Raw genomic sequence first — 115343 nt, forward strand, 5'->3', positions numbered from 1 at the left:
TTTTGGGTAACACCGTACCCCTCTTCATATGTGAGTCCCAGATTGAACTGGGCCGCAGCAAACCCGGCTTCGGCCGCTTTCCGGTACCATTTGACCGCTTCTGCCAGATTTTTCTCGACACCCCGACCTTTTTTATACATGTAACCGATCCGGTTCATGGTAGCCGGATTGGTGACCGCATCCGGTTTCATGAAACAAGTCATGGCTTCCTTGTATTTTCCGGCGGCATACAAGCGGTTGCCTTCCTTCACATTATCAGCCAGCGACAGGGAAGAACCGATCAGGAGAAAAGAGAAGAAGAGGGCTTTCAGAAGGGATTTCATCATTCAAGCATAAAAACAGGACCAGCCTATTATGGCTAGTCCTGTTTTTCCCGGTCAAGGATAAGCTGTGTTTAGCAAAAAGGAGCCTTGCCTTTCTTCTTCAAATCTTTACGCCCCTTAACCACGTTATTCACCTCCATATCCTGCAACGCGCCCTCCAAATCGACCAACACCATACCGGGATACTGGCCGGATTCTTTGGCGTTTTCAATGGGGAAGGGTACTTTGAAAACGACAAGGTTTCCCGTTCTCTTACCCAAACATAGTTGATATTGCTTATGGTCGTTGTATTGCAGTGGGCCAGAATATACAGGGTATATTGGTCAGGTGATTCGCGTATTTTTTCAGGTATCTTATGAATGCCGTGCCTGATCAGGTTAGGCGTTTTCCCATCCGGGCTATCGTTCCTGTATGTAAGTCTGTTTTCCCGCCATTTGAGTGCTGCATCCTGAAGCTGGGTTACGTTTTTTGTATCGAACGGGATATAAATATAGTACTTTCCTGGCATGAATTTCTCCTGCTTGGATTGTATTGTGGATATTTCCCTTGATGGTGGAGCAATCGTGTCGTTTTGAAAATGCCACCAATAACGTATTTGACACTGGCGCAGAATTCACATGAGCGCCTTTCATTGCCATAATTTTACATAATACAAATTATGCGTAATTATGCTTCCTTTTATTATGCTTCCTTTTAGTCACCGTAATAAATCATCCGTTTTATAAGAAACCGGCCCGGGTATAAGGCCGGCATTTTGCCCGCGTTCAGGCTGCTCTCGAGCGTCCCTTCCGAACAGGCCGGTGACTCCCGTCCCGTCTTGTCCCGGCATCCCGCTGTCGCCGGAAAGAGGACGGGCAACATGAATACGCCTGTTATTCCAGCGTTCATGACCCGGCCTCCGGGATGACTGAACCTTCTGTCTTTTCCCCGATGACAAATTCCTTATTCGAGATATTCCCTGAAGAACGCCTCCAGCTTGTCAAACGGTATGATGTCGGTACGATCGTACAAATCCGTATGGTTTGCGCCGGGGATGATCATCAGCTCCTTGTTGTCCCCTTGCAGCTTTTTGAACGCGTCTTCGCTGAAATAGCGGGAATGGGCCTTTTCACCGTGAATGAGCAGTACCGCGCTGCGGATTTCATCACTGTAGGCGAGGATAGGCATGTTGAGGAAAGAAAGCGGCGAGGTCTTGTTCCATCCCTTGTTGGAATTAAGCGAACGCCGGTGATAGCCGCGCGGCGTCTTGTAATAAGCGTAATAGTCTTTCACGAACTGCGGGGCATCTTCGGGCAGCGGATCCACCACTCCTCCGGCCAGGGCGTAGGCGCCGTTTCTGGCATCAAGGGTACGCTGGGCGTTGAGTTGCCGGCGGAGTTCATAACGCTGGTCTGCATCCATCGCATCGAAATAGCCTCTGGCCGTTACCCGGCTCATGTCATACATGGTGGAGGCGACAGTTGCCTTGATGCGGGTATCCATGGCCGCGGCATTGATGGCCAGCCCTCCCCAGCCGCAGATGCCGATAATGCCGATACGCTCTGCATCCACCTCGTCGCGCAGGGAGAGAAAATCGACGGCGGCACTGAAGTCTTCCGTATTGATGTCGGGAGAAGCCACGTAGCGCGGTTCGCCGCCGCTCTCGCCAGTATAGGAAGGGTCGAAGGCGAGAGTCAGAAAGCCGCGTTCCGCCATGTTCTGCGCGTACAGGCCGGACGCCTGTTCTTTGACCGCGCCGAAGGGGCCGCTGACCGCGATGGCCGGCAATTTGCCGGCCGCGTTCTTCGGCACATAAAGGTCTGCCGCAAGCGTGAGGCCGTAACGGTTTTTGAACGTTACCTTGCTGTGATTCACCTTATCGCTCTTTGGAAAGGTTTTGTCCCATTCACTGGCCAGATTCAGTTTTTCCATATCATTTCCATCCGTTTGAGTGGTTTGCGCATTTGCCGTCATTGCGCCCAGGGCAATGAACAGCCCCATCAGCGCGCTTCTGGTTCGGTTTTTCATCATGTTGTCGCTGCCGTATTATTTGTTGTCAGTGGATTCTTCAAAAGCCGGTGTCATACCGCCATACCCGACTGCTTCCGGCAAGCCTGATGAATGGTCCATTTTTTCAGGCCCGCGTTTTTTCATTGTTTTTCCCTGTCAGTTGAAAAACGTTTGTTCCGGGTATCAGGATAAAAACATGCCGGATCGTTCTGAAGATCCATTTCTTTTTCATTCTTGCCTGATTCTCTCGGGATTAGCCCGCCTGAAACGAACCTGACCGCAAGAATAAACCGTTTTCCGGTTTCTTTCCGTGCCTGTTCAGGCGCGTTTTTCCCGGCGTCCATTTTTTCTCCTTAAACCGTGACGCCGGTTTTGCCGGATGGTTTCAGGCGTTTTTGTGCCGGCAAAATGTTGTGTTGCCTTAAGGCTTCCGCCCCTTCCCTGTAGTGATACGGTTTACATCCACCATTCGGCCGAAGGCGCCGTTTATGTCCGGTAGCCTGAACGGCAAGGCTTTCAGATATGGTACGACCCATTTATCCGATGCTTTCTTCCGGCAATCGGAAGCTTTGTGCCGGGACAGCCTTCTTTCTGCCGGCATCGGCCGGTTTTCGGGAGTTTCCAGAGACAAGTCGGAAACAGGTCAGGTGGAAATCAGACAGAACGTACAGTAGCATGGCTGGGCTGGCACAGAATGCGAAAAAAGCTGCGAAACCGTGAAAGAACCGGGTATTTGCCGTTTGTCCTGGCCGCAAGGCTTGTCCGGAATAATCAGAACGTGCATTCCCGACGTTTTTCATGCGGAGGCCAAGCGGAGTGCGGAATCAATCGACAGGCAAGGAAACACCTTTTGCACCGGTGCCAGGCTGCGGGACAATTTCGTTCTTTTCTGTGCAGGGAGAAAAATGAAAGGTAGCGCCGGGATAGAGACAAGGGTACCCCGACAACAGGAAGCGGTACCGGCTTCTGGCGGGATGAAGTCTTTTCCGCCAGTGACAGGAAAATGCCCGCTATTGAGAGGGATGGCGTGACGGCAGTCAGGTCTTTTGCCGTAACACGCTACCGGAAAGTTGCCGGGAAAATCCTGATCCCCGGATTTTCCCGTTCAGCCTTGCCGGAGGGCAAAAGAAACGGTTTCCTGAGAAGCAACCCGTAAAAAACAGGGTCGTTTTTTACGGGTGTTTCCGATTCTCAATCGAACTGGTAGCCTACTGTCAGCATGGCGCTGCGGGAGCGGGCGTCATCGGATTTCTGGTACCCTGCCCTGATGCCGAAACGGGTACGGTCTTTCATGATATCCAGTCCCAGCGAACTGCTCCAGCCCGTGCTGTCCATAATGGTTGTTGTCGTCGCATCGCTTGCTCCGACGCCCGGTACATGGATACGCGTGGAGGCATCCCTGTCGCCGGTGACCGGTATGAAGGAAACATCCAGTTTCGGTTTGACGGTCCACCCGTTTTCAGCGACGTAATTCCGGCTGAGCGTTACCCCAAACGGTATTTGCCAGATGTTTCTGGTATCGCTTTCAGTGTGAAAGACCGTTCCCTGATGGTTGCGCGTGTTGAAAGCATCGGTTTTCATGCGCAGATAACGGGCGCCGATATGGGGGGTTACATCGAGAACGGCAGTCCTGAACCGGTATTCTCCCCGGACGCTCACTGTCCAGACTTGCGTATCCACGTCGGCTTTCAGTGCACCGCCCAGCGCGGCCGGCAAGGACTGTTTCAGTTCGTTATCCCCCTTCATATAACCGATGTCGGCCATGAAATTGGCATTGTCGCGGTTCCAGTTGCCGTAAGCGCTGAGACCATAAGTGTTGTAATCGTTTTTGGTGGAGTTGAAGTCACCCCGCGATTGGCCGTCGCCTTTGCCGATATTGACCGCCCCGCCCGCCCGGAAACGGTCGTTATCCACTTGCCAGGTGTAATCGGAACCGACAATAAGGCCGCCGAAATCATTTTTGTAATCGGCGCTGAAGCTTCCGGCCCGGATACCGCTGCTGTCGTTGTCGCGGTAAAGCATGCTGGCCCACAAATCGGCGCCTTCCCGGTGCAAGGCGGGCGCTGTCGGCTGGTCGATTGTACTGGTGAGGGACAGATGATCCTGCAAGGCACGGTTGACTGTGTCGGAAGCTTGAATGGTGGAAGCCTGTACTCCCGCCGCGACAGCCAGTTGCGCCGCCCCGTTGAGGATGCGGACGGTATCGTTTTCCGCAAGATATCGTTTATCGACCGCTCTGGAAAGAAAGGCGATGCCGGCATTGGAACTGTCCGTATTGTTACGGCCTTCGTTCCATACCTGATCGAGGATATTGGGCAGCGCGATGCCGGGGAGCACGGTCGCCGCATCCAGCGCCCGTGCATGAACCCTGACGGTTCCTGTTCCGCTCTTGTCCAGTGACAGTTTGACAAGCCGGTCGGGTGTGGAGAGAGCATTGCCTTCCCAGCCTCTGACAGTAGCATTGTCGGAAAAGCCTTGCGTAATGACATGGTCGCCCACGGTAACGTTGCCGAGAAGCAGGGAGGCGTTTTCAGCTACCGTGAGTGTGCCGCCCTGCGAGGTCAGAGCGGCCTGACCGTTCAGGCCGGCGATATCCACCACAAGCAGCGCTCCCTCGCCGAAAGAGACGGTGCCAGGTATAACGGCAGGCGCTGAAGTCAATGAACCGTCCACCACGATAGCTCCCTGTCCGGGATCGAGATGTTGCGGCGAGTGAATGGACAAGGCGGCAGTCACGCCGTCCTGCCCCCAGTGCAGTCCGGAAGCCTTAAAGAGACTGACTGTCCGGTCGGCTGAGGTTTCGCCCAGCACAAGGAGGGAGTTGCGCCCTGCCGCGAGCTGTCCGTTTACGCCCTGATTGTCGAAAATCAGGGCGGCATGCGACGCCGCTTCCAGTTCGTCATTCCCCCGCCATGCCGGGTCGAGAAAAACCGATCCTCCGCCAAGTGACGCCGATGCGACAGAGAGTTTGCCTGCCGCATTTTCATTGCCTACAGCGATATGGGCACCGGTGGAAGCGGCAAGACGATCGGCTCTTAGGGTACCGGTGACCCGTACCGTGCCTCCCGTCGTTTCAAGGGAAGCCGTTTCGGCTGTTCCCGAAATGGCGGTTTCCCCGCCCCGCTGCGCCAGTTGTCCGATTTTCGCCGTTCCGGATACGTTGAACTGTCCGCCGCCGAGTTCCACGGATGAAGCCGCCAGCGTTCCGGCCACGCTGGTTTCTCCGGCCGTCTGTTTCAGAGTGGCCTGCAATGTGGCCGGTGCGGCGATGTTAAGGGTACCGCCATCGTTGGTAATGCCCGGTACGGTCTGGCTTGCTGTATGAGGAGATTCGCCGGTAATGCGGTGTTCACCGGCCCGCACGTTGAGAACACTGTTTTCACCCAGTTGCACGTTCCCTCTGAGTACGCCACCCGACGGCATGGCAACCGTGCCCAGATTAAGCGTGCCTGAGGACATTCGGCCATCGACCATGCCGCCTACGTGAACGTTAACCGGTGTTGCTTTGTCGCTCCCCGCTTCGATCAGGGAGGTGTCGGAACTGCCACCCACAAGGGTCAGATAATGGCCGCCCACGATTGCCACGCCGGAGCCTTCCGTTCCCAGATTCAGGTTGCGTCCGCCAATACTGCCCGGAAGAGCTTCGGCATCGCTGAACTCCGCGTTGTCCACATGGTCCGAACCGACGATGAGGTTCTTGCCTTTTTCAGGTTCCGTATCTGTAGCGGTGGTAATGGTTACGTTCCCCAGCACGACATTGTCGATATGGTTATCTTTCAAATCGCCAATGGAAACCGTGCCGGAAGGGCCGGGTACCGGGTCGGGGTCGGGCTGTGGGATGCCGGGGGACGAATCCGGATCGACGTATGCAGACAGTTCACCCGTAAAAGTGATTTCTTTAGTGCCCTGCTGTTCTCCATCGTATGTAGCGCCCAGTGTGGCGGCGGCAGAGCCGGCATATTGAAGGTTATACTTCGCATCGTTGAAAGTAATCAGTCCGGAAGTAAAAGAAAGATGTTCCGCTACGGATGGTTTGAGCCCCCCCGTTTTCGGGGCAGAACCACTATTCCCCAGTGCGTTGCGAAACAGTTGTTCCGTATTGGTTACCAGCGTACCGCCTGCAATCGTCAGCGTGCCTCCGGCGATGTGTGTTGCCGCCTCCTGTTCGGCAAAGGTAAAGGACGGCAATTCCAGTGAGCCGGTACGGACGGTCACCGCGTTTTTGATATTCCAGTCCGATGCAAGCCGGGTTGTACCTCCTTCAATCTCGAGAGTTCCCAAAAAACCATTCATGTCTGCGTTGAAGAGCAAGGTGCCGTCACCACTCTTTTTCACGACCGGTGTGGCATCTGCGAAAGAAAGCGAATCGTCGAAAGTGACGGTACCCGTTCCGGTCACATCGAGGCGGGAACCTGATGCCATATGTATGGCGTTCTTTCCCGTACTGTCTGTGTTACCCCGGAAAAGGATCTCATCACCTGTTCCCGGGTTCAAGGTCACGTTGTAGAGATTGTAAATAGCCCCGCCGTGTCCGGCTGCCCTGTTACCTGTAAAAGAAGCGCTGCCATCGAAACGGATGTGTCCTGTGCTGACGATCGTTCCCTGGCTGGCAGAAGCGTCATTGTACAGTGCGCCTCCATCTCCTCCGGCTGTATTGTTCGCAAAAACGGTTCCGTTTCCGAACGTCAGGACATTGGTATTGTAGATCGCTCCGCCATCTGTGCTTGCTGCGTTTTCCGAAAATTCAGCCTCGCTCCCGAAGGACAGTTTCCCTTCGTTCAGGGCAACTCCCCCGACGTTGGCAGTGTTTTTCGAAAACCTGGCTTTGGCAGCGAAAATTGTCGTGCCGGTGGTGCTGGCATTAAAGAGGGCTCCTCCTGCGCCTTTTGCGCTGTTTTCTTCGAAGGAAACCGCTCCGTTCAAAGTCAAGTCACTTTCATTGAAGATGGCACCACCGGAATTGGCATCTGTGTTCTTTTGAAAGGAAGTCGTTCCATTCAGCGATAAATCGCCTGCATTGTAGATTGCGCCTCCGGAAGCATTCGCCCTGTTTTCTTCGAAAGAAGCCGTTCCATTCACGGTCAAATAGCCATCGTTCGTAATCGCGCCGCCGTAGGTGGCCGTATTCTTCTGAAAGGAAACCGTGCCCAGCGTCGCTTTGGCAGCCAACTGCGGACTCCAGTTGGCTAGCGAAAGCGCACCGCCTGTATGGTTCGATGTGTTGCCTGAAAAGACCGCTCCGTCATCAATAACCAGTTCACCGGATTGCACTTCAATGGCTCCGCCGTTCCCTCCAAAATCGAAAATCGCTTTGTTGTTCGTGAAACGGGCATTTTTGCCGATGTGCACGTATTTCACCTTACGCCGGCCTGCCAAATAGTCGGGATCGTCAGCATAACCCTCGTAATCGTCGATAACGTCCAGTGCACCACCCCGCCGTGCTTCATTACCTTCGAAAACAACGTTGTCCCCGATAGTGGTAAAGGATTCGGTATACAGTCCACCACCTGCACCGCTTTTGTTGTTTCTGAAAGTGACATTATTCCCTATGTTGACGATGCCATGAACGGTGCGCACAGCTCCGCCCGCGGAGTCAGGAACGGATTCGTTGTTCTGGAAAATGACGCTATCGCCGATATTCAGCACAGCTTCACTCTTCCAGTCGCCCATATCGAAATAGACGGCCGGTGCGAATGGAACCTGTTGTCCGTATTTGTCATTCTTGTCAGATTTCAGGCCATCGAAAGTGATGTTTTCAATGGAAACGCTCCCTGAAAACATATCGGCGAACCAGAAGGCCGGATGCGTGCCGCCAAGCGTATGTCCACCGCCATCGATACGCAGTGTCCGGTTTACTGCAGTCGTTCCCTGAAGTCGGGATTCCAGGACAATGTCGTTTCCGAAAACGATTTCGCTTGTTCCGGAATCCATAATGGCCTGCCGTAACGCTCCAAAATCGCTGACTGTTTCGGCCCCGGCAGTACCGGCGCTTCCCGCCACAATCAGTCCGGCCTCGACAAGCGCCCTGAAGAGTCTGGTTACCCGGAATTTTTTCAGGAAGATGCGGCAGCTGTTCATCAGGTTCATGATATTTCCTCATGGCAAGTTCACGATTGCCTTCTCTGTTCAAGGCACGGTACGCACTGTTTGAGAAGCGGACATAAAAAAACTGTGCGCTGGCACAGGTTTTCCGGGTACATCGAATGGCTTGCACGATGCGCCTTTCCTCTCCTGAAAAAACCATTTTCCAGACGAGCCGGTAAAGCAGCGCTGGCGCTCCCCGACCGGATCATCACCGTACAATCCGGCAATATGTTACGCTCCCCAAAAAGTTTCTGCAAGGAAATATTTGATGAGGTCTTTTTCGGTTTTCCAGAGGGCACAAGCGTTGAAAACTGACATTTGTCTTTATTGAAACAGGAACATCTGAATCCACTGTTGAATACGGGTGCCCCCCGGGGATTCAAGTCTCTGCCGGCTTTGGGTCATTTTTTTAAAAAACCGGATCGGGATCGAAGACCTGGCGATTTTTTACCGATAATGACCATTATGCGGCTTACTCTACCCTGAAAGAAGCGCCCCGGCTTGAGCTGCGAACCCACCTGAGCCGCGACTTCATCCCTTCATTCCGGCTGTCGGCCGGTCTGTTCCATGCCCGGCAGGGCAAAACCGGAACAGACGGGATTCGCGCCAGCGACGGGGACGATATCCGGCAGGCCGGATTCGGCGGCCAATGAATGTTCACCCGGAAAAACGGGGTCCGTTTTCCCAGACGGACACGCTTTCCAACTCTTTAGGCAAACCGGATAAGCGGACGTTTATGGTCCCTTATCGTCATGTGTTCTGTTGAAGAACGGAATGTTTGAAAAACGCCCCGGTATTTCTTTTACCCTGCTTCAGGCCGTGTTTATCTTATCCGGCACCGTCTTTTTGTTTACGGGAAAAAGCGGTTGCCGCTCAGTTTGACGTTCTTTCCGTTTTTCCGGGATCGGCAATAAACGGAAAACCGTTTCAGACGACGGGTCATGAACTGCATGGAAGAAAACGACAAAACAGCGTCCCAATGAGGGTCAAAAAAGATCGTCCTGTTTTTCCGTGGCTGAAAAATTCTTGTCCAAACGCATTGCCGGTCTATTCCGGCAAAACCGTTTATTGCGATTTCTGTCTTTATTCTTCCGGACGCAAAACCGGCGCTCATTCAGTCCGGTTTTCCCGGCAAAAGCATCGCTGGCCTGTTCGTGTGATTTGCCCCCGGTTTCCCCTTCAGACAGAAAGGCTGTCTTTCCTGAGGCTTTGACACCTTGCGTTCCTGTCATTTTTCAAAAAACTGCCCCAGGTCATGCCAAATTTTTTTTTTGCCTTTTATAGTAATAATTATTGAACGATATTGTAAAAAAAACTGAAGTGTTGTGTGTTTTAAACCAATTTTTTTATAAGGAGTAATTAAATTGGAAACCTTGCTTGTTTTTTTGACTCTTTCCGTTTTTATCATTGGCGGCATCGTTATCGTTCAGTTGTATGTGCTGCGGAAAAAACGCAAGGAAATGGATGCCACAAGAGCCCGGCTGGAAGAAATGCTGGTGCGCGATTGCGGACACGCCATTTCAAGATATCGCATGCAGTTTTTCAGGCTTCCGAAAAACGAGGTCGGTTATCTCACCCGTGTAAGCCTTTCCCATGAGACGAATATGCCGGAATTCTATCTGGCGTTTGGAGACAGCGACGCGGAGGTACTGGGATATGCCAGATTCACGCGCAAGGAAAGCAAGGGCCACAAGCATTCGTATATGCTAACGGAAGTTCTTCCGGCCAGCGCGCCGGTTCCCTGCCCTGTCCTGTCGCTGCACAATGAACTCTACACGCTTGATGAAGCGGTCAGTACGCGTGAAACGATTGACGCGAAGCTGGACAGGCTGATCGGGATCCGGGTTGCGGAAGCGGGATAAAACCGGAAGCCGGTTTTCGTTTTCCAGTGCGGTACCGGATTCCGGCAAGGCGATCGGCGCACGGTTTGCGCCCCAGCCGAAAGACGCGGTCAGTCTGGCGTATAAAGACACTTTTTGAAGGGCCGATGGCGTGCGCCGGCATGAAACGTTCATGCTGTCGTATCGCCGGCTGTTTTTTCAGGCCGTAACCTATCTGGCAACGCTTCAGGAAACGTCGCCAGACAGTTCACAACATGCCGTTATGGCCCGGAAGGCTTTTTCAGGCGCGGAAGCAATCCGAGAGTGCGGAACCCGCAATCTTGTTGGCGCCGCTCATGTCGTAGGCGCGGCAACCGTTGGCGCTGACTTCATCAATCAGCATGAGTTTGCCGGTTTCGGCGTCTTTGCCCCATTCGATCTTGATGTCCCAGAGATCCAGTCCCTTTTGCCTGAACAGCGCATGAATGAGCGTCATGGCCCTGGCGTTCAGCGCGATCAGTTCGTCCAGCGTTTCCCGGGACATCATGCCCAGCGCCACGATGGAATCCGGCACGATCAGCGGGTCGCCGCCGGCGTCGTCCTTGATGGTGATTTCATAGACAGGGGAAGAAAACACCATGCCGTCTTTCGCGCCCGGTACGGTTTTGTAACGGCGGATGAAGCTGCCCGTGCCTCTCCAGCGGCAGACCCATTCCAGACCCGGCCGGAAGGTAACGGCCTTGCGGACGACCATAGAGAGCTTGTCGAGATCATAGGAAACCATATGGGTCGGAATGCCGTTTTCAGCCAGATAATTGAAAATGGTCGTCGTCATGGACAGGCAGGCGAATCCCTGACCGCTTGCCAGTGCGTCGGATACGTTGTTTCCGCCCGGATCGACTTCGCCCTGATCGTTCAAGGTAACCCGGTCGGTAAATTTCAGTTCCAGGGTGTGATCCCCGTGGCTATATACGTCTTTTGTCTTTCCGCGCTGCAAGAGTGCCATTTTTGTGTTTCCTTTTCAATGAATCGTTTTATGGTGCGGCATGAATTCTGCCAATGCCGCATTTTAAGCCCAATCCCCTGTCCGGAAAACGGTTTTTTGCCATCAGACGAATTTTAAGGCAGGGACAGCCGTTTTCCCGACCCGCTTTCAGGTGAACGCCACCGCCGGAAACGGCGGCAATCCGCTGTTTTCCACGCGAATGCCGCTACCGGGCACGATGAAATCAACGGTATTCTTTCTTTGGCATATCTTTTTTCGCGGAAACTGCCGGAGGTCATGATGGAAAAGACGGAAAGCGGGAGACTTGTCTTTTGAAGGATACGGCCTGTTCTGCTGGCCTGTTCCTTGCCCGGTTCATCCGATATACGCAAGAAAATGCGGCTGTGTCAGGCGACGATGCTATCATGCAGTTTGCAGCTTACTGGATGCGTGCGATCCGGAAAAAAGAAAATACCGCCCTGGCAGGTAACCCGCCTTGCCGTTGCCTGTCGGATTCCGCTTGTCCTTAAACGACTTTTGAAAGGAAAGAGAAATGAGTGACTTTCGTCCTGTCCCGCTTGAATACGCCACCCGGCTGACCAATCATGGCCCGACCATCATGGTGACCAGCCGCAGCAAGGACGGCAAGCAGCGCAATGTGATGACGGCCGCATGGTCAACACTGGTCGAATTCGACCCGCCGCGTCTGGTGGTCGTGATCAACAAGGGGGCCTATACCCGCTCCCTTCTTGAAGAAAGCGGCGTATTTGCCGTATGCGTTCCAAGCGTTTCGTTTATTGATCAGGTCTATGCGGCCGGCAGCGTTTCCGGCCGGGAAATGGATAAATTCCTGCGCTTTAATATCGAGACGGTGCAAAGTCCTGAACTGGATATTCCCGTGATCGAAAAAGGGTGCGTGGCCTGGCTCGAATGCCGGCTGCTGCCGGAACCGGGGCCGCAGGAAAGATACGATACCTGTTTCGGCGAGGTGGTTTCCGCCGCTGCCGACGCGCGGATATTCAGGGATGGCTTGTGGAATTTCACGAAAGAAAACAGGGCATTGCATACCATCCATCATCTGGGCGGCGGCAATTTCGTCGTGAGCGGCGAAATGATTCATGCGCGTGAAATCTAGATCAGGCCCTTCCTTTTGAAACAGCGACGGTAGAGGAGGCTGCCGCCGTGATGAATGCGCTTGCGTTTTTTCGTTGCCCTTTTGCCGGAAACCGGCTGCCTCGCCGCCTGAAACCCCTTTTCGGAAATGCCGGGATTCCGGCCGGCCTCATCGGGCGGTGTCGCCCGGGAAAACGACAGCCTGAAAGAATCTGGCGTTCCGGGCTATCCCGCTCCGCTTTCGCTGGCGAAACGGATGTTCTCCTCAGTGAAGGCCAATTCGTGCCCCGGATTCGACAGGAGCGCCTGTCGGCCGATGTGAATGATTTTTTCTACACGTTTGAAACGGATAAAGCCTTTGTTTTTAGCTGATTGACGGGATGTTTCCTTATCTGGAGTTACCTTGATCTGTGCGAGGCGAATAAAATCGGGAAACCTGTCTTTATCTGTGAAGTTCCCTCAGTTTATTGTCACAGCGACTGGACGGAGGAAGAGCAGACAAAAGCAGGCGCATTTACCACCTCTTCCGGATCCATGATTTTTCTGTATTACCAAAAAGGGCCTTCAAACCGCCTTGTGGTCAATACGGATATCTTTGACTTTACACCGTAAAAGACGCCCCTGCCTTTGAAAATTTGCATTTATTCGCGAAGGAATTTGCCCCGCCGGATAGGGAAGCCCTAAAGCATGTCCTCTTCGATCGTATCTTTAATGACTGGAAAGACGTGCTTTCCCCGAAAATCGCACGGTCGACACTGGTCGTGTCCGGCGAACACCGCAACCGGGTGGAAAGCCAGCGCCGGAGAGCTGAAACCGTACATGATGGCCGGGCATTGTTGACAGCGAAAATGAGCGCGGGGATCATTTCCTGCCCCTTGAAGAACTCCGGAAATTGGCAGAGCAACTGAAGACCTTCCCTGGCGGCGGCTCGTTTTCATGCAGTATGGCAGTCGCCCCAAAGGAGGTGGCAAAAGGAGAATGAATGCTCTGGATAAGGCATCAGGCAATAATTCACTATAATGGATACAAGACTTGATCCAAACTATTGAAAACCCGGTTCACCTGCATAGCCTGCTGTACGGGTGTGCAAAACGACGCGGGGATAAAGCTCACCTCATCCGTTCCGTACCGCCAATTCATGGTTTCCCTGTTCTGCTGTCATGGCGGATACTGGCCAAACCCGTTCCCAACTGACAAAGCGCGGGATGGGCCTGTTTTCTGTCAAACGGCAGCGTCGGACGAACTGTGCCTTTTTCTTGCCATCATTCCCATCAGGGCAGCGACACTGACCGAACCGTTTTCTTTTCGTTCTCTCTCCGTGTAACTGACTATTTCGAGTATTTCAAGATTGGTAAAGGTTTTCCGCAGCAGGTCTTCCGAATAAAAATGCTCACGAATTGAAAACCCGTTTTGCCTGTAGTCCAGTTGCTCCGGCGTGTAGCCTTCCAGCATTAAAACGCCAAGCTGTTTCATACTGTAACCATTCAGTATCAGGATGCCTCCGGGTTTCAGGGTCGTCACGCAGTTATCGAAAAGTCTGACGCGCATGCAAGGTGTTGTGAAATTGGCGCAGACGACAATCACCACATCATATTTTTCCGGCACCCAATCCCAGTCATCACAAGACGCTACTGTATAGGTAACGGACACCCCTTTATCGAGCGAGAGCTGCTTCGCTTTTTCAATCGCCTGTGGCGATATGTCGAAAGCATCCACTGTCAGCCCCATTCCGGCACACCAGACACTATTCCGTCCTTCACCATCGGCAACCAGTAATGCCCTTTGGTCTTTTTGCAGAAACCGGGATTTCGATACGAGATACTGACTGGGTTTTGCTCTACCATTCTCTCCAAACTGATGGCCCAATGAACGGATTCCCGCTTTTTTCGCTCCAGACATAACTCCTCCTATTGGTTGACAGGTCGTATGTTCCAAGTCATCGCTTCATTTACCGATCAATACGGTTCATACAAAAGAAAAAGCCACCTTCACAGGTGGCCTTAATTGCGCAAGACAATGGAATTCAGGACCAGGACATGCACTCAGACTGTCTTGCTTGTTTCCGGACATTTTCTCTTCCCCTTGTCTGGGCGACGATCAGACATACTCACATTTTTATGCTGTTTTCAACTGTGCGACCGTTACAAATGACTGGATAATGGAAATCCAGCCTGTTTTCAATTATGGATGCTGCTCTGTTAACCCAGCCAAACGATTGACAAAAACTATTTGTTTCTTGTCGGTAATTATATTTCCTTAATCTGCATTTTTCATGGTTTTTTATTTAATATCATGATTTTATTTGAAATTTACAGCATTCACGCCTGTTTGGCAGAGGTAGAAGTAGCGAACGGACAAGTCCGATATTCAGTTCAGAAATAATGTCCTTGAGAACGATCCCCTCCAGCAAGCTCGTAAACGTGTCGGGATGCTTCGACCACACTTTCCTTTGGACACGGCCTTTTCCAAAGACGGCCTCCTGTCACGGTAGCCCCTCCATACTGTCCTTTCCGGACAATCTTTGCATGGAAAAAAGCGGCACAGGGACAGACTGACCGGATAAGCGGCTTTTGCCGGCTTTCGCCAAACGGCAACCATCCCGGTTTTCATCAGGCCTTGTGGCATTTCTTCTACACCCTGTGCCACCCGGTTCGATTTTTTTAACAAACCGGACGGTTTCGGAAGACGAACGATTCCTGAACAGACATATCCCGAAATAAGGAATGCGTATCCCATCCTTTTCAAGAGGATCAGGCAAGAATCGTAAAGAATTGTATCTGTGACCGCTTCTTTCAGGGTCATATACTCTCTCCTGTACTCAAGCCACACACGGTATTAAAAAGGTCATTTTTTTCCTTCAGTTTTTATTCAGGGAATCATCCATGAACAATTTTATCTATCACAACCCGGTCGCCGTTTATTTCGGGGGAAACCAGCTCCAGCATCTGGGCAAGGAACTCGGACAGTATGGAAAACGCGTGCTTCTGACGTATGGCGGCGGTTCCATCAAAAAGACCGGGCTGTACGACCGGATAGTCGCCGAAATGCAAAAAGCCGGACTGGAATGGTTTGAACTGCCCGGCATAAAACCGAATCCCGACATCGAATCCGTGCGTGAAGGCGTGCGGCTTTGCAAGAACAAGAAAATCGAAGTCTTGCTGGCAGTCGGCGGGGGTTCAACAATCTGGGCATCGCCAGCACCCGCTTCGATGAAATGGCCCGCAAAGCGTGCGGAGGCGGCGTGATACCCGGTTTCAGGTCTTTCGGCCAGCAGGACATCCGTAAAATTTACGACATGTGCCTTTAGCCTTAACGGGCGACGCGCTTTTCGGGAGCGTCGCCTTTTCGGAAAACACACTTTTGCGGAAGGACACAGACCTTCCGAACTGCCAAAGGAACCTTATGCCTGTGAATCTCGACGATTTTCTTGTCCACATCAACAATGGACGGCCTGTTCATCCCGGAACGGAGCTTTACCAATTCATGGTCGAAACGAGCAACGAAGCCATGCGCATTACTGCCGAACTCAATGGTTCATATCATACGCCCGAACAAATCCGGGATTTGATGAGCCGGCTGACCGGAAAGGTCATAGATGAAACCTTCGCGATGTTCCCGCCCTTTTACACCGACTTCGGCAAAAACATCCGCTTCGGGAAAAACGTGTTCGTCAACTCGTGCTGCTGTTTTCAGGATCAGGGCGGCATTATTATTGGAGACGACGCCCTGATCGGCCATCATGTCGTACTGGCGACCCTGAATCACGACTTGTCGCCGGCCCGGAGAAGTACCGTCATTCCAGCGCCCATTCGTATCGGAAACAAGGTGTGGATCGGATCGAACGCCACAGTTCTTCAGGGAGTTGCCATAGGCGACAATGCCGTGATTGCCGCAGGCGCGGTCGTTCACAAAGACGTCCCCGCCAATACCGTTGTCGCCGGAGTCCCGGCGAAAATGGTAAGAAGGATAGAAGCGGACTGACGGAAAAAGCGACAGACCTGTCCCGGACAGCAAGGGATCTTAAAAATTTCATGCCGGTACTCAGTAAACACGGTGTATCGTCAGGCTTTACATTGCTCGCCAAAAACACAATACGCCCAATATTTCAAACCGGCCCGCCTTTTCCCGCCTCCGTTTCATGCCTTAAAACACCGATCCTTTAGCCTGGGAAAATCCGGTGTCCGGCAGCATGTGGTCAATCGGCCATGCCGTGCAAGGCATTTCCGCATGCCTCCGGCCGCCCTTTCCATTTCCGTGTTCCGGGCAAAGGAGGCCGTATCCGGCTTCCGACGGGCCCGGACATTTCCTCTTTTTCCGCTTAAAAGCCCCATGTCTGTTCCCGATTAAAACAGGTTTCTCCCTTTTCTGCCGATAATGGCACATCAATGACTTTGGAGGATTGCCCAAGTCCTGTCACGACTGGAAGAAATCCGGAAACAACGCATGGATATCGCTTTTTTGAAAGAACCACTCGTTCAACTGGTCGGCATTTTACAGTTTGTACTGGAATCCGCTTCGGTGATTTGCGTCTGCGCCGGCCTTGTCCAGACCGTCTATACCGGTATCAGGTCCCGTCAGGGTTTCGTTTTGAACCCAGCCGTCAAACTGACGTTCGGGCGCTGGCTTTCCATGGCGCTCGAATTCCAGCTTGCGGCCGACATTCTGAACACGACTGTCGATCCCGACATAGAAGGCCTGATCAAACTGTTCGGCATCGCTTTGATACGGACCTTCCTCAATTACTTTTTGACAAAGGAAATCGAACTGGACGCGAAGTCCTGAAAATCCGGCAAATGGCGAAATACCGTTTTGCCGGAACCGGTTTTGCCAGACAGGCAACGCTTCACGCAGCGAGCCACTTTCGAGAGACAACGCGTCACACAAATGCGAATCGTCACACCGATCTTTAACAAACGAAACAGAAGACCCGCAAATACGAATCGTGTTTTGCCTGCTCGTTCTCAGCCGGAAACGGAACAAAATTGACAGGACAAAAATCTTGCAAATCGAGTGGCTACAAATTAATCTTGATTCAGGGCGGCAAAAACGTAATATGCAGCCCCGGCGCTTAAAACACGCCCGTACCCGGTAAAAGCCCCGTAAAGCTTTACCGTTCGTGCCAACAAGCGGGTCATTTTACGACCTGCTGTTGGAGCGACGGTCAGTTTCTCTTTTATTTCTCCCTGTTTATATCGTCTTTATCAGGCAAATTCTTTGGCTTGCAAAGCCTGAGCGATATGCTGTAAATTAGCCTCCGGTGCTTAAAACACACCTCGTACTATGTTTGCTTTGCAAGCAGGATTTCGTTCGTCTTTTTTCGACGGGCGGGAGTGGGCTAATACAATACCCGAAAGGGAAATATGCCCAGCAGTTGGTACGACTGTGTTTTAGCTCCCGCCCGACCTTCCCGCCGTTATTATTTGCAAAGACGAACACATGTATAATATCTGGATTGCCGATCTGGGCAAAAGCCCTGAAATATTCATCAATGGAAAAACCGAGGTCATTCACCGCTATGCCGTATGGAAAAAATCCGAAACGAGAATTATAGAAACCAGCGACGATCTCGATTATTTGCTCAAAAAATACAAGCTTTCCATGGCTCATGTCCTGCGGTACAAGTCGTTTCTTTGAATTTTCGTTACTGTTTCGCTTTCCCGCCACAACCGCCATCTTTGATGCCAGATTGCCTTTCTTTTTGAAAAAAGGAAAGACAACCCCCTTCTTTCTATATCGGTCTCCCGACTGACAATATCGTTCCTTCCCGTCTTCAGGCCGTCAGGAAGTCGCTCCACATCCCGCAAAACGCCACCCATTTTTCAAGCGTCGGAGAAATGAATTTGTTCCGATGATGACACAGAGTGAGTTTGCGAAAAAAGCGCCGCTCCAAATGCAAGGGCACGAAATGACCTTTGTACAAGGGCTCGCCAAGCACGCGGCTGGAAATGAATGTCAGTCCCAGATTACGGGAAACGCATGAGAGAATGGCGTCAAAAGCGTTGAGCGAGAGAATCACTTGCGAATTGGCCAGATACAGGGCCAGCTGATTTTCAAAAAAAGCACGGCTGCCGGAACCCGGTTCACGCAAAATCCACCGCTCCCTGCCCAGCTTTTCAAACGAAACCGGCTTTTCTTTTGCCAGAGGATGATTTTTCCCGGCCAGGACGATCATTTCATCCTCCATCCAGGGCTTGCTGACAAGGCCGGGATCCGTCACCGGCCCTTCAAGCAAGGCCACATCAATTTCAAAGCGGTTCAGCATGCCGCATATTTCCTGCGTGTTGCCGATCACCGCCCGGGGCAGCCAGCCGTTTTCGCTTTCGAACGCACCAAGCATGCCGGGCAGCAAATAGCTGCCGATTGTTCTGGTGCATCCCAGCCGGAGGCGCTTGTCCACTCCGCCATCGCCGAACACGTGTCTTATGTCCTGCATGCGTGCCAGCAATTCATCGGCTAACGGCAACAGTTTGTGCCCCTCATGGTTCATCAGCAGCCGCGCATGCTGCCGGTCGAACAGGCGTATGCCCAGCTGGTTTTCCAGTTCCGCCAGCGCCTGCGATACCGCCCCCTTCGTCATGAACAGGGAGTCTGCCGCCGAAGTCATGCTGCCATGGCGGGCAATGGCAAGGAAAACGGACAACTGCTTCAGGGTAATATTCATCGTTTGATTTTTCTAAACATCGCGTTAAGAATAACTCGATTTTTTAAATGGTAACCCATGCCTATAATTCAAGTCATCCCATAAGATAAAAATGTCGAGGTGACGCTATGCTGAAATTCTTCCATAAAAAAATTCGCGGCCTGCCGACTCCTGTCGCCGGTCTGGCCCTGGGCATCGCCAGTATGGGATGGTGTCTGGAAAATGTCCTGCCGCTTCATGGCGCAGGCCAGAACGCAGGCGCCCTGATTGCAGCTGTCCTGCTCGGCGGAATGGCGGCACGCTTCTTTCTTCATCCCGATACGCTGCATCAGGATCTGAAACACCCCGTAGCCGGCAGCATCGTTCCGACATTCGCCATGACGGCGATGGTCGTATCGAAAGCGCTGGGCCATTTTCTGCCGGCGGCGGCCCAGTTGCTGTGGCTTGGAGCGGTTGCCACGCATCTGGCTATGCTGGCCGTTTTCGTTTATCACCGGGCAAAAGAGCTGAAAATGCATCACATGGTGCCGAGCTGGTTCGTTCCGCCGGTAGGGATTGTCGTGGCCGACGTCACCTGTCCGGGCAACGTCTATACGGAATTCGCGCTCGTTTTGCTGGCAATCGGCATGGCGAGTTACCTGCTGATGTTGCCGCTCATGGTTTACCGCCTTGTATTTCATAGTGAAATTCCCGATGTGGCCAAACCGACCATTGCCATCATGGCCGCGCCGGCCAGTCTGTCGCTTGCCGGATATCTGACAGTCGTCAAAGAGCCGTCGATATTGATCTGTGCGGTATTGCTCGGCGTTTCCCTGCTGATGACTCTTGTCATTTATATCGCCTTCTTCCGCCTGATGCGCTTGCCGTTTTCCCCGGGCTATGCCGCGTTCACCTTCCCGATGGCTATCGGCGCGACCGCACTGTACAAAATGGCGCAACTGGCAAGCCGGTATCCCGAAACCGCCGAATACGCCCGGCAACTCCACACGCTGGCAACAGGTGAAGCGGTAATAGCAACACTGGTAATCGCCTATGTTTCCCTGCGTTTTGCCCATCACTACCTGATGCCGCAGCGGTTGACTGTCCGGCAAAGCATCGCGAAATAAACCGGCGCATCAGCCGCATGGAAAAATGCCAGGCCGTTCCGTCTTTTGAAAAAAGAAGACCAGTCTGGCACTTTTCCTGTCATTTTTCTGCCGGAAGGCAAGCCTGCCGCAGGATACTCCTGAAAAGGCCGGCTTTGCTGAAAACATCGGGGAAAACCGCGTGACAAGCCCTGGCTTCCTGTTTTGCCTTCTCACGATGCCCTGGGAAACTTCGTAAAACAGATGCACGAAAGGCAGAAACCGGCTTTTTTCCCTGTCCTTTTACGTTCATGCTTTAAGAAGGCGCTACTTCAGAGCCGTGTTCCCGGATTTTCCCGGACATGAGCAGAAACGATCCCGGTTTCAGACAAGGAGGCAACACATCTTCCACAAACCGGGCCACCCATGAGCCGGATGGCAAACAGATCGCTGTCCTGAATTCAAGGCCGCAAACCGGCAATTCTTTAACACTGTCCGCCAGTTCAGCTTCAGTGATCCAGTCCGCCCCCTGATAGGCGCTTTTCTTTTGCCTGCCTTTCGTCAGCCATAGCAGACTGTGCCTGTTTAGCAAACCGATCGCGAAGCGTTCGCGGGCCACGCGCAGCGCTTCGGCAACGGCTTTTCTCCAGTTTGGGGTGAAACACAAGGCTGTGACGGAACAGACATGCGTAAAACTCCGGTCTTCAAAAGGCAGGGCCATCGCGTCCGCCAGCAGGTAACGGGAAAAGGCATCGCGGCTGCGGGCATAAGCCAGCCATTCGGCATTGACATCCACTCCGGTTACCTGCGCTCCGGTACCATTTGCCAGCCTGCGGGTAAACCGGCCCGTTCCGCAACCGATATCCAGTATGGAATCGCCTTTTTCCGGACCGAGCGAATCCGCAAGCAAGCGGTATTCCCGCTCCTCTACCCACCGGCCCCGGGGAGTGTCATACCAGCCATCGTAGATAGCCGGCGGCACGTATTTAAAACGTGATGATCCTGTCACTGTCGATCACCCACTCGGACAAGGCCTGCATGGTGGACTTTTCCGCGCCGTCGAAATAGGGATGATTCCTGTAAATTCCACAACGGGCCATGCAGGTGCCGCAAACCCTGACCGTAGCGCCGTCTGCAATCAGTTCTTTCAGCATTTGCGACAGATCCTGATCATAGCCTTGCGGCGGCTTGCAGACATCCCGCGCCATATCGACTGAATCGTTCATCAGGAATACGCGCACTTCATGCCCGTTTTTCCGCAAGGTTTTCGCCAGCCGCAGACCATTCCAGGTCACATCCGTCATATCGTAGGGTTCACGGTTGAAAATTATCAGTACTTTCATTTTTCTTTCCCTGTCGGCAAACTTTTTTTTCGAGAGGCAATCCGGCTGCGTGCCACTCCGCCACGCCATCGCTGATCTTGCTGACCCGGTATCCCCGCTTTTCCAGCAAGGCAACCGCGTCGTCGGACAAAAGACAGAACGGCCCCCGGCAATAAGCGACGATTTCCCGGTCTTTCGGCAATTCGGAAAGGCGATCCACGATTTCTTCCACCGGCATCGAGCGCGCGAAGGGCAAATGTCCCGCTTCGTATTCGTGCCGGGGCCTGACGTCGATCACGACAAGTTCGCCGTTTTTCGCCATTTCCATAAACTCGTCCCGCCGGTACGCCGTCAGTTTTTCCGGATTGCCGACGATTCGCTCCAGCGCCTTCTTCAGTTCCAGCAAATGCCCTTGCGCCACCCTGCGCAAACTGACGATCAGCCCGGCAACGTCTTCTCCGGCCAGCCGGTAGAAAACATATTTGCCATCCCGTCTGGCCTGCACGAGACAGGCATTCCTCAGCGTCTGCAGATGGGCGCTGGCAAGCCGGACATCAATTCCGCTTTCCTGCGCCAACGTCTCGACAGTCTTTTCACCCTGCGCCAGCAATTCAAGCAATTGCAGCCTTCTGGAACTGGAAAAGGCCTTGCCGATCCGCGCAAGCTGTTCGTAAAGGCTGTCTTTAAGCTGACGCATTACCGGTTTTTCCGCTGTCATAGGGTTCTGCTCATTCCGTTTCTTTCAATTTTTATATTCTAACGTTCGTTGGAATGTACGTCCATTATGTCGCGAAAGCTTCAGGAATTCGCTTCGGGAAAGAACGGGACTGGAGGAAAATCGCGGACGATAAAGCGCCATCAAGACGCCGCCAGCCCTGAATCCCTCATTCCTGTCCGTTCCTGTCTGCTTCAGGAAACCGGCCATGTACCCGGTTCAGGCATATAAACCCCGCAGGAAAGCGCACAGTGTCCGCTCCGCTTGCTATACTTCGCTTATCGGTATTGCGCGAGAAAAAAATGACGGACAAGCTCAAAGAAAAAATAGAAAAATTTCTGACGATGTGCCTGAAATCGAAATCGGAAAAAGAGAGCGGCAATCCTATCAAAGTCGACGAACTGACTGAAGAACAACACAAGGAAATTGCCGTGGACGCCGTCGCCATAACAAACAGTCTGATGGAGCTCCAGAGACTGCTGCCCCTGTCAAGGCAGCTTGCCGAGTTGGGGCATCTTTTTGAAGCGCAGGGCAAGATCAGTGTGAAAGCAGGGGAAGCCTACGATGAAGCGGCCCTGTCCTTTCTGACCGAACTGTATGGAGCGGGTATTCCCTTACCGACAAGGCTTCATTAAAGCCGCTGACCGGCTTCTCCGGAACAAGGGCGCAAAAAACGGAAAAACGCTTCGTCTCAGACCATTTCTTCCGGAATCGCCACATGCCCGCCCGGTTCCGCCCGTATGGCGGCATCGGCAGGGCCGCCGCACTTCGTCCCGCCGGATTGATTCGCCAGCTTCGCGGCAAAACGGAATGGAACGCTTGCCTGACAAGACCCCGTACCGGCTTGACAGGACGGGATTCATGGCGTTTTCCCGCCGGTCAGGCCGGGCCTTGCAAAAGCCAGCGATTCAAAACCTGTTCCGCCAGGCTCCCGTTTTCCCCTGCCTTTTACCCGGTTATAGAAGAAAAACGCGGCTTCATTCGCTCCAATAGCCGAAGTCAGGACCAAACCCGGTGTTCCATACCGTCTGGCGGCAGCCGGCAAATAGCCGTGATCGACACTAAAACGCCCCTTTCGAACCCGCTTTTTTCCGGATCGTACCCGGTGTGCAGATAAGGGCGTCGGTTCGCCGCTTGCCATCCATGACATCAAGCCGCAGATTGCACAGAAAATCGTGAAAAAGCGCCCGAATGCAGTGGCTATACCATACCCCTATCCCCGTATCCATCAGACGCTGGACTATCCCACTATCCAAGGCGGAGACTTCCCGGTGTTGCAGGGAGATGACCGCGTACTGCCTGCATGGCTTGCTCCTGGATACAGCGGAACGGTTGCCGGAGCGGCCAATGTCTTCCCGGAGCCGCTCATCGCCAGTGACCACGCTTTCCCGTCCCGCGTTTCCGGCTGCACGCCCGAATATGCCAAAGTAACCGCCGGTTTCGACGCGATGAAAAACGTTAATGTCGCCTATTCCAGGGCGGGACCCGCCATCCGCGGTTTCCATGCCGGCACGATGAAAGCGCCCCTGCAAGAGCTTGACGAGGCGGAAATACAGCGTCTCCGCGAAAAACCGGTTGCCCTTTCACAAAAAAACCACAGGCCCCTGAAAATCGTCGATTGAAACGGCAGCCGGCGCTGTTGCAACGCCACGACAGCTTGTCCCGCCCGGACACCCGGTTGCCTGTCGCGTTTTCCCGGAGAAAGTGGCAAACAAAACGGGACAGCAGCCTCCGTAACCGGACAAGACGGCTGATGCCTAACTTGTTGAAAAGCCGAAAATTTGCCTGTAACGCCTGTCAATGGCTCCCGTTCCTGACGGACTGGCTTGCCTGCGAACCGGAGCCGCCTTTTTTACCGGCCGGTAAAATGGTCTCCCCCAATCGCTGTCCGGCGCCAAAGGTCTTGACGTATTCCCAATTAATTTATATTTTAATATAATATCTTTTTATATATTATTAACCCGACCATTCCCATCAGACAGGAGACCCGATGAATCCCATGCATATACTCGTTATCGGCGGTGTCGCGGCAGGCGCGTCTTTCGCCGCCCGCGCCCGGCGACTCGATGAAACGGCAAAAATTACGCTCGTCGAACGTGGCAACGACGTTTCGTTTGCCAACTGCGGCCTTCCCTATCACATCGGCGGCGAAATCCCGGTACGTGACGTCCTGGCCGTACAGACGCCGGCTTCGCTGAAAGACTTGCTGAACGTCGATGCCCGCACCCGTTGTGAAGCGCTCAAAATCGACCGCGACAATAAACGGGTTCTTGTGAGAAACCTGCAAACCTTGCATGACGAATGGCTTTCCTACGACAAACTGATGCTGGCTCCCGGCGCCAGTCCCCGCATGCCTTCCCTTCCGGGCAGCGACGACTCCCGCATCCACACATTGCGCAATCTGGCCGACATGGACCGGATTATCGCCGCGACCGGATCGGGCATGAATGCGGTCGTCGCCGGCGCCGGTTTCATCGGTCTGGAAATGGCCGAACAGTTGCAGCGCAAGGGTCTGAACGTGAAAATTGTCCAGAAAGGCCCGTACGTCCTTCCCCAGCTCGACGCAAAAATGGCCGTGCCGCTGGAAAAGACACTGGCCCTGCACGGTATCGGCGTGTACAAAAACGATGAAATCGTGCGTTTTGAAAGCGGAAAAACGGGGCTGGCATGCCATCTGGCGTCCGGCAGGAAACTGGAGGCCGATATCGTCGTCATGTCGATCGGCATCGAACCGGAAACCGGACTGGCCCGCGATGCCGGGCTCTCGCTCGGAAAACGCGGCCATATCCTCGTCAATGAATTCATGCAAACGTCGGATCCCGACATTTACGCCGCTGGCGATGCCGTCGAAACAGCCGACCGGGTTTTCGGCGAACCTGTATCCGTTGCGCTCGGCGGGCCAGCCAACCGGCAGGGGCGCGTTGCGGCCGATCATCTTTTGCTGGGGGAAAAAGCGCGTCCCTATCCCGGCTCGCTCGGAACGGCCATTGTCCGGGTGTTCGACCTTGCTGCAGGCGTGACAGGCTGGACGGAAAAACGCCTGAAAGCGGCCGGACGCCCGTATGGCATCACCACGGTAAACGATTTCCATCACGCTTCCTATTTTCCGGGCGCCCAATTGCTCACGCTGGCCATCCTCTGGGATCCCGACAGCGGCGCACTGCTGGGTGCGGAAGCCGTGGGCACCGAAGGGGTCGATAAGCGGCTCGATGTGCTGGCGACTGCCATCAGCGCCAAAATGACCGTCGAGGATATTTGCCATCTCGAACTGGCCTATGCGCCGCCTTTCGGTTCGGCCAAGGATATTGTGAACATCGCCGGTTTTGCCGCCTGCAACGAACGGGACAGTCTGGTCAGAACGGTATCCGCGCTTCCCGACGACTCCGGTGTCCAGATTATCGACGTCCGCGGCAAGGCGATGGCCGATGCCGATCCGGTGCCGGGCGCGCGTAATATTCCCCTGCCGGCACTTCGGAACAATCTCGACAAAATCGACCGGAACCGGCCTGTCGTGACGGTTTGCGCGCTTGGCAAAAACAGCTATTTCGCCTCGCGCGTGCTGAAACAGAACGGATTCGACGTGTCCAGCCTTGGCGGCGGCCTGAAAACGCAGATCGGAAAAACCGGGCAATGATACGCCGGGCCGGGCCGGCAAAGTCCGTCCCGGCTGCCGGATCAACGGCTTTTTCCGGACGAAAAAAGGAAACCGCCGACAGTCCTGTCGCCGAAGCGGCAAATTCCTTTTGCCGGACAGGGCAATCCCGGCAGACTCAGGCTCCGGCAACGGCCGGTTTGAGATGGTGCGGACAGAACACGAAAAACGTTTTGGAGACAAGGATGTGCCGGACAGCCAACCGGACAGGCCGTGAGATTCCGCCTTTAACGTACCGTCTGCGCGCAAAATCCGCGAACTCCGGCAAATCGCGGCGGATGGGTCGTCCTGAACCCTTCCGGGACGAGACCGGGAAAACGGGACTTCAGACAAAAGTAGCCGGGGGAACGGGTTTCGGGCAGCACCGGCGCATTCTCATCTTCAGAGGCGATCCTGTCGAAATCGGTCGTTCGCCTAAAACAGCAGCCGGGTTTCGTGGAACAGGCCGCTACGCCTGTCCACTCATGAATCGCGGTTTTCATATTTTCCCGATTAACACTTTCCCGGCTTTTTCTCCGGATAAACCCTATTGACCGGATGCCCGGTCATCGGCAATGTGCGGCAGCAAAACATCGCTTCACAGTCCGCGGCGCCATTCCCGCCTGCCGGCCCTGTCTTTTTTGTCCCTCCCCTTTATCGGGTGAGGCCTCTGTCAATCGGAACGACTTATCCAAAATACTACGCCAGACGACAGGAAAGGAGGTGGATTTTTCCGGCAACATCCGCGATTTTACCGGAAACGGGTCCGTCATATCGTCATAAAAAGCTTTAATAAATCAAAAAAAACTTATTGATTATTAAAAATATTTTATTTTAATGCAATTGCAAGGTGCGCGCATGAAAATGCCTTGCACGGTATAGCCACTTCGCCGGATGGGAATCCAGCCTGCCAGTTGCTGTCGGACAGGACAACGGTGGGAATGCGCCAGACATTTTCATGCCGGTCACTTGGCAAAAACCGGCAGACAATACCTGAACGGGGGTGGAAAAAACCGGAAAAACGGCAACTTTCCGGGAAAGGGAAAAATCGTGAATTTTTTACCGCCGGAAAAGCCGGCACAGCGCCCTGTACCGGACATGACCATCCTGCCAGACGGACAAGGCCGCGCCTTCCCCTCTTTCGTATGAGCCCGTATCGTGACGGTTAAATCCGTACCTCGCGCACCTTGTGGATATTGCGTGAAGGCGGTTCCCCGAACAAGCGTTTGTATTCCCGGTTGAACTGCGTCGGGCTTTCGTAGCCGACAGCCAGACAAGCATTTGCGGCATATTCGTTTTCGACCAGCATCAGCCGTTGCGCTTCGTAAAGACGCAGGCGCTTTTGGTACTGCAAGGGCGAAAGGGTCGTGATTTGCTTGAAATGGCGATGAAAGGTCGATGTTGCCATATTGGCTTTCCTAGCTAATTCATCGACTTGCAAAGGTTCCTTATAGTTATTTCTTAACCATGAAATCACCTGTGCGATCCGGTTTCCCTGTGAACCCGCCGTATTGATGGCGCGCAGAAACCTGCCTCGTGGCCCGACCAGAAGACGGTAATGGATTTCCCGGACAATCATCGGCGCCAGCACCGGAATCTGTTCCGGATTGTCGAGCAGTTCGGTCAAACGCAAAAACGCGTCGAGCAAGTCCGCTTCGATCGGCGTGACAGAAAGCCCCCTGACCGGTTCGTCGCTGTTTTGAGACAAATGCGGCAATTCCGAGATCAGTTGGCCCACCATATATTTGTCGATTTTCAGTCCCAGACCCAAAAACGGTTTTTCGGGCCCGGCATCCAGTATGTAATTCTTGCTTGGCAAATCCACACTGTTCAGGAGACTGTCGTTTTCGCGGTAATGATATTCCTGGCTTCCGACAACGGAACGTTTTTTTCCCTGAATGACGACGCCGACGGCAGGCTCGTAAAAACAGCTGTCGCACACATCGCAATCATCGCGACGGAACAGGGAAAACCCTTCTATGGGAGTTTGGTAATCACCCGGTTCAGGAACCCATTTCAACAGTTTTTCCCTGATGGTGTGATTCTTGTCCATCAGGCTGGTCTGGCTGTTTGCAGGCATGACGCTCTCCTAAAGAAATCCTTGCCAAAAAATACGGGACTTTTTCTCTTCTGATTCTGCCATCAAATGAGAGAATCGGGCAAGAACTAAAGAGTTTCATGCCTTCATTTCCCTCAAGGGAAAAACTAAGCTTTCAACTGTCCGGAAAGCTTCTGAGGTTAGTGGAATATAACCCGGGAAACCGGCAAGGCCTGTGACGGCTGGCGCGTTCCGATGTGCTTTACTGTTTTGTTAGCGGTATGGTTCCGCTTGCAGACCCGTAAAAAAACGCCGGCACAAAGCAAAACCGCGAACAGGTGCAACAGACACTTGAAAGGAGACACATCATGCAAAAACGTCAGCTGGGAAACAGTGGCCTAAAAGTCTCGGCCCTCGGTCTGGGTTGCATGGGCATGAGTTTCGGTTACGGCCCGGCAAAAGACAAAAAGGAAATGATTGCCCTTATACAGGGAGCTGTTGAACGGGGCGTCACCTTTTTCGATACGGCCGAAGTCTATGGCCCGTTTACTAATGAAGAACTGGTCGGCGAAGCGCTCGCGCCTTTCCGGGGAAAAGTGGTCATTGCCACCAAATTCGGTTTTGCGCCAGACCCCGCGGAAAACGGCCAGTGGCGAAAACTGGACAGCCGCCCGGCGCATATCCGCGAAGTGGCAGACGCGTCGCTCAAACGCCTCAAGGTCGATGCCATTGATCTGTTCTATCAGCACCGCGTCGATCCCGACGTCCCTATCGAAGACGTTGCCGGAACTGTGGGCGATTTGATTGCCGAAGGCAAGGTCAGGCATTTCGGCCTGTCCGAAGCGGCGGCACGGACAATCCGGCGCGCCCACGCCGTCTGTCCGGTCTCGGCCGTCCAGAGCGAGTATTCCCTCTGGTGGAGAAAACCCGAGGAAGAGGTTCTGCCGGTGCTGGAAGAACTCGGTATCGGTTTCATGCCGTACAGTCCGCTCGGCAAGGGTTATCTGACGGGAAGTTTCACCGAAAAAACGACCTTCGACAGTTCCGATTTCCGGAGCGTCCTCCCGCGCTTCACCCCGGAAGCGATGAAAGCGAACGCCGCCATCGTCGAACTGGTCAAAAACATGGCGGCACAAAAGAAAACGACTCCCGCCCGGATTGCGCTGGCATGGCTGCTGGCGCAGAAACCCTGGATCGTTCCGATTCCGGGGACAACCAGGTTGTCGCGTCTGGAAGAAAATCTCGGTGCGGTCGATATCGAATTGACCGCCGCTGATCTTCGCGAAATCGACGATGCCGCCTCAGGAATCAGGCTGGAAGGCGCACGGTATCCGGAAAAACTGGAAAAACTGACTGGACGCTGACCAAAATCCGGGCAAAACCTTTTTTTCCGTTTAAAGTTGAAAAGAAGCGAAAAAGGCTCCATATGAAAATGAAAATGGCTTCCATGCTGGCAAGTGCCGCCATTGCCCTGCTTTGCATGGTTCATTTTGCAAAGGCGCAACCCATGAATACCGCACAGGAACAGACACTGGATGCACGACAGGAAAAAATCGTCGCGATTGCGGCGTTTACCGCCAACGGCGATTTGCCGGGGCTGAAAACCGCCCTGAACGAGGGGCTGGACGCCGGCCTGACCGTCAATGAAATCAAGGAAATCCTGATCCAGATGTATGCCTATACCGGATTTCCGAGAAGCCTGAACGGTATCCATGCCTTCATGGACGTGATGGCTGAACGCGAAGGAAAAGGCATCAGCGACCCGGCCGGTGAAGTGCCTGCCGCCCTGCCAGCCGGTACAGACCGGGACGAATATGGCGAAAGGGTCAGGATGACGCTCTCCGGCGTTACGGCACGGCCGCCGGAAAGCGGTTATCAGCTTTTCACGCCCGGCATCGACACGTTTTTGAAAGAACATCTCTTTGCCGATATCTTCGGGCGCGGCGTGCTGGATTACGCCAGCCGCGAAATCGCGACGGTTTCGGCACTGGCCGCCCTGTCCGGCACCGAAGGCCAGTTGCTGTTTCATATGGGCGCCGCCATGAATGTAGGCGTGACGGAATCGCAGATGAAAAACCTGCTTTCCGTTCTGAACGGAAAAATCGGCCCGAAGGAAGCCGAAACCGCCGGAAAGGTTTATGCCAGAGTGCTGGAAAACCGCGCGAAAAAACGGTGATTCCAGCCCATTCAAATTCAGCTTTCGACCGTGAAAAACGGATTCATTCAGGAGGAAAATCGTGAAAAACATACAGGACAAAGTCGTTATCGTGACCGGCGCCAGCAGCGGCATCGGTGAAGCCATTGCCCGGAAACTGGCAGCCGAAGGCGCTATCGTCGCGCTGGTCGCCCGGCGCAAGGATCGCCTTGCCAAAATCGTCGGGGAAATCGAGGCAGCCGGCAAAAGAGCGTCTTACTACGAAGTGGACGTCACTGTCGAAAGCCAGGTCAGAAACATGGTCGAAGACGTGGTGAAGAAAAACGGACGTCTGGATGTCCTGGTCGGCAATGCCGGCGTCATGCTGATGGCGCCGTTACGCGAGGCGAATGTCGATGAATGGGACGACATGATCGACGTGAACATCAAAGGCATTCTTTACGGCGTCGCGGCGGCATGGCCCGTTTTCGAAAGACAGGGATCGGGACACTTCATCAATCTCTCTTCTGTTGCCGGCCTGAAAGTCGCCGCTCCCAACGGCGTGGTTTACTCGGCCACCAAATATGCGGTACGCGCCCTTTCCGAAGGCATCCGCGTCGAATCGGCCGGCAAATTCAGGGTAACGACGATTTCGCCGGGTTACGTCGAATCGGAACTGATGTACGGCAGTACCCACGAAGCGACCCGCGAAGCCATCATTTCGGCCTACAGGAAATATGAGATTCCAGCCGACACCATCGCCGAAGCCGTCGCCTACGCCATTTCCCAGCCGGAGAACACCGCGATTAATGAAATCGTGGTCCGGCCGACAGCGCAGGAATTCTGACAGGACTTCAGGCTGCGAAAAGGAGAACCATGAAACGGATTCTGACAATGGCAATAGTACCTGTACTGCTCGCTGCGGCCGGCAACTGCGTGGCAGCCGGCGTTCCGGACAAAACCGTGCCCGCCAATAGACAGACGGTTATGCAAAGCGGCTCCCAAACGTCTTTCAAAGGTCCGGCCGAATACTTCACGGGAAACGTCAAGGTCGATATGCTGTTTGCCCCGACAAAAACGCTGCCCGCTTCCGGCGCCCGTGTCGCGTTCGAGCCGGGTACGAGAACGGCATGGCACACCCATCCGGCCGGGCAGACACTGGTTGTCACCTCAGGCGTCGGCCTGACGCAGGAATGGGGCGGCCCCATTGTCGAAATCCGGCCCGGCGACGTCGTCAAATGCCCGGCCGGCGTCAGGCACTGGCATGGCGCCAGACCGGACAGTGCCATGACGCATCTGGCCATAACAGGTGACGCCGGCGGCAAAAACGTCGAGTGGCTGGAAAAAGTGACGGACGAACAGTATCGGGGCAACTGAATTTTGGTCGTATTCAGGGACATTTCCGGAAACGGAAAAAAGGCGGCTGAAAGAACTGGCGCTCCCGTCCGTTTTTTTCAGAACCGGCTGAATCCGTCCGGTTTCCCTGCCCCCCGTTTCCGGCAGAACGTCCCTGTTCATGACCATACTCATTTCGCACAACCGGCAACCGGAGGGAAAATCCCGGGTGTTTTATAATAGAAAATTTCTTTTGTTTTGAAAGCCATCTTCCTGCCATGTTTCATGTTTTCGCCGCATTGATCGGCCTGTATGTCATTGGACGGTTCGTTCCCTCACTTCCGGTCACTGCCGGCTGGAAATGGGCCGCTGCTTTCATCATTTTGCTGGTTTCGCAATATCACCTTCTGAACCGTTTCCTTTTCGGTGGCATGGCCTCACCCGAAGTGCCCTTTTCTATCCTCGTTTTCGGGGGCTGGCTGTTCGGTGCGTTCCTATTGCTGGCGGGATTGCTCCTGCTGAAAGATCTGGCTTCCCTGCTTCTCCTGGTTTTCCGGCACACCGGCCTGCTCTCAAGCGGCTTTCATTTGGGCTATCGCACCACTCTCGGCCTTGGCGTCGCGGCGCTTCTGCTTTCGGCCATCGGCGTCTGGCAAGCCGTCCGGATACCGGACGTGCACCGGATCGACGTCACGGTCAACCGCCTGCCTGCCGGACTGGACGGTTTGCGGCTGGTTCAGCTGACCGACCTGCATGCGAGCCGCCTGTTCCAGGCGCCCTGGATACGTGCCGTCGCGGACAAAACCAATGCGCTGGATCCCGACCTGATTGTCATTACCGGCGATCTGGTGGACGGGACGACCGCAAACCGCGCCCCTGACGTCGCCCCCTTAAGCGACCTGAAAGCCCGGCTCGGCGTATTTGCGGTAACCGGAAATCACGAATACTATTCCAACTACCGGAACTGGATGAAAGCGTTTGAAAGCCTCGGTCTCCGTATTCTCAAAAACGAACACGTCGTCCTGAACGACAAAGGGCAGTCACTGGTTCTGGCCGGCGTGACCGACCGGGTTGCCGCCAATTTCGGCTTGCCCGCGCCAAACATCGGACAAGCCCTGTCGGGAGCGCCGGAAGACGCGCCTGTTATTTTGCTGGCCCATCAACCCAAAGGTTCTGCCGCCTACGCCGAATCCGGTGTCGATCTTCAGCTTTCCGGCCATACCCACGGCGGACAGATCCTCGGCATCCACTGGATTACCCAAATGGCCAACGATGGTTACGTATCCGGACTTTACGGAATCGGCAATATGCAGCTCTATGTCAGCAACGGCACAGGACTCTGGAGCGGTTTTCCCGTCCGCCTCGGCAAACCGTCTGAAATAACCGAAATCGTGCTGCATGCGCCATCAAAATGATTTTTCCTTTCCCGGAAAAACCGTATGCCACGCCCTTTTCCGGCCGCCGGCATAATCTTTCTTTCGAAAGGCTCAGGGTTTTTCCGCCGTTTTCCCGGTACTGTCGCGGTTCATGAAAACGCCCGGATCGGGCTGGCCATCGCACCGGTGGATTCTTTCGCGGCGGGACGGCGGCCACTGCGACTCCGGATTGCGCTGCCAGTATTTTTCCTGAGGCGTCAGGCGGCACGGTTCGGCCTGTGTTCCCTTTTCCACTTTCCGCGACTCTTCCGGCATACCGGCTGCCATCACGGAAACGGACAGAAAAGCCGCCGGCGTTAGAGCAAAAAGGATTGTCCCGACAAGATGTCGCATGAAACAGCGTTTGTCCGGCATGGCTTTTCCTTTCCTTTATCAAAACAAAAAACGCCCTTCAGGGCTGTTCTCCTCGTACCCGGAACCCTGTTCCGGAAAATGGGCACTGGCGTAAAACCTTTCCTTCCTCATGTGCCGCCGGATAAATTCCGGGCTGTCTTCAGTATCTTTTTCCCTTCGTTACCCCAGGTTCTGCCAAGGCCGGTACACGGACAGCGGCCGGGAGCGGCCTTCCGATACGGGATCACAAGCCGGCTCCGCATCAATAGCTCAGCCATCGAACCGTCGGAGCCGGAAATCTTTTCATCAGATGAAACGGCAAAATCTGTCCCTTCCCCCGGGGAAGACCCGGCTTTCAAAACCTGTTTTGCCGGTTCCGGCCTTTTGCCCATCCCGTTACGGACAGAAGATTTCACTTCACCATCGAAAGCGAAGTTCATGTCTTCCCGCGAAAACGCAGGAACAGGAACAATGGCGAGGACAGGAACCTGAAGAACCGTTTTTTCCGCTTTCATCGTCCCGTCTTCCCCAACAACCTGTTTCACAAAAGGAAAATCTGCCGCTTTCGCCCTCCGGTCGCCACCGCCGGAGAAACCGGCAGTCGCTTCAGCCAGCGTTTCCTGCGCTTTCCAGGCCGCCCTGAGAGAGCCGCCGATCATCAAACCCATTGGCAAATTCCCAAAGTGCCCGTCTGTTTTTTTCTTTTCGGCCGTCATGCCGTTTTTCCCTGCCGTTCCGGAAAATCATGCAACACATCCGGCATTTTTGCAACACGGCCCATTTTCTTCATTTCCCGAAAAAGGATAACTGTCATGGGCTTATCGCTCGGATTTCCGTCAGGAAAAACAGGTTTTTTATTGACAAAATACTTCGCATGCGAATAATATGCATCAGAACTATCAGCACACTCATATCGGATAAGCGAATGTACGGAAACGACCGTTCACTAATGGAACTGATGATCACCATGACGCAGGTATCGCGTGCCTACAAGGGAGTTTGTGACAAACTGGCTTCCCGCTTCGGACTGACCCAGGCCATCGCCTGGCCGATCGTCGCCATCAGCCGTCTGGGCGATGGCGTACGTCCCGGAGTGATTGCCGACGCCGTCGGCATCGAACCCTCTTCCGTCGTCAGGCTGATCGACCAGCTGGTGGCCTCCGGCCTGATCGAGCGCCGCGAAGACGCCAACGACCGGCGCGCCAGACTGCTCTTTCTGACGGCTGAAGGGCGGCGCAAGGTCGCCGAAATCGAAGCGGCTCTCGTTCCATTGCGCCGCCAGCTGTTGCAGGGGCTGTCGGAACAGGAACTGGATGTCTGCATGCACGTTTTCAAAACGCTTGGCGAATCCATCGAAAGACACAGAGCCACGGCCAGACAGCATGATCAAGTTGCCTGAACGGGAAGACTTCCTCTTTTCCCTGAAAAGTTTCATCGGCGCCATGCTGGCGCTGTATCTGGCGTTTCGCCTTGGCCTGCCGCGCCCGTTCTGGGCGCCCCTGACCGCGTATGTCGTCTCGCAACCGATCGCCGGCGCCGTCCGTTCCAAGGCGCTCTATCGCGTGACAGGAACCATTATCGGGGCGCTGGCGACCATTATCCTGATCCCGCTCTTCATCAACTATGCCGTTGTGCTGTGTCTGGCGCTCGGCGTCTGGTTCGGTCTCTGTCTCTTCATCTCGCTTCAGGACAGGACGCCACGCGCCTATGCTTTCATGCTGGCAGGCTATACCGTCGGGCTGATTACCATGCCCACTCTGGTTGACGTGACGGATTTAAGCATCGCTTCCATTTATGACGTCGCCCTCGCACGGGTGGAAGAGATCACGCTGGGCATCCTGTGTTCCACCCTGGTTCACAGTCTCATCCTGCCGAAAAGCGCCGGTCATGTCGTGCTGGAACGGCTGGATCAGGCGCTGCGCGATGCCCGGCAATGGGTCGGCAATGTCCTGACCGAATCCTCTTCCGGCAGCGGCAATCCGGTCAATCTCAACAAACTGGCCCAGATCATCACGGAACTCCGGATGATGTCCACCCATCTGCCCTATGACACGTCCCACCTGCGCTGGACAGCCAACATCGTCCGTGCGCTCCAGGACAGGCTTGCTTCGCTGGTGCCCGTTCTGTCGGCCATCGAAGACAGGCTGAACGTCCTGCGCAACAGCAATACCGGCCAGTTGTCGCCTGCATGGCAGAAACTGCTGGACGACATTGCCGAATGGACAGCGCGGGGCGTGGAAAACGATCCGGCCAGCGCCATCCGGCTGAGGAAACGGATAGACGACGCCATCCCGGCCATCGACGCCGAATCGCACTGGGAAGACATGCTCCTTGCCAACCTTGCCAGCGAGCTCTACCGCCTTGTCGATGTCTGTGAAGACTGCTTCGATTTGCGGCGCCAGATCAACATCGGACTGAAAGGGGAAATGCCGCCGACTGAAATGCGGAAAACGAAAGTCTCCACTATCACGCTGCATGTCGATCGCCGCCTCGCCCTGTCTTCCGCCTTCGCGGCAGGCATGGCCATGTTCCTTTCTTCCCTTTTCTGGGTCATTTCGGGCTGGCCGACCGGTTTTGCCGCCCCGATGATGGCGGGCATGTACTGCATGTTTTTCGCGACGATGGACAACCCGACCCCCATCCTGAAAATCCAGTTTTTCTATACCCTGCTTTCGACCCCGGTTGCAGGGCTTTACCTGCTCTTGTTTTTGCCCTCGGCACACAGCTTTGAAATGATGATGCTTCTGTTCGCCCCGTTTTTGCTCTGGTTCGGCACCTATCTGGCGAAACCGGCAACCATGATCAAGGTCATTCCTTTCATGTTCACGACACTGGCGACGCTGACCATGTTCGACATGGGATCCGCCAATATGACGTCCTTCATCAATTCGCAAGTCAGTCAGGCAATCGGTGTGGGATTCGCGGTTCTTTTCACCGCCCTTTTCCGATCCGCCAATCTTGAGACCATCACAAGACGCCTTGTCCATTCCATGTGGAACGATATTTCAACACTCGGCAAGGCCCTGAGGGCGCCGTCCGTCATGGCCGTCACCGTCAGGATGGTCGATGGCATCAGCCTCCTCGCCCCGCGTCTTGCCACGGTTCAAAAAACGGGTGCCGCCTCGCTGCCAGGTTTCCTGTCGGCGCTGGATATCCTGTCTGATCTGCGCGTCGGGCTGAACATGACCCGGCTCCTGCGTATCGACCCCAAACTCGAACGGCAGAATTTCACGATCCGTCCCCTGCTTGAACGCCTGTCCGATTATTACGGCCACCGGAAAAACCTGCCGGTCGACAATGCGGCGGAACTGCTCGGACAGATCGATCAGGCGCTTTACCGGGCGGCGAATATCCATTCCCATGCGCAGCAGAGCAATGCCATCGCCGCGCTGGCAGGCATCCGTCGCGATCTGTTTCCGGACGCGCTGCCTTATTCACCCCTGACGGAGGGCAGCAAAGACCGTTTTTACGGAAAGGCGGCATAAACCTCTGTGCCGGTAAAATAACCGGCAGACGCCGCCGGGCGCACCACAAAAAGTATTGACACAAGTAGTTGAGATGATAACATTTACCTCCTCAATATTTGACATGCAAACTATTTACATGTAATGGAAAATCAGGATGAACTGTTCATGCGCCTCACCAACGCCCTGACCCGGGTCGCCCGCGCATACAAAACCTCCGCCGACAAAGTGGCGTCGCAATACGGGCTGTCGCAGGCCACGGCATGGCCGGCCGTCATGATCAACCAGATGGGAGACGGCGTCCGCCCCGGCGAAGTCGCCGAAGCGCTCGGTCTTGACCCGTCATCCGTGGTACGCGTCATCGACCAGCTGATCGCCGCCGAATTGCTCACGCGTAAAGAGGACGCCAGCGACCGGCGCGCCCGTCTTCTCACGCTGACCGAGGACGGACGCGAACGCGTCCGGCAAATCGGAAAGGCCATGCGTCCTTTCAGACGAAAACTTTTCGAAGATATCGACCGTGCCGACCTCGAAGTTTGTCTTAACGTACTGGACAAGCTCGGAACGGCGATCAAACTCGGCTAGACACCATGCTGAAGGCCTATCTGCAAAAACCGACCCCGGGCGAACTGCTGTTCGCTTTCAAATGCCTGCTGGCCGCGACGCTTGCCCTGTACATCGCGCTCCGGATCGGATTGCCCCGCCCGTTCTGGGCACCGATGGCGACATGTATCGTTTCCCAGTCCATGGCCGGGAGCGTCTATGTTCGCGCCATGTCGCGTCTGATCGGAACGCTGGTGGGCGCGACCGTGTCCGTTTTCCTGCTGGCCATGTTCGTCAACTATACGGTTCTCTTATGCCTGCTTATCGCGCTGTGGGTCGGCGCATGCATGTATTTCTCGATGCTGAAACGGACAACGAACGCCTATGCCTACACGGTAGCGGGCTTTACCGTGCCGGTCATCATTTTCAGCATTTTAGGCGATATCAATTTCATCAACATCCAGTTCATCACCGATACGGCCATTGCCCGTGCCGAGGAAACCGGCATCGGCTTTTTTTGCGCCATCATGGTGCACAGCCTCGTTTTTCCGCAAAACATCGGCCCGGTCGTCGTCAGGCGGATGGATCAGGTCTGGAAAGACATCCGCCAGTGGACCGGCTATGTGCTGACGGCAACGGTTCCTGCCGGCGATGCGCCGAGACTGACCGCCGCCCAGATCATCACCGACTTGCGCCTGCTTTCGGCCAACCTTCCCCACGACGCTTCCAACGAACGGTGGGCTGCCGCCAACATCAGGCTGCTTCAGGATCGTCTGACTATGATGATTCCCCTGATTTCCTCGATAGAAGACAGTGTGGCCGCGCTGAAAAAAGCGGACAAGCTTTCCGGGTACTGGGAGTACCTGCTCGACAACATCGCCGTCTGGATACAGCAGGACGACAATTCGCCGCAAAGCGCCCGGTGGCTGCGCGAACGCATCAAAAACGGGACGCCCAAAATCACGCCCGGATCGTCATGGGACGAAGCCCTGATCGTCCATCTGGCGACTGATCTGGAAAAACTGATTACCTTCTGCGAAAGCCGTGCCGACCAGCGGCGCGCGATCGACGACTGTATCCGCGCCGCCGCGGTGCCGCCGAAAAGCCGTCCGGTTCCGCTCGCCGTACTGCACAAGGATCGCCGGCTCGCTTTCTTTGTATCGGCATCGGCGGTCTTCACCATTACGATAGTGTCCCTGATGTGGGTGGCCAGCGGCTGGAGCGCCGGTTTCTGCGCGCCGATGATGACCAGCATTTTCTACCTCTCGTTCATCCGGAACGACAACTCCGTTGCCGCCCTGAAAAAAGTGCTGCTTTTCACGATTTATTCGCTGCTGCCGGCCGGCATTTATCTTCTGGTCGTGATGTACAGCACCCATTCTTTCGAAACGCTCATGCTGCTTCTTGCGCCATGCATCGTGATTGTGGGCATTTTCATGGCCCGGCCCGCAACCGGTTTCGGCGCGACCATTTTCATGATGGGCGTCTGGTCCACCACCACCATGTATGATCTGGATATGGCGAACGCCACTTCGTTCATGAACGGGCAGGTCTTCGCCCAGTGTTTCGGCATTGTCATGGCGCTGCTTTCCGCCATGATCTTCCGGTCGTTCGACGCCGAATGGACGACCCGGCGTCTTCTGAACAGCATCGGCGACGAAATCGCGCAACTGGCCCGATCCGTCAAGTCGCCTCCGGTCATTCATACGACCGTCCGCATGATTGACCGCATCAGCGTTATCGCTCCCCGCCTGTCCGGTCTGGGCAATGAAAAAGAAAACCTTGTTTCGCGTCTGTTCAGCGAATTGCGTACCGGCCTGAACATGGTTTACCTGATGCATATGCGTTCCCGCCTCGAACGCAACGGCGTGGATATCCGTCCTCTGCTGGACGCCCTGTCCGCCTATTTCAGCCGGCGTTCCCATGAACCGGAAGAACGGGACGCCATGCTCGAACAGATCGACGCGACCCTGCAAAAAGTCTGCAACATGCCCTCGCCCATCCGGCAGAACGCGGCCGTTGCCGCCCTGACCGGCATCCGGCGGGACCTGTTTCCGGACGCGAATCCCTATTCCCCCCACATTCTGGTACCCAAGGAGATGGTATGACTGGTGAGTTCAGTTTCTTCGGCATGTATTTCCCCTGGCTGATGCTGACGTCGCTTCTGGCGCTTGTCGCCACCCGTCTGATCAGCATTTTTCTGGCACGCATGGGATTTTACCGGCACGTCTGGCATCCTCCGCTGTTCGATGTCGCCCTGTTCCTCGTGGTACTGGGAATTTTCGTCACTTTATTCAATCTTGGCAGGTCTTGATCATGTTTTCCAAAATTTCCCTCTCCGTCATCAGGCGTTACCTCATCACCCTGTTGGTCGTTCTGGCCGCCCTGTTCATCGGCTGGCGTCTCTGGATACACTATGAAAACGACCCCTGGACCCGGGACGGCCGGATCAAGGCCGACGTCGTGCAGGTCGCGCCCGACGTGACCGGACAGGTGGTCAAAATCAACGTCATCGACAACCAGAAAGTCAATGTCGGAGACGTTCTTTTCGAAATCGATCCGGCCCGCTTCGAACTGGCCCTGCGTCAGGCCAGGGCCGCCGAGGAAGCCGCCAAAGTGACGCTCGCGCAAGCCATTCGCGAAGCCAACCGCAATCGGGAACTGAAAGATCTGGTCGCCACCGAAGTGACCGAACAGGGGCAATCCCGCGTCGAGGAAGCGCGCGCCGCCCTTTTGCAGGCCATCGTCAACAGGGACAAGGCACAGCTCGATCTCGACCGCACCAAAGTCGTCGCTGCCGTTGATGGCATTGTCACCAATCTCGATCTGCGCACCGGTTCCTATGTGACGGCCAGCCATCCGGTCATGGCGCTGGTCGATCGCCATTCCTATTACGCCGAGGGCTATTTCGAGGAAACCAAGTTGCCGAATATCCTGGAAGGAAACCGCGCCACCATCAAGCTGATGAGTAATGACGACGTTCTGGAAGGGCATGTTCACAGCATCTCGCGGGGTATCGAAGACCGTGAACGGACAAAAGGCGGCAGATTGCTGCAAAACATCAATCCGGCCTTCAACTGGGTCCGTCTCGTCCAGCGTATTCCGGTTCGCATCGAATTCGACAATCTGCCGGAAAACGTGCGTCTGGTGGCAGGGCAAACCGTGACCGTCGAGGTTTTTCCCGGAGAAAAAGTCACTGTCGCCAAAAACGACCAACCGGCGAAGTAAGGATCGGCCATGCATAACCGAAAACTGATTTCATATCTCCTTCCGCTTTTCGTCTGCACGGGTCTCGTCGGCTGCACGACAGTCGGGCCCGACTATACCATTCCGGAAAACGCCACCATCAACAAGCCGGAAGCGGCAGAACCGTTTTCAGCGGCCGAGAAAAACGTGTATCGTCAGGAACCGCTTCCCGATCGCTGGTGGAAACTGTACGACGATCCCGTCCTCACTTCGCTGATTGAAAAGGCACTGCTTGCCAATACCGATCTTCGCGTTGCCGCCGCCAATCTGGCGCGTGCCCGTGCTGTACTGGAAGAAGTCGAGATGGGCACCGTTCCGACTGTCGATCTCAACGCCCAACCGGCATTCGGCCGAAAATCGGCCGCAGCCGACGGCTTGCCTGACCGGTATCCCGACCGCTGGTCGCATGACAGCGGCATCAACATTTCCTACCAGATCGACCTTTTCGGCAAAATCGCCCGCGGGATCGAAGCCGCGACAGCCGATACCGAAGCGGCTCAGGCCGCTTACGATCTGGCCCGCGTCACCATTGCCGCAGACACGGCAAAAGCCTATGCCGATGCCTGTTCTTCCGCCTACCGTGTCGGCATTGCCGAACATTCGGCCGATCTTCAGGCGAAGTTTCTCGATACGACGCGCCAGTTGACCCGTGCCGGGCGTGGAACGGCAATGGATGTGGCCAGAGCCAGCGCGCAGCATGAAGCCCTGCGCGCCGCCATTCCGCCCTTACAGGCCCAGCAAAAACTCGCGCTTTACCGGCTGGCTGTCCTGACGGGAGAATTACCCAATACGCTGGTCGGTACAGTCGGACAATGCCGGCAACCGCCCCGGCTGTCGCAACCGATTCCGGTAGGGGACGGCGCCGCCCTGCTCCGCCGCCGCCCCGATATCCGCGAAGCGGAACGCAGACTGGCCGCATCCAGCGCGCAAATCGGTGTCGCCACGGCCGATCTCTATCCGAGCATCAGCCTCGGGCTATCCGGCGGCATGACCAGCCGGTTCTCGTCATTCGGGGACACCAACACCTTCCGCTGGGGCATCGGCCCGCTGATCTCATGGACGCTTCCCAATACCGGCACGGCGCGCAGCCGGATCAAACAGGCCAAAGCCGAAAATCAGGCCGCGTTTGCCCGCTTCGACGCCACTGTTCTGAACGCCTTGCGGGAAACGGAAAGCGCCCTGACTTCCTACGCCCGCGAACTGGACAGAAATGCCGCCCTGAAAGCCGCACGCGACCAGAGCGCGCTCGCCAACGATCAGGCGCACCGGCTCTACCGTCACGGCCGTATCGATTTTCTGGCGACGCTTGACGCCGAACGGACGCTGGCCGTTGACGAAAGCGCCTATGCCGCCTCGACCGCCAAACTCGTCGATGACCAGATCTCCGTTTTCCTGGCATTGGGAGGCGGCTGGGAGCAGAACGGGAACCCCGCGGAAACGGAAAAAAGCCCTCACGACTGACCCTTTTCGCGCACCGGAACAGGCCGTTTAAAAGGACAGGTCCTCTTTCCTTCCAGAACCTGTCCTGCCGTTGGAACCGTTACAGCGGTTTCAACGGTTTCCGGTTTTCCGGCTGTAGACAGCGCCCCGGCAAAAATACCGGAATACCGGCACGGCTTGTCGCCAGCACCTGTCTTCATCGCGTTTCCGGATACCGCGCTGAGAACCACCGTTTCCCTTCCATGCGGGGAAACTTTATCAAGTTCTCTCTATCTGATTTTGTAAATAACCTCTTAAATGATGAGGTTACAGGGAATGACGCGATTGAAGCCATTACAAACAGGTTTATGGAAACGAACCATCGTTCAACATTTGCCGTTACCCGCTACCTGAAAGCGGGATAATCGCAAAAAGAGATGAAGTCCTTTTTTATCGGCTGTAAAAGAGGCTTTACATCATTTACCCTAAACCTCATCTTTATCCGGAGAATCACTCACGAACCTGTGTCTTCCTAAAAGAAATCGAGCGAAAGTAAAGTCTGTCATTCCCTCTATTTTGACGATTTAATCGAGGAGTCTTCAGACAGAATAAAACCTGAACACAAAACAAGGCATAAAGATGAGGAACAGCATGATTCTGAGGAATGACCCATTTGTCATGTATAGGGTTTTATTCCCGGCAGAGGTGACATTGATAAAGAAGGCCTCTGTTTTTTCAGAAAAAACATGGCATAACGTTTGTTCCGAGCCACATCCTTGGTCCAATCCTGTTCAATTAGCAACACTTTGAGAGAATCATGGCCTGATGATGGGATGGCCATTGAATGACCGGAACTTGCGGCGCTTGTTGGAAATTGCTGCCTGAAAGCAAGCAAAAAATAGCAGGCATGACGCTTTTATCCAGGAATCAAATAGTAACCATCCTGTTGACAATGCCAGTAACGGAAAGATTGATGAGGTATCGGCAAGCAAGATATTACGAACACATCATGTTATTCAAGAGAAGAGGTTGGAAAGTTCAGGAACACAAGTAATCCGGTCTGAAGATTACGATAAAATTCCTGTCTTGCCGGAGATGACAGAAAAGTAACGGTTTAGACTTCTTACACAAAATCATCCCGTGTAATCGAACAAACCGTGTTTTTCCCCTGCCCCTCCAGTTTTGGAAGGTACGGGATACGCAAGAGCTGGCAGACCGGTGCCGGTACAGAGAATGAGTCCGATATGTTTTCTTGTGTATCCCGATCATGAGGACGGCAATCATCCGGCCTGCCTGAATTCAGACAGGTTTGGAAAAAAAGCATAAAGTGCAGGCACTCTTTAAACAGAACACCTGCACTGTTTAAGACAGAACCTGACGATTCAGTTTACGGCCCTTCACTTCTTCAACCAGTTTGGACAGGGATTTCTCCTTTTTCCGTTTCTCTTGTACAGAAGCAGCATAGTGCCATGCTTCCCGACGAAGTTTAAGATAGCTTTCATATACTCCACTGTCTATCTCTCCATTCTCGACGGCTTCGATTACGGCACATCCCTTTTCATTGACATGTCGGCAATCTTTAAACCGGCATTTTCCCTCATAGTCTGAGATATCCAGAATGTCGGACAGCGTATCAGTATCGTTATTGGTAACACCAAACAGTTTTACACCCGGCGTGTCGATGACCACCCCTGATTCCGGCAACAATACCATTTCCCGGCGGGTTGAAGTATGTTTGCCTTTCCCCGTTGAGTCACTGATGCTACCTGTTCGCAACACCTCTTGCCCGCAAAGAGCATTAATCAGGGTGCTCTTGCCTGCACCTGACATACCTGTAAAGACAACCGTTTCACCAACACGAATAAACTCCCGTAGCTTGTCAATGCTTTCAGGAGATTCGATACTGGTATAGCACACGGGGATCTTATGAGACAGATGGATGATGGCCTTTTCGATTTCGCCTGTATTAAATCCCAGATCTGTCTTCGTCAATACCAAGAGCGGTTGAATATCCTCTCCGGAGAGTTGCAGCATAAAGCGTTCAATCCGGCGTACATTGAAGCGACTATCCAGACTTTGGACAATAAATGCCTTGTCGATATAAGAAGCAATGGCTTGCTGCTGTGAAACAGCACCATTCTTCAGTCGATAAAGTGTTTTGACACGTGGCAACACATCAAGGATGATTCCCTTGTCCCTGTCTATGGATTGGAAAATAACCCAATCTCCGGTACAGGGATATTCCGAAGCGTCTCTTCCATACATCATGTTACCTGTCAGTTCGCACGTGTAATATCCCGTTTCGGAGATGACTTCGTAGCAGGTCTTATGGGTAAGCATCACCCGTCCGTGCGTGAAGTCCTTGTAAGCAGATTCTTGTTTTCGGCGGAACAGTTCCTCGTTCCAACCATACAATTGCAAATCATTCATGGCATTTGAGATTTAAATCCGGAGGAGTGTCTTGGAAGGCAATCCTCCGGACAGCTTACCTAGATTTTCTTTCCGATATAGAAAACATAACCGTAGAAGGCTTTGTACTGGTGGTATAGCGCCATTTCATGACGCTGACCGGCAATAAGCTCTTTGACAGTCTGGTTACCCTCATGTCTTTTTAAAAACGCTTCCTGTATCTGGCAACAGGGTGCGAAATAATGTTCCGTCCAGCAATTTTCGGGCAGGACAAAGGTGGCAACCGGCACATAACCCGCCTTTTGCATCTGGGCTACTTTGTTCGGAATGGTATCTATTTCAGGATAATGCCGCATCCAGAAGTCGTATATCTCTGCCGGGCGCTCGGCGGTGAACCACGATGCCTCCGATACGGCGATATATCCATTTTTCTTCAGATACCGCTTCCATTCATTCAACCCCCGTTCAAAGCCGATGTTATATATCGCGCCTTCCGACCAGATCAGGTCCAAGGATTCCTTTTCAAACGGAAGTGTCTCCACCATCGAGCCCACCATGCCTTTTACCCGCCTTTCCAGACCAAGCCTCTCGGCATGACGGTTAAAGATAGTAATAAAATCGGGGAAGAGGTCGAGACCCGTTACCTGACCCGGCACATTTTGCGCCAGCGTCATGGTTTGTCCACCCGTTCCACAACCAAGGTCGGCGATGCGGGATTGTGAAGTCAGATTGTCGATGAAGCCTAATGCCTTGAGCGTTGCTTCGGGGCTTCCGGGCCCCTGGCGTTCTACATTTGAAAAATATTCGCAGATTAAACTGAAATCGAATTCGTGAATTGTTTTATTTTCGTTACTCATTATTTTAATTTAATACTATGACCCTACGGGCATGACAATGCCTGTCGCCATGACGCGCAGATCAAACTTGAATTAGAGAAATAGAAAGACACTCTCGAAAGAATTTTCGAAAGCAAACGAATGCACAATCTGTACAAGAATGCCAGATTGTTTACTTAACAAGATCCGATTTGAATGTTTTTGTCATCGCCAGAAGGATACTCAATAATTTGTTTCAAAGCAAATGCGCTGCTGTAAAAACGTATTACCTTTGCACAAGCCTTAGGTAAAGCAATGGAAAAACCTGGCAAATTAAAGCAGCTCGCTCGTTTTCTGTCCGTTCCCTGTTCCGGTTTTTCGTCTTTCAATCTGCGGCTATTTGGAATTAGGGTTCAGGGTAGCCCGGTAGTGGACAAAGAGGACGCGCCCTTCAGATAAGTCAAACCGCTGTCACGCCAAACCGGTATATTCATCAGGAATAACCGGATACGACTACCCCGCAAAAAACATGAAACGAGCGATCTGCCTGTTCCTTGCCTTCTTATCCCTGTCCCTTCTTGCTGGCTGCCATGAAAAACCGTCCGCAGACATTCGGACACCCAACGGAATCTATACCGGTACGCTTCCCTGCCAGAACTGTACAGGCCTCGAAACCGCCGCCACATTCAATTCTGATGGGAGAGTCGTCAAATCCATGCTGTATGAAGGCACTGACAAGCCTTTTTCTACCGAAACCGGCCAGTGGAAAATGGACGACCAAGGCAAGGTGACCGCTGTTTTTCCTTCCGGCACACACTATTTCCGGGCCGGACCCGAAACGGTGGAAATCCTTGACGGAAACGGCAAGCCCTATCCTGCCGGCAGCGGTCAATATACGCTTCAAAAACTGCGCCCCCGGGATTCTGTCTTCTTTGCCGGGAACTGGTTTCTGGACGGCTATAACGGAGAAGGATACCGCCAGATTATGAAAATCCGTGGCGAAACGGTAAACGACGTTATTGTCGATATCGACTTTTCAGGCGCAAGAAAAGGATGCCGTTTCCGCAGCAAGGGACACATTTCAAACGGGCAAATCGAAATCCCGCTGAATAATGCCGAAGCCGGTATGGGTGGCACCCTGATCATCCGGCCTTCCCGCGAAAACGATACGTTGTCCCTTTTCACGCTGAACCCGGACGACCGCAACGAACTGATGTATTTTTGCGGAGGCGGCGGCTCGCTGGCCGGAGACTACAAAAAAGCGCACAGAAACGTGAAAGACAAAGGCTCATCCCGGTGACCGTTCCGTTTTCCGCTCCGGATTGGCAATACGGTAAACATAGTGCGGTATCGCCTTCCCCATCGTCAGGCGATAAACCGTTTCCACGACCCGCATCCCGTTTTTTCTGGCAACAGCACGGGACGCCATATTGTCTGCCCGGATAATCGAATACACCTTTTCCAGTCCCAGTATATCGAACGCCACCTTGCGGCAGGCCAAGACGGCTTCGGTGGCATAACCGTTTCCCCAATAGGCCTTTTCAAACAGGTATCCGATCTCGTGAATCTCGTCATCGCCATGCCTGCTGACAAAAATACCGGCATGCCCGATCATTTCGCCGCTTTCTTTCAGAACCACCGCCCACATGCCGAATCCCTCGTCACGATAATTCCGGAACTGGCCCTCAAGCCAGAACCGGATTTCCCGATCGGTAAATGTCCGTTCATACACCTTCGTCACCACTTCATCCTGCAAGGCCCGGCACAAGCCGGGAAAATCGTCGGCGGTCAATTCCCGAAGCAAGAGTCTGCCGGTTTCAGCAACGGTTTTTGGCGAGTTTTTTTCTGTCATGCATTTCAGTCTCATACTGCCCTCAAAGCGGGAACAATTATGCTATCACAGGAAAACAGGCGCATTACCTGAAACAAGCCTTGTCCCTTTCCGGTTCCTTTCCGTTATTTCGGTAAAAAACGCCTGAACGGTTTCACCCCCTCCGGTTTCCGGCACCGTTGTTCCGTTTCTGTTCCTGATATCCAGACCGCGTCGTCGCAACCGGACATGCCAGAACGTCCCGCCCGTTTTTTCAGGACAGGGAAATTTTTTCTTTTTAAAGGCAAACCGCCCTTTCCGGCAGGCAACCCGATCATTTGGGCGATCCTTCGATAACCGGCTATAACCGGTATCCGGGAAGAAAGCGTCCCGCTTGTCGCGCGCCTTCCCCATCGTTTTCTGCCTGCCCGGCGCAAAACGGTTCTTCCGTACACGCCACCCCGGAAATGGCCTCCTCAAAAAGACCGCCTGTTGTCCTGCCCCGTGACAGCCCCAAGACTCTGGGCCACCTCTCATAAAAATCCCATTTCAAATGGCAAGGCCTTCAAGTTCCCGTTGCAGGCAAAAGCAAAACACGTCCTGCCGGAAAAAGAAACGAACCACACAAGAAAATACCGGCCGGGTATTGAAAAACCCCGTCCGTCCCCCATTTTCAGTTATTGAATCCGAATCAAGGGACAATATCCGTTTTCAACGGAAAATACCTCCCGTCTCCCGAAACCGTTTGAAAGTGAAAAACCATGCGCCACATTTTTGTCGTTAACGCTTCGAAACATTTCGGCCATTCGCAAGGCCGTCTGAACGATTATCTGGCCGGACTTGCTGTTGAAACGCTGAAAAGTCTGGGCCACGAGGTCAAAACGACCCGTATCGACGACGGGTACGACATCGCGGCAGAAGTCGAAAAATTCGTATGGGCCGATGCCGTGATTTACCAGATGCCGGCATGGTGGATGGAAGCGCCCTGGATCATGAAGAAATATGTCGATGAGGTTTTTACTGCAGGACATGGAAAAATATACGAAAGCGACGGCCGCACCCGCTCCGATTCCGGCAAAAAATACGGTTCCGGCGGGCTTTTGCAAGGCAAGAAATACCTGTTTTCCATCACCTGGAATGCCCCGCTCGAAGCGTTCGCCGATCCGGATCAGTTCTTTGAAGGCAAAGGAATCGACGCTGTCCTCTTTCCTTTCCACAAAGCCAACCAGTTCATCGGCATGTCGCCCCTGCCGACTTTCATGTGCAACGACGTGATCAAGGATCCGCATATCGCAAACGATGCCGCCCGATACCGGGAACACTTGCAAGAAGCCTTCGGCAAACGCTGACCGACAGCGTGCCTGTGCGTCTCTGGACACTTCATCCGCGCTATCTGGACGCCCGCGGCCTTGTAGCCTGCTGGCGCGAGGCTTTGCTGGCCCGTCAGGTACTGGCCGGAAACACAAAGGGTTACCGGCGCCATCCGCAATTGCAGCGTTTCTCCCGGACGGACGATCCTGTACTGGCCATCGACACTTATCTCGCCGGGCTTCTTGACGAAGCCCGGCGCCGTTCCTACCGGTTCGACGCTTCCCGGATCGGAACGCCCGGCTTGTCTGTCGCCAGCCTTCCCGTCACGACAGGCCAGCTCGAATTCGAAAAAAAGCATCTGCTGGGAAAACTGGAAAAACGTTCTCCCGGTTTCATTCCTCTCCTTGAAAAAACCGTTCCTCTCCAGCCGCATCCCCTGTTTACCGTAGAAGAAGGGGAAATCGAACGCTGGGAAAAACTTCCCGGAACACCCTGACAGCACACCTTCAGCCGTATCCATTACGGCATTCCCCGCTGAAAACGCCCCTTCCTGGACAATTGTCAGAAGAAATTCCTGTCCGGGAACTCACGCACGCGTTTTCACTCCAACAGACATTTGAACCCGGGCGGCAACCAAATGACCATGCAAAAATCGTCTTCAACAATGGGGAATATCCTTACCGTGATCTGGCCCATCGTCTTGAGCCTTGCCGTAGGTGCGCTTGCCGCTTACATGCAGGAAGATTCCATCCGGAACTGGTATCCCTATCTCAACAAGCCGCCGCTGACTCCACCGAACGCGGTCTTTCCGGTTGTCTGGACTATCCTCTACATTATGACGGGCCTTTCCATGGGGCTGATCCTGCTGAAATCTGACGACCGCAAGCGGTTTCTGCGCACCCTGTTTCTTTTCCAGCTTTTCCTGAATTTTTTCTGGTGCTATCTTTTTTTCTACCGCCAGAATCCGTTAAACGGTCTCGTCTGTATTGTCGTCCTCGACTGGATAGCCATCTGGTATGCGGTCAAGGCATGGCCGGTAAAGAAAATCAGCTCCATCCTGTTCTGGCCGTATATCGCATGGCTTTGTTTCGCAACCTATCTGAATTTGTACATTTATATGTATAACTGAATCTTTCCAGGTTGCCGCGCACAGCAATTCCGGCCATCAAGCCGCCTGTCAGAAACCGTTACGGAAAACGTCCGGATCGTTTCCATCTGTCGTCCTTCTTTTATCGGAAACCGCAGGAAATCCATGAAAGCCGCCAAAGAGACCGGTACAACCGACACGCTTCCGCCAGCCTGCCAGACCGTTTCACTGGGCAAAAACAGCTTCCGCGTCATTCTTCTCACCACCGTGTCGGGATTCGTCGAAGTGACCGCCTTCATGGATTGCGACCGGCTCTACGCTTCCATCATGACCGGCAATACCGTCCAGCTCGGAATGAATCTTGCCGCTGCGAACTGGACGAGATTTGGCCTTTTTGCCTATGCCATCGTCCTCTTTTTCATCAACTGCATCCTCGCCAGCCTGATCCGACGGCATCTGGCCAGACCCCGGATGGAACTGGTCATGATGGCGGCCGTACTCATTTTGGCCAGTATCGCCAGATTGCATCCCGCCTGGAATCTGGCTCTGGAACTCCCGCTGCTCTCGCTTGCGCTGGCAATGCAGGGTGAAACTATCGCCCGGTTCGGCGCCGTCTCGCTCCAGACGCTGGTCGTGACCAACAACATCATCAAATTCTGCGACGCGTTCACCGGACGTTTCATTTCCCGCCGTTTTCTGGAAAAAACGGGGAGCGCCGTACCGACGCTGGATGAAGTATTGCTACCCGGTCTGGCATGGCTGGCTTATGTTACATCAGCAGGCCTTGCCGCCCTCGTCCACGGCATGAACCGCTTTTTCCTGCTTTTGCCTGCCTGTCTCGTCATGTTGGTGGCAGCGAGTCTTCAAAATGAGGAAAAACGACATAAAAACAGGAAGATACCTTCTTTCCATCACGATAAAACCGCCGGAAATATCGAAAGCGACCAGACAAACGACTGATCCGGCGTCAAGACGGATCAGGCAGATTTGGCTTAACATAACTGTTATCGTACCCGCATACCGACCGCATCTTTCATTCAACGGAGAAATCCCATGTCCACCATTGAATCCTCGCCAATCGACACCGTTATCGCAAGCCGCCAATCCATTCGCGCCTATAAAAAAGACCCCGTTCCTGCCGGACTGATCGAACACGTTCTCGACATGGCATCCCGCGCGCCGTCAGCAACCAACATGCAACCCTGGAAAGTCTATGTCCTGACGGGCAACGCGCTCAAAAGACTGACGGATGCGGTCTGCACCGCGTTCGACAACGAACCCGAAAAGCACCAGCCGGAATATTCCTATTATCCCGACCCGCCTTTCGAACCTTATCTTTCGCGCCGCCGGAAAGTCGGCCAGGACATGTACAGCCTGATAGGCATTGCCAGAGAAGATCACGTCAAAAGACATCAGCAGCAACGGCGCAACTTCGAATTTTTCGGCGCGCCGGCCGGCTTTATCTTTACCATCGACCGCAAGCTGCCCTGCGTCAACTTCATCGATTATGGCGCGTTCTTCGAAAACCTCATGCTGTCCGCCAAAAGTCATGGCCTCGATACCTGCCTGCAGGCATTCTGGAGCGATTATCATCTGATTATCCGCGAGCAACTGTCCCTTCCCGCCGAAGAAATGGTACTGGCAGGCATGGCTATCGGATACGCCGCTACTGACGCGCCGATCAACCGGCTGGCTACAGACCGTGAACCTGTCTCCGCCTTTGCCACCTTTCTGGACAAATGATGAAAAAGCGTACCGGCTTCAGACCAGGCTTACGCCCCGTATGCCGCCACAAAAACCCGGACGGCATCCCGGACAGTTTTCCCGATGCGTTCTGCCGATAAGGGCATATCCACATCGAAGAGGCAGCGTTCGTACCATTCGGCATTGAGCAGACTGCGCAAATGGGTAGCGGCGGCAAACGGATCCGCCAACGGCTTCAGTTGGCCGTTCGCCACCGCCGCCTCCAGAAAAACGGCAATCAGTCCGATCGTCTTCTTCGGGCCGTTCTCATAATAAAAACGGCCTGTTTCCGAGCGTACCGATTCCGCAAACAGCACCCGCCGGATGGAGAGGATTTCCGGAGAGTAAACAAAAGCGATGTATTTTTCACCGAAGCGGCGCAATGCCGCTTCAATATCGCCGGCCGGCTGTTTCAACACGCTGTACGCTTCATCGGCGAGTTTCCGGCTGACTTCCGTAATCGCCGAAGGCGGCTGTTCCAGCATCGAAGTCAGTTTCCGGCTCTTGCTGTCCGCTATACGGCGCACGACTTCCAGAAAAATGGCTTCTTTCGAGGGAAAATAACTGTACAGGGTCATTTTCGACCCGCCAAGACGGGCCGCAATCGCATTCATCGTCGCATTGTGAAAACCCGTTTCCCGGAACACGGCGGACGCCGCGTCCAGAATGGCTTGCCGTTTCGCTTCCGTCTTCTTTTTCATCCCGGCTCTTTTCCAGACTGCAATAAGTTTATAAAATATACCGCAGAGTACAGTTTAGGAACACTCCCTGAATGGAAAACCGTTCTGGCAAAAGCCTGTCACGACCGTTTTCCTTTCCTTGCGTATTCCTGAAGAAAACAAGCACAAAGGACAAGACGAATGGATGCGGAGAATACGGCAGCCGGGAAAACGACTGTAAAAAAAACGGATTCGCCCAGAGTGAAACGCCTCAAAATTCTGGGGTGCGTCGTCATATTGTGCGGCATCGCATACGGCCTTTACTGGTATTTTTACGCCTCGCATTTCGTCTCGACCGACAATGCCTATACAGCCACTGAAGTCGCCCAGGTGACGCCATCCGTGGAAGGCATTGTCCAGCAAGTCAAGGTCGTCGATACGCAGACGGTCAAACAGGGAGACGTTCTCGTCACGATCGACGATACCGATACCCGGCTGGCCCTGCAACAGGCCGAAGCCGATGCGGCGCACGCCAGAGCGGAACTGGCGGCCGCTGAATCGGACTACCAGCGGGCCGCCGTCGATCTGAAGCGCCGGAACGCCCTGATTTCACTGGGCGCCGTTTCCGGCGATGAACTCACGAAAACCCAGAACGCCTACACTTCCAGTCAGGCCGCCATTCAGGCCGCGAAAGCCGCCATCGCGCAGGCTGAGGCACGGATTGCACAGGCGAAAGTCGATCTGTCCCGGACGGTTATCCGCGCTCCTGTCGATGGCACCGTGGCAAAACGCACTGTCCAGATCGGGCAGAAAGTATCGGAAGGCGCGCCACTACTCGTCGTCGTGCCCGTTTCGGAAATGCATGTCGATGCCAATTTCAAGGAAGGACAGCTTGAAAAAGTCCGGACCGGACAAAAAGCCGAACTGTATTCCGACCTGTACGGAAAATCGGTTATTTATCACGGCACTGTCGAAGGCTTTTCGGGGGGAACCGGTTCCGCTTTTGCCCTCATTCCCGCGCAAAACGCCACCGGCAACTGGATCAAGGTCGTGCAGCGGCTGCCTGTCCGGATAAAACTTGACCCGGAAGAACTGAAAGCGTACCCCCTTCAGGTCGGACTTTCCATGACCGTCACCATCGACACGCGCGACAACACACCGGAATGATCATATGGCAACCGGGACTTCCACCCCTTCCATATCGGCCCTGAACACCGAGTTCAACCAGCCGCTTAAAGGCAATATGCTGTGGTTCGCCGCCATTCTGCTTTCCGGAGCCAATTTCATCGCCGTGCTCGACATGACGATTGCCAATGTGTCGGTTTCCAGCATTGCCGGCAATCTGGGCGTTACCACCAGTCAGGGCACCTGGGTCATCACGTCTTACGCGGTTGCCGAAGCCATCACAGTACCCCTGACCGGCTGGCTGGCAGCCCGTTTCGGAGCCGTGCGCGTCTTTTGCTGCGCGATGGCCTGTTTCGGGGTCTGTTCGGCCATGTGCGGTTTTGCCAATTCGCTGGGATTTCTGGTTGCGGCCCGTGTCTTGCAGGGATTGTCCGGCGGCCCGATGCTGCCTTTGACGCAAACCCTGCTGCTGCGGATTTTTCCGCGCGAAAAAGCCATGGCCGCCAACGGATTGTGGGCCATGACGACCCTGACCGCGCCGGTTATCGGCCCGATTCTCGGCGGCTGGATTTGCGACAACTACAGCTGGTCGTGGATTTTTTTCATCAACGTGCCGATCGCCATTATTTGCAGCTGGCTGACATGGCAACTGCTGAAAGGGTTCGAGCGCGAACTCGTCCGCTCGCCGATTGATGTGATCGGTCTGGTTCTCTTGGTCGTCTGGGTCGGCGCCTTCCAGATCATGATCGACGAAGGCAAGGACCTCGACTGGTTCTCTTCCAATTATATTGTTGCCCTGGCTATTATCGCCGCAATCGGTTTTGCCACATTCCTGATATGGGAACTCGGGGAAAAACACCCGATCGTCAACCTGTCCGTTTTCCGGCACCGGGGATATTCCATCTGCGTTTTCACCATCAGTCTGGCTTTTGGCGGCTATTTTGCCGCCAATGTGATCACGCCCTTGTGGTTGCAGAATTTCATGGGCTATACCCCCACCTGGTCGGGTGAGACGACGGCATGGAGTGGCGTCACCGCCTTTTTCGTGGCTCCGCTGGCCGCCATATGGGCGCGGAAAACCGACCCCCGGCGGCTGATCTTCGGCGGCCTCATGTGGCTTGGCCTGATCACGTTCGGACGCTGTTTCCTCAACACGGACGCCTCGTACTGGTGGATCGCCCTGCCCATCATGCTGATGGGACTGGGAAGCCCGTTCTTTTTCGTGCCGCTGATCGGACTGGCGCTGATGAATGTGGAAGAAAGCGAAACCGCATCCGCCGCCGGACTGATGACCTTTTTGCGAACCCTGTCGGGCGCTTTCGCCACGTCCCTGGTCAACACCACATGGGAAGACAAGATCAACTACAATCACGCCGAACTGGCCGGACTGGTCGACCGGACGGGCGAATACTTCCGGCAGCTCACCGAATCCGGCATCCAGACCGAAACGGCCCGTGCCTTAATCAACAATGCCGTCACCAACCAGAGCGCCATGCTGGCGACCAATCAGGTGATGATGATCGTCAGCGTCTGTCTCATCCTGTCCGCTTTCTCCATCTGGCTGGCGCCGAAACCGGGGAAAAAAGCGGCCGGCAGCCCGAAACCGGAAGCGTCGCCTCGGGCCCGTGAACCGGGTTGAATCGTCCGCCGGCGTGCGGCAAGGCAAGCCGGCTGTTCAGTAACGGTTCGGAATGGTCACTCTGAGGGATTTCAGCACGCCCGGTGAACCCACCGGTTCTCCTGCCTTGTCTGCAATTTTTTGCGACTCTTTCCGGATTTTCTTGCTCATCTGAAAAGGAAAATTCCTTTTCCAGCCTCTCCCCATCCCGTCTGTTTTCTCCCTGACTTCGAAATAAGGTATGCCGACAAGGCAGATGCCGATCCATACCGTCCGACTCTTCCTGAAAGGGTCACTTCATAAACCTGCCTGACCACAACAGAAGCCTGTCTTTAACCCGCACATCGTTGAAATAACGATAAATTCCGCGCCGGTTTTCAGCAACCACTTTTTCCACCCGCGTGTAATGCATGTGATTGGCACGCGCTGCCAGGGGAGTAATATTACCCTCCCAGTCCCCCGAACCGCCGAAATCGGCATTGATCCAATGTCCGGCAACCCATTGTCTTCTTCCGGAAAGCGTTACACTTTTCAAAAACCTGCCGATAATACTTCGCCTGGCATCACTCCCCAGCCCCATGGAAAAGTTCTCGGCAAAACGGACAAATATCTTTGCCTGCTTGTAAAGGGTTCCACCGGAATAAACAATGTTTCTGCATGGGGCAACCCTTTTCCAATCCATTGGAGGCGTTCCGGTTAGGTATGGGGCTCGCATGGCACTTCTTTCCAGAAGATAAAACTACCCGGTCTTTCGTATCGGAGGATGAAAATTGCGCGTGTCGGCAGCAAGCGGTATCCCGGAATTTAAACAGACTGTTTCCGGAAGGCAACGCCACCTACCCATAACGCATTCATGACGGTTATGGAAAGTATTGTTGAAAAAATATTCCAAGGCTCAGTTTGCAAGCCGTTGAAAAGACTGATAATTTTCAGTTTTTATCAGCAGGAAGAAGACCATGAAAAAAATGTTTTCAGCGCCGGAAACCATCCCGTTCGTGTCGTTTTCACAGGCTGTCCGGGAAGCCGTCGAGTGCGCCGAGAAAGGCCAGCTTGTGGAACACAAGCGGGTCTGGAGACTGTTTCGCGATCTCAAAATCAGAACGCTAAGGTTAATGGAATGCCCAAAAAGAAAAAACTGATGTGGACCAGACTGGCCCTGAACGACCGCAACGAGCTGTTTTACGCGCATGCCGACCGGGACGAAGCGATATTCACTGACGAAGCCATCGACGAAGTAGCCGAAAAGCTTGTTACCCCAACCGAAACAGGTTTTCCGGGACGGGTTAAAGGCACAATGGAAGCCGGTATTTCCGATCAGCTTGTTCTTGTTTACGATTCAACGGACAGCCAGATCCGGATATTGCGCATACTGTCCACGGCATCGCTCCCATAAAAGCGGGAACCTTCCAGACACAGTGTGTGTCTGCCTCGACGTCGCGCCCCTGTTTCCGCCATGAAACCCCCGACGGAAAAACGAGGTGTCGTTAAGCCATAAAACAGGCAAGACACCTTCTGCCGATATCGCGCCCGGTTCCGGAAAACACCACACTTCCGCTTTTGCCTCCCTGCTCCGGGGATTTCTGAAATGGGGGTAAAGGCGTCATATCCCGTGCCTGCCTGAAAACAGGGTATGGAAAACCGCTTTTTGAAAAGGCGCTGAAACATTGTCGCGTCACCATTTCGACAGCGGGATGTGATGAAAGGAAAACCGGACCCGGTCGCTGAAAGCTCCTCCATCCTTTCAGGCACCCACAGGAAAACAGCCTGCGCCTGACCCATATTCCTTCAATGACCGGTCGGGAAAAGCGCTTGACAGCCCCGGTTACCTTAATAAATGAAATGGCGTCCTGCTGCAATCAAATGCCGACCACGCCGAAACAGCGTTTCCCGGGCAATCCGATTCCAGACGATCCCGGAAAATACCGCGCCGGGTTCCGAACTTGTCATTTGCCACAAAATTAATGTAGCATAATTTTCCGCCGCAGCGCATTCCTTTATTGAGTGCATGACCGGCGGCTTCCCGGATTATACCCGTTCGTTCAGGTTATCCATTTGGTAAACAACACATCACTTTCACATTAAAAATGGATTTCAGCCAGGAAAGCAACGTCACTATCGTACTGACGAGTTGCGGACGTTTCGATTTGTTGAAAAAGACACTGGACAGTCTCGACACATTCAATACTTACCCTGTCCGGGAAGTCATCATTACCGAAGATTCGGGAAGCGAAAAAGTTCACGATGCCATTCCCGAACACTGGAAACCGTACTGCAAGGTATTCGTCAATTTGACCAATCTGGGGCAACTGGCCTCTATCGATCTCGCCTATCAACATGTAAAGACCGACTATATCTTCCACTGCGAAGACGACTGGGAATTTTACCGTCACCGCTTCATAGAAGATTCCCTCAAAATCCTGGAATCGGATCCGGACGTTCTGCAGGCATGGTTGAGAAGCTATCACCACGATATACGAACCCATTCCCTCATGAAAGACGGAAAGGAATGCCGCCATACGCTCGGAACGTATCAGCTTGCAGGCGATGTCGGATTTTTCAGGTTACGGCACAATCACAAGAACTGGCAGGGATTCAGCTTCAACCCCGGCTTGAGGCGCCTTTCGGACTACGACTTTGTCAAACCGTTTTCACAATACCGCCTTTCCGCCGAAGGCGAATCGAAAACCTCCATAAAATACGCCGCGATGGGCAAGTACGTCGTCATTCTGGAAAACAGCGCCGTCATGCACATCGGCTGGGCCGATCATGTCGTTGACGATGCGGAAAAACGCAGAAAAAAACAAAAGCGGATAAAACGGATCGTTCTGGGCCTTGCGGGATTTTCCACCGGCATACTGATCGGTTTTTTCCTGGGATGGCTGGCGTTCTGAAAACCGGGGAACCCGTTTCTGTTCCGGGTTTCCGCGTTTTTCCTTTGAAACCTGTTTTGTTTATTCCCTCATGGCGGAATAAATGGCATTGCGGATATCCACCGCGACGACTTCATCCAGCGCAGTCGTCGTCATGGTCACAACCGACAGCTTTTTCGCCGGATCGGCAAACCATCTGGAACCGTACACTCCTCCCCAAGCCAGCGTCCCCACAGTTTGCGGGGTATTTTCCGCGGCGACGGGATCGACGATAACCCCCCACCCCAGACCGAATCCGATACCGGGCCGTGCCTCGATACCATGCAATACATTGGCCGACATCGTGCTCATCAGTGCCTTGTCCGCAAAAGGAGCGATTCCGGTACGGATGGCTTCGACCAGCCGCATCAGATCGGAAGCGGTTCCGATAAGACCGACTCCGCCTGATGGATATTCGTCCGGAAGAAAAACGCGTTCGGGTGAAAAATGGAAATACCGGTCGTCCGGAGAACTCAGGTACTGATCGTCGGCCATCCGTGCCAGTTTTCCATTGTTCAGGTAATAGGGAGCCGCCACCCTTTCCCGATCGCTTTCATTCACATAAAACGCCGTATCGGTCATTCCAAGCGGTTTCAAAACCAGATCGGACAGGGCTTGCGGAAAATCCTTGCCGTAAACTTTCGCAATAACCGCTCCAAGCACATCCGGCCCCAGCGAATACAGCCAGTTCGTGCCCGGTTCGAAACAGAGCGGGGCTGTCGCCAGCCGTTCCAGATTTTCTTCCAGCGTCATGCCGGTCATGTCGAGGCCGTCCGACACGCCGGCCCTTGCATAAGGGCCATCCTCTTTCTGGGCCCAGCGATAGTCCAGACCCGACATATGGCATAAAAGCTGCCGGATCGTGATGGCCGGTTTTGAACCGTCTGCCAGTTCCGGCGTGAAATAAGGGAGCCATTTCGAAACGGGATCGTCAAAATCCAGTTTTCCCTGCTGGATCAGTGCGGCAACGGCCAGACTGGTAAACGCCTTGCTGATCGAAGCCAGACGAAACAGCGTGTTCTCCCGCATCGGCCTGTTCGCCTCGATATCAGCCAGGCCGGCCGCTTTTTTATAAACCGGTTTTCCGTCATGCAAAACCAGAACGACGACTCCGCCAGTCATTTTTCGGGCGAGATTCCTGTCGATGGCCTCATCAACAGCAGTTTCCAATTTTTCAGGCTGGCAAACAAAAGCATTTTCCATCTTCTTCTCCCAATTCGTTCCGAACATGTCCCAAACGATTATAAACTGACGCAAGTAAAACCTTCTACAGGAAATCGCACACATTGCAACCCTGTATTCCTGTCTTTACGGCACCGACAAGAATTGTCCGTCCGTTTTGTCACGAAAAAACCCGGCTATTGTAAAATTGGCTTTCATTCAGCAAAAAAATAACGTTATACTGGCAAATCGTCCGGTTTGATATCCCAGGAAGGTTAAATGTCATGATTCACAGATTCAAGGAAAACACCGTGTATGGCGGCGAAACGCTTTTCGGCGGCTGCGGCTGTCTGGAAAGAAACAAGATTGTAATTCTGAAGAGAACCAAGGGCTGGCTTGTCTACAAACAGCAGTTCCACAACAAAATCCTCAAAACCAGAAGACAGTACGCATCGGGTTGGGGCGACTGTCTGGTCACCTCTTTCGACGAGTTCCACGCCTATTGCATGGAACCGGCTGTCGAACCGTTCTGAAATCGGGAAACACCTGAAAACCGCCGCTTGCAACGGCGGTTTTTTCACGCTCAGGGTGTATAAACAACCGGTTTTTTCGGCAGGCAATTCCGGATGTTTTCACTTGCCAGTCGGGAAGCCGTTTTCGGCGACAGCTTTTTCAAAAGACGATTGTACTTGGTCATTTCATCCGGATACGTCGCCCAGTGCCCGACCTTGTCCGAACCGATCATGAAGCGGTCAGGGTACTTTTCGATCAGGGCGGCCCACTTCGCCAGAGACGCTTCCGACACGGCGATGTGTTCGTCATAGACCAGCCAGGACAAATCGAAAGACAAATTCGGACAGGCTGCCAATAAACGATCCGCCTCTTCCGTCAGGGCCGGGACATCAATCCGTCTGGAAATGCCAACGTGAGCCCAGATAAACCTTGTTCGGGGATTGGCCTTCAGGGCGCGTTCCATTTCACCCGCATAAATCGGTTCGCGTTTGCTGGCCGAGGATATATTGTGATGGATCAGCACAGGCAACTGATATTTCGCCGCCAGCCGGTACACCTTCATCAGAGCCGGATGATCCGCCCGGGGCGGTTCGCCATAAGTGAAGGCAGTCAGGTCGTCATGCCGGGACATCAGTTCGCCGATACCCTGCCAGAATCCCGGGTAGAGACGAATCAGCGTTTCGATGTACTCCGCCGCATTCAGGTCAAGCGGATTGATGCCGCTGATAAACGGGTGAAAACGCTGCCGTACGGCTTCCGGCTGTTTTTCAAGATGTTCGGCAAGAATGAAATCCGTCGCTGAAAAATAATAGGCCCGCGCATCGGTATCCAGATAATAGTCGGGGCGCACCGGATCGGCCGCACTCCACATTTTGACGATCGGCATCCCGAAAACGACAGCCTCTTTTACCCCTGCCGCATCCATTTTCCTGACCAGTTCGTCAATACCGTCCGTACGTTGCGTGAAGTCGAGATAATGCAAATGGCTGTCCCAGGCAGGATACAGCATGCCTGCTCCCGCCTGTATCTGAACACCCAGCGACAAGACAAGAATGCCGGCACATCTCCAGAACCACTTGAACATTTTGTCCCCTCCTTATAAACATCCGTTGAAGCGCCCGTGTTTCACCCCGTTTTTTTCAGGGCCAACCCACTGGAACAGACACTATAACCGGATTCATCAATAAGAAACCCCGAAACGATATATTTTTCCGAAATAGGTGCCAGCCTGTTCCGGAAACTTCCCGGCGCTTCACAGAACCGACCGGTTGAAACGATATCGCCCACCCTGCACTTTTCGCTGGCGATACCCGTCAGACGGCTGGAAGCAGGATAGCCTGTCGGGGATCGGGAACAGGGCCATAACGCCTGCCCCAAACGCTAACGAACCCTTCGGCCTGGCTCCAAACGGAAAAACACCGCTTGCGAAGGGAACGACCGTCAACCGCCTTTTCATCGAACGGATCGGCAACGCCTGCCTCCCATGCCGAATCGGAGTCGGGAGCAAGAGCGAAAATGGTGCCGTCTCCGGCATTGGCGATTCCGCCATCCATGCCGGACGCTTTCATTCTGGCAACGCCCCTGCCAACGGCATACGCCTTGATGAACGAACCGGTAACGACTTCCTCTCCTTTACCGATTCTGAGCTTATTTTCGTTTATTTCGATGCCATTTTAATCGACAAAACCCTTAACGTCAGCTATTTCCTGTTTTGAAGAAACCCTTTCAACCGTATCCGTGCAAAATCCCCGGAGCCGAAGCAGCGGCGTGACGGTTATGTCGCAAGCGCCGTGGAAAAAGGCGGAAACGAACACGCTTTTTTCAGAATCATCGCCATTGCGTCGTCAACTTCGACGAAATGGCCCGTATTTTTATTGATCCGGTCGATATAAGAGTTTTCGCTGCAAGAATGGTAGAGGCGATCGTCCCTTTCCATACCGGCAAAAAGGGCGTCGAGAACGGCATCGCCACAGGACGCCGGAATCTTAATGCGGACAGGGGCATGAAAAAAATCGGGTCCGGACTTTGTACAACAGCTCGTTCCTCGCAAAAGAACACCTGGAACCGGAAGTCCACTCCCGTTCTTTTCAAGCACTGTTTTTTCCCTGCCGTTCCGTTTCTTGTCTTCTTTCGGCAATTTCCGGTTTTTTCCCGGGCCTGATTCCTGTCCATCTTGTCAGGGTGAGCGGCTCATCCCTGCGCAAGCGGACTCATCCCGAAAACCGCGAGCGAAAACGCCATGAAAGACACTCTGACTTTTCTGGCAATACCCGTCATATTCCGGTATCGCATTCAACCTGTCATATCCAGTATTTCGGATAATGCCGGTTCTTGTTGGAGGAAAAATTGTTCACGATCACCGCTACCAGCAACATAATCAGCACGCCGATCAGAACCGGGGAAAATGCATACATCAGTCCCAGTTCGTGTACAGAAGCCCCGCCGATCACGGCAATCAGCGCCGTCGCGCCTCCCGGAGGATGGGTTGTATTCGTTATCATCATCGCGGCGATCGCCGTCGATACCGCCAGCGCGGACGCCAGAGCAGGATGATCGGGAAAAAGAGTATACGCAATCACCCCCACCAGTGCGGAAATGACGTGACCGCCGACCAGATTTCTTGGCTGCGACAGTTCCCCCATCGGCACGCCATAGATCAGAACGGCAGACGCCCCGAAAGACCCGATCAGAAAGAGATTCGCATCTCCCTGAATCCCCATGTAACGGTTCAGCCACCAGACTGCGTAAATTCCGGCAAAGCCACCTGTCCATGCCCAGAAAATTTCCGACAGCGGTTTCCTTGCCAGCGTTCTGGGACCGCCTTTCATCTTTTCAAAATACGCTTTCAGCTTCACTTTACAAAACCTTCCCTTCACTTTCCATCCATTCCGGACAATTCAAACGTGTAAAATCGTCATACCGGCCGCTGGCATCCGCCGGGCCCGTTTCCCTTTTTCGCCGATCGACCTCCGACAAATACGCGATGAAACTTTCAACCCATACCCGATACGCCATCCGCATCATTTTCGAGCTTCATCTGGCAAACTCCCCCGTGTCGATCGCCGCCCTGTCCGAACAGACCAACATCAGCCAGAAAGTCGTTGAAAACGTGCATGCCATTCTCAAACAAAACCGGATAACGGAAGCGATCATCGGCGCCCGGGGCGGCATCCGGCTTTGCAAGCCGCTTTCCGAAATCAGCCTGGGCGACATGATCGACCTGTTCGACGAAGGCGTCCGGTTCGTTGTCTGTTTCGGTAACAAATCCAACGATTGCCCCCGCCAGCGCGTCTGCGAAACCCGCTCTGTCTGGAAAACCATCTCCGGCAAAATCCGGCAGGAACTTGGCAAGGTTTCGCTGGAATCCATCCTGGACCAGTACCGCCGGGAAGCGGAAAACGAAAAAACCGTCGTCATCCGGTGTCCAAGTCGCAAGGGCGACCTGCGCTTTTAGCTCCTTTTCGGGACCGATATATTATCCTTTCCCCGCCGTCATTGCAGGATAGTCGTTATATCCTTTTTCCCCGCCCCCGTAAAAAGTGCTGCGGTCCGGCTCGTTCAGGGCAGCGTTATCCCGGATACGTTCAACCAGATCGGGATTGGCGATATATATAATCCCTGCCGAACGCCACAGCGTCGCACCAGCCTTTTTCAAGCGCCACTTCCGCCGATTCGGGCTCATCAAGCATCCAGTCGGCATGATTTCCGCTGCAATGGGTCCTGAACTGAAATTCGTCTATCTGGACAAGAGTGACATCACTGGAATGACCGGTACTCATTTTCGCCTCCGTTCATTTATCGCCAAAAAACCGCTGACTCAACCTTACCAAGGTTCAGGAAACGAAAAAACCCCTTTGCAAAGGGGTCTTTCCGCGGGCGTCGTATCCGTGTAGCGAAAAATTTTCCTTTGAAAATCAGAAAAATAAAGAAGCGTTCTGGCGGCAACGCCTTACCTTCCGGGACATTCCCCAAACCTGTCCGGCTTTTTTACCGTTCCGGGAACTTTTCCCCGGTTTTTGTGGAAAAGCCTGTGAAAAAACGGACAAATCCATTACGAATCACGAACCTGGCTTCCCTGCCTTTCAAACAGGCAAAATGAAAGAAAGCGGCCATACAGGTATTCCCCGTTTTCCGGAAAAAGTTTCCTGTTTTTGCTTTTCTCTGCAAAAACGCAGTCTGGCAGTACCCTGCCACAGGCCGTTCCTCTCGGGAACAGGACATGATTACCGCTTACCTGTCTGCCCCGGATTTCATTGTTTCGCCCCGTTGGGCCATACCGCTATTCCATTCCGATATGGCCGCCTGTTTTTCCCTTTATCGGCCACATGAAGCCCTGACGGGTCATTCAGCTAATCCCGCAATCCACTGAAAATATTTCCACTCTCCCGGCATCGAAAGGGAATGGCATTCACTTCCAGCCTTTTTGCCGGCTTTTTCCACAAAAAACCTGTTCTCCCAAAGGGATTCTCCATCAGGCTATCCGTTTCTCCCGGAACCGGAAGCGTGCGGAAAATAATATGTTTCATCAAAAAGCGTCAATTCTGTCGTCTGCTTGCTGGCCCTGCCAGACGCGCTTCCCAGGATTCGATTTTTCCGGATTCCAGACGGTTCAACAGGGTTTTCCGCCATCTCTCGGACAACCCTTCCGTTTCCGACAGGCGCAGCCAATCCTCCCTTTTTTTCGAAGGAGCCCGGTTCTCATCCCCGAACATAAGAGACATGACTTCATGAACGCTTGCCCGGCTGACCCGTTCGGCAAACCGGAACGGCAGCGCGGCCCCGACCGTTCCCGGCTGGAGAACCCGGTAAAGCCAGCCGCACCGGGCATGCTGCTGCATGAGCAGCGCAAGACCGTCGCATCCGGTGCGCCGGCTCAATTTGTAACAGGGAGAGCGCGGCTGGCTGATCTGGATTATCGCATCGCCCCACCTGAAAATATCCCCGATACAGACATTTTTCTCGTGCCAGCGACTGTCCGACAGATTTTCTCCAAACAGCGCCGGCCGGAAAAGGTCGCGCTTTTCCGGATAACGGTTTGCCCACCAGACGTAATGAATGGAAGGATAGTGCAGCAAGGCCCGTTCGGTACCGCCATGAATTTTCGGCGAAGCCTGCTCATCTCCTTCCAGACCCGTTGCACCCAGCCACAATTCCCCGAACACTTCCGACTTGAATATGGCACTGGGAAAACCCATTTCGGTTTCCTGCGTTCTGCCGGTAAAAACCCTCATCATTCCCACCCGGAATCCCCAAATAACGCCTTTTATTTTTTGTCCGCAACCGGACACTGCCAATGACCGGTGAAGCGAAACCCCTGAAAAAATCTTTTATCCTCTCACCATGAAAGCGAAACGCAAGACGAACAACAGGCAAAGCACAACCGTCAGAAAACGAATCCGCTTCATCCTGCCCATCAAAAGCTGGATCAGCACATACGTTATCAGCCCGAAAGCGATGCCGTTGGCAATCGAATAGGTAAACGGCATGAAAATGGCCGTGATACAAGCCGGAATGGCTGCCGTGACATCGGAAAAATCCACCTCCCTGATCGCCCCCATCATCAGCACCCCGACAAAAATCAGGGCCGGCGCCGTAGCGGCTGTCGGAATCACGGTAATGAACGGAGCGGTAACCAGCGCCGCCAGAAACAGCAATGAGGTCACCAGAGCCGTCAGGCCCGTCCTGCCCCCTTCGGCGATTCCTGTACTCGATTCCACAAAAACCGTCGCCGTGGACGACCCGACACAGGCCCCGACGGTCGTGGCGACGGCATCGCACATCATGGCTTCTTTCATGCGCAGCGGTTCGCCGTTTTCATCCAGCATGTTCGCCTGTCTTGCCGTTCCGAGAAGAGTGCCGACCGTATCGAACATATCCACCAGAGAAAAGGAAATGACGATCATGGCCAGAGTCAGGATAACTTCAACCGGACTGGATACATTTTTGAAAAGTCCGGAAAAATCCATCTGGAAAAAGGAAACTTCCCAGAAATCCCGCATCTGCTGCCCCGGATTGAACGAAAAATCGTGAAAAGTCGTCAAACCGAAAGGAATGCCGACCAGTGTGGAAACCAGAATGCCGATAAAAATCGACCCCCTGATCCGGCGCGCAAACAAGGCAGCGGTAACCACCAGTCCGATCAGGGCAACGAGAGCCGAAGCGATCATCCGGTGATAATCTTCGACCGGATATTTCAAACCGCCTGCCATCACCATACCCGCTGCATCTCCCGTATGGTTCCACAGCGAAAAATCGATCATGCCGACGAAGGTGGCGCCGTTTGACACCACAATCGACGCGTTTTCAAGGCCGATCAATGCCAGAAACAGCCCGATGCCCGCCGTGATCGCCGTTTTGACCGGCGCGGGTATCGCCCTGATACACGCCTCCCTGAAACCGATTGCCGTAATGACAATGAACAGAACGCCGGAAATAAAAACCATGGCCAGCGCTTCCTGATAGGAATATCCCATTCCCAGTACGACGGTATACGCGAAAAAAGCGTTCAGGCCCATGCCGGGAGCCTGCGCAAACGGCAATCTGGCATAAACCGCCATCAGAAACGACCCGAAAAAAGCGATCAGACAGGTCGCGAAAAACACGCCGTTGGCAATCTGCGCGGCATATTCCGTCTGTTCCCTGATCACAAAAGGCGCCGAGAGAATCTGGGGATTGACGACCAGAATATACGCCATGGCAAAGAAAGTCGTGAATCCGGCAAACACCTCCGTACGCACATTCGTGCCGTTTTCATCCAGCTGAAAGTAACGGTTCAAAAAACCCTGTTTCCCGCCATTCGGAAAATTCGCCGCCAACATGCCCTCCTGAAATGCTAAAGTCACCCATCCGGAAAAAACACTGACCGGATTATCCCAGAATTTTCTTTCCTGAAACATACTTCCGGCGGATACAGCGGTCATCCCCCAGATAAACCAGCCGGGAAAGCCGGTCTTCCGGAGCCAGTTCCCCTGTTGCAGGCAATGACCTGTCGTCAAGCACAAGCGCGTCGAATTCATAGCCCGCCTCAAAACTGCCGACCTTGCCGAAAAACGCGCCGCCTCCCTTCGTCGCCAGATAAAACGCTTCCGTCAGGGAAAGCGGCCTTTGGCTATCGTCCTGCAGACGGAAACGCAACTTGGAAACCTGAATGGCGTCACTGATTCCCCTGAACCCCGAAAGGGAAAACCCGCCGGCGATATCGCTTCCCAGTCCCATGCGAAGCCCGCTTTCCAGATACGCTTTGGCCGGCGCGATCCCCGACGACAGATTGACGTTCGACTGGGGACAATGCGCGATGAAAACGCCCCGCTTCCCGATCAGTTCCACTTCATCGGCCGATGAATAAACGCAATGCGCCATGACAGTCGGCCCGTTACTGCCGAACAGGCCGAACCGGTCGTAAACGTCTCCGTAAAAGCGGCAATCCGGAAAAAGCGACTTCACCCAGGCGACTTCAGCCGGACTTTCGGACAGATGCGATTGCAGGGGAAGCGCATGTTTCTGCTGCAAATCGCCCAGCGCCGCCATCAGTTTTGCACTGCACGCGGGCGCAAACCGGGGCGTCAGAATGGGAAAAACGTTCCGGAATTCTGCCCGGCTTTGCATAATCCATCTTTCCGTTCCGGAAAGCGAGACCGCCGTGCTTTCGCAATAATAGTCCGGACTGTTCACATCCATGTTGACCTTGCCAACAGCCGCCACCAGCCCTGTTTCTTCCAGCATTCTCATCAGAAGGAGCGTCGCGTCAGTATGAATCGTCGCGAAAATACAGGCCCGTGTCGTCGCGGATTTCTTCAGATCGTCTGCAAACAGGCGATACGCTTTTTCGGCATACGCCAGATCGGCATAACGCGCTTCTTCGGGAAAAGTGTATTCCCGCAGCCAGTCCAGCAATTCCCGATCCATGCCGAGTCCGCGAAAGGCGTATTGTGGAGCGTGCAAATGGAGATCGGCCAGTCCGGGAACGATCAGGCCGTTTCCGCAATCGACAACATCAATACCGGCATATTTTTCCGGAAGAGCGGGAAACGTTCCGGCAACCCGGCCGTTTTCGCAAACAAGAAAATGCCGGGGGAGGCATACCATCCGGGACGGGGAAGGCGTGTAAAGCAGATTCCCCTTTACGGCAAACGTTTTCATTCCAGCCATCCCTTTCGATTCAGTCGGTTTCGGCGAACCATTATAAACGGCCCGTGCCAGACCGGCTGCCCGGAAAGAAAAAGACCTTATTCCATTTTGAGTCTCATCGCATTGATCGCCACGATAACCGTACTGGCCGACATGAAAATGGCGCCGACAGCCGGACTCAGGACAATGCCGACCGGCGCGAGAATTCCGGCCGCCAGAGGAATAGCCACAATATTGTAGCCTGCGCCCCACCAGAGATTCTGGACTATTTTTTCCGACGTGTTTTTCGCGAGATTGAGAAAATGAACGATATCGTAAGGATTGCTTTTGACCAGAATCACATCCGCCGAATCAATCGCCACATCCGTGCCGGCCCCGATAGCGACCCCGATATTGGCTTTTGCCAGCGCCGGCGCGTCGTTCACCCCGTCGCCCACCATCATGACCGGCCTGTTTTCCCGCCGGTATGATTCGATCACTTTTTCCTTGTCCTGCGGGAGCAGACCCGCATGGAATTCGGTAATGCCGACCTGTTCGGCCACTGCTTTCGCAAAGCCTTCATTGTCGCCGGTCAGCATGACCGGTTCAATCCCTCTGCTTCTCAGCGCTTCCACCGTTTTTCTCGCTTCCGGCTTGATTTCATCCCCTTCCGCCACCAGCCCGACCACCTTTTCGTCCGCAAGCAGATAGCTGATGGAATTGCCCTGTCTCGACAATTCGCTGAATTCGTTTTCGCTGTATGGAAGTCTTTTGCTGTCCAGATAGGCGGCCGTTACGATTTCGACTTTCCTGCCGTCCACGACCCCTGACAGTCCGGTTCCTCCCATGGTTTTCACGTTCGAGGCAAGCGGTACAGTCAGGTTTCTGCTCCGTGCGCTCTCGAGAATACCCGCCGCCAGAGGATGGCTGGATTCCCGTTCCAGCGCCGCCATCGTCTCCAGCACCCTGTCGTCGCTCCAGTCGCTATCCAGCGACTTGACGGTTCTTACGGCAAAATTGCCTTCTGTCAGTGTTCCCGTCTTGTCCATGGCGGCGACCCGGATTGCTTTCGCTTCCTCAACAGCATGGCGATTCCGGATCAGAAGACCGTGACTGGCCGCCAGCGACGTCGAACGGGCTACCACCAGCGGTATCGCCAGTCCCAGCGCATGCGGACAGGCAATAATCAATACCGTCACCAGCCGCTCCAGCGCCATATCGATATCCCGCGTTATCAGGAACCAGACGACAAAAGCGGCAATGCCTGCACCCAGGGCGATATAAAAAAGGGCCCGCGCCACCTTGTCCGACAGATTTTCCGCTTCCGATTTCTCTTTCCGGGCGTCCCCCACCAGTTTCATCACCTGCGCCAGATAACCCGACTCGCCTGTCCCGGTCACCCTGACGGAAATCGTGCCGTTGCCGTTGATGGAACCGCCGATCACCTTGTCGCCGTTGCTGACAACGACCGCTTTCGCCTCCCCGGTCACCATCGATTCATTCACGGTCGAATCGCCTGACGCCACTGTGCCGTCCGCCGGGATTTTTTCACCGGCCCTGACCGTCACCACATCGCCAATTTTGAGGGTACTGACCGCTACATCGACGGTATTTCCGTTTTCATTGACCAGATGGGCCGTTGAGGGCAACAGCTCCGCCATTTTTTTCAACGCATCTCCCGCATCGCCGACAGCCCGCATTTCGATCCAGTGACCGAGAAGCATAATGACAATCAGGGTCGCCAGTTCCCAGAAAAAATTCATCCGGACACTATAAGTACGGTCCAGCCGATTCCAGACAAAAGCGAAGAGGCTGTAAAAATACGAGACGGAAATCCCCATCGAAATCAGCGTCATCATGGCCGGTTTCCGGTTTTTCAATTCACGAAGGGCGCCATCGAAGAAAGGCTTTCCGCCATAAAAAAACAGGAAGGTCGCCAGCGCCAGCACCACCCAGTCCGAGCCGGCAAACGAAAACTGGAACGGCAAATGCATTCCCATCATTGGAGACAGTAACAGGATGGGGATGGAAACGATCAGACATACCCAGAATTTCACCTTCAGATTGCCCATATGTCCCATCTGATCCGCATGAGCCATCCCGTCCTGCATCCCCGGCCCGCTCATGTCATGGCTGTGCATTTCCATACCCTGCATTGGCTCTTTATCGCTGGCGGAAGCGACGTTACTGTCCTTTCCCCTCCCTTGCGGGTTTTTATCTGTGTGCTTTTCCATGTCCATGCTCGTTCTCCGAAACCGTTTTTCTGTTTATGCGTTTTATCAGGCCACTGGGTGGCCTGATAAAACCCGAACCGCTTTTTTATGCAATTAGGAAACTGAACCCGTTTGGCCGATTCCGCCCACGACTCCATCAAGAAAAAGGCTGAAAAAGCGGCTGGACAAACCGCTCCGGAAAAATGTTCCGTATTGTCCAAAAGCGGCAAGCAAAAATCGGAAAAGCGTTGTATCCTTCTGTATGTATCCCGGTTGAATTCCACCCGTAACGGAGCACTGCATGAAACTGTTCGACATCATCGGCCCGGTCATGATCGGCCCTTCCAGCTCCCACACGGCGGGAGCCGTCAAAATAGGACTGGTCGCCCGCAAACTGCTGGGTGAAAAACCGGAAAAAGCCGACATCAAACTGCACGGCTCTTTCGCCATGACCGGCGCCGGCCACGGAACCGACAGGGCTATCGTTGCCGGACTGCTGGGCATCCGCCCTGACGATGAACGCATCCCCGACAGTTTCACGATCGCCCGGAAAGAAGGACTCTCGTTCGACATCGACACGACCCACATCCCCAACGCCCATCCGAATTCCACCCTGCTTTCACTGGAAGGCGAGCATGGGAAAAAGCTGGAAATCATCGCTTCGTCTCTGGGTGGCGGGCGTATTCTGGTATCCCGGATCGACGGGATCACGACCAATTTCTCAGGCGATGAAAACACGCTGATCGTTCACACGCACTACGACCGGCCCGGCCACGTCGCGCTGGTAACGGCCGCTCTGGCCAAACACGGAATCAATATTGCCACCATGCAGCTCTACCGCCGTTCCAAAGGCGGACAGGCCGTCATGGTCATTGAATGCGACGATCCCATACTGCCCGGACTGGTCGAAAAACTTTCGCAAATGGAAGGCATCCTCAAGGTGACCTACCTCAATCAAGAAAAAAAATAAGGGGCGCTTATGCCATTTCAATCCGTCAAACAGTTACTCGAACGCGCCGCCTCCGAAAACCGGCCTCTTTGGGAAACCATTTTAGAAGACGATAGCCATTCGCAAAATGTGACACGGGAAGAATCCCTGACAAGAATGCGGTATTTCTGGGAAGCCATGAAAGCCTCGGTCGAAAGTTACAATCCCAAAGACCGGTCGAACAGCGGGCTCGTGGGCGGCGACGGCGAAAAAGTCCGGCTGGCAAGCGAGGAAGGCCTCCTCTTTGGAGGCGCGTTTTTCAACGAAGTCGTTACGGAAGCCCTGAAAGTCAGCGAATGCAACGCCTGCATGAAACGTATCGTTGCCATGCCGACAGCCGGTTCCTGTGGCGTCATTCCCGCCGTACTGGTGCCGCTGGTCAATGAACGCGGCATTTCCGACGAATCCATCATTCAGGCGCTTTATGTCGCAGCCGGGTTCGGCCAGATCATCGCGACACGCTCTTCCATTTCCGGCGCCGAAGGCGGTTGTCAGGCCGAAGTGGGCACCGCGTCCGCCATGGCGGCGACCGCTCTCACCCATCTGGGTGGGGGAACCGGCCTGATGTGTTCCTATGCCTGCGCCATGGCGCTTTCCAATCTGATGGGCCTTGTTTGCGATCCCATTGCCGGACTGGTGGAAATTCCCTGCGTCCAGCGAAACGTCATCGGCGCCGTCAATGCGCTGGCCTGCGCCAACATGGCCCTTGCCGGGGTCGAACACAAAATCCCGGCGGACGAAGTCATCGACGCCATGCGGGCTGTGGGCGATTCCATGTCTTCCGACCTGAAGGAAACGGCACGCGGCGGTCTGGCAAGCACGCCGGCCGCCCGCGTCATCGTCCGGGAACTGATCCGGAAAAACCAGTTCCATTCGGAACACTGACGGGGCTTCCTGAATTCGGAAAACAACCGGCCTTCTTCAATATAACTGGCGTATCCAGTGCGGTTTGCCCCTGACCCCGCCTGTCCCGGAAGAAGAAGCCTGGCTTTTTCTTTATGCAAGGCTGTTCCCGCCTGTCGGCCTGTCCCCCGCCGGACATCAGGCGTACCGTATCACTTACACGGTCACACAGGCCGGATAACACGAACCAGAACTATCGCTCATACCGGTCCCGGAGCGTTAACCTGCTGGCCTCGCTTCCGGAAGCGGTCTGCCGCCTCCGGGGCGTTCCCGCTCTTCCAAAGACAGCGTGCTGTAACGTCTTCCTCTCCGGACAGCGTTCCCTGTTCTGCCGATCAACGCCACTCTGAATGCAACGTCAGCATATCCCCGCCGTACCGTTTAAAACGCAGGACTGTAACAGACCGGCATTTTCAGCTGGCTGGATCGCTTGCAGCAAACTCCGGTCTTGCGTCATATTTTTCCGCTCCCGATTCTTCTCCGCGCACCCGTGCTGTCCGGACTGCCTTGCCAATCTATCCGACTGCTTGCCGCAACCGGCACGTTATTCTCCCCGATCTGCCTGTTTCTGCCGGGTCGTGAACTACTGATAACGTTTCACTCGCCACCGTTCCGCTCAAAATCCATCTCGACAGGACCTGTCTGCTGCAAAGCGCCCGGTTATGCCGTTTCTTCAAAAGAGAAAAGCCTGATGCTTCACACCGGCCGAACTTCGAGAGCGGTCTTTTCTTCCATTTCCAGGCTCTAAAAACAGGCTCCCGACCTGTCGTCACCCCGACCGTGAAAAAGCCTGTAAACGTAAAAAATCCGCTTTCCCGCTACCTGTCCGATACAGAAAAACCGCAGGGACCGGAATCCCTGCGGTTGCCAATCGGGTGCCCTTGATCGGTCAATAAACCGTCTCACGCATCAGTCTGGCGCTTTTCACCATGTTTTCCAGTGCGGCAAAGGCTTCCTTCCACTGGCGGGTTTTCAGGCCGCAATCCGGATTGACCCACAGGCGGTCGGCCGGAATAACGGCAGAAGCCTGTTTCAGCAATCCGACGATTTCCTTTACCGATGGAACGCGCGGCGAATGAATATCGTAAACCCCCGGCCCGACTTCATTGGGATAGCGGAAATCCGAGAATCCCTGCAAAAGCGTCATATCGCCCCGGCTGGCTTCCAGCGTGATCACATCGGCATCCAGCGCGGCAATGTCCGGCATGATATCGTTGAATTCCGCATAACACATATGCGTATGAACTTGCGTCTCGTCCTCCACACCGCAGGAAGCGATCCGGAAAGCGCGACAGGCCCAGTCCAGATATTCCCGCCAGTTCCGGCGGCGCAGCGGCAAACCCTCCCGCAAACCCGGTTCGTCGATCTGGACAATGCCGACCCCCGCTCTTTCCAGATCGGCCACTTCATCGCGGATGGCCAGAGCGATCTGGTCGGCGACGACCGAACGTTTTTCATCATCCCGCACAAACGACCATTGCAAAATCGTGACCGGACCGGTCAGCATCGCCTTGACCGGTTTGTCTGTCAGGCTCTGTGCGTACCGGATCCACTCGACCGTCATCGGCTTCGGCCGGGAAACGTCACCGTAAATCACCGGCGGTTTCACGCATCGCGAACCGTAAGACTGGACCCAGCCGTTAGCCGTCATAGCCATGCCGTCAAGAAATTCCGCGAAATACTCGACCATATCGTTGCGTTCCGGTTCGCCATGCACGAACACATCCAGACCCAGTTTTTCCTGCTGCGCGATACAGAAAGCGATTTCTTTCTGCATGGCCTCCCGGTATCCGGCCTCATCCAGAATTCCCCGTTTGAATGAGGCACGAACGGAACGGATTTCCGGCGTCTGCGGAAACGAACCGATCGTCGTGGTCGGAAAAGCCGGCAATCTGAAACGTTTGCGCTGCAAGGCCTGCCGGATACTGAACACCGATTTTCGACGGTCGGCGTCTTCCGCCAGCTTGCCGACCCGTTTTGCAAGCTGTGCATTGTGCACCCAGTCGCCTTTGCGGAAAGCGACGGTTTTCCGTGAACTGTCCAGCGCTTTTCCAATAGCGGCGTCCCCCTTTTCAAGCGCTTCTTTCAGGGCATGGACTTCATCCAGTTTTTCGACAGCAAAAGCCAGACACTGTTTCAGCCGGAAATCCATTGCCGTTTCCGCTTCCAGCGAAAACGGCACATGCAGCAGCGAACAGCTTGGCGCAATCCAGAGATTCCCGCGCCTGGCCAGTTCCGGCGCTTTCAACAATGCCAATGCCTTGTCCAGATCGGCCTTCCAGATATTACGGCCATCGATCACACCGACAGAAAGCACTTTTTCTGAAGGCCATCGGGCAGCGATCTCTTGCAGATCGGCTGCGCCGCGCACGGCATCGACATGCAAACCGTCAACCGGCAAACGGCAAATCATGCCGATATGTCCCGACAACGACGAAAAATACGTGGTCAGCAACAGCCTGACGGGTTCTTTTGCCAGTTCGGCATACGTTTTTTCGTATACGGCCAGCCATTTTTCACCGATATCCAGTCCGAGCACCGGTTCATCGATCTGTACCCATCGAACGCCTTCCCGATGAAGGCGTTCCAGAATCTCCCGGTAAACGGGCAACAATTTCGGCAAGAGGGAAAGACGGTCGAAACCATCGGTTTTTTCACGGCCCAGATAGAGAAAACTGACCGGGCCCAGCAAAACCGCCTTGACCGGATAACCCAGTGCCTGCGCTTCCTTCACTTCATCGAAGAGCCGCTCGCTATGCAGGGAAAAAACCGTATCCGGCAAAAATTCCGGGACCAGATAATGGTAATTGGTATCGAACCACTTCGTCATCGACAGCGCCTGTCCGCCTTCTTCTCTCAGCGAACCACGCGCCATCGCAAAATAACGATCGAGTTCGGACATATCTTCCGTAAAGCCGAAACGGGCCGGCTCGCATCCCAGAAGCTGGATGTGATTCAGGACATGATCGTAACAGGCGAAATCACCGACCGTCACCCAATCCAGCCCGGCCTTTTTCTGAAGCGCCCAGTGAGATGCCCTCAACTGTTTTCCCATCCTGACCAGACTTTCAGCATCCGGTTCCGCACAAGCAGCTCCGGAACCGCTTTTCCAGTATGTTTCAAGAGCCGTTTTCCATTCGCGCTGTGCCCCCATGCGCGGAAATCCCAGAATATGACTGCAAACCATCAATTTTCTTCCTTTCAAAACACGTTTCACGTTTGAAAAATCATAATCAGCCGTGTAACATAATTCAAATGAAAGTTTTTTCAATACATCATAAGTTTTTCTAATGATCGAACTGAAACATCTGCGGACACTGGCCGCCCTGCGCAAAACGGGAAACCTGACGAGAGCGGCAGACATGCTTCACCTGACGCAATCCGCCCTCTCGCAGCAAATCCGCCTGCTGGAAGCCGACTATGGCCGGTTATTCGAGCGGAAAACGGTTCCTCTGGCTTTCACTGCTGTGGGATTGCGCCTTCTGGAACTGGCCGACATGATTTTCCCGGCCATTGAAGAAACCGAACGCGACCTCTCCCGCCTGAAAGACGGAACTGCCGGTTCTCTGCGGATTGTCGTCGAATGCCATACCTGTTTCGACTGGCTGATGCCAACCATGGATGTCTTCCGTTCACTCTGGCCGGAAGTCGAACTCGACATCCTGTCGGGTTTCCATGCCGATCCGGTCGCCCTCCTTCACCAGCAGCGCGCCGATCTGGCCATTCTCGGCACGCCGGAACCGGAATCCGGCATCGTGTTTCGTCCACTTTTTCATTTCGACATAGTGGCGCTTCTGGCCAACACCCATCCTTTAACCCGGGAAGCTTTTTTGCGCCCGGAACATTTCGCCGATCAGACCCTGATTACCTATCCTGTGGCCGACGACATGCTCGACATCATGCAACAGGTTCTGATTCCGGCAAAAATATCGCCTGAGCGGCGCACATCCGAACTGACCATTGCCATCTTGCAACTGGTCGCCAGCGGACGCGGTATCGCTGTCCTGCCCCTTTGGGCCGTTCAAAGTTACCTGGACAGAAAATACGTTTCTTCCAGACCGGTCACGCAAACGGGACTGAAAGGCAAACTGCACGCCGCCCTCTGCACCGAAATGGCCTCGAAGGCTTACATCAACGATTTCATCAGATTGATCCGTGAAAAAAGTCTTTGCGAACTTCCGGGCGTCCGGCTCCTGAACTGAATCTTTTTCCCCTGGTCAATTCATCGCCCTGTTTTTCCGGAAACCGGCAACACGAAAATGGCAGACAGAAAGCAGCCACCCGCAGTATCATTCGCTCTTTTCCATATAATCAGAACCATGCACTTATATAACATAAACATATATTTATAATTATTGACCTCTCCCACAGTGACTGATAATGTTACTTTCCGTAAACAACAATACTTTATATAAGGAAACATCAGTCACCAGTTCATGAAGATATACAGCAGTTCGCATTTCGTTCTCTCCGAAAAACCGATTTCCTGCATATGGGGATCGCCCTAAACGTCTTTTTGAATTTCAAAAGGACATTCCAAGTCACTCTTTCCTCTGAATACGGATACAATGTCTAAAGAGAAAACAAAGGGAAAATCTGCTCTGGACGCCCTCCCATCCATTACGATGGTAAAACCTGTGGAACCTGAAGTCGTTTCAGTCCGGAAAATAGCGAAAACCGCTAGAAATACCAAAAACAAACGAAAAACCGCCAGAGAAACCATCGAGCTTTCCAAAGATCAGCAGGAACTGGTCGATATCCGCAAAAAACTCGGTCTGCGTCATCAGGACTATGCCATCATGCTCGGAATCGGTCTTCCCCGCCTGTCGTCTTACACCTACGGCCGGACGGCCTCCGTTCCAGCCGACGTCATGAAAACCGCCCGTCAGTTGCTGGCGGAAAACGGCGAAACGTCGCGCCAGTTAAAAGAAAAATTCGAACGACCCATGTCCGAAATCATCGGGGAATGGGAAATGCGGCTTGGAACATCGACCGATGCGGAAATCGCCGACCTGATCGGAGTCGTTACCATGACCATCAACCGCTGGCGAAAAAACGAAACCAAACCGGACCTTTCAGCGCTGAACCGCTACGACCGTATCGTCACCCTGATTGCCAACACCATCAAACAGCACTCCTGACAATAAAAACGGCGTTTCATCACAAATGACTCCGCCCAATTGATTCGTTCGGAGTCGTTTTCACATTCAGCTGGTAAAAATGGTAAAGTTGTGAGGCCTGCGGGCACACGTGCCGTTTCACTCCCGAAACGGCTTTCTGAAACTTTTCACCGAACTGATGCCATGAAAAGCAATTTTCCTTCCAATCTGAACGATTTCGACTTTTCAATGATGCCGCCTTCCATACTGGGGCACCTGTCGTTCCGGTTTCGCGTTCCTGACCAGCCCCCGCTTCCCCCGGGAACCCATTCCCTGAACGTCTTGCTGGGGTTGCCCGATGAACGCGACACGCTGCTGATCGTTCCCGAAGGACTGGATACCGGCAAACCCGTGAAACTGCTTGTCATGTTTCATGGCGCAGGCGGAAGCGCTGAACGCGTGCTGCCCTTTTTCAGGGAGCATGCCGAGAAAAACAAATTTTTGCTGATGATCCCGCAATCGACCTATGCAACCTGGGATCTGACCATTGGCGGAAACGGTCCCGATCTGGAAAAACTGGACAATGCCCTAAGCAAGGTAAACGCTCATTTCGACCTCGACAGGAACCATTTCGGTTTTTGCGGTTTTTCCGACGGAGCCAGTTATTCCCTTTCCATCGGCCTGTCAAACGGTGAAACCGTTTCCCATGTCATCGCGCTTTCCGGCGGTTTCATGAACCTGTATGTCCCGCGAGGCCGCCCGCTGGTTTTCATCGCCCACAGTCCGGAAGACGAACAGCTTCCCATGGATACAAGCGGCCTGCACCACTATAACGAGCTGAAAAAGGCCGGCTACAATGTCGAATTTCTCGAATTCCACGGACGCCACGTCATTCATCCGCACGTTGTCGAAAAAGCCATGCAGTTCTACCTGCAGCGCAGTCCGGATAAGCCCCGGTAATTTTTCCCTTTTTGCGCCTGCGTCCTCTTTCTGAATGGACACAGGCGCAAACCTCCGCATCTTCCCGTACCGTTCGCTCTGTCCATTGCGCCAGCTTGGCAGTTTTGGCAGTTCGTGGCAGTATATCCGCACTGCCACCCACACAGATCGACATGTCATTTACCGAACTCAGCTCCTTTCTTCAGGCGCAACCGGAACCGCATATCCTCTTCGATACAGAATACCGCATCATCGCGGTCAACCAGGCCTTCCGCAAATACTGCAATCCGCAAGTTTCGGCCATCGGGCGTACCTGTTACGAAGTCTCGCACAATTACGACATGCCCTGCGACTGTTCCGGAGAAACCTGCCCGCTGGCGAAAAGCCGCCGTTCAGGAAAACCGGAACGGGTACTGCACATGCACCACACCCCGAACGGGGAAGAATACGTCAGCATCGAATTGACGCCCATAAAGAATCCGGCCGGAGAAATCACCTGTTTCGTGGAAAAAATCGAGCCTGTCAAAATGGCGAAAGGCCTGACCGAAAGAAACAGCCTGAAAGGACAATCGGCCTCTTTCAGACACCTGATGAATCTGGTTGAAAAAGCCGCCTCCTCCGACATAAACGTTCTCCTTTGCGGAGAATCCGGCACCGGCAAGGAACTCGTCGCCCAGGCCATACACCGGGGAAGCAAACGGGCCGCCAGACCGTTCATCGTCGTCGATTGTTCCGGTATTTCGGAAAACCACTTCGAAAGCGAATTGTTCGGACAGGAAAAAGGATCGCTTTCAAGAACGGCCTCCGGGAAAAAGGGACTGGTCGATGCAGCCGATGGCGGCACTCTTTTTCTGGATGAAGTCAGCGATCTGCCCGTATCGATCCAACCGAAACTGTTGCGTCTTCTCGAAACAGGCGCCTACCGCCGACCCGGTTCCACCGATCCCCGCCGGGCTGATATCCGCATCATTTCAGCCAGCAGTCACGACTTGCACAAAAGAACCCAAACCGGCCTTTTCCGGACCGATCTCTATTACCGGCTGAACACGTTTCCGGTTCACGTTCCGGCCTTGCGAGACAGGCTTGAAGACATTCCGCTCCTTGTCTCGACGCTCGTCGAGAAAATCGCGCCGGACAGAAACCTGTCTGTTTCGGACGAAGCCATGTATCTCCTGCAAACTTACCCTTATCCCGGCAATGTCCGCGAACTGCGCAATTTTCTTGAACGCGCCTGCCTTTTATGCGAAGGCCATGAAATCCGGTCAGAACATCTGTCGATCCCGGCAAACGACGATCCGGAAACAACACTGCCCCTCTCTTTTGAGGCGCGTCTGAAACAATTGCTGCCGACATTCCGCGGAAACCGGAAAACACTGGCAAAAATGCTCGGCGTCAGCGAACGGACTCTCTACCGCCGGCTTTCCGGACTACAGGAAAGACAGGAGCCAAAAAGCGACCGGACTCATTAATCGTGTCAAACGCTCTTGATTTAAATGGCTTATCGAGTAAAATATAAGGGCTATACATAAAGCTTGCTTCATTTTGAGATGTTATGCGAAGTGTTAGCAATCCCAAGTTAGTACCTTCAGCCCCTCGGTGGGCGAAGTTTTTCTTTCTGGGCAGCTCCTTTCGGGGAAATGGCCACAGAGAATAAAAACCAAAAGTTGTACCAACGACAAGGAAATGAGAAATCATGACAAAAGCATTAGAAGGAATTAAGGTACTGGACTTTACCCACGTCCAAGCGGGTCCGGCCTGTACCCAGATGCTGGGCTTTTTGGGCGCAGACGTCACCAAGATCGAACTGCCAGGCAAGGGCGACGTTACCCGTGCATGGCTGAGAGACGCACCTGGTGTTGACTCCCTGTACTTCACGATGTTCAACGGCAACAAGCGTTCCATTACCCTGAACACCAAGACCGCTGAAGGCAAGGAAATTCTGGAAAGAATGATCAAGGCATCCGACGTTATGGTCGAAAACTTCTCGCCGGGGGCACTGGATCGCATGGGCTTCTCCTGGGCTCGTATTCAGGAACTGAACCCGAAAATCATTCTGGCTTCCGTTAAGGGCTATGCAGAAGGCCATGCCAACGAACATCTGAGAGTTTACGAAAACGTTGCACAGTGCTCCGGCGGTGCAGCTGCCACCACCGGTTTCTGGGATGGTCCTCCGACCGTTTCCGGCGCCGCTCTGGGTGACTCCAACTCCGGTATGCACCTGTGTATCGGTATTCTGGCTGCGTTGCAGCAACGTCACAAAACCGGCAGAGGCCAGAAAGTGGCCGTTGCAATGCAGGACGCCGTTTTGAACCTGGTTCGTATCAAACTGCGTGACCAGCAGCGTCTGGAAAGAACCGGTATCCTGGCTGAATACCCGCAAGCCCAGCCTGGCTTCACCGATCAGTCTTTCGACACCATTACTTCCGTACCACGCGGCGGTAATGCAGGCGGCGGCGGCCAACCGGGCTGGATGCTGAAATGTAAAGGCTGGGAAACCGATCAGGACTCCTACGTTTACTTCACGCTGGCTGAACAGATGTGGCCACAGATTTGCGACATGATCGACAAACCTGAATGGAAAGACGATCCCAACTACAACACATTCGATGCACGTGTTGACAAGCTGATGGACATCTTTGCCTTCATCGAAACCAAGTTCCAGGACAAGGACAAATTCGAAGTGACCGAATGGGCTGCCCAATACGGCATTCCTTGCGGTCCTGTCATGTCCATGAAAGAACTGGCTCACGATCCGTCCCTGCGTAAAGTCAAGACTATCGTTGAAGTTAAAGACGAAATTCGCGGCAACTACCTGACCATCGGTACCCCGATGAAACTTTCCGACTCCGAACCGGAAATCACCCGTGCTCCGTTGCTCGGTGAACATACCGAAGAAGTTCTGAAAGAACTGGGTTACTCCGATGCAGATATCGCCAAATTCCGTGATACCAAAACCATCTGATTTACTGGTTAGTTTCACCGATTTGCGAGTCTGACCTAAACGGCGTCCTTTTGGGCGCCGTTTTTTCCGCTGCCGGAAGCTGTCTTTCCCTGCTGCACAGCATCAGTTTCTCCGTTTCCTGTCAGCCGATTCCCATATAAAACCGCCGGCTTCTCATCCCGCACCCGGCATTCCTGTCCCTCTTCTTATCCTTCACTGGCCGTTTTTTGCCTTTACTCCTTGCTTTTTTGTCCTTTCAATCCAGGGACAAGGAATCGCTTCAAAGAACCCACATACTGCCAAAAAACTGCCAAATTCTGCCATTTTTTTTAAAAATGGCATGAATTGATGTGTCCTTCTGGTACAGCTTACCGTTTATTTTTTAAATAAACTATTGTTTTAAAAAGATTTTTAAATAAAAAAATTAATCGTTGAAGATAAGGACAATTAATGGATAATATGATGTGTCATCATCTTATTATTTTCTTGACGGAACACTACTATGTCCCATGCAACAACAGATCATCAGTGTGAGTGCGGTCAAAACGCTTCCAGCATTACCCTCCTCGTTGACAACAAGGCAGGAGAAGGCCTCGAATGCGTTCATGGTTTTGCCGCCTGGATCAAAATCCGCGACCGCCGTATCCTTTTCGATACCGGCCAGAAAGATGTCATTTTAAAAAATGCCGAACGTCTCGGCATTGATCTGGCCGATGCGGAAGTACTCGTCATGAGTCACGGCCACGACGACCATACCGACAATCTGGCCGATTTTTACGCCATTAATCCCCATGCTCCCATGTACTGCGGCGAGAATATCGAAGCGGACCGTTTTTGCTGCCGTCCAGGAGAACAGGCGCTGAACTGGTCTCCGCCTCCCAGTGCGAAAAAAGTCTTCGAAACGCTTCCCCCGGAACAGAAACATACGTTGACCGCGCCGCATTATTTCCTTCCGGGCGTTGCGGCAACCGGCCCGGTTCCCCGCCTGACGACGTTCGAAGATGTGGGCGATGCGCTCTTCCTCGATTTTGAAGGCCGCAAACCTGATCCCGTTTCCGACGACATGTCGATGTGGTTCGAAACCGACAAGGGCCTGGTCATTCTGCTGGGTTGCTGTCATTCCGGTGTCGTCAATACCGTGAATTACATCCGCAAGATCAGCGGAATCGAAAAAGTTTCCGGTATCGTCGGCGGCATGCACCTGATCCGCGCTTCCGAAGAACGCATGAGTAAAACACTCGAGGCGATGAAAAGCTGGAACATGGACTTTCTCATTCCCTGTCACTGCACGGGAGACAAGGCCATGCAACAGATGAAAGATTATCTGGGCGACATCGTCACTTTCGGCTGCACCGGCACCGTTATCGAACTGGGCAAGCTGCCGGAAAAACAGGAAGGCGATTTCTCCATGTGCAGGGAACACGCCTGTGGATGCGGATGCGCCTGACGAAAACAGTTAATTGAGCGCTTATGGAAAATTCTGTGAAAAGGGCAAGCTGAACGTTTTACACTCTCTTACTTTCCGGAACGATTTCAGACAATGACCCCTGTATAAAAAAGCTGAATCCTTGTCGCAGCCGATTTATATCGGATACAGAATCCCTTCCATGCAAAAAAGCCAGCGTAACGCTGGCTTTTTTGCTGGACAACCGTGTCCCGCATACCTCATCACTCGTCCACCAGATACAGATCCTTGTCCTTATCCTGCAAAAAGACCTGCGCATACCCTTCTTTCTTGCCCTGCTCAAATTGCTGTTCACCCCATTTCCGGCAAGCGTCGCAGGCATAACGCGGAATAGCCACTGCCTTGATATGGCTGTGCCTTCCGGTATCCGCCTGCGAATCGATCACAACGGTACCCCCGCAATCCGGACAGGTTCTGACTGTCTCGGTCTGCGTTTCGCGAATGTAATCGGTATCGTAGAAAATGCTGCGGTTGCGACGGTGGAAAGGCTGGTTCGGATAAGCCTTGCGTTTCAGGGCTTCCCGGTTTTTCCAGTTTTCCAGCGAGTAATCTTTCAGCTGTTTCAGATAATTGGTGATATGCGGAGACTGGACCTGATTGCGCGGATCGTAATCCGGTTCCTTGATGTGGCTGTAATCCAGACCCGCCATCGCCAGAATGATGCCTGTATTGATGTAAGGCAGCGCGCTTTCAATGGAATAGCCACCTTCCAGAACGGCCAGATCGGGTTTCAGCCGGTCATTCAGAATCGCATAGCCCTGAGCCGTGAACTTCATGTTCGTGATCGGATCGGAATAGTGATTGTCCTGTCCGGCCGAATTGATGATCAGTTCGGGCTTGAAATCGTCCAGAATCGGCATGACGATATTGTCGAGCGTGTAAAGGAAACCTTCCTCGCACGTTTCCGGCGGCATCGGCAAATTGACGATCGTGCCATACGCATTCGGTCCACCCGCTTCATCGGGAAAACCGGAACCCGGATAAAGGGTACGGCCGTCCTGATGCATGGAAATGAACAAAGTGTTCGGGTCATGCCAGAAAATATCCTGCGAACCGTCGCCGTGATGGCAATCGGTATCGACCACGGCAATACGCTTGACGCCGTATTTGTGGCGGATGTACTCGATCATGATCGCTTCCATGTTCAGCGTACAGAAACCGCGACTGCCATGCACGACACGCATCGAATGGTGTCCGCAAGGACGAACCAGCGCAAACGCGTTGTCCACCTCACCCGTCATCACCTTGTCGGCAGCGGTCAGGGTGCCGCCAACGGAAATCAGATGGGAAGTATGAACGATCTCGTCGATGTTCGGAACGCAGAAATGCACCCGGTTGATATCGGCAGGAGTCGCCAGATCGGGCTTGTATTCCCTGATATTGTCGAAGTCCAGCAGACCTTCCTCGACAACCTGATCCTGCGTGTAAAGAAGACGTTCTTCACGTTCCGGATGGGTCGGCGTGATCGCGTAATCAAACGCCGGGAAAAAAACCAGTCCTGTTTTCTTTTTCACGAAAGCCTCTTTCAATTCGATTCATCTTTGATCAGACCCGGTTTGACCTGAAGTCTGACACGCATGTTTTTGCCCATCGTGGAATAGCCTCTGACCACATTGAATACCTGGCTGTCGGCCACTTCGACCACGATATCCTCATCTCTGGCGCCAGCTTCTCTGGCCTTCCTGATCAGTTTTTCGGTACCCAGCGCAATAACATCATCCAGTGTAAACCGTTTGGAAATTTCCTGCTGGACGCCTTCTTCGGCAATACTCAAAACCTGCGCTTCAGTATCGGCGACGATATTGAGCTCGACCGTCGTTCTGGCGGTAGCGGCGCCGCTGGCATTGATCACGTCAGAATCATTTGGCACCTGAACCGGACAATCCATCATTTCCCCAAGCCGTTTGGCCATATAAGGCGCCGGGCCGCCGACCACCAGAATTTCTTTCGGTTCGATCTGCCGGCCTTCCAGAAGTTCATGAATCGTGTAAACCGGCTTGCTGTTGATTTCGGCCAGCATGGTTCTGATCTTGTCGGCAATTAACGTGCAGGCCAGATCGACAACCTGATTCGCCACCTCTTCCGGTGTCTTCTTCAGTTCGGCCGCCAGCTGTTTCATGGCCTCCATCGCCTTGTCCCTGTCACCGATATCGGCAATGCCCAGAACGATCAGGGCATCTGTGGGTGTGGGAACCGGGCCACCGAAAGCCATGGCGGCTCCCAGACGTTCCGGCCCCAGATGGAGCACGCCATCCTCGACACGCACGTGGCTGTCGCCGCCCACTCCGATGGAATGCGTCAACAGACCGCGAACCGATGTCTTGTGATCTTCAATGGTAATGCCTTGCGGTTCCAGCAGCGGAACACCGTCGGCAAACAGGGCGATATCCGTCGTCGTTCCCCCGATATCGACCGAAATGGAATCTTTCTCAGGCGAAACATACGGCAAAACACCCATGATCGTCGCCGCCGGACCGGACAGGATGGTCTGAACCGGCGTTTCGCGCGAGGCTTCCACTTCAATAGTGCCGCCATCCGCTTTCAGGATGTACAGGGGCACCTTGACGCCCAGCTTGTCCATATACGTTTTCAGCTGGTCGGCGAGCTTGCGCTGAAGTCCCCAGACCGCCTCATTCAGATAGGTCGTCGCGATGCGGCGGGGAAAATTCAGGGACCCGGAAAGCTGATGGCTCTGGGAAGCATGTTCGGCGATATCGTCCAGCCAAGCATCCACTTCCTGTTCATGAACCGGATTTCGGGTCGAGAATTTGCCGACAATCGCAAAACGGTTGATCTTGTCCTTTTTGAACTTTTCCTTGAGTTCCGCCAGTTCCGAACGATCCGGCGCTTCAGCCTCGATACCGCGATGGCTCATATAACCGGCAATGTAGTTTGCCTTGTCGTAGAGCGGCAAATCCTTCGGCGACACGCCCGGGCCATTCATGACGACCAGGCCGACCGGATCGAGCTGGTTCTGGACGACAGCGTTCGTGGTCAGCGTCGTGGACAACACAATACGCTGGAGATTTTTGATGTCTTCCGGTTTGGCGACCGCTTCGGTTGCCATCAGAACGGATTTGAGAATGTTTTCCTTATCCGTCAGTACTTTCGATTTGCGGATAATCTTTCGGTTATTCATCAGAACCGAATCGGTATGCGTACCTCCCACGTCGATTCCAAGGATCATGAGCTTCTCCCTGTAACCGGTTTTATGGAGGATTTCAAAGATGAGAAGAGTGCCATATCGTTTTTGAATTGAAAAAATCGGGTTGCTACATCGAGAAAAAATCCTGTAAAAAACGCACGCCGACAGGCATCTGTCCAGTGCGCCCAAGGGCATTACTTCCCCATTGTATCATCTGCCATCCCGAACACGCTTGATCTCATCAGGATTTCAGGAAAGAGGACAATGAATTTCGGGCCCGTACCGTTAGCAGACAGCTTATCCTGTCTGAACAACAGCTTAACTCAAGCAAAAAACGATAAAAAAACGGCATTTTCTTCAGGAAAATGCCGTTCGGACGGATACGTTAGCAAGCGCTTATTTGACGCGCTCGAAAACCGCTGCAAAAAAACCGTCGGTCTGATGCCGGTGCGGCAACAGTTTCAAAAAATCGCCCGTTTCCAGATCGACCTTTCCTTCTTTCAGGACTTTTTGCATCGGCACCAGTACGAAACGCTCGTCCTTTGCCAGAAAACCTGACACGATTTTCTCATTTTCGTCTTCCAGCAGACTGCAGGTCGCATAAACCAGCCTGCCGCCCGGTTTGACCAGCCGGGCCGCCGATTCCAGAATCGCCTGCTGTTTTTCGGCCATTTCGACAATGGTTTCCGGAGTCTGGCGCCATTTCAGATCAGGATTGCGCCGCAAGGTCCCCAGACCGCTACACGGGGAATCCACCAGCACCCGGTCACTCTTGCCAGCCAGCCGCTTGATTCGTACATCCCGTTCATGGGCGATCTGGATGGGATGCACATTCGACAATCCACTGCGGGCAAGCCGCGGTTTCATTTTGGCCAGACGTTTGTCGGAAACATCGAAAGCATACAAACGTCCCGTATTGCGCATCGCCGTTCCCAGCGCCAGCGTTTTGCCCCCTGCCCCGGCACAAAAATCGACAACCATTTCACCGCGCTTCGCGCCGACGATCTGGGCCAGCAACTGGCTGCCCTCGTCCTGAACCTCGACTCCGCCCTCTTTGAACAAAGGCATGTTTTGCAAGGCGATCTTTTTCCGGAGGCGAATGCCTGACGAAGCGTAAGGCGTCGCCTCGCAGTCAACCGGCACTTCCTTCAGGACTTTCAACGCTTCCTCGCGTTTGGTTTTAAGGGTATTGACCCGCAAATCGAGCGGGGCAGGCGTATTCAGGACTTTAGCCAGCCGGAACGTTTCGTCTTCCCCGTACTGTCTTACCAGCCTGTCGTAAAGCCAGTCCGGCAAATTGGCCTGCATCTTTTTCGGCAACCGGCTACGGTCGATTTTCATGACATGGTCAAGCCATACCTTTTCTTCTTCAGTAATGCCACCCAATGCATCGATCCCGTAAATATCGGCCAGCCCCAGCAACACCAGACGGCGCATTTGCGATCCCGTTCCGGATTCGGAAAGATGGTTATAAACCAGCCGGTTGCGCAAAATCGTATAAACTGTTTCCGCAATCGCCCCTCTTTCGCGCATACCCAGCTTGGCATGTTCCCGGAAATAACGTGAAATAACGCCATCGGCAGGCGCGGCAAACTGGAGAACTTCCCTCAATACCTGTTCAGTATGCGTCATCACGAATGGCGACAGTCTCACAATCCTCCTCCAGTCAGTACAAAATCCAATGACCCGGCGACTTCATCCGCCAACCTGACCCTGCCTTCCGGAGTGAGCTTTACTTTTTCCTCGACAATCCAGCGAACCACACGGGGATACAAGCGGTGTTCCTGTTCCAGCACACGGTCGGCAAGCGAATCCTCGCTGTCTTCCGGCAAAACCGGAACGACAGCCTGCGCGATAACCGGACCGCCATCCAGCTCCGGCGTCACGAAATGAACCGTTGCGCCATGCACACGGACACCGGCATCAAGCGCCTGCCGATGGGTATGCAATCCTCTGAAAACAGGCAACAGGGAAGGATGGATATTAATCAGGCGTCCTGTGTAATGCTCGACAAAACCGGTCGTCAGAATCCGCATGAACCCGGCCAGTATCACCAGATCGGGACGGTATTTATCGATAACCGCCTGCAATGCGGCATCGTAGGATTTCCGATCCGAATAATCCTTATGGGACACCACCCGGGTCGGAATGCCCTCTTTTTCCGCAAAAGCCAGCCCGGCGGCATCGGCGCGATTGCTGATCACGGCACACAATCTGGCAGACCACTTTTCAAGATTGAACGCACGGACAATAGCTTCCATGTTGCTGCCCCGTCCGGAAATAAGGATAACAATATTTTTCATGCGCAAATTGTACCCGTCCTGCCATCTTTATTCCATGTCGGCAAAAGAATTATTCTGTATTCCTGAATGGTGAAGCATTTCCCCCACGTTCATCCTTTTCCGGACGATATGGCTGCTTTCATCCGCCACCCGGCAAACCCGCCCGACAGGGAAACGGCCTGAATCCATACAGAGCTGTCCGTCAAAAAAGGGGAAGCGGATACGTCACCTTTTCACAAACAGACGACCGGTCATCCGGGAAACATCCTCTCTTTCCTGTCAACGAAAAAACGGAGTTATCCTGCAACCGGAGCAGCGACGAAATCCGTCAACAGTTTTTTCAATCGATCGACCCAGAAAAAACCGGCACCAGTCAGTGACATGCCATTCCCTGCGCCACTATCGACAAGCAGTCCGGCCTCTTTCCATTGTGCAAGAAGTCTCCTGCCCGAATCGCGATGCGACACTGGCCATTTGTCCATAGCCGGCAACTGCAACCTTTCCATGGCGACATCCAGTTCATGGGCAAATCCGCCACGATCGGCGGCAAGCGGGGAAGGTGTGATTCTGGACAGCGGTTTTTCGCCACGGCTGACCATTTCCGCATAAGTTCCGATATCTCTTGCCGTACCAAGCCCGATCGTTCCCAACCGACCTCCAGCGGCTGAACCGAAAGGAATCATATCGGTCTGCCGTCCGGCAAGACGGTTATACAAAGATCTTTCACGGGCATTGCGACGCCAGTGTTTCGGCGAAAAGTGCTCGAATCCGTAATCGTACAGACGTTCATACGCTGCACCGAACATCCTGGCTTTTTCATTGAATTCCGGCATCGCCGGCATTTTTCCGCGGCTGATCGCCTTGTCGAGCGGACTATCCGGAAAACACCTGAGCTCATACAGATCAAGGCCGGCAATACCCGTTTCCTCGCTGATATACCGGATATCGTCCAGAAGCATCGGAATATCCTGCCCCGGCAACCCGTACATTAAATCGATAACGACTGAAGCACCGCTTTCGCACAGGCCATTCAGCGCTTCACCGACTTCTTCCCGGGAAGATATCCGCCCGAGTTTTTTCCGCAATACCGTATTGGCTGACTGAACCCCCAGAGAAAAACGGTTTGCTCCTGCCTCGACCCACGCCTTGCCTTTGCCCGCGGTAAACCCGGTCGTTCGGCCCTCCACCGTCACTTCCGCGTCGGGAGATATCCTGAAACAGTCATGCAAGGCACGGATGACCGCCGCCATATCATCCTGATCCAGATCACTCGGCGTCCCGCCACCGAAATAAATGGCATTCACCGGCCGTTTGTCGACCACTTCTCTCAGAACATAAGCCGTATCGACGATTTCTTTCAGAAGCAGCGAAGAATATTCCTTGCTGAAATTCTTCTTGGTCTGATTGATATAAAAGGGGCAAAAAGTACAATGATGATGACAGAACGGCACATGAACATACAGGGCAAGCGGACGCTCGGGCCTTGCCATAAATGCTTGCGGGCCGAATTCGGCAAAAGATCCGCCATCCCACTCGGGAGACTGTGGCCGCATGCGGGCAAGTGAAGGCATCGTTTTCTTTTCTTTTACAAAAGCCATCGTCAGAGGATCAGACGAGACCTGAGCATAAAAATCGGAAATTTCAGGCATGAGCAATCTCCTTTACTTCTTTATCGCATTGAACCGTCACCGCACGATGCAGCCAAACCGGATCGTCCAGTACCTGCAAGACAGCGGCCGCCACATCGCCCCGGGAAACATAGCCTTTCCGGCTCCTGTCAGGCCTGTCGAGCAGGCAGAAATTGCCTGATGCAGGATCGTCATTCAAACCGCCCGGCCGGACAATCGTCCATGGCAATCCGCTCTTTTTCAGATAATTTTCCGCTTCGGTCTTGGCTTGCAGAGCCTCCCCGAGAAACTTTTTGACATTATCGTTTAACGCTTCATACTGTTCACCGCATCCCATCGATGTCACCAGCAAAAACCGTTCTACCGGTTCACCCCCTTCAAGTGCGCGAACGACATTGATATTGCCCTCATCACAGACACGACGGCCCCATGCATTCTTGCCTCCCATCAGACTGACCACCCTGCGGGGCCTGGTTTCATTCAGTGTCTGCCAGCAATCATGCACCTCGAAGGCATCTCCCCGAACAACCGTCACCCCCAGCATTTCGAGATTGGACACATCACTCTCTTTTCTTGCCATAGCGGCAACCGCCTCTCCTTTCCCAACCGCCAGACGCGCAATAGCAAGACCGGTATTGCGGGTTGCCCCGAAAAGCAGCAAATCAACCCCCTTCATGCGACCGCTCCGGTTCTGGCATCGGAAAACCAGGAACGCATGGCAGCAATCTGTTCCGGAACAAGCTCTCCTTTTTCATCACGTCCGGCAAAAATCTTGAACATGGCATTTCCCGATTCATTGATGAATTGCAGACTGACTGTCTGCCTTCTCATAAAAGGTCTTTCCACCAGATAAATCGATTTGCAATGGCTGGCCCGCAAATGGCCGTGCAACGGACTGTTGTAGGCGAAATTGTAAAAACCGTGGCTGAGCTTTCCATGGGGCAACTCACCGGAAAATTCCATGATCACATCAGGCGTGTTCATAACCAGAGTCACTTTACCCAACGCAGGAAGCGACCGCATGACATCCACGAAATGATTGCCGTCCATCTTTTGCCACATGGATTCAGGAAGCAGCTCGATCACTTCAGCCATTCCCAGATTGGCGCTGGCGGCAATCCCTTCCAGCACGGCACCGGGATTTTTCTGGAGCATTTCACGAATGGCGGTCTTGTTCATGGGTTGTGTTGTATTTGTCATGGTGTATTTCTTTTCTTTCGGAAAACCTTGTGGGGTTAGTTGAAAACTGGGTGAGGCACAAAACTCGCCCCCATAAAATAAAATGATAATCATTCTTATTTATGTTGACAACTTTAAATGAGAATGATTACCATTTTCATGGTTTTCTGAAAATATGCTGAAAAACAATCCAAAAATTTTATCAACCGAACAAATTCTTCAAATTTATCGAATCATGGCCGCACACGCCCCCAACCATTTCCCGCTCCGGCATATCGACCGTTTACCGCAACCGCTTGTTCGGGGATTGGCAACCGCCGTTCTGTTCATGCACGGTATCCTTATCGTCGCCGCACTGAGAAGCATTCCTTTAGTCGAGCTGGACGGAAACGCTGGCGGTGGCAACGGCAGTAGCAGAGGAAACAAGGCACTTTTCGTTTCGGTTTTGCAAGGCAGTCCTTCGCTGTCAGGAACTTTGGCTGAACGGCAAGTGGTCCGTTCAGCCGAAAAACCTGCGTCGGTGAAAAAGAAAAAACAACCGGAACTCATTGCGACAACAGCCGCTACACAAAAAACATCACCAGAAATCAAAACCACCAGGATGTCTCCTGTCGAACACATCCCTGCTGCCGCTGAATCAAAAACGATCCCGGATCCTCATTTTTTTCTGCCCGGCCAATGGCATTCCAGTCAGGAATCAAACACTGTCGGCAGCGCCGCCACAGGTAATGGTACGAAAAATGGTAAGGGAAGCGGTTATGGTGAAGGAAAAGGGACAGGTAGGGGACAAAGTGAAGGGGAAGGAACCGGTAGCGGCATCGGATCCAGTGGTACCGGAAACGGAATTCCCCGTTCGGTATCCCTTTCCCGGCTCAAGTACAAACGGGCTGTCAAACCCGACTATCCGGCCCGTTCCATCCAGAAACATGAATCGGGCCAGGTCAATGTCCGTGTCATTGTCGACACGACAGGCCGTGTCCATGATGCCCGGGTTGTCCTTTCCTCCGGATTCAGCCGTCTTGATGAGGCGGCTCTGAAAGCGGCACGGCGCAGTACGTTTGATCCCTATACGGAACATGGTTGCCCGCTTTTCGCCATGGCTATCATCCCTTACCGATTCAACCTGAACGGGAAATAACCCCCTATTGCACCAGCAGAAAGCAGCAAAAAAATGGAACCTACCGCCAGTAACATCGGATTCAGTCATTTCATCGCCCAAAGCGATTTTCTCGGAAAAACGATTCTTGCCATACTGATCGGCATGTCCGTCGTATCCTGGACACTCATTATCGTCAAAGGAATCGCCGGATGGCGCCGCAAACGCCACAGCAAGGAATTTCTCCAGTTTTTCTGGAACGCCACATCCCTTGATACCGTCCGGCATGAAATCCAGACACACGGCATCAAATGTCCCTTCTCGCATTTGACCGCCCATGCGCAACATGCCAAAGAACACCATGTCCACTACGGTGCCGCCAAATTGTCCGAAGCGGGTACCATGCAGGAATTCGTCACCCGGACAATGCGCATGGTCATGGATGAAGACGCGGCCCGTCTCGAAAACGGCTTGACCGTCCTGGCGACTATCGGATCGACCGCGCCTTTTATCGGTTTGTTCGGAACGGTCTGGGGCATCTACAACGCCCTGATCAATATCAGTGCAAGCGGAGCCGGTACGCTCGACATGGTCGCCGGCCCTGTCGGAGAAGCGCTCATCATGACCGGTATCGGACTGGCTGTCGCCATCCCGGCCGTTATCGGATACAACTGGCTGGTACGCAGCAACAATGTCATGATGTCCAAACTCGATACGTTCGCCAACGAACTGCTTACCTTCCTGACAACCGGCAAACCCTATTCCATCAATACCGAACCTCATGAAAAAGCAGCCATGACACCGGTTGTCCACCACATCAAACGGGGCTGACCATGGCATTCGGAGGATTTAAAAACAAACAGGGCCGGACACCGATGGCTGAAATGAACATGGTACCGTTGATCGATGTCATGCTCGTGCTGCTGGTCATCTTCATCGTCACGGCGCCGCTTCTGTCGCATTCCGTCCGTATCGAACTGCCACAAGCCAGTTCGAAAAGCGTCGAAACCGCACCGGCAAAAATCGATCTGGCCATCCAGTCGGGCGGTGAACTCCTGTACAACGGGAACGCTGTCGACCGTAACACGGCACAGGCACTTTTCACGGAAGCAGCCAGAAAAAACCCCATGCCGGAAGTTCATATCTATGCAGACAGACATGCCGACTATCAATACGTCGCACAAACCCTGGCGGATGCCAGTCGCGCTGGCCTGACAACTATCGGTTTTATCACCAGACCACAAGAAAAACAAACCATTTCCCCTTAACAAAGAGCAGAACCCAATGAAGAAATTTTACAAACTTGGCATAGGCCTCGCCTCTGCCACACTCTGCCTTGCGCCCCTGGCACATGCGCAACAGGGTGAAAAGCCGTCTGAAACCACCCCTGCCGTTGCAACTGAACGGAAAAACTGGGGAAAATCGCCTTATGAAATGGGAGCCATTACGGTAACGGCGACCCGACAGGAAGAAAAAGCGCTGGATACACCGGCTGTGGTCAGTGTCATCACCCGGGAAGAGATAGAAGATCATAACGTCAACAACATTTATGAACTGGTCCGGTACCAGCCGGGTGTCTCCGTCAACCGCCAGGCGTCGGGAACCACGCCTTTCGGCGGTCTCGGTGGATTTACCATCCGTGGCGTAGGCGGAAACCGGATCCAGATCGTTGTCGACGGTGCCCGCGTGATCGAAGCCAACGATGCCGGCAACCGGGACTTTGTCGACATGTCGACCCTGAAAGCCGTCGAAATCCAGAGAGGACCGGCCTCGGTTCTGTGGGGTGCCGATGCACTGGGCGGCATGGTGTCTTACCAGACACTCGATCCGGACGATCTGCTTAAAGGCAATCAGGTCGGCGGGACGGCCAGTTACGGATTCGACGGCAGCAATTATGCCCACAGCCAGAATGCCATGGTCGCCGCACAGATCAACCCGGCTGCCCAGGTCATGTTCGGCTATACGCACCGTACCTATCACGAAACCCGGCTGAGAAATGCCCGTTCCGACGGGGGACAATGGGGATGCAGTCGCAATGGCCTCGGTTGCGACCGTTTCAATCCGACAGATGCCGAAGTCAACAACGCCCTGACCAAACTGGTTTTACGGCCGAATGCCGACCATCAGTTCAAACTGACCGGCGAATTCTTCGAATCGGACACCAGCATCAAGCAGTTATACGACAGAGGGATTCTTCCCAGCGCCATGGGAACGTCCAGTACCGATAACGGAGACCGTTTCAGAAACCAGAGACAAACACGGTTTCGCATTGCACTGGAACACGACTGGGACGTCAATACGGCAGCACTTGACAATGTGATCTGGCGTCTTTCCTATTCTCCCCAGAAACGTTCCCTTTCCGATCGCCGCTGGTACCGGAACTGGAAGACAAACTGGAATTTCTATGCTTCAGGGAAGACGGACTACAGCCAGAACTTTTATCAGGCCGATATCCAGTTCACTTCCAGTTTCGATCTCGGTGCCACGAAACACAAACTGACTTACGGTTTCCAGGGCGACAAAACCGATACCGATTACTACAACAAGAGCGTGACCGACAACCTGACATTGGGGACAACCCAAACGACTATCGGCGGCGGCAGCAATTTCGCCGATGCCGAAACGATTCGCGCCGACCTGTACCTTCAGGACGAAATCAAGTTGTTCAACGACCGTTTAAAACTCATTCCGGGCATCCGCCGCGCGCATTATTCCCTCGATCCGACACCCAACCAGTATTACGACATCATCAGGGACAGCGAACCCCGCAAGATCAGTGAAACAAAATGGCTGCCCCAGTTGGGCACGCTCTTCAAACTGAACGACCAGTACTCCGTTTATGCCCGTTACGCGGAAGGCTTCAAGATGCCGACAGCCGAGCAGCTTTACACCTCCTACGACATGGGCATCATGCAGCTCGTCCCCAATCCCGATCTGAAACCGGAAGAAGTCAAATCGTTCGATATTGGATTCAGGGGGCAATTTCATAAAGGCTGGTTCTCGATCGGTGCATTCTACAGTGATTACACCAATTTCATTCTCAGCCGTCAGCAGATAGCCAACGAACTTAAATATACTTACAAAAACGTCGACAAGGTCAAACTGTACGGTATCGAGGCTTCTGCCGAATGGCAGGTCGCCAGAAACTGGACTTTGAACGGTAGCGCCGTTTACCAGTATGGCAAACAGACCAGCGACAACGGCCATGAATATGTCCCTTTCGATGGGGCTTCCCCCCTGTCGGCGGTACTGGGCGTAACCTATGAGATGCCGAAATACGGTGTCACCACCCAGCTGTTCGGAACCTTCACTCACGGAATTGACCGGGTCAGTGACAACGATTACTACAAACCGGGTGGATATGCCCTGTTCGATGGCTATGTCAACTGGCAAATCGACAAGACTTTCCGTCTGACCGCATCGGTACTGAACATCCTGAACCGCCGTTACTTCGACAGCTCCGCCGCCACCCTGGAAGACTATCCGTCCAATCCGGCCACCATCTATACCAATCCGCTGGAACTCCATACCGGTCCTGGCCGCACATTCGCCGTCAGTCTTTCGGCAAGCTTCTGATGGAGGCAACATGACTGAAACCATCAAACCGCCATCCGTTGCACACCCGCGCGCGACCTGGATCGATCCCGTATCCGGAAAAATCCTGCCCTTCAAACCACTGATGCAGGAAATGGCGACCAAGTCCGTCGTCATGCTGGGAGAAACACACGATATCGCCGAAATCCATCGCTGGCAATTGCATGTGGCGGCAACGCTTTATGCGTTGCGTCCGAACATGATGATGGGTTTTGAAATGTTTCCGCGCCGCCTTCAACCCGTTCTCGACGAATGGGTAGATGGCCGGCTCGATACGGAAACATTTCTCAAGAAATCCGAATGGCTCGATGTGTGGGGATTCCCGTCCGAAATTTACCTGCCACTCTTCCACTTCTGTCGCCAGCAGAAAATCAGGATGCTGGCCCTGAATTGTTACCGTGAACTGGTTTCCCGTGTCGGAAAACGGGGATGGAATGCCATTCCCGAAGCCGAACGGGATGGCCTGACCCCTGCCGCCCCAGCCACCCGGGCATACTATGCCCATCTGGCCAGTTACGGCAATCATCGGAAACCGGACAGTACACCGGCTTCCGACCGCGAACGTTTCATGCGCGCCATGCAAACCTGGGACAGGGCATTTGCCTGCAATATGGTTCATGCTCTCCATGAAATACCATCGATCGCGCCCAAACCGATCGTCATCGGCATTATCGGTCGCGGCCATCTTGAATACGGTCACGGGACACCTTATCAACTGGCCGATCTCGGCATCACCGACACAGCCGTATTGCTGACTTCGGACAAACCGGAATGGCAGCCGGAACCCGACCGGAAAATGGCTGATGCCATTTTCCGGATCGACATGCCGGAACCCCGCGCAACAAGGATCGCCATGCCTGAAAACCGTGAAAGCAAAAAAGCACAAAATGAATAACACATTAAAACGCATTGCTGCCCTGGCCTCCCTCTGCATCAGGGGGCCGGGAGGCAAAACCGGTATCCTTTACTGCTTCATTGTACTGGCCCTGAATCTGGTTGAAATCCAGCTTGCTCTCAAGATGATCACCTGGAACAGGGACTTCTACAGCGCACTGGAAAAATACGACGCACGGGCCGCCTTATGGCAAATCGGGATTTTCGGTCTTATCACACTGGCCAGCGCCTCGCAATTTCTGATTGCCTCCTATATCCGGCAACTCGTCCAGATCCGCTGGAGAACCACACTGACCGGGGCTTCACTGGATCGCTGGTTCTCCAACAAAGCCTACTGGCACCTGAATACGGACGAAAACTCACCACTTGACAATCCCGACCAGAGAATATCGGAAGATTGCCGGATCTTCGTTGACCGGCTGACTGGAAAAGGTCTTGACCTCTTCACCGGCCTTGTCGGCCTGACGACCTATTCTGCCCTGTTGTGGAAACTGTCGGCCTTCCCAATCGCTTTCACCCTATTCGGAACGGAAATCGTTATCGAGCACTACCTGGTCTGGGCAGCGCCCATATACGTTCTGATTTCCAGCGGGCTGACCCACTGGATGGGAGCACCGCTCATGAAGCTGAATGTCATCCAGCAACACCGGGAAGCCGATATGCGTTTCGCACTGGCCCGCCTGCGTGAATCCAAGGAAGCGGTCGCGCTGGAAAACGGCGAAAAAGCGGAACGTGAAATTATCGACAGGCGCTACAAACGTATCCTCGCAAACTGGCGTCACCGTATCAACCGTGAATTCATCCTCGGCATATTCACCCGACCGTATTACATGACCGTTCTGCGCATTCCGCTGTTTCTGGCATTTCCCGCTTACCTGATGGGTTACGTTGCACTGGGAGGATTGATGCAGCTCGGTTCAGCGTTCACCCGTCTGGTAACCACCCTGTCGTGGTTCATTTTTTCCTACAAGGAGCTGGCCGAACTGTCCGCCACCGCCAACCGTCTGGCCTCCTTCATGAATCAGGCGGAAACCATCGGCAAACAGCCCAGGCCTCTCGTGGAATTTACTTCGCCAGACAACAAATTCCACATCCGCGACCTGACCGTCCGCAATCCTTCCGGACAGAACCTGCTTCATATTCCCGAACTGATCGTCAAACCCGGTGATGCCATCTGGATTGACGGGCCATCCGGCATTGGCAAGTCGACACTGCTGAAAGCACTCTCGGGAATCTGGCCGCACTGTGACGGACAAGTGGCATTACCTTCCGGAAAAACGCTCTTTTTGCCCCAGAAAGCCTATTTGCCACTCGGCAGTCTGGCCGAATGCGTCGCCTATCCAGACAAGCCCGACAATCCGGAACGCATCCGCCAGTTGCTGAAAAACGTCGGGCTGACCTGCCCCCGCCATGACGCCCAGCTCGAACAGGCCGGAGAATTAGGCAGCGATTACCGGTTATCCGGCGGCGAACAGCAACGGCTCATGATCGCCCGAATTCTGGCAACACGACCCGAATGGGTCTTTCTGGACGAGGCAACCAGTTCGCTGGACGCACAGGCGGAAGAACAACTCTATCGCCTGCTGCGGACGTCCCTTCCGGATACGGGTTTCATCGTTATTGCCCATCGCGAACCGAAAGGGCTTGGCGAATACCGCCGTATCGACCTCTGGGACAAACCTTGTCACCCGAGGCAGGATGAGCTGGCTGTTGTCGCAGCCTGAAAAATGAATCGCCGGCAAAAACCGGATTTTCAAACCGGATTTCATTATTTATGTAACACTTTATGCAAACAGAGCTTTTCAATTCATTCCGGCATCCGGTCAGCCTTGGCCTGCTTTTTCCCGACTGCTGTTTCCAAAACATGATGCCATATCGTTCCAGTCAACACAGGCATTCCTGCAAAAGAACCGGTACGGCAACTGTGACGAAACAAAAAATCTCGCGGAAATAACCGGGTTACTCTGTTTTTTCATTCCATAAAAGACTATCAGTGTTCCCCAAAATACCAACCGGAAGCCGGCACATTCAATCCGGCAGCCGTCCCCCGCTGACCCGTTCAATTCCGGCGAGATCTTTCCAGCTCTGAACCTGCAAATACTTTTTATCCACCAGTTTTTTTCTGACAGCGCCGGATTGATTGTAACCATGTTCCATCAGCAGTTCCCCCCCTTTTTTGAGATAGGCAGGCGCCTGATCAATCAGAATATCCATTGCCGACAGGCCATCTGTGTAGTCAGTCAGTGCCGATAGCGGTTCAAACCGCAAATCCCCTTTTCGCAAATGTTCATCAGCGGAATGAATGTAAGGCGGATTGGAAACAATCAGATCGAAACGGCTGCCGGGCTCCAGTGCCTCATACCAGTTGCCCTGCCGGAACCGGACAGACTGGCCGTTTTTCAGACACGAAGCCGCATTTTTCCGCGCGATATCCAGAGCCTTTCCGGAAATATCCGTCGCCCACACTTGTGCATCAGGCCGCATGGCGGCAATCGCAACGGCAATTGCCCCCGATCCCGTTCCCAAGTCCACTACCCTGCCGCCTTCCGGCAAACGCGCCAGCGCCAGATCGACCAGCAACTCCGTTTCAGGGCGGGGAATCAGCACATCCGGCGTAACGGCAAACGGCAAACCATAGAACTCACGAATACCGGTAATATAAGCGACCGGTTCGCCACGCAAGCGCCTTGCAAGCACATCCGATACAGCATTCGCTTCCGCATCCGTCAACACATGGTCGGAATGCGTAATCAGCTTGACCCGCGAAAAACCGAGCGCATGTTCCAGAAGAATCCGCAATTCCGGCGGCTCCAGCGGGACAAGAGAAAAAAGCGAGCGGATTGTCATGCCTGCCCGGACAACCGGCGTCCCATCTCCCCCGTTTTCAGACAAGGCGCATTTCCTGTTCCGTTTATCCACGACGCATCATTCTGAAAAAAACCACAGCAAAGATGAAAAACCAGACCAGCGACCACTGGGGAGGCGTCAGGCCGAAAATCGGGTCGAGAATGTCTCCGCAAAGACTGTCGGAGTGAAAAAGAAGCGGCATCCATCTCGCCGGCCACAGGCTGTTGATCGCCGCTTCCAGAGGATCCCGGCCACACTGGATGGCAGGATGCGCGATAATCCACAACTGCCAGATGACCAGTCCGATTCCTGCCAGAGAACACAGAAACGCCCCGAAAGCGAAAGCGCGTATTTTTTTCGTGAACAGTCCCAACGCACAGCACATCCCGACAGCTATAAACGCATAGCGCTGCAAGACGCACAGCGGGCATGGCAAGACCTTCCAGACAAGCTGGAGATAAAGGGCAAAGAGGATAAAGCCGGTACAAAGCAGCAAAACGGCAATCAGGAAATGACGGGATTTCATAAGAGACTTATACAACCCGGCGACACATCAGGCAACGGCCTCATCCGTTTTTCCGGAAAAAATGTTTCATTCGCTTGATTCCGGACAAATTCAGACACTTTCTCCCAGTTCCGCCAGCAACCCGGCCCGGTGTTCCGCAACCAGCGCACTGACCAGCTCATCCATATCGCCGTCCATGATGAATTCAAGCTTGTACAGCGTCAGATTGATACGATGGTCCGTCACGCGTCCCTGGGGATAATTGTAGGTCCGGATACGCTCGCTTCTGTCGCCTGAACCGATCAGGCTTTTGCGGGTAGCCGCTTCTTTCGCCTGCTGCTCCTGCATCTGCCTGTCCTTGATGCGTGCGGCCAGAACCTGCATGGCCTGCGCCTTGTTCTTGTGCTGGCTCCGGTCATCCTGGCATTCGACGACAATGCCGGTGGGCAGATGCGTAATACGGACAGCCGAATCCGTTTTGTTGATATGCTGGCCACCCGCACCCGAAGCCCGGAACGTATCGACACGGATATCGGCCGGATTGATATGCACATCGCTGACATCGTCCGCTTCCGGCATCACGGCAACCGTACAGGCAGACGTATGGATTCTTCCCTGCGTCTCCGTCACCGGCACCCGTTGCACCCGGTGCCCGCCCGATTCGAACTTCAATCTGGAATAAACGTCTTTTCCCACCAGCCGGACAATGACTTCCCGGTAACCGCCGAGCTCCGACATCGAAGCCGATACAATTTCGGCTTTCCAGCGATTCTTTTCGGCAAAACGCGTATACATCCGGAGCAGATCGCCGGCAAAAAGCGCCGATTCGTCTCCCCCCGTTCCGGCCCGGATTTCCAGATAGATATTCTTGCCGTCATCGGGATCTTTCGGCAACAGCATGAGCTGCAACTCCTCCTCAATCCCGGCTATTTTCTTTTCGGCCCCGTCGATTTCCTGCTGGGCGAATTCCTTCATTTCCGGGTCGGCCAGCATTTCTCTTGCCGTATCGATATCCTGCCGAACCTGACTGAAATCCCGGTACAAGGCCACGACAGGCGCCAGCTCGGCATGCTCGCGATTCAGTTTGCGATAATTTTCCTGATCGGATACCACCTCAGGCTGCATCAGCAATTCATCGATTTCCGCAAGCCGATCAGACAGATGCTCCAGTTTCGCCAGCATTGAGGGTTTCATGGTCATGCAAAAAATGATTTCAAGAGTGCATCGGTAAAACAGACATTATAACGTGAACGGGACATTCTTTATATCCCCGCTCATGGCAAGCCCGTCACCCCTGAACAAGGCAATAGCCATAGCCGTAAACCTGCTGCAAAACGTAACCGTTTCCTTCCGTCAGGCCGAGTTTGTTCCGCACCCTGGACACATGGGTATCGACCGTTCTGCCCGATTCGTTTTCACTGGAAGACCAGATGGTTTCCCGGATCGTCAATCTCGACAAAGGCTGCCCGATATGTTCAAAAAAAAGCCGCGCGAGATTGAATTCCTTGACCGTCAGGACGATTTCTTTTCCGGCAAAAAGCGCCCTGTTCGGAAACCGCGAAAAAACATAGGGGCCGTTCACCAGCACACTGGCGTCATAGTCATCCGGATAAGCCTGCCGGACAAGCAGACTGACCCGTGTCACCAGCTCACGGGGACGAATGGGCAAACAGATATAATCCTGCATTCCGATCCGTCTTGACGACGCGATCGCATCCCTTTTTTCCGCATCAGCCGCAACAAGTACCGGCAATGGCCCGGCAAACTCGTAAAGCTGGCCGATCCAGACCGGTCTCACTTCATCGGAAATGCCGGCTCCCGTTATCAGCACCCCCTTCGAACCGGGATGATGCAACAGGAAATCGGAAAAAACTTTCTGTGACGCGAACTTTTCACAGTCAAACCCTGCCATAGTCAACGGCCTCTCAAGTCTCGAGGCAGACGGAATATCGGCATCAGCCACAAAAATTTTCATGAAAAACAGGGGAAAAATAACATATTTGGGAAAAAAGAAACGGACATGACACCCGATTTTTGCCGGCAAACTTATCAAACCCGTCAATCGGCGTTAAAATTGACATAAAATAATCTATCTCTTCTTCTTTTGTACTCATATTCTCACAAAGTTATATGATGCAAAAGAAATTTTTATTTCAGCCATTCCCACTCACCTTTTTCCCGTCAGACACCACAAAACGGGAAATGACAGAAACAAGGACATAAATTGGAAAACAAACTCGCAAATTTCACGGGAAAAATCATTTTCATCGGTTTCGGCAGTATTGCAAAAGGAGTTCTCCCGTTATTTTTGCGGCATTTACCGGTTACACCGGATCGAATAAGGATCGTCGCCGCCGATCCGGACAACGAACAAATCGCCAGCCACTACGGCATACCGTACCAGCAAATCAGTCTGACGGAAGAGAATTACCGTACCGTTTTAGAACCGCTTCTCGAAAAGGGCGACTTCATGGTCAATCTCTCCGTTTTCGTGTCCAGCCTGGCCCTGATGGAGCTTTGCCGTGAAAAGGGCGTGCTCTATATCGACACCTCCATCGAACCCTGGGAAGGCGGCTATACCGATACTACGTCATCCGCGTCCGACCGCTCCAACTACGCCTTGCGCGAAGCGGCACTCGAATTCGGCCGCAAACATCCGGGAGGCCCGACCGCAATAGTCTGTCAGGGCGCCAATCCGGGCATGGTTTCCGGCTTCCTAAAACAGGCCCTTTTAAACGTCGCCAAAGACAACGGCATGAACGTCAAACCGGCGACACGCGAAGAATGGGCGCTTCTGGCACAGCAGTTGAACATCAGGGCGATCCATGTCGCCGAACGCGATACCCAGACGACTCCCGTCCGAAAAAAACGCAACGAATTCGTCAACACCTGGTCGATAGACGGCTTCATCGGCGAAGGACTCCAGCCTGCCGAACTCGGCTGGGGCACCCACGAAAAGCACTGGCCAGACGATGCCGGCACCCACTCATTCGGGTGCAAGGCGGCCATTTACCTTAACCAACCGGGCGCAGCGACGCAGGTTCGCAGCTGGACGCCTATGGAAGGCCCTTATCACGGTTTCCTGATCACCCATTCCGAATCGATATCCATAGCCGACTACCTGACCGTTCGAGAAAATGGAGAAGTCGTTTACCGGCCGACCGTGCATTACGCCTACCACCCCAGTGACGACGCCGTGCTTTCCGTCCATGAACTGACCGGCAAAAACTGGCAGGAACAGCCGGTAAAACGGCTCATGCGCGACGAAATCGAGGAAGGAGTAGATGAACTTGGTGTCCTCCTGATGGGCAACGCCAAAGGCGTTTACTGGTACGGTTCCCATCTGGGCATTGATGAGGCCCGCAAAAGCGCCCCCTACAACAACGCCACCACCCTGCAAGTCGCTGCCGGTGTGCTTGCCGGCGTCATCTGGGCGATCAGAAACCCCGAACTGGGCGTTATCGAACCGGACGATATCGATCATGAAACCATGATAGCCGTCGCACAGCCTTATCTGGGAGAAATCATCGGTTCCTACGGCCAATGGACGCCGCTGGAAAACCGCAACTGGCCTTTCGAGGAAGATATCGACCCGGACGATCCTTTCCAGTTCAAAAACATCCGCGTCAACTGAACCGGTTGAAAACCGATAAAGCCGTCACTTTCCGCATAAAAGTGACGGCTTTGATTTCCGGGACATCCGTCAGACTGCAATCTTGTGCTTTCTGCCGCCTGTTTCGTAAAAACCTTCCGCCCTGAAAAAAGCCAGCGCGTTATCCAGGACGAAAAAAGCGGACATCGTCAATTGCAGCCGCCGGCACTTGCTGGAACGGACAAACCGTTTGGCTTCCCCGACAAGCGTGTGACCGATCTGCCTGCGCCGGTAATCGCGCCGGACATAGAGTTTGTCGAGAATGGCATAAGGCTCTTCACGCAGCTGGACCGGCATCGGAAAAACCGTACAAAATCCAAGAGGATGGGCCTTTGGAGAACGGGCCATAAAAACGGCATAATCCGGCATATCCAGAAACCCGGACAGTTTTTCCTCCATCCTCGTCCTGTCGGGAACGAATTCCCGTTTGCCCGCATACAAAGCGATTTCTTCCAGAAACTCGCACGTCAACACCACCAGATCGCGCAAATCGCTCCTGTCCGCCCTTTGGACAACGACACTCATATTTCCCGCGACTATTTCCAGTTGCAACCGCCGCTATACGCCGCCTGGGTCTGGAATGGCCGGGCCGTCGCGATTCTCTGATCGTTATCCTTGCGCTTGACATAGGCAAGCTGGTTGTCCTTGTCTTCCGCAATCATGTACTCGACACCGGGCTGAAGCTCCGCCTCGATCTTGTAACATTTCAAATCCTCGGGCATGACAATATGACCACCCTGGATATTCATGGCGCCAATCACATGCTTTCCGGCCGTCACCACATACACGACATTGTCGTAAGGATTGGGCGTATCCGCAAGATCGATATGTTTTCCGTCCAGACTGCGGAAAAACAGCGAACCTTCCTGAAGAATCGCGGTCTTCGAAGGATCATGCAAGGGCGCGCCATTGATGGCAATCTGCCGCGGTCTGGAACAGGCCGCCAGCAAGGCCAACGACAGCAAAACAAAGACTTTACAGTAACTTCGCATAATTCATCCATTAATGGGAACGCACGGTTTTCCGGAAAAGCTTCCAGAGACCGCCAAGAATAATCGGAATAATCGCGGCGCCCACCCCCAAAAGCACAATCGTATTCAGATGATCCCGGATAATGGGAATATTGCCGAAGAAATACCCTCCCAGCACCAGACCGACCACCCAGACTACAGCGCCCACAACATTGTAAATCTGGAATTTTATCAGATTCATTTCGGTCACACCGGCGACAAAAGGCGCGAAAGTCCGCACCAGCGGCAAAAAACGGCACATCGTGATCGTTTTTCCACCGTGCTTTTCAAAAAACACATGCGTGTGATGAAGCGCTTTCTTGTCGATCCAGCGATAGTCTTTCGTGAAAACAGCGCGTCCGATTTTCCGGCCGATCCAGTAATTGAGATTGTCTCCCGTCACGGCGGCAATAATCAGAAGCGCCATCAGCAATTCCACATTCATTGCGCCGGTCGCACAAAACGCTCCGGCAATGAAAAGAAGCGAATCGCCCGGCAGGAAAGGCGCGACCACCAGACCCGTCTCACAAAAAACAATGGCAAACAGCACGACATAAACCCAGGTGCCATATTGGGAAATAATCGAACCGAGCGCTTTATCAACGTGCAAAATCACGTCGAGTAATTGCATAAAATCCATGACGACTCAAAATACAAAAACAGGTCTAGCGAGTATAAAAGAAAAAACACTTTAAAAAGCCAAAGTCACCTGGTTTGGCGTTTTTCTTCAGACGATAAAACAAAAACCGCTCATTCCAATGCGGATGAACAGAGGCAACTACGATTTTTGCCAATCCGTTCATCCCCCATTTTACTCTTTTCCGGCAGCCTGTTTCCGCCTTCCTCATCACCATACGATATAATGATATGTTATGGAACAATAAACTGCTATGGAAACCCAGTCCCTCCAACCCGTTTCATCGCAAACCCGAACCATCCAGCTGCTGTCCGATACCCTTATCTCGCAGATTGCGGCAGGTGAAGTCGTCGAACGTCCATCCGCTGTCGTCAAGGAACTGCTGGAAAACGCGGTCGATGCCGGCGCGACCCAAATCGACATCCGGCTGGAAAACGGAGGCATCAAGCGCATTGCCGTCAGCGACAACGGCTGCGGTATTGCTCCTGACCAGCTTCAGCTGGCATTGACGCGGCATGCCACCTCCAAAATTGCCAGTCTGAACGATCTCGAAAATGTCTCCACACTGGGGTTCCGTGGCGAAGCGCTGGCCTCCATTGCCTCCGTTGCCGAGGTAACGCTGCAATCGAGAACATCCGAACAACCCCACGCCTGGCAAATCCGGGGAAACGATCCTTCAAAAACCCTGACCCCCTGTTCTGGCGTTAAGGGAACTGCCGTTGACGTTCACGAGTTGTACGCCAACACACCGGCACGGCGCAAATTTCTCAAATCGGAACAAACCGAATACGGCCATTGCGCCGAGATCGTACGACGCATCGCCCTCGCCCGGCCCGGCATCCGGTTCACCTTGATGCACAATGGAAAAGTCACGGCCCAATACCAGGCCGATAACTTGTCCCAGCGTTGCAACCAGATTCTGGGCGAAGCGTTTTCCCAATCCCTGCTTCCTGTCGATCTGGCCGCCGGCGAAGACAGCGACAGGCTTTCATTAACCGGTTTCATCGGATTGCCGACCGCTTCCAGAACACGCGGAGACATGCAGTATTTTTACGTCAATGGCCGTTTCGTCCGCGACCGGCTGCTGACCCATGCCGTCAGAGCCGCTTATGAAGACGTTCTCCACGGCAATCGCTATCCTGTTTACCTCCTTTACCTGAAACTGGAACCCTCCCGCGTCGATGTCAATGTCCACCCGGCCAAAATCGAAGTCCGGTTCCGCGACAGTCGCGCGATCCACCAATTCATTTATCACTCCATCAGCCGGATACTGGCGCGCCCTATGGAACCCGAACCGGAAACGACCGGAGAAGAGCGCCCTTCTTCCATAAGGTCACCGTCTCCCCCTCGCGGCCCTGTTTCATGGAGAAGCGCCCCACCTCCGGCCGCTTACCGCATCGAACAGAAAACGGAATCGTACGGCGCCCTCTTCAGGGACACCTTACGCCAGACAGAAGAAAAACGGCCTCTTCAAATACAAAACCCGGACATTCCCTCCGGCACAGCGCCCGCGCTTGCTGAAACCGGCAGCCAGAAATCCGGAGAAATTGACGATTTTCCGCTCGGTTTTGCGCTGGCGCAATTGCATGACATCTACATCCTTGCCCAAAACAGGAAAGGCCTTGTCCTGGTAGACATGCATGCCGCCCACGAACGGATCGTTTATGAAAAACTCAAAACCGCTCTGGACGAAAAAACGCTGGAAACCCAGTCGCTCCTGATCCCGCTCACACTGAAAGTCGGCGAAGTCGAAGCCGGCACCGCCCTTGAAAATCGCGAAACGCTACTGGAACTGGGATTCGACATTTCTGCCCTGTCGCCCGAAACCATCGCCATCCGGACAGTTCCTGTCCTGTTGAAACAGGCCGATATCGCCACTGCCATCCGCCATGTCCTGCGCGATCTTCACGAATACGGGACTTCCAGCGTCACCCGTGAAAAAAGAAACGAACTGCTGGCGACCGTCGCCTGCCACAACGCCGTCCGGGCCAACCGGACACTGACCATACCGGAAATGAACGCCCTCTTGCGCCAGATGGAAAAAACCGAACGCGCCGACCAGTGCAACCACGGCAGGCCAACCTGGACACAACTGGCACTCTCCGAACTCGATGCGCTTTTCATGCGCGGGCAGTAGTGCCTTTTCCGATTTTTTCTGCCGGGAAAGCAAGGAATACCGCTGATCCGACATACTACGGCATGGTTATTTCGCCTGAAAAATGGTGGGAAATATCCAGCGATCAACATTACCGGAGAAATACGCATACCCGTTTCGGTAACCCCGCATTTTCCATGTCCGGTATTCCGGAAAAAAGGCACAACCGGCTAGCGGAATCCGGTTATCTTTTCCCCTGTCTCCAACGAAGCCGGAAAAAACGCCTTTCAACCTTACGCCATACAGGAAAAACCGGTTTGGGCGTATCCCCGGATAACCCCATCCATCCGATTGACACAACAAACCGGAAAATTCTTTTCAAGACCCGAAAAAGCGCAAAAACATCCGCCCCGAAAGCCCGGGACAGCCTGTAAAATGAAACAACAGGAAAACCACACAACATTAAGCATTAAAACATATCAGCAAGAAAGGAAAACAGGAATGAACACCAAACTGGTCACCCTCACCCTGGCCGGACTCATCGCTTGTGGATCGGCCTTTGCCGGCGATTATGCGACCGCTCTGGGTGAATGTCTCTATAAAAACGCCACCTCTGAAGACAAAACCACCCTGACCCAATGGGCATTTGTCACTCTGGGCAAAACCAGTGCCGCCAAATCCATTGCCGCCATTCCGGCTGCGAAAACACAGGAAGTAGACCAGAAAACAAAAAGCCTTCTCGTAAGGCTGACGACTTCCACTTGCAGCAAGGAAGCCCTCCAGGTTGCCTTGCATGAACCGTCAACCGGCCTTCAGGACGCCGTCTCCTCAATGAGTTCCCAAATGATCCGCGACCAGATCAGGGCGCAGGCAAAAAACGTCCTCTCCAGCTCCCTGCTGTCCCCGAATACCGGAACGCAAACAAATCGGGGCAGCGATCTGTTAAAAAACCTGCTGAAAAAATAAGATTGTGCCATTTGTCGCTGTACCGGCTTTCTGCCATGCCCGTAGCCGATCGAGATAAAACCCTGTGTCCGGCATTAACCGAAACCGGTACCCTGGCCTCAACCCCATCGGAAACGTGAAAAAACCTATCCCTGCCTTCTCTGTAGATGAACAAGGCAAATCGTCTGCGATAATACAGACGCAACCGGACGGAGCCAGACAGCCCTGCTTGCGCACCCGGCATTAACCCCCAACAAATCGTTCACCTGACATCCCGATACCCTGAATAACTGACGCCATGAGGGAAACAAGCCAACCTGTCATCGCTATCATGGGCCCGACCGCCTCCGGAAAAACGGCGGCGGCCCTTGAAATCGCCCGCCATATCCCGTCCGAAATCGTCTCGGTCGATTCGGCTCTCGTTTACCGCGGGATGGATATCGGAACAGCCAAACCGACAAAAGAAGAACAGGCAGCGGTTCCCCACCATCTCATCGACATCATCGATCCGGCCGAAGCCTATTCCGCTGCCCGGTTCCGCAAAGAGGCTTTACAGCTTATATCGGAAATACAGCAACGCGGAAAACTACCCTTGCTGGCCGGCGGCACCATGCTTTACTTCAAAGCACTGACAGGCGGTCTCGATGAGCTGCCCCCAGCCAACCCGGCCATTCGGGCCAGACTGGACGAAGAAGCCGCCCGAACGGGATGGCCCGCCATGCATAAAAGACTGGCTGAACTGGACCCGATAACGGCCCGACGATTGAAACCGAACGATTCCCAACGCATCCAGCGTGCCCTGGAAATCATCGAACTGACAGGAAAACCGCTCTCAACATTCCACTCCGGCGAGAAACAAACCCGCCTCCCCTTTCGTCTCATCCCGATTGCGCTGGAACCTTCCGACCGGAGCAAACTGCATGAACGCATTGCACACCGGTTCGACCAAATGCTTGAAAACGACAGGCTGATTGAAGAAGTGGCCCACTTGCGCAGCCGCGACGACCTCCATCCGGGCATGCCCTCCATGCGCTGTGTCGGCTATCGCCAGACATGGCAATACCTCGATGGCGAATTCGACAGAAAGACCTTGCGGGACAAAGGCATTGCCGCCACCAGACAGCTTGCGAAACGGCAACTGACCTGGCTGCGTTCCATGCCTGACAGAATAACCATCGACTGTCTGGCGCCGGACGCCACTCGTCAGGTCATGGCCTGTATTGACAATTTGACACGGTAGAAAACGGGTACAGCAAACCCGCCTTTCCGAGAGAAAACCCTTTCGCCAACATGCCACATTCAGAAGAAAATCCGCTTGACAATTCGGGGCAAACCCCTCAGAATAGCAGGCTTCTTGGTGATATAGCTCAGCCGGTTAGAGCACAGCACTCATAATGCTGGGGTCGGTGGTTCAAGTCCACCTATCACCACCAAAAACAAATCGTTATAGCGGTTTTTGAATTATCAAAAAGCCTGCTATAATGCCAAGATTGGCCTGGTAGCTCAGTTGGTAGAGCAGAGGACTGAAAATCCTTGTGTCGGTGGTTCGATTCCGCCCCGGGCCACCATATACATGCCTCTCAATTATCCAGAATAATTGAGAGGTTGTTTTTATGGAAAATTCAACTATTCAGAAGCAGTTTTTCATTCGGTACAAAATACATAACCGTTTCATATACAGTCTCAGTGTAATGTCTGACAAACAATTTATAATTCGGATTTATGCTTAAAACAAGAAAAGGGATTCTCCAGAAATCGCTCACTGAATGATAAACGGAAACAGCAAGAGTTGGATTACATTTTTTTATAATGTTCATGCAACCAAGAATAGCTTCATATTCAGCTCCTTCTATATCCATTTTTATCAGGATATTTTCATCCTCCAAAATAACACTGTCTAATGCAACCAGTTCGATCCTCTGATCGCCCTCACTGGAAACTACTGAAATATCTTTATCAGCAACCAGATAAGCCGTATCATTTTTTAAAGAACATCCTTTATTGATAAGCTGTATATTCCTTTTATCCGCCAGATTAACTTTCGCCAGCCGGTAGTTATCGCTTTCAGGTTCAAAAAAATAAACTTTTTTGTAGGAAGGGCACCTCTTTATAAAACCAAGGGTTGTCATGCCATCGTATCCACCCACATCCACAAAGGTGGAATACCCTCAATAGCAAGAGGAAAATCGAAATACTGACCGCTCTCATTATTTTCAAAACCAACCAGATAACCTATATCATAGGTATTTTTAAAATATATCAGCTTACTGAATATCAGTTTTGAAAGATCATCTCCCAAAATAGAATATATGTAATCAAACTGAAGTTTATTATTAATATATTCATGCGAAAAATTTTCGTTTAGAAAAATTTTTGGCAAATCAAAAGCTGTATTACCAAAAAAAGCAAAATAGTCCAGAACGTACTTATACCCCACATTTCCAAGTTTTTCCAGAACTTTCATTGTTGCACCCCCCCGATGCAACGACTATCAAACTATCCTTATCTACCCATTCAGCTTTATATATTCTCTTTCCGAAAAAGAACTCTTCTTCACTGAAATCATCAATAGTTCCATCAACATTCAAGCACTTTAACAACGAGGAAGCATAAAAATTTCTTCCCATTATATATTTTGATTTTTTATTTTCTTCCAGAAATAATTCTATAAAGCATAAAATATCTCTTTTGTTATATATTCTATGGTATAATGTGATTCCGTGATTCCGTCATAATAGTATAATCCCTAAAAAATATTGCTCATGTATTCCGTATACCTTGAATACTTTTTACACTAGCTTACTTTTTCCCACTTACCCGATCTAGTTGAACGTGAAATGGCTTTCAAGAAATTCAATCCATCAATCGACTCTTCTACTCCGAAAACGTATTCATTTTTCACTTTTTTACCGGCAAGATAATTTTCCAGATCATTTGCTACATCATAATAATAATTTGAGAACGCTTCTATAAATCCTGCAGGATGCCCTACTTTAAAGCGTTGATAACGTTCCTGTGTCGCTACTTCCACATCCGGACTGCCTCTGTCAATAATATATCTGTTTCCTTTATTATCAGCATAAAACAAATATTCCGGCTTTTCCTGTATCCATTCCAGTGAACCATTACTTCCGAAAATACGAGCCTTCAAACCGTTTCGGTAACCCATTGCTGTTTTACCGTACCATACATGCCCCGTAACATCATCTTCAAATTTCACCAGCGAAGAAACATTGTCAATAACTTCATTAAAGTTTCCATAAGTTCTGGATAATGATGTTACTTCACATGCTTTCTTTCCGGTCAAAAACAATCCCATCATATGCAAATGAATACCTAAATCCAGAGAAACAGTAGGTATGTAATCATCATAAAGACGCCATTTCTGAGGAACAATAGGCTGTTTTTCGTTGGTAACTTTACCAAACCCTTCTTGCGGCATCTCCAACAGAATCTGCTGTATCTTTCCCAGTTTACCGCTCTGAATCATCTGCCTCATTTCTCTGATCATAGGGTAGCCTGTATAGTTATAAGTCACAGCCAAATAGCCACTCTGTTCACCCAATTTATCCTGGATCCGAATAGCGCTATCGACATCAGGCACCAATGCTTTTTCACAGATAATAGGTACTCCAGCCTCCACACATTGAAGGATATGAGGTAAATGTTGATCCTGGGGAGTCATAATAACAACCGCATCAACATTCCCTTTTTCCTTCCCGAGCAACTGTTCCACATCGCTATAGGCACGGTCAACTGAAATATTATATTTTTTCGCAGTCAATAAATTTTGCTGTGCATCTCGACTGAAAACACCAGCGACAAGCTCAAATCTCTCATCCATAGAAACAGCAACCTGATGGACCCTTCCAACAGCCGAATTAACTGCCCCCCCAATAAAAGCCAACTTTAATGGTTTTGTATGTGATTCCCCGTATCCCGCATTCCCGATCAATGAATCTTTCATTCTGCTCACTTTCACTCCATAGTATTAATAGTTATAAACTTGTCCATATGTGGTGTTGTCTGGAACAGAGAACTTCCCTCATCAAATTCCGAAAAAACTATAGCTAACTTATCAAATGGAGCGACGCCCAACATCATTCCACTATTTTTAAGCATTACGGTTTCCAGATTTTTTGCCGGCAAGTTATTTACAAAACTGAAATAGACTACTGGCTTTGAAACCGAAATAGTGTGCCTTCCATAGAATTTTTCTTTCTTTTTTGAATAAGGCTGATTCAACTCTTTACCAATAAATGGCCGTACATAGGCATCAAAATAGTCAAAACCTGTGGCACGTTCAATCAACTTGCCGTACAGGTCGCCGGGTGCCCGCCTCATGCACTCCACCAGCCATACATCTTTGCCATTTTTATCCAGTATAAATTGGATATGCAGCAACCCATCAACAATTTCCAGAGTCTCAACCAGTTTTTCAATGTTTTTCCTGACAAGATTTCTTGTACTTTCCGATATGTTGGAAGGATAATTCGAGCAATTAACCTGCCAAGGATAAACTGTACAAAACTCATCGACAAAAAAATCAGTAAACAACTTGCCGTCTTTTACAAATGCAGAGTGACTGTGTAAAGTTCCTTCCTTGAATTCTTCTATGACAATCGTATCAGTATCGGAAAAGGAAGCTGCAGTTTCCAATGATGACGTTAAATCTTTTTCATTCTCCACTTTACTGACGCCACGTCCCCCGGAAACATTAACAGGCTTGACAATAAGCGGATAATCCAAACCTATATTATCCCGGGGAAACTTAAGATTTAATCTGACAGATTTAGGAGCATCGATATTAAATTTTTCAGTAAAAGCCCGGAACTCATTCTTGGTATGAAGAATGGATACGTTTTCAGGATTGTCAAAACCGGGATAGCCTGCTATGTGAGCAACCTTTGCCGACGAAACATATGCGGAGTCATTACAGGTAGGTACTATGTATTCAAATTTTTCTTCCTGAACAAGTTTCAACAATTCATCTTCATCAGAATAGTCTATAAAAAACGATTTATCTGCATATTGATGGCATGGATCATTTTTTTCATTTCCACAAACAGCAACCTTAAAACCGTATTTTTTTAAAATAAAATAAATCGGAACCGCGCTGAAACTGCTGCCTACACACAGAACCCATCTCTCTGTATTCTTCATATCTCAATTTATTCTTTTCAAAAAATATAATATTTTTTATATTTGAATTTAAAAACCGTATTTTTAATCTTAATACACATGTATTTGTATTCCAGCGATCTCGTCTTATAAATTTCAAAAAAACCGAGACTAAGCAGCATTTTTTTATAATGCCTTTCGAGATACTGTATTGTGCGCTGGAAAAGTGCCTTGTGTTTTTCAGAAAGAAGAAGCTTGCATTCACACTGGTAAGTTCTTCGTGTCATGTCCTGCACTCTGGAAACATTCTTTATGGTGTTGGAAGCATGCCATCTATAATAAAAAGTGGTTTCCCGGATAAATTTCATCCTGGCATATTTTGACAATTGCAGCATCAGCCAGTAATCTTCCAAAGGCGCTTCAGTGTGGTATTGCCCTATAAGTTCGTATATGGCCTTCCTGACAAGATAACCATTAGGAATGTAATTACCCAACATAAGGGTTTCATAAGTTCCAAAAAGTTCACTGTCAAACGTAATGCCAGCACTGTTTACCCTTTCGAGATAGGATGAAAAGGATGTATATTCCGCAGTTTCCCTGTCATAAGTAATATTCCTGTTTTTATCCCAGTAACATATACATCCATCAGCATCAATTAACTTGTTTTCTCCCACCACAAGGGCATACTCTTTGTTTTCAGAAAGAAAATTATAAAAAAGCTCAATCGCTCTTTCATCAGCAACGTCATCAGAAGCAATTCCGAACGTGTATTCACCCGCTGATAGCGATATCAGCTCATTCATGGTTGTACAGGTCCCTTTGTTTTCCTGTTTTTTGAAAATAACTCTCAAAAACCGCTCTTCACAAACAGCGCGAAGATCATTTATCCTTTCCCAAGTTTTATCTTTTGAACCATCATCAATAACAATCAATTCCAGATTTTTATAAGTCTGTCTTATAATTGATCTTATGGTATCCTTAATATAATTTTCATGATTGTATGATGAAATTATAACGGATATTACCGGAGAATCAGGCATCATATCTTTCTAGGCATTCTTCAATCAAGTTAATCCCTACAAAATAACTGTTATGCATTTTTCTTGCATTTGCCTTACTGATAAGCTGACGACCGAGAACATAATACAGATCTATATTAAGAGCACAGGCGAAGTCAGTCCAGAATGAATAATCTGCTCCCTCATAATGACCGGCAAGCGTTATGAATTTGGTTTTCTTGTCAGCAAAAATCATATTGGCCAAAGCCGATCCGACTGGTGATACAACAACTTCTGCATTACGCATCAGATTTACCTGCTCCCTGAAATCCAACTCAGCAGGATTAACCACAAGAAAACCCTTTTTCCGAAGATAATGAACAATATCTTCCTGATTGATTAAGTTTCTGCTGTTGTATTGAATACCCGAACGAACGAAATTATCCCGGTACAGATATACCTTCCTGCTGCGCCAATTTTCGGGTTTGATAATCCTTAGTGCTTCGCGGTGAACAAGCTCCATCGCCTTCCCGGAAAGCCTGTAGGAATCGTTGACGTTATTGTATTCATCCCTCCTGAAGTCGGAAAAGATGAAGTGGGGAAATGAAACATATACCATATCTTCCACTTCCACCATTTCGGCCTCATTGACCAGAATAATTTCTTTATTTTTCGTATTGAATCTGATAACGATATCTATCAGTCTGTGCCCGATATATTCATCAATCAATATCGGAAAATCATCAAATTCCGGATACTGGTTTGAAATGATCAACCGTGATACGATGTTACACAGAAAATGGGAATAATTTCCGGAATCACCATCAAAAAGAACAATGCCCTTTTTTATTTTTCTACCGATTTTTCTTTGACGGAGCCTGCATTCCTGAAAACCTGGCAAAAACCGGACTCTCTTCATTTTCTCCAGCATTGAAATATGCTTGGCTGGATTAAAATTTCCCTGATGAATCATGTAGCCATCTTTAAAAATAGCTTCGCAGCGCCCGACAACCGAAACATTATTCAAGCGGTAAATTGCACATTCGGGACTTTCATATCTTATATCCACACAGATATCTTGAGATAATGGATAAAAAAAGGTATTGTCCTCATAAATCTTTCTCTGTTCTGCGTCAAGACAGACTTTACTGTCCAGAAGATTATTACGCGCGAAATCATCAATCGTAATAGCCCGGTAACGTTTTCTACGGGTATACCACAGTTTCAACTTGTCAGATAACTTCATAATCACCCTTTGTAGGCATTACACACTTCAATCACTCTTCCCGCATCGTCAAGACTCATTACCTGCGAAATCGGCAAACTGATAATAGTACGATGTATTTCTTCTGTAAGCGGAAAATGCATATTACCGAACTCGCCATAACATGGCTGTTTGTGGGGCGGAACAGGATAATGAATAACCGTCTCTATACCGTTTTCCTGCAAATACTTCTGAAATCCGTCCCTGTTTGCGGTTCTCACGGTAAACAAATGCCATACATGGGACAACTCGTCTTCTACTTCAGGCAAAACAAGCAATGGATTTTTTATTTCAGTTCTGTAGAGCTTTGCTATTTTCCTGCGCGCTTCATTATCGGAATCAAGATATTTCAATTTGACATTAAGGATCCCTGCCTGCAGCTCATCCAACCGCGAATTAACACCCTGATATTTATTGTGGTACTTTACAAGAGATCCATAATTTCTTATTGCACGGAGCCGATCTGCCAAAAAACCATCGTTTGTTGTAATGCATCCCCCATCACCCAGACATCCCAAATTCTTTCCCGGGTAAAAAGAAAACCCACTGGCGTCTCCCAGATTACCTACCCTTTTATTGTTGTAAAATGCGCCATGAGCCTGAGCGGAATCTTCAATAATCTTCAAATTATATTTCCGGGCCGTTTCATAAATCCTTTCCATTTGAACTGCCCTTCCATACAAATGAACCACCATTATTGCTTTTGTTTTGGAAGTTATATTTTCCTCAATCAGATCCGGATTTATGTTGTAAGTGCTGATATCCGGCTCAACCAATACAGGTTTGCATCCATTCTGCGAAATAGCCAAAATCGATGCAATGTAGGTATTGGCCGGCACGATTATTTCATCATTGTTTGAAAAACCATAAGCCTTGATTATCAAACGCAAGGCATCCAGCCCGTTTGCAACGCCAACGGCATACCTTGTTCCACAATATGTTGCAAAATTCTTTTCAAACAATTCACATTCTTTACCCAGAATATAATATCCGGATTCAACGA

The 115343-nt window shown here is 52.8% G+C and carries 107 protein-coding genes and 2 tRNA genes (1 of these 109 running past the window's edge); 59 read left to right on the plus strand and 50 right to left on the minus strand.

Annotation, left to right across the window (positions count from 1 at the left end; all coding sequences use genetic code 11):
- Together OFAG_RS09410 and OFAG_RS09415 are read right to left on the minus strand one after the other, a co-directional pair.
- The coding region (locus OFAG_RS09410) for a tetratricopeptide repeat protein (RefSeq protein WP_020995195.1) at positions 1 to 326 on the minus strand (326 nt) is incomplete at its 3' end.
- 939 nt (positions 327 to 1265) lie between these two features.
- Positions 1266 to 2333 carry an alpha/beta hydrolase gene (locus OFAG_RS09415; RefSeq protein WP_005876443.1) on the minus strand — a complete coding sequence of 356 codons (1068 nt, stop codon included), beginning with the start codon at positions 2331 to 2333 and terminating at the stop codon, positions 1266 to 1268.
- 982 nt (positions 2334 to 3315) lie between these two features.
- Here OFAG_RS09415 and OFAG_RS13940 point away from each other — a divergent pair.
- Positions 3316 to 3468 carry a hypothetical protein gene (locus OFAG_RS13940; RefSeq protein WP_155979201.1) on the plus strand — a complete coding sequence of 51 codons (153 nt, stop codon included), beginning with the start codon at positions 3316 to 3318 and terminating at the stop codon, positions 3466 to 3468.
- A 35-nt stretch (positions 3469 to 3503) separates the two neighbouring features.
- Here the strand turns inward: OFAG_RS13940 and OFAG_RS09430 are convergent, their stop codons facing one another.
- Positions 3504 to 8399, minus strand: a complete 4896-nt coding sequence (locus tag OFAG_RS09430) for an autotransporter outer membrane beta-barrel domain-containing protein (protein ID WP_005876440.1) — start codon at positions 8397 to 8399, stop codon at positions 3504 to 3506.
- 1361 nt (positions 8400 to 9760) lie between these two features.
- Between OFAG_RS09430 and OFAG_RS09445 the strand changes: the two genes are divergently transcribed.
- The gene (locus OFAG_RS09445; RefSeq protein ID WP_005876438.1) at positions 9761 to 10258 is read left to right on the plus strand and encodes a hypothetical protein; all 498 of its coding nucleotides are present in this window, start codon (positions 9761 to 9763) and stop codon (positions 10256 to 10258) included.
- Between the two features lie 259 nt (positions 10259 to 10517).
- Here OFAG_RS09445 and OFAG_RS09450 read toward each other — a convergent pair whose 3' ends face one another.
- Complete coding sequence (locus OFAG_RS09450) at positions 10518 to 11222, minus strand: phosphoribosylaminoimidazolesuccinocarboxamide synthase (protein WP_005876437.1); 705 nt, start codon at positions 11220 to 11222, stop codon at positions 10518 to 10520.
- Between the two features lie 532 nt (positions 11223 to 11754).
- On the opposite strand from OFAG_RS09450, the gene OFAG_RS09460 reads away from it, so the two are divergent.
- Together OFAG_RS09460 and OFAG_RS14365 are read left to right on the plus strand one after the other, a co-directional pair.
- Positions 11755 to 12336 (plus strand): flavin reductase family protein, encoded by a 582-nt coding sequence (locus OFAG_RS09460; RefSeq protein WP_005876435.1) that lies wholly within the window; start codon positions 11755 to 11757, stop codon positions 12334 to 12336.
- Between the two features lie 613 nt (positions 12337 to 12949).
- Positions 12950 to 13222, plus strand: coding sequence for a hypothetical protein (locus tag OFAG_RS14365; RefSeq protein WP_051347027.1), 273 nt, complete (start codon positions 12950 to 12952; stop codon positions 13220 to 13222).
- A 313-nt stretch (positions 13223 to 13535) separates the two neighbouring features.
- Here OFAG_RS14365 and OFAG_RS09470 read toward each other — a convergent pair whose 3' ends face one another.
- Positions 13536 to 14213: a class I SAM-dependent methyltransferase gene (locus OFAG_RS09470; protein WP_005876430.1), complete on the minus strand. Its 678-nt coding sequence runs from the start codon at positions 14211 to 14213 to the stop codon at positions 13536 to 13538.
- A 983-nt stretch (positions 14214 to 15196) separates the two neighbouring features.
- Here OFAG_RS09470 and OFAG_RS09480 point away from each other — a divergent pair.
- The 4 genes from OFAG_RS09480 to OFAG_RS09500 all read left to right on the plus strand — a co-directional run bounded on the left by OFAG_RS09480 (position 15197) and on the right by OFAG_RS09500 (position 17948).
- Complete coding sequence (locus OFAG_RS09480; RefSeq protein ID WP_005876428.1) at positions 15197 to 15559, plus strand: iron-containing alcohol dehydrogenase; 363 nt, start codon at positions 15197 to 15199, stop codon at positions 15557 to 15559.
- A gap of 157 nt (positions 15560 to 15716) precedes the next feature.
- Positions 15717 to 16295 carry a DapH/DapD/GlmU-related protein gene (locus OFAG_RS14470; protein ID WP_005876426.1) on the plus strand — a complete coding sequence of 193 codons (579 nt, stop codon included), beginning with the start codon at positions 15717 to 15719 and terminating at the stop codon, positions 16293 to 16295.
- Between the two features lie 462 nt (positions 16296 to 16757).
- A complete protein-coding gene (locus tag OFAG_RS09495) occupies positions 16758 to 17096 on the plus strand; it encodes a DUF1622 domain-containing protein (RefSeq protein WP_020995203.1) in 339 nt (112 codons plus the stop codon).
- Positions 17097 to 17750: 654 nt separating this feature from the next.
- Positions 17751 to 17948, plus strand: a complete 198-nt coding sequence (locus OFAG_RS09500) for a hypothetical protein (protein WP_005876420.1) — start codon at positions 17751 to 17753, stop codon at positions 17946 to 17948.
- A gap of 136 nt (positions 17949 to 18084) precedes the next feature.
- On the opposite strand, the gene OFAG_RS09505 is transcribed toward OFAG_RS09500, so the two are convergent.
- Positions 18085 to 18975, minus strand: a complete 891-nt coding sequence (locus OFAG_RS09505) for a LysR substrate-binding domain-containing protein (protein WP_005876418.1) — start codon at positions 18973 to 18975, stop codon at positions 18085 to 18087.
- A gap of 107 nt (positions 18976 to 19082) precedes the next feature.
- On the opposite strand from OFAG_RS09505, the gene OFAG_RS09510 reads away from it, so the two are divergent.
- Complete coding sequence (locus tag OFAG_RS09510) at positions 19083 to 20060, plus strand: TDT family transporter (RefSeq protein ID WP_005876416.1); 978 nt, start codon at positions 19083 to 19085, stop codon at positions 20058 to 20060.
- Positions 20061 to 20334: 274 nt separating this feature from the next.
- Here OFAG_RS09510 and OFAG_RS09520 read toward each other — a convergent pair whose 3' ends face one another.
- From OFAG_RS09520 to OFAG_RS09530, 3 genes are read right to left on the minus strand one after another with little or no spacing between them, the layout of a single operon-like run.
- Positions 20335 to 21027 carry a class I SAM-dependent methyltransferase gene (locus OFAG_RS09520; protein WP_231371691.1) on the minus strand — a complete coding sequence of 231 codons (693 nt, stop codon included), beginning with the start codon at positions 21025 to 21027 and terminating at the stop codon, positions 20335 to 20337.
- Complete coding sequence (locus OFAG_RS09525; RefSeq protein ID WP_005876412.1) at positions 21005 to 21361, minus strand: DsrE/DsrF/TusD sulfur relay family protein; 357 nt, start codon at positions 21359 to 21361, stop codon at positions 21005 to 21007. Before OFAG_RS09525 ends, OFAG_RS09520 begins: the two co-directional genes overlap by 23 nt.
- Positions 21333 to 22037 (minus strand): ArsR/SmtB family transcription factor, encoded by a 705-nt coding sequence (locus tag OFAG_RS09530; protein WP_005876410.1) that lies wholly within the window; start codon positions 22035 to 22037, stop codon positions 21333 to 21335. The genes OFAG_RS09525 and OFAG_RS09530 overlap by 29 nt, the downstream gene beginning before the upstream one ends.
- A gap of 269 nt (positions 22038 to 22306) precedes the next feature.
- Here OFAG_RS09530 and OFAG_RS09535 point away from each other — a divergent pair, with 269 nt between their 5' ends.
- The gene (locus OFAG_RS09535) at positions 22307 to 22690 is read left to right on the plus strand and encodes a hypothetical protein (protein WP_005876408.1); all 384 of its coding nucleotides are present in this window, start codon (positions 22307 to 22309) and stop codon (positions 22688 to 22690) included.
- 426 nt (positions 22691 to 23116) lie between these two features.
- Here OFAG_RS09535 and OFAG_RS13945 read toward each other — a convergent pair whose 3' ends face one another.
- Positions 23117 to 23311 (minus strand): hypothetical protein, encoded by a 195-nt coding sequence (locus OFAG_RS13945; protein WP_147617640.1) that lies wholly within the window; start codon positions 23309 to 23311, stop codon positions 23117 to 23119.
- Positions 23312 to 23326: 15 nt separating this feature from the next.
- On the opposite strand from OFAG_RS13945, the gene OFAG_RS09545 reads away from it, so the two are divergent.
- From OFAG_RS09545 to OFAG_RS13950, 3 genes are all read left to right on the plus strand, one after another.
- Entirely contained in the window at positions 23327 to 23677 is a 351-nt protein-coding gene (locus OFAG_RS09545) for a beta/alpha barrel domain-containing protein (protein ID WP_040720154.1), read from the plus strand.
- Between the two features lie 368 nt (positions 23678 to 24045).
- A complete protein-coding gene (locus OFAG_RS09555) occupies positions 24046 to 25689 on the plus strand; it encodes an FAD-dependent oxidoreductase (protein WP_005876403.1) in 1644 nt (547 codons plus the stop codon).
- 296 nt (positions 25690 to 25985) lie between these two features.
- Positions 25986 to 26240 carry a hypothetical protein gene (locus tag OFAG_RS13950; protein WP_155979202.1) on the plus strand — a complete coding sequence of 85 codons (255 nt, stop codon included), beginning with the start codon at positions 25986 to 25988 and terminating at the stop codon, positions 26238 to 26240.
- Positions 26241 to 26851: 611 nt separating this feature from the next.
- On the opposite strand, the gene OFAG_RS09575 is transcribed toward OFAG_RS13950, so the two are convergent.
- Positions 26852 to 27766, minus strand: coding sequence for an AraC family transcriptional regulator (locus OFAG_RS09575; protein ID WP_005876399.1), 915 nt, complete (start codon positions 27764 to 27766; stop codon positions 26852 to 26854).
- A 326-nt stretch (positions 27767 to 28092) separates the two neighbouring features.
- On the opposite strand from OFAG_RS09575, the gene OFAG_RS09580 reads away from it, so the two are divergent.
- From OFAG_RS09580 to OFAG_RS09605, 5 genes are all read left to right on the plus strand, one after another.
- Positions 28093 to 29088, plus strand: a complete 996-nt coding sequence (locus OFAG_RS09580; RefSeq protein ID WP_005876397.1) for an aldo/keto reductase — start codon at positions 28093 to 28095, stop codon at positions 29086 to 29088.
- A gap of 62 nt (positions 29089 to 29150) precedes the next feature.
- Positions 29151 to 29900, plus strand: coding sequence for a carboxymuconolactone decarboxylase family protein (locus tag OFAG_RS09585; protein ID WP_005876396.1), 750 nt, complete (start codon positions 29151 to 29153; stop codon positions 29898 to 29900).
- 61 nt (positions 29901 to 29961) lie between these two features.
- Positions 29962 to 30705, plus strand: coding sequence for an SDR family oxidoreductase (locus OFAG_RS09590; RefSeq protein ID WP_005876394.1), 744 nt, complete (start codon positions 29962 to 29964; stop codon positions 30703 to 30705).
- A 47-nt stretch (positions 30706 to 30752) separates the two neighbouring features.
- On the plus strand, positions 30753 to 31235 hold the full coding sequence (locus tag OFAG_RS09595) for a (R)-mandelonitrile lyase (protein WP_147617638.1): 483 nt from the start codon (positions 30753 to 30755) through the stop codon (positions 31233 to 31235).
- Positions 31236 to 31471: 236 nt separating this feature from the next.
- Positions 31472 to 32608, plus strand: coding sequence for a metallophosphoesterase (locus tag OFAG_RS09605; protein ID WP_005876390.1), 1137 nt, complete (start codon positions 31472 to 31474; stop codon positions 32606 to 32608).
- A gap of 72 nt (positions 32609 to 32680) precedes the next feature.
- On the opposite strand, the gene OFAG_RS09610 is transcribed toward OFAG_RS09605, so the two are convergent.
- Positions 32681 to 32983, minus strand: coding sequence for a hypothetical protein (locus OFAG_RS09610; protein ID WP_020995206.1), 303 nt, complete (start codon positions 32981 to 32983; stop codon positions 32681 to 32683).
- A gap of 107 nt (positions 32984 to 33090) precedes the next feature.
- Positions 33091 to 33630, minus strand: coding sequence for a DUF2589 domain-containing protein (locus OFAG_RS12995; protein WP_187138741.1), 540 nt, complete (start codon positions 33628 to 33630; stop codon positions 33091 to 33093).
- 257 nt (positions 33631 to 33887) lie between these two features.
- Between OFAG_RS12995 and OFAG_RS09620 the strand changes: the two genes are divergently transcribed.
- The 7 genes from OFAG_RS09620 to OFAG_RS09650 all read left to right on the plus strand — a co-directional run bounded on the left by OFAG_RS09620 (position 33888) and on the right by OFAG_RS09650 (position 41676).
- Positions 33888 to 34361, plus strand: coding sequence for a MarR family winged helix-turn-helix transcriptional regulator (locus OFAG_RS09620; protein WP_020995207.1), 474 nt, complete (start codon positions 33888 to 33890; stop codon positions 34359 to 34361).
- On the plus strand, positions 34345 to 36447 hold the full coding sequence (locus OFAG_RS09625) for an FUSC family protein (RefSeq protein ID WP_005876383.1): 2103 nt from the start codon (positions 34345 to 34347) through the stop codon (positions 36445 to 36447). Before OFAG_RS09620 ends, OFAG_RS09625 begins: the two co-directional genes overlap by 17 nt.
- 123 nt (positions 36448 to 36570) lie before the next feature.
- Entirely contained in the window at positions 36571 to 37011 is a 441-nt protein-coding gene (locus OFAG_RS09630) for a MarR family winged helix-turn-helix transcriptional regulator (protein ID WP_005876382.1), read from the plus strand.
- 5 nt (positions 37012 to 37016) lie between these two features.
- Positions 37017 to 39077 carry an FUSC family protein gene (locus OFAG_RS09635; protein WP_020995209.1) on the plus strand — a complete coding sequence of 687 codons (2061 nt, stop codon included), beginning with the start codon at positions 37017 to 37019 and terminating at the stop codon, positions 39075 to 39077.
- Positions 39074 to 39283, plus strand: coding sequence for a DUF1656 domain-containing protein (locus OFAG_RS09640; RefSeq protein WP_005876380.1), 210 nt, complete (start codon positions 39074 to 39076; stop codon positions 39281 to 39283). Before OFAG_RS09635 ends, OFAG_RS09640 begins: the two co-directional genes overlap by 4 nt.
- Before the next feature lie 2 nt (positions 39284 to 39285).
- Positions 39286 to 40197: an efflux RND transporter periplasmic adaptor subunit gene (locus OFAG_RS09645; RefSeq protein ID WP_005876379.1), complete on the plus strand. Its 912-nt coding sequence runs from the start codon at positions 39286 to 39288 to the stop codon at positions 40195 to 40197.
- A gap of 9 nt (positions 40198 to 40206) precedes the next feature.
- Positions 40207 to 41676, plus strand: a complete 1470-nt coding sequence (locus OFAG_RS09650; RefSeq protein ID WP_005876378.1) for an efflux transporter outer membrane subunit — start codon at positions 40207 to 40209, stop codon at positions 41674 to 41676.
- Between the two features lie 1320 nt (positions 41677 to 42996).
- Here the strand turns inward: OFAG_RS09650 and rsgA are convergent.
- Together rsgA and OFAG_RS09670 are read right to left on the minus strand one after the other, a co-directional pair.
- Positions 42997 to 44064 (minus strand): ribosome small subunit-dependent GTPase A, encoded by a 1068-nt coding sequence (rsgA, locus tag OFAG_RS09665; protein WP_005876377.1) that lies wholly within the window; start codon positions 44062 to 44064, stop codon positions 42997 to 42999.
- Positions 44065 to 44123: 59 nt separating this feature from the next.
- Positions 44124 to 44900: a class I SAM-dependent methyltransferase gene (locus tag OFAG_RS09670; protein WP_005876376.1), complete on the minus strand. Its 777-nt coding sequence runs from the start codon at positions 44898 to 44900 to the stop codon at positions 44124 to 44126.
- Positions 44901 to 45387: 487 nt separating this feature from the next.
- Between OFAG_RS09670 and OFAG_RS09675 the strand changes: the two genes are divergently transcribed.
- Entirely contained in the window at positions 45388 to 46158 is a 771-nt protein-coding gene (locus OFAG_RS09675; RefSeq protein ID WP_005876375.1) for a copper resistance protein NlpE N-terminal domain-containing protein, read from the plus strand.
- Here OFAG_RS09675 and OFAG_RS09680 read toward each other — a convergent pair.
- Positions 46147 to 46710: a GNAT family N-acetyltransferase gene (locus OFAG_RS09680; protein WP_005876373.1), complete on the minus strand. Its 564-nt coding sequence runs from the start codon at positions 46708 to 46710 to the stop codon at positions 46147 to 46149. The genes OFAG_RS09675 and OFAG_RS09680 overlap by 12 nt on opposite strands.
- A 719-nt stretch (positions 46711 to 47429) precedes the next feature.
- On the opposite strand from OFAG_RS09680, the gene OFAG_RS09690 reads away from it, so the two are divergent.
- From OFAG_RS09690 to OFAG_RS09710, 5 genes are all read left to right on the plus strand, one after another.
- On the plus strand, positions 47430 to 48017 hold the full coding sequence (locus tag OFAG_RS09690; RefSeq protein WP_005876371.1) for an NAD(P)H-dependent oxidoreductase: 588 nt from the start codon (positions 47430 to 47432) through the stop codon (positions 48015 to 48017).
- A gap of 14 nt (positions 48018 to 48031) precedes the next feature.
- Complete coding sequence (locus tag OFAG_RS09695) at positions 48032 to 48475, plus strand: pyrimidine dimer DNA glycosylase/endonuclease V (protein ID WP_040720170.1); 444 nt, start codon at positions 48032 to 48034, stop codon at positions 48473 to 48475.
- Positions 48476 to 48616: 141 nt separating this feature from the next.
- On the plus strand, positions 48617 to 49108 hold the full coding sequence (locus OFAG_RS09700; RefSeq protein ID WP_020995212.1) for a TspO/MBR family protein: 492 nt from the start codon (positions 48617 to 48619) through the stop codon (positions 49106 to 49108).
- Positions 49109 to 49231: 123 nt separating this feature from the next.
- The gene (locus tag OFAG_RS09705) at positions 49232 to 50026 is read left to right on the plus strand and encodes a YoaK family protein (protein ID WP_005876365.1); all 795 of its coding nucleotides are present in this window, start codon (positions 49232 to 49234) and stop codon (positions 50024 to 50026) included.
- A 93-nt stretch (positions 50027 to 50119) separates the two neighbouring features.
- Positions 50120 to 50809: a nitroreductase family protein gene (locus tag OFAG_RS09710; RefSeq protein WP_005876363.1), complete on the plus strand. Its 690-nt coding sequence runs from the start codon at positions 50120 to 50122 to the stop codon at positions 50807 to 50809.
- Positions 50810 to 50838: 29 nt separating this feature from the next.
- On the opposite strand, the gene OFAG_RS09715 is transcribed toward OFAG_RS09710, so the two are convergent.
- Complete coding sequence (locus OFAG_RS09715; RefSeq protein ID WP_005876361.1) at positions 50839 to 51510, minus strand: TetR/AcrR family transcriptional regulator; 672 nt, start codon at positions 51508 to 51510, stop codon at positions 50839 to 50841.
- Between the two features lie 159 nt (positions 51511 to 51669).
- Between OFAG_RS09715 and OFAG_RS09720 the strand changes: the two genes are divergently transcribed.
- Positions 51670 to 52635: an HlyD family secretion protein gene (locus OFAG_RS09720; RefSeq protein ID WP_005876359.1), complete on the plus strand. Its 966-nt coding sequence runs from the start codon at positions 51670 to 51672 to the stop codon at positions 52633 to 52635.
- A 4-nt stretch (positions 52636 to 52639) separates the two neighbouring features.
- Entirely contained in the window at positions 52640 to 54232 is a 1593-nt protein-coding gene (locus OFAG_RS09725; protein WP_005876358.1) for a DHA2 family efflux MFS transporter permease subunit, read from the plus strand.
- Between the two features lie 271 nt (positions 54233 to 54503).
- Here OFAG_RS09725 and OFAG_RS09730 read toward each other — a convergent pair whose 3' ends face one another.
- A complete protein-coding gene (locus tag OFAG_RS09730; protein ID WP_005876356.1) occupies positions 54504 to 54893 on the minus strand; it encodes a hypothetical protein in 390 nt (129 codons plus the stop codon).
- Between the two features lie 274 nt (positions 54894 to 55167).
- On the opposite strand from OFAG_RS09730, the gene OFAG_RS13955 reads away from it, so the two are divergent.
- The 3 genes from OFAG_RS13955 to OFAG_RS09745 all read left to right on the plus strand — a co-directional run bounded on the left by OFAG_RS13955 (position 55168) and on the right by OFAG_RS09745 (position 57102).
- The gene (locus OFAG_RS13955) at positions 55168 to 55350 is read left to right on the plus strand and encodes a hypothetical protein (RefSeq protein ID WP_020995214.1); all 183 of its coding nucleotides are present in this window, start codon (positions 55168 to 55170) and stop codon (positions 55348 to 55350) included.
- A complete protein-coding gene (locus OFAG_RS09735; RefSeq protein WP_005876354.1) occupies positions 55329 to 55604 on the plus strand; it encodes a type II toxin-antitoxin system RelE/ParE family toxin in 276 nt (91 codons plus the stop codon). Before OFAG_RS13955 ends, OFAG_RS09735 begins: the two co-directional genes overlap by 22 nt.
- Before the next feature lie 691 nt (positions 55605 to 56295).
- Positions 56296 to 57102 carry a glycosyltransferase gene (locus OFAG_RS09745; RefSeq protein ID WP_005876352.1) on the plus strand — a complete coding sequence of 269 codons (807 nt, stop codon included), beginning with the start codon at positions 56296 to 56298 and terminating at the stop codon, positions 57100 to 57102.
- 60 nt (positions 57103 to 57162) lie between these two features.
- On the opposite strand, the gene OFAG_RS09750 is transcribed toward OFAG_RS09745, so the two are convergent.
- Positions 57163 to 58323, minus strand: a complete 1161-nt coding sequence (locus tag OFAG_RS09750; RefSeq protein ID WP_020995216.1) for a serine hydrolase domain-containing protein — start codon at positions 58321 to 58323, stop codon at positions 57163 to 57165.
- Between the two features lie 242 nt (positions 58324 to 58565).
- Between OFAG_RS09750 and OFAG_RS09755 the strand changes: the two genes are divergently transcribed.
- Positions 58566 to 58814 (plus strand): hypothetical protein, encoded by a 249-nt coding sequence (locus tag OFAG_RS09755; protein ID WP_005876348.1) that lies wholly within the window; start codon positions 58566 to 58568, stop codon positions 58812 to 58814.
- Between the two features lie 50 nt (positions 58815 to 58864).
- Here OFAG_RS09755 and OFAG_RS09760 read toward each other — a convergent pair whose 3' ends face one another.
- The gene (locus OFAG_RS09760) at positions 58865 to 59878 is read right to left on the minus strand and encodes an amidohydrolase family protein (RefSeq protein WP_005876346.1); all 1014 of its coding nucleotides are present in this window, start codon (positions 59876 to 59878) and stop codon (positions 58865 to 58867) included.
- 184 nt (positions 59879 to 60062) lie between these two features.
- Between OFAG_RS09760 and OFAG_RS14375 the strand changes: the two genes are divergently transcribed.
- Entirely contained in the window at positions 60063 to 60509 is a 447-nt protein-coding gene (locus OFAG_RS14375; protein ID WP_222707655.1) for a hypothetical protein, read from the plus strand.
- A gap of 59 nt (positions 60510 to 60568) precedes the next feature.
- Here OFAG_RS14375 and OFAG_RS14205 read toward each other — a convergent pair whose 3' ends face one another.
- Both OFAG_RS14205 and OFAG_RS09770 read right to left on the minus strand, forming a co-directional pair.
- Entirely contained in the window at positions 60569 to 60730 is a 162-nt protein-coding gene (locus tag OFAG_RS14205; protein WP_147617636.1) for an FAD:protein FMN transferase, read from the minus strand.
- A 364-nt stretch (positions 60731 to 61094) separates the two neighbouring features.
- The gene (locus OFAG_RS09770) at positions 61095 to 61670 is read right to left on the minus strand and encodes an HPP family protein (protein ID WP_020995218.1); all 576 of its coding nucleotides are present in this window, start codon (positions 61668 to 61670) and stop codon (positions 61095 to 61097) included.
- Between the two features lie 107 nt (positions 61671 to 61777).
- Here OFAG_RS09770 and OFAG_RS09775 point away from each other — a divergent pair, with 107 nt between their 5' ends.
- Positions 61778 to 62248 (plus strand): RrF2 family transcriptional regulator, encoded by a 471-nt coding sequence (locus tag OFAG_RS09775; protein WP_005876340.1) that lies wholly within the window; start codon positions 61778 to 61780, stop codon positions 62246 to 62248.
- Between the two features lie 130 nt (positions 62249 to 62378).
- On the opposite strand, the gene OFAG_RS14545 is transcribed toward OFAG_RS09775, so the two are convergent.
- From OFAG_RS14545 to OFAG_RS09810, 5 genes are all read right to left on the minus strand, one after another.
- The gene (locus OFAG_RS14545; protein WP_020995219.1) at positions 62379 to 62573 is read right to left on the minus strand and encodes a hypothetical protein; all 195 of its coding nucleotides are present in this window, start codon (positions 62571 to 62573) and stop codon (positions 62379 to 62381) included.
- Positions 62574 to 63329: 756 nt separating this feature from the next.
- On the minus strand, positions 63330 to 63989 hold the full coding sequence (locus tag OFAG_RS09795; RefSeq protein ID WP_231371692.1) for an MOSC domain-containing protein: 660 nt from the start codon (positions 63987 to 63989) through the stop codon (positions 63330 to 63332).
- 132 nt (positions 63990 to 64121) lie between these two features.
- On the minus strand, positions 64122 to 65570 hold the full coding sequence (locus OFAG_RS09800) for an NCS2 family permease (RefSeq protein ID WP_222707654.1): 1449 nt from the start codon (positions 65568 to 65570) through the stop codon (positions 64122 to 64124).
- A 91-nt stretch (positions 65571 to 65661) separates the two neighbouring features.
- Positions 65662 to 66942 (minus strand): amidohydrolase family protein, encoded by a 1281-nt coding sequence (locus tag OFAG_RS09805; protein ID WP_040720180.1) that lies wholly within the window; start codon positions 66940 to 66942, stop codon positions 65662 to 65664.
- 77 nt (positions 66943 to 67019) lie between these two features.
- The gene (locus OFAG_RS09810) at positions 67020 to 69134 is read right to left on the minus strand and encodes a heavy metal translocating P-type ATPase (RefSeq protein ID WP_231371693.1); all 2115 of its coding nucleotides are present in this window, start codon (positions 69132 to 69134) and stop codon (positions 67020 to 67022) included.
- A 280-nt stretch (positions 69135 to 69414) separates the two neighbouring features.
- On the opposite strand from OFAG_RS09810, the gene sdaAB reads away from it, so the two are divergent.
- Both sdaAB and sdaAA read left to right on the plus strand, forming a co-directional pair.
- Positions 69415 to 70083 (plus strand): L-serine ammonia-lyase, iron-sulfur-dependent subunit beta, encoded by a 669-nt coding sequence (gene sdaAB / locus OFAG_RS09820; protein WP_005876325.1) that lies wholly within the window; start codon positions 69415 to 69417, stop codon positions 70081 to 70083.
- A 9-nt stretch (positions 70084 to 70092) separates the two neighbouring features.
- Entirely contained in the window at positions 70093 to 70986 is an 894-nt protein-coding gene (gene sdaAA / locus OFAG_RS09825; RefSeq protein ID WP_005876323.1) for an L-serine ammonia-lyase, iron-sulfur-dependent, subunit alpha, read from the plus strand.
- A 907-nt stretch (positions 70987 to 71893) separates the two neighbouring features.
- Here sdaAA and metE read toward each other — a convergent pair.
- Positions 71894 to 74191 (minus strand): 5-methyltetrahydropteroyltriglutamate--homocysteine S-methyltransferase, encoded by a 2298-nt coding sequence (metE, locus tag OFAG_RS09830; protein ID WP_020995223.1) that lies wholly within the window; start codon positions 74189 to 74191, stop codon positions 71894 to 71896.
- A gap of 103 nt (positions 74192 to 74294) precedes the next feature.
- On the opposite strand from metE, the gene OFAG_RS09835 reads away from it, so the two are divergent.
- From OFAG_RS09835 to frc, 5 genes are all read left to right on the plus strand, one after another.
- Positions 74295 to 75206, plus strand: coding sequence for a LysR family transcriptional regulator (locus OFAG_RS09835; RefSeq protein ID WP_005876319.1), 912 nt, complete (start codon positions 74295 to 74297; stop codon positions 75204 to 75206).
- A 366-nt stretch (positions 75207 to 75572) separates the two neighbouring features.
- Entirely contained in the window at positions 75573 to 76145 is a 573-nt protein-coding gene (locus OFAG_RS09840) for a hypothetical protein (RefSeq protein WP_005876317.1), read from the plus strand.
- Between the two features lie 207 nt (positions 76146 to 76352).
- Positions 76353 to 77063 (plus strand): alpha/beta hydrolase, encoded by a 711-nt coding sequence (locus OFAG_RS09845; protein ID WP_005876316.1) that lies wholly within the window; start codon positions 76353 to 76355, stop codon positions 77061 to 77063.
- Positions 77064 to 77215: 152 nt separating this feature from the next.
- Positions 77216 to 78511 (plus strand): sigma-54 interaction domain-containing protein, encoded by a 1296-nt coding sequence (locus OFAG_RS09850; RefSeq protein WP_020995225.1) that lies wholly within the window; start codon positions 77216 to 77218, stop codon positions 78509 to 78511.
- Positions 78512 to 78735: 224 nt separating this feature from the next.
- Positions 78736 to 80004, plus strand: a complete 1269-nt coding sequence (frc, locus tag OFAG_RS09855; protein ID WP_005876312.1) for a formyl-CoA transferase — start codon at positions 78736 to 78738, stop codon at positions 80002 to 80004.
- A 192-nt stretch (positions 80005 to 80196) separates the two neighbouring features.
- Here the strand turns inward: frc and OFAG_RS14475 are convergent, their stop codons facing one another.
- A complete protein-coding gene (locus OFAG_RS14475) occupies positions 80197 to 80325 on the minus strand; it encodes a hypothetical protein (RefSeq protein ID WP_261798451.1) in 129 nt (42 codons plus the stop codon).
- Between the two features lie 160 nt (positions 80326 to 80485).
- Here OFAG_RS14475 and OFAG_RS09860 point away from each other — a divergent pair, with 160 nt between their 5' ends.
- On the plus strand, positions 80486 to 81430 hold the full coding sequence (locus OFAG_RS09860) for an MBL fold metallo-hydrolase (protein WP_005876310.1): 945 nt from the start codon (positions 80486 to 80488) through the stop codon (positions 81428 to 81430).
- Between the two features lie 221 nt (positions 81431 to 81651).
- Here OFAG_RS09860 and OFAG_RS09865 read toward each other — a convergent pair whose 3' ends face one another.
- The 7 genes from OFAG_RS09865 to hutX all read right to left on the minus strand — a co-directional run bounded on the left by OFAG_RS09865 (position 81652) and on the right by hutX (position 89703).
- Positions 81652 to 82962, minus strand: a complete 1311-nt coding sequence (locus tag OFAG_RS09865) for a histone deacetylase (protein WP_005876307.1) — start codon at positions 82960 to 82962, stop codon at positions 81652 to 81654.
- Positions 82963 to 82973: 11 nt separating this feature from the next.
- Positions 82974 to 84635 (minus strand): hydantoinase/oxoprolinase family protein, encoded by a 1662-nt coding sequence (locus OFAG_RS09870; RefSeq protein WP_005876306.1) that lies wholly within the window; start codon positions 84633 to 84635, stop codon positions 82974 to 82976.
- 354 nt (positions 84636 to 84989) lie between these two features.
- Positions 84990 to 86246 (minus strand): RsmB/NOP family class I SAM-dependent RNA methyltransferase, encoded by a 1257-nt coding sequence (locus OFAG_RS09875; RefSeq protein WP_005876304.1) that lies wholly within the window; start codon positions 86244 to 86246, stop codon positions 84990 to 84992.
- The gene (gene purN, locus OFAG_RS09880; protein ID WP_005876301.1) at positions 86243 to 86896 is read right to left on the minus strand and encodes a phosphoribosylglycinamide formyltransferase; all 654 of its coding nucleotides are present in this window, start codon (positions 86894 to 86896) and stop codon (positions 86243 to 86245) included. The genes OFAG_RS09875 and purN overlap by 4 nt, the downstream gene beginning before the upstream one ends.
- A 275-nt stretch (positions 86897 to 87171) precedes the next feature.
- Complete coding sequence (hutW, locus tag OFAG_RS09885) at positions 87172 to 88524, minus strand: heme anaerobic degradation radical SAM methyltransferase ChuW/HutW (protein ID WP_005876298.1); 1353 nt, start codon at positions 88522 to 88524, stop codon at positions 87172 to 87174.
- Positions 88517 to 89179 (minus strand): NAD(P)-dependent oxidoreductase, encoded by a 663-nt coding sequence (locus tag OFAG_RS09890; protein WP_005876295.1) that lies wholly within the window; start codon positions 89177 to 89179, stop codon positions 88517 to 88519. The genes hutW and OFAG_RS09890 overlap by 8 nt, the downstream gene beginning before the upstream one ends.
- Entirely contained in the window at positions 89176 to 89703 is a 528-nt protein-coding gene (gene hutX / locus OFAG_RS09895) for a heme utilization cystosolic carrier protein HutX (RefSeq protein WP_040720185.1), read from the minus strand. Before hutX ends, OFAG_RS09890 begins: the two co-directional genes overlap by 4 nt.
- A gap of 214 nt (positions 89704 to 89917) precedes the next feature.
- Here hutX and OFAG_RS13010 point away from each other — a divergent pair, with 214 nt between their 5' ends.
- Genes OFAG_RS13010 through OFAG_RS09925 form a run of 6 tightly spaced genes read left to right on the plus strand, consistent with a single transcriptional unit; the run spans position 89918 to position 96990 of the window.
- Positions 89918 to 90820: an energy transducer TonB gene (locus OFAG_RS13010; protein ID WP_147617635.1), complete on the plus strand. Its 903-nt coding sequence runs from the start codon at positions 89918 to 89920 to the stop codon at positions 90818 to 90820.
- Positions 90821 to 90853: 33 nt separating this feature from the next.
- A complete protein-coding gene (locus tag OFAG_RS09905; protein ID WP_005876289.1) occupies positions 90854 to 91609 on the plus strand; it encodes a MotA/TolQ/ExbB proton channel family protein in 756 nt (251 codons plus the stop codon).
- Positions 91610 to 91611: 2 nt separating this feature from the next.
- Positions 91612 to 92046 (plus strand): ExbD/TolR family protein, encoded by a 435-nt coding sequence (locus OFAG_RS09910; RefSeq protein WP_005876287.1) that lies wholly within the window; start codon positions 91612 to 91614, stop codon positions 92044 to 92046.
- 16 nt (positions 92047 to 92062) lie between these two features.
- On the plus strand, positions 92063 to 94354 hold the full coding sequence (locus OFAG_RS09915; protein ID WP_005876285.1) for a TonB-dependent hemoglobin/transferrin/lactoferrin family receptor: 2292 nt from the start codon (positions 92063 to 92065) through the stop codon (positions 94352 to 94354).
- A gap of 10 nt (positions 94355 to 94364) precedes the next feature.
- A complete protein-coding gene (locus tag OFAG_RS09920) occupies positions 94365 to 95267 on the plus strand; it encodes a ChaN family lipoprotein (RefSeq protein WP_005876284.1) in 903 nt (300 codons plus the stop codon).
- A complete protein-coding gene (locus OFAG_RS09925; protein ID WP_005876282.1) occupies positions 95260 to 96990 on the plus strand; it encodes an ABC transporter ATP-binding protein/permease in 1731 nt (576 codons plus the stop codon). Before OFAG_RS09920 ends, OFAG_RS09925 begins: the two co-directional genes overlap by 8 nt.
- Before the next feature lie 304 nt (positions 96991 to 97294).
- Here OFAG_RS09925 and prmC read toward each other — a convergent pair whose 3' ends face one another.
- The 4 genes from prmC to OFAG_RS13015 form a co-directional block, all read right to left on the minus strand.
- Positions 97295 to 98158, minus strand: coding sequence for a peptide chain release factor N(5)-glutamine methyltransferase (gene prmC, locus OFAG_RS09930; RefSeq protein ID WP_005876280.1), 864 nt, complete (start codon positions 98156 to 98158; stop codon positions 97295 to 97297).
- A 19-nt stretch (positions 98159 to 98177) separates the two neighbouring features.
- A complete protein-coding gene (locus OFAG_RS09935; protein ID WP_020995228.1) occupies positions 98178 to 98639 on the minus strand; it encodes a disulfide bond formation protein B in 462 nt (153 codons plus the stop codon).
- A gap of 90 nt (positions 98640 to 98729) precedes the next feature.
- On the minus strand, positions 98730 to 99812 hold the full coding sequence (gene prfA, locus OFAG_RS09940; protein WP_005876276.1) for a peptide chain release factor 1: 1083 nt from the start codon (positions 99810 to 99812) through the stop codon (positions 98730 to 98732).
- 94 nt (positions 99813 to 99906) lie between these two features.
- Positions 99907 to 100581 carry a response regulator transcription factor gene (locus tag OFAG_RS13015; protein ID WP_231371694.1) on the minus strand — a complete coding sequence of 225 codons (675 nt, stop codon included), beginning with the start codon at positions 100579 to 100581 and terminating at the stop codon, positions 99907 to 99909.
- A 261-nt stretch (positions 100582 to 100842) separates the two neighbouring features.
- Between OFAG_RS13015 and OFAG_RS09950 the strand changes: the two genes are divergently transcribed.
- Positions 100843 to 102252, plus strand: coding sequence for a homospermidine synthase (locus OFAG_RS09950; RefSeq protein ID WP_005876273.1), 1410 nt, complete (start codon positions 100843 to 100845; stop codon positions 102250 to 102252).
- Between the two features lie 69 nt (positions 102253 to 102321).
- On the opposite strand, the gene OFAG_RS09955 is transcribed toward OFAG_RS09950, so the two are convergent.
- The 3 genes from OFAG_RS09955 to OFAG_RS09965 are packed head-to-tail and all read right to left on the minus strand — an operon-like array spanning position 102322 to position 103920.
- Complete coding sequence (locus tag OFAG_RS09955) at positions 102322 to 102795, minus strand: GNAT family N-acetyltransferase (RefSeq protein ID WP_005876271.1); 474 nt, start codon at positions 102793 to 102795, stop codon at positions 102322 to 102324.
- A gap of 11 nt (positions 102796 to 102806) precedes the next feature.
- On the minus strand, positions 102807 to 103262 hold the full coding sequence (locus OFAG_RS09960; RefSeq protein ID WP_005876269.1) for a hypothetical protein: 456 nt from the start codon (positions 103260 to 103262) through the stop codon (positions 102807 to 102809).
- Between the two features lie 10 nt (positions 103263 to 103272).
- Positions 103273 to 103920, minus strand: coding sequence for a VTT domain-containing protein (locus OFAG_RS09965; protein WP_005876268.1), 648 nt, complete (start codon positions 103918 to 103920; stop codon positions 103273 to 103275).
- A gap of 250 nt (positions 103921 to 104170) precedes the next feature.
- Here OFAG_RS09965 and mutL point away from each other — a divergent pair, with 250 nt between their 5' ends.
- The 5 genes from mutL (at position 104171) to OFAG_RS10000 (ending at position 108525) form a co-directional block, all read left to right on the plus strand.
- Entirely contained in the window at positions 104171 to 106054 is a 1884-nt protein-coding gene (gene mutL / locus OFAG_RS09975; protein ID WP_005876267.1) for a DNA mismatch repair endonuclease MutL, read from the plus strand.
- Positions 106055 to 106513: 459 nt separating this feature from the next.
- On the plus strand, positions 106514 to 106978 hold the full coding sequence (locus OFAG_RS09985) for a hypothetical protein (RefSeq protein ID WP_005876266.1): 465 nt from the start codon (positions 106514 to 106516) through the stop codon (positions 106976 to 106978).
- A 277-nt stretch (positions 106979 to 107255) separates the two neighbouring features.
- Positions 107256 to 108197 (plus strand): tRNA (adenosine(37)-N6)-dimethylallyltransferase MiaA, encoded by a 942-nt coding sequence (gene miaA, locus OFAG_RS09990; protein WP_005876265.1) that lies wholly within the window; start codon positions 107256 to 107258, stop codon positions 108195 to 108197.
- 116 nt (positions 108198 to 108313) lie between these two features.
- Positions 108314 to 108390 (plus strand) — tRNA-Met (locus tag OFAG_RS09995).
- A gap of 59 nt (positions 108391 to 108449) precedes the next feature.
- A tRNA-Phe gene (locus tag OFAG_RS10000) sits at positions 108450 to 108525 on the plus strand.
- A 54-nt stretch (positions 108526 to 108579) separates the two neighbouring features.
- On the opposite strand, the gene OFAG_RS10005 is transcribed toward OFAG_RS10000, so the two are convergent.
- From OFAG_RS10005 to OFAG_RS10030, 7 genes are all read right to left on the minus strand, one after another.
- The gene (locus OFAG_RS10005; RefSeq protein WP_020995230.1) at positions 108580 to 109086 is read right to left on the minus strand and encodes an FkbM family methyltransferase; all 507 of its coding nucleotides are present in this window, start codon (positions 109084 to 109086) and stop codon (positions 108580 to 108582) included.
- A complete protein-coding gene (locus OFAG_RS13020; protein ID WP_005876263.1) occupies positions 109083 to 109421 on the minus strand; it encodes a hypothetical protein in 339 nt (112 codons plus the stop codon). Before OFAG_RS13020 ends, OFAG_RS10005 begins: the two co-directional genes overlap by 4 nt.
- A gap of 330 nt (positions 109422 to 109751) precedes the next feature.
- The gene (locus OFAG_RS10010; protein WP_005876262.1) at positions 109752 to 110924 is read right to left on the minus strand and encodes a Gfo/Idh/MocA family protein; all 1173 of its coding nucleotides are present in this window, start codon (positions 110922 to 110924) and stop codon (positions 109752 to 109754) included.
- A gap of 11 nt (positions 110925 to 110935) precedes the next feature.
- Complete coding sequence (locus tag OFAG_RS10015; protein ID WP_005876260.1) at positions 110936 to 112120, minus strand: ATP-grasp domain-containing protein; 1185 nt, start codon at positions 112118 to 112120, stop codon at positions 110936 to 110938.
- 17 nt (positions 112121 to 112137) lie between these two features.
- Positions 112138 to 113121 (minus strand): glycosyltransferase family 2 protein, encoded by a 984-nt coding sequence (locus OFAG_RS13025; RefSeq protein ID WP_020995232.1) that lies wholly within the window; start codon positions 113119 to 113121, stop codon positions 112138 to 112140.
- Entirely contained in the window at positions 113111 to 114322 is a 1212-nt protein-coding gene (locus OFAG_RS10025) for a glycosyltransferase family 61 protein (RefSeq protein ID WP_020995233.1), read from the minus strand. Before OFAG_RS10025 ends, OFAG_RS13025 begins: the two co-directional genes overlap by 11 nt.
- A 2-nt stretch (positions 114323 to 114324) precedes the next feature.
- Positions 114325 to 115343, minus strand: partial view of a DegT/DnrJ/EryC1/StrS family aminotransferase gene (locus OFAG_RS10030; protein ID WP_005876255.1) — the 3' portion only. It continues 67 nt past the right edge of the window; the window shows 1019 of its 1086 coding nt (coding positions 68-1086); its start codon lies off the right edge, out of view; the stop codon is at positions 114325 to 114327.

Source organism: Oxalobacter paraformigenes, assembly GCF_000158475.2.
GTDB lineage: Bacteria > Pseudomonadota > Gammaproteobacteria > Burkholderiales > Burkholderiaceae_D > Oxalobacter > Oxalobacter paraformigenes.

What these genes read in the sequence shown, in the direction of transcription:
- OFAG_RS09795 (WP_231371692.1), bottom strand. Translation starts at nt 63,989, where the DNA reads ATGGGTTTTCCCAGTGCCATATTCAAGTCGGAAGTGTTCGGGGAATTG.
- OFAG_RS09760 (WP_005876346.1), bottom strand. Translation starts at nt 59,878, where the DNA reads ATGTTCAAGTGGTTCTGGAGATGTGCCGGCATTCTTGTCTTGTCGCTG.
- OFAG_RS09625 (WP_005876383.1), top strand. Translation starts at nt 34,345, where the DNA reads ATGATCAAGTTGCCTGAACGGGAAGACTTCCTCTTTTCCCTGAAAAGT.
- OFAG_RS09510 (WP_005876416.1), top strand. Translation starts at nt 19,083, where the DNA reads ATGCTGAAATTCTTCCATAAAAAAATTCGCGGCCTGCCGACTCCTGTC.
- OFAG_RS09595 (WP_147617638.1), top strand. Translation starts at nt 30,753, where the DNA reads ATGGCAATAGTACCTGTACTGCTCGCTGCGGCCGGCAACTGCGTGGCA.
- OFAG_RS09675 (WP_005876375.1), top strand. Translation starts at nt 45,388, where the DNA reads ATGAAACGAGCGATCTGCCTGTTCCTTGCCTTCTTATCCCTGTCCCTT.
- OFAG_RS09955 (WP_005876271.1), bottom strand. Translation starts at nt 102,795, where the DNA reads ATGAGTGTCGTTGTCCAAAGGGCGGACAGGAGCGATTTGCGCGATCTG.
- OFAG_RS09860 (WP_005876310.1), top strand. Translation starts at nt 80,486, where the DNA reads ATGTCCCATGCAACAACAGATCATCAGTGTGAGTGCGGTCAAAACGCT.
- OFAG_RS09495 (WP_020995203.1), top strand. Translation starts at nt 16,758, where the DNA reads ATGGATATCGCTTTTTTGAAAGAACCACTCGTTCAACTGGTCGGCATT.
- OFAG_RS09505 (WP_005876418.1), bottom strand. Translation starts at nt 18,975, where the DNA reads ATGAATATTACCCTGAAGCAGTTGTCCGTTTTCCTTGCCATTGCCCGC.
- OFAG_RS13020 (WP_005876263.1), bottom strand. Translation starts at nt 109,421, where the DNA reads ATGAAAGTTCTGGAAAAACTTGGAAATGTGGGGTATAAGTACGTTCTG.
- OFAG_RS09605 (WP_005876390.1), top strand. Translation starts at nt 31,472, where the DNA reads ATGTTTCATGTTTTCGCCGCATTGATCGGCCTGTATGTCATTGGACGG.
- OFAG_RS09555 (WP_005876403.1), top strand. Translation starts at nt 24,046, where the DNA reads ATGAATCCCATGCATATACTCGTTATCGGCGGTGTCGCGGCAGGCGCG.
- OFAG_RS09690 (WP_005876371.1), top strand. Translation starts at nt 47,430, where the DNA reads ATGCGCCACATTTTTGTCGTTAACGCTTCGAAACATTTCGGCCATTCG.
- OFAG_RS09745 (WP_005876352.1), top strand. Translation starts at nt 56,296, where the DNA reads ATGGATTTCAGCCAGGAAAGCAACGTCACTATCGTACTGACGAGTTGC.
- OFAG_RS09620 (WP_020995207.1), top strand. Translation starts at nt 33,888, where the DNA reads ATGTACGGAAACGACCGTTCACTAATGGAACTGATGATCACCATGACG.
- OFAG_RS09575 (WP_005876399.1), bottom strand. Translation starts at nt 27,766, where the DNA reads ATGCCTGCAAACAGCCAGACCAGCCTGATGGACAAGAATCACACCATC.
- frc (WP_005876312.1), top strand. Translation starts at nt 78,736, where the DNA reads ATGACAAAAGCATTAGAAGGAATTAAGGTACTGGACTTTACCCACGTC.
- OFAG_RS14475 (WP_261798451.1), bottom strand. Translation starts at nt 80,325, where the DNA reads ATGCCATTTTTAAAAAAAATGGCAGAATTTGGCAGTTTTTTGGCAGTA.
- OFAG_RS09670 (WP_005876376.1), bottom strand. Translation starts at nt 44,900, where the DNA reads ATGAGTAACGAAAATAAAACAATTCACGAATTCGATTTCAGTTTAATC.
- OFAG_RS12995 (WP_187138741.1), bottom strand. Translation starts at nt 33,630, where the DNA reads ATGGGTTTGATGATCGGCGGCTCTCTCAGGGCGGCCTGGAAAGCGCAG.
- OFAG_RS09645 (WP_005876379.1), top strand. Translation starts at nt 39,286, where the DNA reads ATGTTTTCCAAAATTTCCCTCTCCGTCATCAGGCGTTACCTCATCACC.
- metE (WP_020995223.1), bottom strand. Translation starts at nt 74,191, where the DNA reads ATGGTTTGCAGTCATATTCTGGGATTTCCGCGCATGGGGGCACAGCGC.
- OFAG_RS09805 (WP_040720180.1), bottom strand. Translation starts at nt 66,942, where the DNA reads ATGGCTGGAATGAAAACGTTTGCCGTAAAGGGGAATCTGCTTTACACG.
- OFAG_RS09850 (WP_020995225.1), top strand. Translation starts at nt 77,216, where the DNA reads ATGTCATTTACCGAACTCAGCTCCTTTCTTCAGGCGCAACCGGAACCG.
- OFAG_RS09915 (WP_005876285.1), top strand. Translation starts at nt 92,063, where the DNA reads ATGAAGAAATTTTACAAACTTGGCATAGGCCTCGCCTCTGCCACACTC.
- miaA (WP_005876265.1), top strand. Translation starts at nt 107,256, where the DNA reads ATGAGGGAAACAAGCCAACCTGTCATCGCTATCATGGGCCCGACCGCC.
- OFAG_RS13010 (WP_147617635.1), top strand. Translation starts at nt 89,918, where the DNA reads ATGGCCGCACACGCCCCCAACCATTTCCCGCTCCGGCATATCGACCGT.
- OFAG_RS09775 (WP_005876340.1), top strand. Translation starts at nt 61,778, where the DNA reads ATGAAACTTTCAACCCATACCCGATACGCCATCCGCATCATTTTCGAG.
- OFAG_RS09650 (WP_005876378.1), top strand. Translation starts at nt 40,207, where the DNA reads ATGCATAACCGAAAACTGATTTCATATCTCCTTCCGCTTTTCGTCTGC.
- OFAG_RS14470 (WP_005876426.1), top strand. Translation starts at nt 15,717, where the DNA reads ATGCCTGTGAATCTCGACGATTTTCTTGTCCACATCAACAATGGACGG.
- sdaAB (WP_005876325.1), top strand. Translation starts at nt 69,415, where the DNA reads ATGAAACTGTTCGACATCATCGGCCCGGTCATGATCGGCCCTTCCAGC.
- OFAG_RS09935 (WP_020995228.1), bottom strand. Translation starts at nt 98,639, where the DNA reads ATGAAATCCCGTCATTTCCTGATTGCCGTTTTGCTGCTTTGTACCGGC.
- OFAG_RS10010 (WP_005876262.1), bottom strand. Translation starts at nt 110,924, where the DNA reads ATGAAAGATTCATTGATCGGGAATGCGGGATACGGGGAATCACATACA.
- mutL (WP_005876267.1), top strand. Translation starts at nt 104,171, where the DNA reads ATGGAAACCCAGTCCCTCCAACCCGTTTCATCGCAAACCCGAACCATC.
- OFAG_RS14205 (WP_147617636.1), bottom strand. Translation starts at nt 60,730, where the DNA reads ATGGAAAGGGACGATCGCCTCTACCATTCTTGCAGCGAAAACTCTTAT.
- OFAG_RS09530 (WP_005876410.1), bottom strand. Translation starts at nt 22,037, where the DNA reads ATGCGTCAGCTTAAAGACAGCCTTTACGAACAGCTTGCGCGGATCGGC.
- OFAG_RS09925 (WP_005876282.1), top strand. Translation starts at nt 95,260, where the DNA reads ATGAATAACACATTAAAACGCATTGCTGCCCTGGCCTCCCTCTGCATC.
- prfA (WP_005876276.1), bottom strand. Translation starts at nt 99,812, where the DNA reads ATGAAACCCTCAATGCTGGCGAAACTGGAGCATCTGTCTGATCGGCTT.
- OFAG_RS09755 (WP_005876348.1), top strand. Translation starts at nt 58,566, where the DNA reads ATGATTCACAGATTCAAGGAAAACACCGTGTATGGCGGCGAAACGCTT.
- OFAG_RS09610 (WP_020995206.1), bottom strand. Translation starts at nt 32,983, where the DNA reads ATGCCGGACAAACGCTGTTTCATGCGACATCTTGTCGGGACAATCCTT.
- OFAG_RS09680 (WP_005876373.1), bottom strand. Translation starts at nt 46,710, where the DNA reads ATGACAGAAAAAAACTCGCCAAAAACCGTTGCTGAAACCGGCAGACTC.
- OFAG_RS09910 (WP_005876287.1), top strand. Translation starts at nt 91,612, where the DNA reads ATGGCATTCGGAGGATTTAAAAACAAACAGGGCCGGACACCGATGGCT.
- sdaAA (WP_005876323.1), top strand. Translation starts at nt 70,093, where the DNA reads ATGCCATTTCAATCCGTCAAACAGTTACTCGAACGCGCCGCCTCCGAA.
- OFAG_RS09430 (WP_005876440.1), bottom strand. Translation starts at nt 8,399, where the DNA reads ATGAACCTGATGAACAGCTGCCGCATCTTCCTGAAAAAATTCCGGGTA.
- OFAG_RS09965 (WP_005876268.1), bottom strand. Translation starts at nt 103,920, where the DNA reads ATGGATTTTATGCAATTACTCGACGTGATTTTGCACGTTGATAAAGCG.
- OFAG_RS09985 (WP_005876266.1), top strand. Translation starts at nt 106,514, where the DNA reads ATGAACACCAAACTGGTCACCCTCACCCTGGCCGGACTCATCGCTTGT.
- OFAG_RS09525 (WP_005876412.1), bottom strand. Translation starts at nt 21,361, where the DNA reads ATGAAAGTACTGATAATTTTCAACCGTGAACCCTACGATATGACGGAT.
- OFAG_RS09750 (WP_020995216.1), bottom strand. Translation starts at nt 58,323, where the DNA reads ATGGAAAATGCTTTTGTTTGCCAGCCTGAAAAATTGGAAACTGCTGTT.
- OFAG_RS09705 (WP_005876365.1), top strand. Translation starts at nt 49,232, where the DNA reads ATGAAAGCCGCCAAAGAGACCGGTACAACCGACACGCTTCCGCCAGCC.
- OFAG_RS09450 (WP_005876437.1), bottom strand. Translation starts at nt 11,222, where the DNA reads ATGGCACTCTTGCAGCGCGGAAAGACAAAAGACGTATATAGCCACGGG.
- OFAG_RS09810 (WP_231371693.1), bottom strand. Translation starts at nt 69,134, where the DNA reads ATGGAAAAGCACACAGATAAAAACCCGCAAGGGAGGGGAAAGGACAGT.
- OFAG_RS09635 (WP_020995209.1), top strand. Translation starts at nt 37,017, where the DNA reads ATGCTGAAGGCCTATCTGCAAAAACCGACCCCGGGCGAACTGCTGTTC.
- OFAG_RS09580 (WP_005876397.1), top strand. Translation starts at nt 28,093, where the DNA reads ATGCAAAAACGTCAGCTGGGAAACAGTGGCCTAAAAGTCTCGGCCCTC.
- hutX (WP_040720185.1), bottom strand. Translation starts at nt 89,703, where the DNA reads ATGACAAATACAACACAACCCATGAACAAGACCGCCATTCGTGAAATG.
- OFAG_RS09835 (WP_005876319.1), top strand. Translation starts at nt 74,295, where the DNA reads ATGATCGAACTGAAACATCTGCGGACACTGGCCGCCCTGCGCAAAACG.
- hutW (WP_005876298.1), bottom strand. Translation starts at nt 88,524, where the DNA reads ATGCCTGAAATTTCCGATTTTTATGCTCAGGTCTCGTCTGATCCTCTG.
- OFAG_RS10015 (WP_005876260.1), bottom strand. Translation starts at nt 112,120, where the DNA reads ATGAAGAATACAGAGAGATGGGTTCTGTGTGTAGGCAGCAGTTTCAGC.
- OFAG_RS09870 (WP_005876306.1), bottom strand. Translation starts at nt 84,635, where the DNA reads ATGATCCTTGGAATCGACGTGGGAGGTACGCATACCGATTCGGTTCTG.
- OFAG_RS09720 (WP_005876359.1), top strand. Translation starts at nt 51,670, where the DNA reads ATGGATGCGGAGAATACGGCAGCCGGGAAAACGACTGTAAAAAAAACG.
- OFAG_RS09640 (WP_005876380.1), top strand. Translation starts at nt 39,074, where the DNA reads ATGACTGGTGAGTTCAGTTTCTTCGGCATGTATTTCCCCTGGCTGATG.
- OFAG_RS10005 (WP_020995230.1), bottom strand. Translation starts at nt 109,086, where the DNA reads ATGACAACCCTTGGTTTTATAAAGAGGTGCCCTTCCTACAAAAAAGTT.
- OFAG_RS13950 (WP_155979202.1), top strand. Translation starts at nt 25,986, where the DNA reads ATGGGTCGTCCTGAACCCTTCCGGGACGAGACCGGGAAAACGGGACTT.
- OFAG_RS09470 (WP_005876430.1), bottom strand. Translation starts at nt 14,213, where the DNA reads ATGTCTGGAGCGAAAAAAGCGGGAATCCGTTCATTGGGCCATCAGTTT.
- OFAG_RS09415 (WP_005876443.1), bottom strand. Translation starts at nt 2,333, where the DNA reads ATGATGAAAAACCGAACCAGAAGCGCGCTGATGGGGCTGTTCATTGCC.
- OFAG_RS09700 (WP_020995212.1), top strand. Translation starts at nt 48,617, where the DNA reads ATGACCATGCAAAAATCGTCTTCAACAATGGGGAATATCCTTACCGTG.
- OFAG_RS09715 (WP_005876361.1), bottom strand. Translation starts at nt 51,510, where the DNA reads ATGAAAAAGAAGACGGAAGCGAAACGGCAAGCCATTCTGGACGCGGCG.
- OFAG_RS09585 (WP_005876396.1), top strand. Translation starts at nt 29,151, where the DNA reads ATGAAAATGAAAATGGCTTCCATGCTGGCAAGTGCCGCCATTGCCCTG.
- OFAG_RS09905 (WP_005876289.1), top strand. Translation starts at nt 90,854, where the DNA reads ATGGAACCTACCGCCAGTAACATCGGATTCAGTCATTTCATCGCCCAA.
- OFAG_RS09960 (WP_005876269.1), bottom strand. Translation starts at nt 103,262, where the DNA reads ATGCGAAGTTACTGTAAAGTCTTTGTTTTGCTGTCGTTGGCCTTGCTG.
- OFAG_RS10025 (WP_020995233.1), bottom strand. Translation starts at nt 114,322, where the DNA reads ATGAAGTTATCTGACAAGTTGAAACTGTGGTATACCCGTAGAAAACGT.
- rsgA (WP_005876377.1), bottom strand. Translation starts at nt 44,064, where the DNA reads ATGAATGATTTGCAATTGTATGGTTGGAACGAGGAACTGTTCCGCCGA.
- OFAG_RS09845 (WP_005876316.1), top strand. Translation starts at nt 76,353, where the DNA reads ATGATGCCGCCTTCCATACTGGGGCACCTGTCGTTCCGGTTTCGCGTT.
- OFAG_RS09840 (WP_005876317.1), top strand. Translation starts at nt 75,573, where the DNA reads ATGTCTAAAGAGAAAACAAAGGGAAAATCTGCTCTGGACGCCCTCCCA.
- OFAG_RS09460 (WP_005876435.1), top strand. Translation starts at nt 11,755, where the DNA reads ATGAGTGACTTTCGTCCTGTCCCGCTTGAATACGCCACCCGGCTGACC.
- OFAG_RS09890 (WP_005876295.1), bottom strand. Translation starts at nt 89,179, where the DNA reads ATGAAGGGGGTTGATTTGCTGCTTTTCGGGGCAACCCGCAATACCGGT.
- OFAG_RS09725 (WP_005876358.1), top strand. Translation starts at nt 52,640, where the DNA reads ATGGCAACCGGGACTTCCACCCCTTCCATATCGGCCCTGAACACCGAG.
- OFAG_RS13940 (WP_155979201.1), top strand. Translation starts at nt 3,316, where the DNA reads ATGCCCGCTATTGAGAGGGATGGCGTGACGGCAGTCAGGTCTTTTGCC.
- purN (WP_005876301.1), bottom strand. Translation starts at nt 86,896, where the DNA reads ATGAAAAATATTGTTATCCTTATTTCCGGACGGGGCAGCAACATGGAA.
- OFAG_RS09735 (WP_005876354.1), top strand. Translation starts at nt 55,329, where the DNA reads ATGCCCAAAAAGAAAAAACTGATGTGGACCAGACTGGCCCTGAACGAC.
- OFAG_RS09920 (WP_005876284.1), top strand. Translation starts at nt 94,365, where the DNA reads ATGACTGAAACCATCAAACCGCCATCCGTTGCACACCCGCGCGCGACC.
- OFAG_RS09480 (WP_005876428.1), top strand. Translation starts at nt 15,197, where the DNA reads ATGAACAATTTTATCTATCACAACCCGGTCGCCGTTTATTTCGGGGGA.
- OFAG_RS13025 (WP_020995232.1), bottom strand. Translation starts at nt 113,121, where the DNA reads ATGATGCCTGATTCTCCGGTAATATCCGTTATAATTTCATCATACAAT.
- OFAG_RS13955 (WP_020995214.1), top strand. Translation starts at nt 55,168, where the DNA reads ATGAAAAAAATGTTTTCAGCGCCGGAAACCATCCCGTTCGTGTCGTTT.
- OFAG_RS14545 (WP_020995219.1), bottom strand. Translation starts at nt 62,573, where the DNA reads ATGAGTACCGGTCATTCCAGTGATGTCACTCTTGTCCAGATAGACGAA.
- OFAG_RS09500 (WP_005876420.1), top strand. Translation starts at nt 17,751, where the DNA reads ATGTATAATATCTGGATTGCCGATCTGGGCAAAAGCCCTGAAATATTC.
- OFAG_RS09630 (WP_005876382.1), top strand. Translation starts at nt 36,571, where the DNA reads ATGGAAAATCAGGATGAACTGTTCATGCGCCTCACCAACGCCCTGACC.
- OFAG_RS09730 (WP_005876356.1), bottom strand. Translation starts at nt 54,893, where the DNA reads ATGGATTGGAAAAGGGTTGCCCCATGCAGAAACATTGTTTATTCCGGT.
- OFAG_RS09710 (WP_005876363.1), top strand. Translation starts at nt 50,120, where the DNA reads ATGTCCACCATTGAATCCTCGCCAATCGACACCGTTATCGCAAGCCGC.